Source organism: Arthrobacter sp. AG1021, assembly GCF_003633665.1.
Lineage (GTDB): Bacteria > Actinomycetota > Actinomycetes > Actinomycetales > Micrococcaceae > Glutamicibacter > Glutamicibacter soli.
Window position 1 is genome coordinate 1 of record NZ_RBLB01000010.1, and the last position, 111,522, is coordinate 111,522.

Annotated in this window: 106 protein-coding genes, 6 tRNA genes and 1 pseudogene (1 of these 113 only partly in view); 56 read left to right on the forward strand and 57 right to left on the reverse strand. The window is 65.9% G+C overall.

Features of this window, described 5'->3' with window-relative positions:
• The coding region (locus DFO58_RS18680) for a hypothetical protein (RefSeq protein ID WP_220668558.1) at positions 1 to 242 on the forward strand (242 nt) is incomplete at its 5' end.
• Positions 243 to 307: 65 nt separating this feature from the next.
• Here the strand turns inward: DFO58_RS18680 and rlmB are convergent.
• From rlmB to DFO58_RS13580, 4 genes are all read right to left on the reverse strand, one after another.
• Complete coding sequence (rlmB, locus tag DFO58_RS13565) at positions 308 to 1,255, reverse strand: 23S rRNA (guanosine(2251)-2'-O)-methyltransferase RlmB (RefSeq protein WP_047117919.1); 948 nt, start codon at positions 1,253 to 1,255, stop codon at positions 308 to 310.
• A 27-nt stretch (positions 1,256 to 1,282) separates the two neighbouring features.
• Positions 1,283 to 2,734 (reverse strand): cysteine--tRNA ligase, encoded by a 1,452-nt coding sequence (gene cysS / locus DFO58_RS13570; RefSeq protein ID WP_120991422.1) that lies wholly within the window; start codon positions 2,732 to 2,734, stop codon positions 1,283 to 1,285.
• A 91-nt stretch (positions 2,735 to 2,825) separates the two neighbouring features.
• Positions 2,826 to 4,061: a 2-C-methyl-D-erythritol 4-phosphate cytidylyltransferase gene (gene ispD, locus DFO58_RS13575; RefSeq protein WP_120991423.1), complete on the reverse strand. Its 1,236-nt coding sequence runs from the start codon at positions 4,059 to 4,061 to the stop codon at positions 2,826 to 2,828.
• A gap of 104 nt (positions 4,062 to 4,165) precedes the next feature.
• On the reverse strand, positions 4,166 to 4,651 hold the full coding sequence (locus DFO58_RS13580) for a CarD family transcriptional regulator (protein ID WP_047117922.1): 486 nt from the start codon (positions 4,649 to 4,651) through the stop codon (positions 4,166 to 4,168).
• 355 nt (positions 4,652 to 5,006) lie between these two features.
• On the opposite strand from DFO58_RS13580, the gene DFO58_RS13585 reads away from it, so the two are divergent.
• A complete protein-coding gene (locus DFO58_RS13585) occupies positions 5,007 to 5,543 on the forward strand; it encodes a hypothetical protein (RefSeq protein ID WP_120991424.1) in 537 nt (178 codons plus the stop codon).
• Between the two features lie 111 nt (positions 5,544 to 5,654).
• Here the strand turns inward: DFO58_RS13585 and DFO58_RS13590 are convergent, their stop codons facing one another.
• From DFO58_RS13590 to DFO58_RS18555, 3 genes are read right to left on the reverse strand one after another with little or no spacing between them, the layout of a single operon-like run.
• A complete protein-coding gene (locus DFO58_RS13590; RefSeq protein ID WP_047117924.1) occupies positions 5,655 to 6,335 on the reverse strand; it encodes a response regulator transcription factor in 681 nt (226 codons plus the stop codon).
• The gene (locus DFO58_RS13595) at positions 6,332 to 7,546 is read right to left on the reverse strand and encodes an ATP-binding protein (RefSeq protein ID WP_047117925.1); all 1,215 of its coding nucleotides are present in this window, start codon (positions 7,544 to 7,546) and stop codon (positions 6,332 to 6,334) included. The genes DFO58_RS13590 and DFO58_RS13595 overlap by 4 nt, the downstream gene beginning before the upstream one ends.
• Complete coding sequence (locus DFO58_RS18555; RefSeq protein ID WP_161450137.1) at positions 7,543 to 7,716, reverse strand: hypothetical protein; 174 nt, start codon at positions 7,714 to 7,716, stop codon at positions 7,543 to 7,545. Before DFO58_RS18555 ends, DFO58_RS13595 begins: the two co-directional genes overlap by 4 nt.
• Before the next feature lie 41 nt (positions 7,717 to 7,757).
• Here DFO58_RS18555 and phoU point away from each other — a divergent pair, with 41 nt between their 5' ends.
• On the forward strand, positions 7,758 to 8,411 hold the full coding sequence (gene phoU, locus DFO58_RS13600) for a phosphate signaling complex protein PhoU (protein WP_053797368.1): 654 nt from the start codon (positions 7,758 to 7,760) through the stop codon (positions 8,409 to 8,411).
• Positions 8,412 to 8,606: 195 nt separating this feature from the next.
• Here the strand turns inward: phoU and DFO58_RS13605 are convergent, their stop codons facing one another.
• The 4 genes from DFO58_RS13605 to DFO58_RS13620 all read right to left on the reverse strand — a co-directional run bounded on the left by DFO58_RS13605 (position 8,607) and on the right by DFO58_RS13620 (position 11,524).
• Positions 8,607 to 8,909: a DUF4193 domain-containing protein gene (locus tag DFO58_RS13605; RefSeq protein WP_038993831.1), complete on the reverse strand. Its 303-nt coding sequence runs from the start codon at positions 8,907 to 8,909 to the stop codon at positions 8,607 to 8,609.
• Positions 8,910 to 9,110: 201 nt separating this feature from the next.
• On the reverse strand, positions 9,111 to 9,854 hold the full coding sequence (locus tag DFO58_RS13610; RefSeq protein ID WP_047118194.1) for a phosphoglyceromutase: 744 nt from the start codon (positions 9,852 to 9,854) through the stop codon (positions 9,111 to 9,113).
• A gap of 127 nt (positions 9,855 to 9,981) precedes the next feature.
• The gene (locus tag DFO58_RS13615; RefSeq protein ID WP_047118195.1) at positions 9,982 to 10,290 is read right to left on the reverse strand and encodes a DUF2516 family protein; all 309 of its coding nucleotides are present in this window, start codon (positions 10,288 to 10,290) and stop codon (positions 9,982 to 9,984) included.
• Positions 10,291 to 10,366: 76 nt separating this feature from the next.
• Positions 10,367 to 11,524: an aminotransferase class I/II-fold pyridoxal phosphate-dependent enzyme gene (locus DFO58_RS13620; RefSeq protein ID WP_120991425.1), complete on the reverse strand. Its 1,158-nt coding sequence runs from the start codon at positions 11,522 to 11,524 to the stop codon at positions 10,367 to 10,369.
• Between the two features lie 96 nt (positions 11,525 to 11,620).
• Here DFO58_RS13620 and tmk point away from each other — a divergent pair, with 96 nt between their 5' ends.
• From tmk to DFO58_RS13650, 6 genes are all read left to right on the forward strand, one after another.
• A complete protein-coding gene (gene tmk, locus DFO58_RS13625) occupies positions 11,621 to 12,274 on the forward strand; it encodes a dTMP kinase (protein ID WP_120991426.1) in 654 nt (217 codons plus the stop codon).
• On the forward strand, positions 12,271 to 13,425 hold the full coding sequence (locus tag DFO58_RS13630) for a DNA polymerase III subunit delta' (protein ID WP_047117929.1): 1,155 nt from the start codon (positions 12,271 to 12,273) through the stop codon (positions 13,423 to 13,425). The genes tmk and DFO58_RS13630 overlap by 4 nt, the downstream gene beginning before the upstream one ends.
• 53 nt (positions 13,426 to 13,478) lie before the next feature.
• Positions 13,479 to 14,999 carry an alpha/beta hydrolase gene (locus DFO58_RS13635; RefSeq protein WP_286163607.1) on the forward strand — a complete coding sequence of 507 codons (1,521 nt, stop codon included), beginning with the start codon at positions 13,479 to 13,481 and terminating at the stop codon, positions 14,997 to 14,999.
• An 82-nt stretch (positions 15,000 to 15,081) separates the two neighbouring features.
• Positions 15,082 to 15,153: transfer RNA gene (locus DFO58_RS13640), tRNA-Thr, on the forward strand.
• A 392-nt stretch (positions 15,154 to 15,545) separates the two neighbouring features.
• Positions 15,546 to 15,836 carry a helix-turn-helix transcriptional regulator gene (locus tag DFO58_RS13645; RefSeq protein ID WP_120991427.1) on the forward strand — a complete coding sequence of 97 codons (291 nt, stop codon included), beginning with the start codon at positions 15,546 to 15,548 and terminating at the stop codon, positions 15,834 to 15,836.
• Between the two features lie 122 nt (positions 15,837 to 15,958).
• Positions 15,959 to 17,119, forward strand: a complete 1,161-nt coding sequence (locus DFO58_RS13650) for a HipA domain-containing protein (protein ID WP_353616386.1) — start codon at positions 15,959 to 15,961, stop codon at positions 17,117 to 17,119.
• A 260-nt stretch (positions 17,120 to 17,379) separates the two neighbouring features.
• On the opposite strand, the gene DFO58_RS13655 is transcribed toward DFO58_RS13650, so the two are convergent.
• The 5 genes from DFO58_RS13655 to DFO58_RS13675 all read right to left on the reverse strand — a co-directional run bounded on the left by DFO58_RS13655 (position 17,380) and on the right by DFO58_RS13675 (position 22,416).
• Positions 17,380 to 18,222 carry an aldo/keto reductase gene (locus DFO58_RS13655; RefSeq protein WP_047117948.1) on the reverse strand — a complete coding sequence of 281 codons (843 nt, stop codon included), beginning with the start codon at positions 18,220 to 18,222 and terminating at the stop codon, positions 17,380 to 17,382.
• A 64-nt stretch (positions 18,223 to 18,286) separates the two neighbouring features.
• Complete coding sequence (locus DFO58_RS13660) at positions 18,287 to 18,736, reverse strand: hypothetical protein (protein ID WP_120991429.1); 450 nt, start codon at positions 18,734 to 18,736, stop codon at positions 18,287 to 18,289.
• Between the two features lie 150 nt (positions 18,737 to 18,886).
• Positions 18,887 to 19,078 carry a YbdD/YjiX family protein gene (locus tag DFO58_RS13665; RefSeq protein WP_053797362.1) on the reverse strand — a complete coding sequence of 64 codons (192 nt, stop codon included), beginning with the start codon at positions 19,076 to 19,078 and terminating at the stop codon, positions 18,887 to 18,889.
• A 2-nt stretch (positions 19,079 to 19,080) separates the two neighbouring features.
• A complete protein-coding gene (locus DFO58_RS13670; protein WP_286163609.1) occupies positions 19,081 to 21,315 on the reverse strand; it encodes a carbon starvation CstA family protein in 2,235 nt (744 codons plus the stop codon).
• 111 nt (positions 21,316 to 21,426) lie between these two features.
• A complete protein-coding gene (locus tag DFO58_RS13675; protein WP_120991430.1) occupies positions 21,427 to 22,416 on the reverse strand; it encodes an NAD(P)H-quinone oxidoreductase in 990 nt (329 codons plus the stop codon).
• A 50-nt stretch (positions 22,417 to 22,466) separates the two neighbouring features.
• Here DFO58_RS13675 and DFO58_RS13680 point away from each other — a divergent pair.
• Positions 22,467 to 22,554: transfer RNA gene (locus DFO58_RS13680), tRNA-Ser, on the forward strand.
• A 73-nt stretch (positions 22,555 to 22,627) separates the two neighbouring features.
• Here the strand turns inward: DFO58_RS13680 and DFO58_RS13685 are convergent.
• Positions 22,628 to 24,667: an FAD/NAD(P)-binding protein gene (locus DFO58_RS13685; RefSeq protein WP_120991431.1), complete on the reverse strand. Its 2,040-nt coding sequence runs from the start codon at positions 24,665 to 24,667 to the stop codon at positions 22,628 to 22,630.
• 56 nt (positions 24,668 to 24,723) lie between these two features.
• Here DFO58_RS13685 and DFO58_RS13690 point away from each other — a divergent pair, with 56 nt between their 5' ends.
• Complete coding sequence (locus DFO58_RS13690) at positions 24,724 to 26,814, forward strand: prolyl oligopeptidase family serine peptidase (RefSeq protein WP_120991432.1); 2,091 nt, start codon at positions 24,724 to 24,726, stop codon at positions 26,812 to 26,814.
• A gap of 63 nt (positions 26,815 to 26,877) precedes the next feature.
• Positions 26,878 to 26,969 (forward strand) — tRNA-Ser (locus DFO58_RS13695).
• A 505-nt stretch (positions 26,970 to 27,474) separates the two neighbouring features.
• On the opposite strand, the gene DFO58_RS18560 is transcribed toward DFO58_RS13695, so the two are convergent.
• From DFO58_RS18560 to DFO58_RS13705, 3 genes are all read right to left on the reverse strand, one after another.
• The gene (locus tag DFO58_RS18560; RefSeq protein WP_157359297.1) at positions 27,475 to 27,633 is read right to left on the reverse strand and encodes a hypothetical protein; all 159 of its coding nucleotides are present in this window, start codon (positions 27,631 to 27,633) and stop codon (positions 27,475 to 27,477) included.
• A 122-nt stretch (positions 27,634 to 27,755) separates the two neighbouring features.
• Positions 27,756 to 28,685 (reverse strand): hypothetical protein, encoded by a 930-nt coding sequence (locus DFO58_RS13700; protein ID WP_120991433.1) that lies wholly within the window; start codon positions 28,683 to 28,685, stop codon positions 27,756 to 27,758.
• 30 nt (positions 28,686 to 28,715) lie between these two features.
• The gene (locus DFO58_RS13705) at positions 28,716 to 30,836 is read right to left on the reverse strand and encodes a RecQ family ATP-dependent DNA helicase (protein WP_120991434.1); all 2,121 of its coding nucleotides are present in this window, start codon (positions 30,834 to 30,836) and stop codon (positions 28,716 to 28,718) included.
• A 155-nt stretch (positions 30,837 to 30,991) separates the two neighbouring features.
• On the opposite strand from DFO58_RS13705, the gene DFO58_RS13710 reads away from it, so the two are divergent.
• The 4 genes from DFO58_RS13710 to DFO58_RS13725 all read left to right on the forward strand — a co-directional run bounded on the left by DFO58_RS13710 (position 30,992) and on the right by DFO58_RS13725 (position 34,768).
• Positions 30,992 to 32,416 carry a phosphomannomutase/phosphoglucomutase gene (locus tag DFO58_RS13710; protein WP_120991435.1) on the forward strand — a complete coding sequence of 475 codons (1,425 nt, stop codon included), beginning with the start codon at positions 30,992 to 30,994 and terminating at the stop codon, positions 32,414 to 32,416.
• Between the two features lie 9 nt (positions 32,417 to 32,425).
• Positions 32,426 to 32,896: a hypothetical protein gene (locus DFO58_RS13715; protein ID WP_047117962.1), complete on the forward strand. Its 471-nt coding sequence runs from the start codon at positions 32,426 to 32,428 to the stop codon at positions 32,894 to 32,896.
• A gap of 91 nt (positions 32,897 to 32,987) precedes the next feature.
• A complete protein-coding gene (locus tag DFO58_RS13720) occupies positions 32,988 to 33,440 on the forward strand; it encodes an Rrf2 family transcriptional regulator (RefSeq protein ID WP_047117963.1) in 453 nt (150 codons plus the stop codon).
• A gap of 152 nt (positions 33,441 to 33,592) precedes the next feature.
• Positions 33,593 to 34,768, forward strand: coding sequence for a globin domain-containing protein (locus tag DFO58_RS13725; RefSeq protein ID WP_120991436.1), 1,176 nt, complete (start codon positions 33,593 to 33,595; stop codon positions 34,766 to 34,768).
• A 79-nt stretch (positions 34,769 to 34,847) separates the two neighbouring features.
• Here the strand turns inward: DFO58_RS13725 and DFO58_RS13730 are convergent, their stop codons facing one another.
• Both DFO58_RS13730 and DFO58_RS13735 read right to left on the reverse strand, forming a co-directional pair.
• Complete coding sequence (locus DFO58_RS13730; protein WP_120991437.1) at positions 34,848 to 35,963, reverse strand: alpha/beta hydrolase; 1,116 nt, start codon at positions 35,961 to 35,963, stop codon at positions 34,848 to 34,850.
• The gene (locus DFO58_RS13735; protein WP_047117965.1) at positions 35,960 to 36,487 is read right to left on the reverse strand and encodes a PadR family transcriptional regulator; all 528 of its coding nucleotides are present in this window, start codon (positions 36,485 to 36,487) and stop codon (positions 35,960 to 35,962) included. The genes DFO58_RS13730 and DFO58_RS13735 overlap by 4 nt, the downstream gene beginning before the upstream one ends.
• Positions 36,488 to 36,633: 146 nt before the next feature.
• Between DFO58_RS13735 and DFO58_RS13740 the strand changes: the two genes are divergently transcribed.
• On the forward strand, positions 36,634 to 37,836 hold the full coding sequence (locus DFO58_RS13740) for a multidrug effflux MFS transporter (protein ID WP_120991438.1): 1,203 nt from the start codon (positions 36,634 to 36,636) through the stop codon (positions 37,834 to 37,836).
• A gap of 87 nt (positions 37,837 to 37,923) precedes the next feature.
• Here DFO58_RS13740 and DFO58_RS13745 read toward each other — a convergent pair whose 3' ends face one another.
• Positions 37,924 to 39,756 (reverse strand): phosphoenolpyruvate carboxykinase (GTP), encoded by a 1,833-nt coding sequence (locus DFO58_RS13745; protein ID WP_053797353.1) that lies wholly within the window; start codon positions 39,754 to 39,756, stop codon positions 37,924 to 37,926.
• A gap of 318 nt (positions 39,757 to 40,074) precedes the next feature.
• Between DFO58_RS13745 and DFO58_RS13750 the strand changes: the two genes are divergently transcribed.
• The 3 genes from DFO58_RS13750 to DFO58_RS13760 all read left to right on the forward strand — a co-directional run bounded on the left by DFO58_RS13750 (position 40,075) and on the right by DFO58_RS13760 (position 40,952).
• Positions 40,075 to 40,148, forward strand: a tRNA-Arg gene (locus tag DFO58_RS13750).
• A 4-nt stretch (positions 40,149 to 40,152) separates the two neighbouring features.
• Positions 40,153 to 40,788, forward strand: coding sequence for a GNAT family protein (locus tag DFO58_RS13755; protein WP_286163611.1), 636 nt, complete (start codon positions 40,153 to 40,155; stop codon positions 40,786 to 40,788).
• Positions 40,789 to 40,878: 90 nt separating this feature from the next.
• A tRNA-Arg gene (locus DFO58_RS13760) sits at positions 40,879 to 40,952 on the forward strand.
• 90 nt (positions 40,953 to 41,042) lie between these two features.
• Here DFO58_RS13760 and DFO58_RS13765 read toward each other — a convergent pair.
• From DFO58_RS13765 to DFO58_RS13790, 6 genes are all read right to left on the reverse strand, one after another.
• Positions 41,043 to 42,056 carry a LacI family DNA-binding transcriptional regulator gene (locus tag DFO58_RS13765; protein ID WP_120991439.1) on the reverse strand — a complete coding sequence of 338 codons (1,014 nt, stop codon included), beginning with the start codon at positions 42,054 to 42,056 and terminating at the stop codon, positions 41,043 to 41,045.
• An 89-nt stretch (positions 42,057 to 42,145) separates the two neighbouring features.
• A complete protein-coding gene (locus DFO58_RS13770; RefSeq protein WP_120991440.1) occupies positions 42,146 to 43,564 on the reverse strand; it encodes a GH1 family beta-glucosidase in 1,419 nt (472 codons plus the stop codon).
• Complete coding sequence (locus tag DFO58_RS13775) at positions 43,564 to 44,445, reverse strand: carbohydrate ABC transporter permease (RefSeq protein ID WP_082123757.1); 882 nt, start codon at positions 44,443 to 44,445, stop codon at positions 43,564 to 43,566. Before DFO58_RS13775 ends, DFO58_RS13770 begins: the two co-directional genes overlap by 1 nt.
• Positions 44,438 to 45,568: a sugar ABC transporter permease gene (locus tag DFO58_RS13780; RefSeq protein WP_120991441.1), complete on the reverse strand. Its 1,131-nt coding sequence runs from the start codon at positions 45,566 to 45,568 to the stop codon at positions 44,438 to 44,440. Before DFO58_RS13780 ends, DFO58_RS13775 begins: the two co-directional genes overlap by 8 nt.
• 64 nt (positions 45,569 to 45,632) lie before the next feature.
• Positions 45,633 to 46,964 carry an extracellular solute-binding protein gene (locus DFO58_RS13785; RefSeq protein WP_286163612.1) on the reverse strand — a complete coding sequence of 444 codons (1,332 nt, stop codon included), beginning with the start codon at positions 46,962 to 46,964 and terminating at the stop codon, positions 45,633 to 45,635.
• Between the two features lie 309 nt (positions 46,965 to 47,273).
• Positions 47,274 to 49,187, reverse strand: a complete 1,914-nt coding sequence (locus DFO58_RS13790) for an ExeM/NucH family extracellular endonuclease (RefSeq protein WP_120991443.1) — start codon at positions 49,185 to 49,187, stop codon at positions 47,274 to 47,276.
• Between the two features lie 221 nt (positions 49,188 to 49,408).
• Between DFO58_RS13790 and DFO58_RS18565 the strand changes: the two genes are divergently transcribed.
• The 3 genes from DFO58_RS18565 to DFO58_RS13805 are packed head-to-tail and all read left to right on the forward strand — an operon-like array spanning position 49,409 to position 53,319.
• Complete coding sequence (locus DFO58_RS18565) at positions 49,409 to 50,380, forward strand: ABC transporter ATP-binding protein (RefSeq protein WP_181728145.1); 972 nt, start codon at positions 49,409 to 49,411, stop codon at positions 50,378 to 50,380.
• 3 nt (positions 50,381 to 50,383) lie between these two features.
• The gene (locus DFO58_RS13800) at positions 50,384 to 52,714 is read left to right on the forward strand and encodes a YhgE/Pip domain-containing protein (RefSeq protein ID WP_120991444.1); all 2,331 of its coding nucleotides are present in this window, start codon (positions 50,384 to 50,386) and stop codon (positions 52,712 to 52,714) included.
• Positions 52,711 to 53,319, forward strand: coding sequence for a TetR/AcrR family transcriptional regulator (locus tag DFO58_RS13805; RefSeq protein ID WP_120991445.1), 609 nt, complete (start codon positions 52,711 to 52,713; stop codon positions 53,317 to 53,319). The genes DFO58_RS13800 and DFO58_RS13805 overlap by 4 nt, the downstream gene beginning before the upstream one ends.
• Here the strand turns inward: DFO58_RS13805 and DFO58_RS13810 are convergent.
• From DFO58_RS13810 to DFO58_RS13825, 4 genes are all read right to left on the reverse strand, one after another.
• Entirely contained in the window at positions 53,316 to 54,926 is a 1,611-nt protein-coding gene (locus DFO58_RS13810; protein WP_113607686.1) for an ABC transporter ATP-binding protein/permease, read from the reverse strand. The two genes, DFO58_RS13805 and DFO58_RS13810, sit on opposite strands and share 4 nt — an antisense overlap.
• Before the next feature lie 21 nt (positions 54,927 to 54,947).
• Entirely contained in the window at positions 54,948 to 56,081 is a 1,134-nt protein-coding gene (locus DFO58_RS13815) for a DUF1611 domain-containing protein (RefSeq protein ID WP_286163613.1), read from the reverse strand.
• A gap of 187 nt (positions 56,082 to 56,268) precedes the next feature.
• Positions 56,269 to 56,793, reverse strand: coding sequence for a histidine phosphatase family protein (locus tag DFO58_RS13820; RefSeq protein WP_120991446.1), 525 nt, complete (start codon positions 56,791 to 56,793; stop codon positions 56,269 to 56,271).
• Between the two features lie 93 nt (positions 56,794 to 56,886).
• Positions 56,887 to 57,672, reverse strand: coding sequence for a winged helix-turn-helix domain-containing protein (locus DFO58_RS13825; RefSeq protein ID WP_047117976.1), 786 nt, complete (start codon positions 57,670 to 57,672; stop codon positions 56,887 to 56,889).
• A gap of 617 nt (positions 57,673 to 58,289) precedes the next feature.
• Between DFO58_RS13825 and DFO58_RS13830 the strand changes: the two genes are divergently transcribed.
• Positions 58,290 to 59,030 carry a response regulator transcription factor gene (locus DFO58_RS13830; protein ID WP_047117977.1) on the forward strand — a complete coding sequence of 247 codons (741 nt, stop codon included), beginning with the start codon at positions 58,290 to 58,292 and terminating at the stop codon, positions 59,028 to 59,030.
• Positions 59,027 to 60,544: a HAMP domain-containing sensor histidine kinase gene (locus tag DFO58_RS13835; protein WP_120991447.1), complete on the forward strand. Its 1,518-nt coding sequence runs from the start codon at positions 59,027 to 59,029 to the stop codon at positions 60,542 to 60,544. Before DFO58_RS13830 ends, DFO58_RS13835 begins: the two co-directional genes overlap by 4 nt.
• A gap of 105 nt (positions 60,545 to 60,649) precedes the next feature.
• Here the strand turns inward: DFO58_RS13835 and upp are convergent, their stop codons facing one another.
• Positions 60,650 to 61,297 carry a uracil phosphoribosyltransferase gene (gene upp, locus DFO58_RS13840; RefSeq protein ID WP_053797341.1) on the reverse strand — a complete coding sequence of 216 codons (648 nt, stop codon included), beginning with the start codon at positions 61,295 to 61,297 and terminating at the stop codon, positions 60,650 to 60,652.
• Positions 61,298 to 61,442: 145 nt separating this feature from the next.
• On the opposite strand from upp, the gene tadA reads away from it, so the two are divergent.
• From tadA to DFO58_RS13860, 4 genes are all read left to right on the forward strand, one after another.
• Positions 61,443 to 61,916 carry a tRNA adenosine(34) deaminase TadA gene (gene tadA / locus DFO58_RS13845; RefSeq protein ID WP_120991448.1) on the forward strand — a complete coding sequence of 158 codons (474 nt, stop codon included), beginning with the start codon at positions 61,443 to 61,445 and terminating at the stop codon, positions 61,914 to 61,916.
• Between the two features lie 98 nt (positions 61,917 to 62,014).
• Positions 62,015 to 62,105: transfer RNA gene (locus DFO58_RS13850), tRNA-Ser, on the forward strand.
• 774 nt (positions 62,106 to 62,879) lie between these two features.
• Positions 62,880 to 63,140 (forward strand): GlsB/YeaQ/YmgE family stress response membrane protein, encoded by a 261-nt coding sequence (locus tag DFO58_RS13855; protein WP_047117981.1) that lies wholly within the window; start codon positions 62,880 to 62,882, stop codon positions 63,138 to 63,140.
• A gap of 832 nt (positions 63,141 to 63,972) precedes the next feature.
• The gene (locus DFO58_RS13860) at positions 63,973 to 64,182 is read left to right on the forward strand and encodes a DUF1653 domain-containing protein (protein WP_047117982.1); all 210 of its coding nucleotides are present in this window, start codon (positions 63,973 to 63,975) and stop codon (positions 64,180 to 64,182) included.
• On the opposite strand, the gene DFO58_RS13865 is transcribed toward DFO58_RS13860, so the two are convergent.
• Genes DFO58_RS13865 through DFO58_RS13875 form a run of 3 tightly spaced genes read right to left on the reverse strand, consistent with a single transcriptional unit; the run spans position 64,179 to position 66,496 of the window.
• On the reverse strand, positions 64,179 to 64,721 hold the full coding sequence (locus DFO58_RS13865; protein ID WP_120991449.1) for a YaeQ family protein: 543 nt from the start codon (positions 64,719 to 64,721) through the stop codon (positions 64,179 to 64,181). The two genes, DFO58_RS13860 and DFO58_RS13865, sit on opposite strands and share 4 nt — an antisense overlap.
• An 11-nt stretch (positions 64,722 to 64,732) precedes the next feature.
• Complete coding sequence (locus DFO58_RS13870; RefSeq protein ID WP_120991450.1) at positions 64,733 to 65,254, reverse strand: NUDIX domain-containing protein; 522 nt, start codon at positions 65,252 to 65,254, stop codon at positions 64,733 to 64,735.
• A gap of 12 nt (positions 65,255 to 65,266) precedes the next feature.
• On the reverse strand, positions 65,267 to 66,496 hold the full coding sequence (locus tag DFO58_RS13875) for an MFS transporter (protein ID WP_120991451.1): 1,230 nt from the start codon (positions 66,494 to 66,496) through the stop codon (positions 65,267 to 65,269).
• Positions 66,497 to 66,708: 212 nt separating this feature from the next.
• Here DFO58_RS13875 and DFO58_RS13880 point away from each other — a divergent pair, with 212 nt between their 5' ends.
• From DFO58_RS13880 to narI, 4 genes are read left to right on the forward strand one after another with little or no spacing between them, the layout of a single operon-like run.
• Positions 66,709 to 70,428: a nitrate reductase subunit alpha gene (locus tag DFO58_RS13880; RefSeq protein ID WP_120991452.1), complete on the forward strand. Its 3,720-nt coding sequence runs from the start codon at positions 66,709 to 66,711 to the stop codon at positions 70,426 to 70,428.
• A complete protein-coding gene (narH, locus tag DFO58_RS13885; protein ID WP_053797335.1) occupies positions 70,425 to 72,062 on the forward strand; it encodes a nitrate reductase subunit beta in 1,638 nt (545 codons plus the stop codon). Before DFO58_RS13880 ends, narH begins: the two co-directional genes overlap by 4 nt.
• Complete coding sequence (narJ, locus tag DFO58_RS13890) at positions 72,059 to 72,757, forward strand: nitrate reductase molybdenum cofactor assembly chaperone (RefSeq protein WP_120991453.1); 699 nt, start codon at positions 72,059 to 72,061, stop codon at positions 72,755 to 72,757. The genes narH and narJ overlap by 4 nt, the downstream gene beginning before the upstream one ends.
• On the forward strand, positions 72,754 to 73,521 hold the full coding sequence (gene narI / locus DFO58_RS13895) for a respiratory nitrate reductase subunit gamma (protein ID WP_120991454.1): 768 nt from the start codon (positions 72,754 to 72,756) through the stop codon (positions 73,519 to 73,521). The genes narJ and narI overlap by 4 nt, the downstream gene beginning before the upstream one ends.
• A 68-nt stretch (positions 73,522 to 73,589) precedes the next feature.
• On the opposite strand, the gene DFO58_RS18810 is transcribed toward narI, so the two are convergent.
• The 7 genes from DFO58_RS18810 to modA all read right to left on the reverse strand — a co-directional run bounded on the left by DFO58_RS18810 (position 73,590) and on the right by modA (position 80,450).
• A complete protein-coding gene (locus DFO58_RS18810) occupies positions 73,590 to 73,787 on the reverse strand; it encodes a DUF3021 family protein (protein WP_286163614.1) in 198 nt (65 codons plus the stop codon).
• A 455-nt stretch (positions 73,788 to 74,242) separates the two neighbouring features.
• Entirely contained in the window at positions 74,243 to 75,694 is a 1,452-nt protein-coding gene (locus DFO58_RS13905) for an HNH endonuclease signature motif containing protein (RefSeq protein ID WP_047117989.1), read from the reverse strand.
• Between the two features lie 272 nt (positions 75,695 to 75,966).
• Complete coding sequence (locus DFO58_RS13910; RefSeq protein ID WP_120991455.1) at positions 75,967 to 76,833, reverse strand: NTP transferase domain-containing protein; 867 nt, start codon at positions 76,831 to 76,833, stop codon at positions 75,967 to 75,969.
• The gene (glp, locus tag DFO58_RS13915; protein WP_120991456.1) at positions 76,830 to 78,089 is read right to left on the reverse strand and encodes a gephyrin-like molybdotransferase Glp; all 1,260 of its coding nucleotides are present in this window, start codon (positions 78,087 to 78,089) and stop codon (positions 76,830 to 76,832) included. The genes DFO58_RS13910 and glp (DFO58_RS13915) overlap by 4 nt, the downstream gene beginning before the upstream one ends.
• Positions 78,079 to 78,837, reverse strand: a complete 759-nt coding sequence (locus DFO58_RS13920) for an ATP-binding cassette domain-containing protein (RefSeq protein WP_113607679.1) — start codon at positions 78,835 to 78,837, stop codon at positions 78,079 to 78,081. The genes glp (DFO58_RS13915) and DFO58_RS13920 overlap by 11 nt, the downstream gene beginning before the upstream one ends.
• Before the next feature lie 13 nt (positions 78,838 to 78,850).
• Positions 78,851 to 79,657 (reverse strand): ABC transporter permease, encoded by an 807-nt coding sequence (locus DFO58_RS13925; protein WP_120991457.1) that lies wholly within the window; start codon positions 79,655 to 79,657, stop codon positions 78,851 to 78,853.
• Positions 79,650 to 80,450 (reverse strand): molybdate ABC transporter substrate-binding protein, encoded by an 801-nt coding sequence (gene modA / locus DFO58_RS13930; protein ID WP_120991458.1) that lies wholly within the window; start codon positions 80,448 to 80,450, stop codon positions 79,650 to 79,652. Before modA ends, DFO58_RS13925 begins: the two co-directional genes overlap by 8 nt.
• 144 nt (positions 80,451 to 80,594) lie before the next feature.
• Here modA and moaA point away from each other — a divergent pair, with 144 nt between their 5' ends.
• Complete coding sequence (gene moaA / locus DFO58_RS13935; RefSeq protein ID WP_120991459.1) at positions 80,595 to 81,635, forward strand: GTP 3',8-cyclase MoaA; 1,041 nt, start codon at positions 80,595 to 80,597, stop codon at positions 81,633 to 81,635.
• Positions 81,636 to 81,675: 40 nt separating this feature from the next.
• Here the strand turns inward: moaA and DFO58_RS13940 are convergent, their stop codons facing one another.
• Positions 81,676 to 82,530 (reverse strand): hypothetical protein, encoded by an 855-nt coding sequence (locus tag DFO58_RS13940; protein WP_147407290.1) that lies wholly within the window; start codon positions 82,528 to 82,530, stop codon positions 81,676 to 81,678.
• Between the two features lie 88 nt (positions 82,531 to 82,618).
• Positions 82,619 to 83,167 (reverse strand): DinB family protein, encoded by a 549-nt coding sequence (locus DFO58_RS13945; protein WP_231736006.1) that lies wholly within the window; start codon positions 83,165 to 83,167, stop codon positions 82,619 to 82,621.
• A gap of 90 nt (positions 83,168 to 83,257) precedes the next feature.
• On the opposite strand from DFO58_RS13945, the gene DFO58_RS13950 reads away from it, so the two are divergent.
• Positions 83,258 to 84,214: a YafY family protein gene (locus tag DFO58_RS13950; protein WP_120991461.1), complete on the forward strand. Its 957-nt coding sequence runs from the start codon at positions 83,258 to 83,260 to the stop codon at positions 84,212 to 84,214.
• A gap of 245 nt (positions 84,215 to 84,459) precedes the next feature.
• Here the strand turns inward: DFO58_RS13950 and DFO58_RS13955 are convergent, their stop codons facing one another.
• Together DFO58_RS13955 and DFO58_RS13960 are read right to left on the reverse strand one after the other, a co-directional pair.
• Positions 84,460 to 84,867: a molybdenum cofactor biosynthesis protein MoaE gene (locus DFO58_RS13955; RefSeq protein ID WP_047117996.1), complete on the reverse strand. Its 408-nt coding sequence runs from the start codon at positions 84,865 to 84,867 to the stop codon at positions 84,460 to 84,462.
• Positions 84,864 to 86,030, reverse strand: a complete 1,167-nt coding sequence (locus tag DFO58_RS13960) for a ThiF family adenylyltransferase (RefSeq protein ID WP_120991462.1) — start codon at positions 86,028 to 86,030, stop codon at positions 84,864 to 84,866. Before DFO58_RS13960 ends, DFO58_RS13955 begins: the two co-directional genes overlap by 4 nt.
• 53 nt (positions 86,031 to 86,083) lie before the next feature.
• Between DFO58_RS13960 and DFO58_RS13965 the strand changes: the two genes are divergently transcribed.
• Genes DFO58_RS13965 through DFO58_RS13980 form a run of 4 tightly spaced genes read left to right on the forward strand, consistent with a single transcriptional unit; the run spans position 86,084 to position 88,536 of the window.
• Positions 86,084 to 86,335: a MoaD/ThiS family protein gene (locus DFO58_RS13965; protein ID WP_120991463.1), complete on the forward strand. Its 252-nt coding sequence runs from the start codon at positions 86,084 to 86,086 to the stop codon at positions 86,333 to 86,335.
• A 3-nt stretch (positions 86,336 to 86,338) separates the two neighbouring features.
• The gene (gene glp / locus DFO58_RS13970; protein ID WP_120991464.1) at positions 86,339 to 87,571 is read left to right on the forward strand and encodes a gephyrin-like molybdotransferase Glp; all 1,233 of its coding nucleotides are present in this window, start codon (positions 86,339 to 86,341) and stop codon (positions 87,569 to 87,571) included.
• A complete protein-coding gene (moaC, locus tag DFO58_RS13975; RefSeq protein WP_053797319.1) occupies positions 87,564 to 88,046 on the forward strand; it encodes a cyclic pyranopterin monophosphate synthase MoaC in 483 nt (160 codons plus the stop codon). Before glp (DFO58_RS13970) ends, moaC begins: the two co-directional genes overlap by 8 nt.
• Positions 88,033 to 88,536, forward strand: coding sequence for a MogA/MoaB family molybdenum cofactor biosynthesis protein (locus DFO58_RS13980; protein WP_053797318.1), 504 nt, complete (start codon positions 88,033 to 88,035; stop codon positions 88,534 to 88,536). The genes moaC and DFO58_RS13980 overlap by 14 nt, the downstream gene beginning before the upstream one ends.
• Positions 88,537 to 88,588: 52 nt before the next feature.
• Here the strand turns inward: DFO58_RS13980 and DFO58_RS13985 are convergent, their stop codons facing one another.
• Entirely contained in the window at positions 88,589 to 89,794 is a 1,206-nt protein-coding gene (locus tag DFO58_RS13985; RefSeq protein WP_120991465.1) for a glycerophosphodiester phosphodiesterase family protein, read from the reverse strand.
• Positions 89,795 to 90,137: 343 nt separating this feature from the next.
• Between DFO58_RS13985 and DFO58_RS13990 the strand changes: the two genes are divergently transcribed.
• From DFO58_RS13990 to DFO58_RS14000, 3 genes are all read left to right on the forward strand, one after another.
• A complete protein-coding gene (locus tag DFO58_RS13990) occupies positions 90,138 to 91,649 on the forward strand; it encodes an APC family permease (protein WP_120991466.1) in 1,512 nt (503 codons plus the stop codon).
• Between the two features lie 82 nt (positions 91,650 to 91,731).
• Positions 91,732 to 92,955: a saccharopine dehydrogenase C-terminal domain-containing protein gene (locus DFO58_RS13995; RefSeq protein WP_120991467.1), complete on the forward strand. Its 1,224-nt coding sequence runs from the start codon at positions 91,732 to 91,734 to the stop codon at positions 92,953 to 92,955.
• A gap of 35 nt (positions 92,956 to 92,990) precedes the next feature.
• Positions 92,991 to 93,542 carry a TetR/AcrR family transcriptional regulator gene (locus tag DFO58_RS14000; RefSeq protein WP_120991468.1) on the forward strand — a complete coding sequence of 184 codons (552 nt, stop codon included), beginning with the start codon at positions 92,991 to 92,993 and terminating at the stop codon, positions 93,540 to 93,542.
• Here DFO58_RS14000 and DFO58_RS14005 read toward each other — a convergent pair.
• The 5 genes from DFO58_RS14005 to DFO58_RS14025 form a co-directional block, all read right to left on the reverse strand.
• Positions 93,507 to 94,169: a hypothetical protein gene (locus DFO58_RS14005; protein ID WP_052772202.1), complete on the reverse strand. Its 663-nt coding sequence runs from the start codon at positions 94,167 to 94,169 to the stop codon at positions 93,507 to 93,509. The genes DFO58_RS14000 and DFO58_RS14005 overlap by 36 nt on opposite strands.
• Before the next feature lie 119 nt (positions 94,170 to 94,288).
• Complete coding sequence (locus DFO58_RS14010; protein ID WP_120991469.1) at positions 94,289 to 95,071, reverse strand: IclR family transcriptional regulator C-terminal domain-containing protein; 783 nt, start codon at positions 95,069 to 95,071, stop codon at positions 94,289 to 94,291.
• Positions 95,072 to 95,164: 93 nt separating this feature from the next.
• Positions 95,165 to 95,815, reverse strand: a complete 651-nt coding sequence (locus tag DFO58_RS14015; RefSeq protein WP_120991470.1) for a 3-oxoacid CoA-transferase subunit B — start codon at positions 95,813 to 95,815, stop codon at positions 95,165 to 95,167.
• The gene (locus DFO58_RS14020; RefSeq protein ID WP_047118008.1) at positions 95,815 to 96,486 is read right to left on the reverse strand and encodes a 3-oxoacid CoA-transferase subunit A; all 672 of its coding nucleotides are present in this window, start codon (positions 96,484 to 96,486) and stop codon (positions 95,815 to 95,817) included. Before DFO58_RS14020 ends, DFO58_RS14015 begins: the two co-directional genes overlap by 1 nt.
• A 65-nt stretch (positions 96,487 to 96,551) precedes the next feature.
• On the reverse strand, positions 96,552 to 97,757 hold the full coding sequence (locus DFO58_RS14025; protein ID WP_120991471.1) for a thiolase family protein: 1,206 nt from the start codon (positions 97,755 to 97,757) through the stop codon (positions 96,552 to 96,554).
• A gap of 222 nt (positions 97,758 to 97,979) precedes the next feature.
• Between DFO58_RS14025 and DFO58_RS14030 the strand changes: the two genes are divergently transcribed.
• Complete coding sequence (locus DFO58_RS14030) at positions 97,980 to 99,173, forward strand: aromatic acid/H+ symport family MFS transporter (protein WP_286163615.1); 1,194 nt, start codon at positions 97,980 to 97,982, stop codon at positions 99,171 to 99,173.
• Between the two features lie 103 nt (positions 99,174 to 99,276).
• Positions 99,277 to 100,026, forward strand: a complete 750-nt coding sequence (locus tag DFO58_RS14035; protein WP_053797309.1) for an IclR family transcriptional regulator — start codon at positions 99,277 to 99,279, stop codon at positions 100,024 to 100,026.
• 9 nt (positions 100,027 to 100,035) lie between these two features.
• Here the strand turns inward: DFO58_RS14035 and DFO58_RS14040 are convergent, their stop codons facing one another.
• A complete protein-coding gene (locus DFO58_RS14040; RefSeq protein WP_120991472.1) occupies positions 100,036 to 100,833 on the reverse strand; it encodes an aspartate dehydrogenase domain-containing protein in 798 nt (265 codons plus the stop codon).
• A 282-nt stretch (positions 100,834 to 101,115) separates the two neighbouring features.
• Between DFO58_RS14040 and DFO58_RS14045 the strand changes: the two genes are divergently transcribed.
• From DFO58_RS14045 to pcaC, 6 genes are all read left to right on the forward strand, one after another.
• Positions 101,116 to 102,312 (forward strand): 4-hydroxybenzoate 3-monooxygenase, encoded by a 1,197-nt coding sequence (locus tag DFO58_RS14045; protein ID WP_120991473.1) that lies wholly within the window; start codon positions 101,116 to 101,118, stop codon positions 102,310 to 102,312.
• 43 nt (positions 102,313 to 102,355) lie between these two features.
• The gene (pcaH, locus tag DFO58_RS14050) at positions 102,356 to 103,189 is read left to right on the forward strand and encodes a protocatechuate 3,4-dioxygenase subunit beta (protein WP_113607659.1); all 834 of its coding nucleotides are present in this window, start codon (positions 102,356 to 102,358) and stop codon (positions 103,187 to 103,189) included.
• Entirely contained in the window at positions 103,190 to 103,768 is a 579-nt protein-coding gene (gene pcaG / locus DFO58_RS14055; RefSeq protein WP_120991474.1) for a protocatechuate 3,4-dioxygenase subunit alpha, read from the forward strand.
• Between the two features lie 109 nt (positions 103,769 to 103,877).
• Entirely contained in the window at positions 103,878 to 105,281 is a 1,404-nt protein-coding gene (locus DFO58_RS14060; RefSeq protein ID WP_120991475.1) for a lyase family protein, read from the forward strand.
• Entirely contained in the window at positions 105,263 to 106,060 is a 798-nt protein-coding gene (locus DFO58_RS14065; protein WP_047118016.1) for an alpha/beta fold hydrolase, read from the forward strand. Before DFO58_RS14060 ends, DFO58_RS14065 begins: the two co-directional genes overlap by 19 nt.
• 15 nt (positions 106,061 to 106,075) lie before the next feature.
• Positions 106,076 to 106,474, forward strand: a complete 399-nt coding sequence (gene pcaC, locus DFO58_RS14070) for a 4-carboxymuconolactone decarboxylase (RefSeq protein WP_047118017.1) — start codon at positions 106,076 to 106,078, stop codon at positions 106,472 to 106,474.
• Here the strand turns inward: pcaC and DFO58_RS18815 are convergent.
• Positions 106,431 to 106,716: pseudogene (locus tag DFO58_RS18815) on the reverse strand (hypothetical protein); the annotation flags it as partial. The gene pcaC and the pseudogene DFO58_RS18815 overlap by 44 nt on opposite strands.
• Before the next feature lie 724 nt (positions 106,717 to 107,440).
• Between DFO58_RS18815 and DFO58_RS18290 the strand changes: the two are divergent.
• From DFO58_RS18290 to DFO58_RS14095, 6 genes are all read left to right on the forward strand, one after another.
• Entirely contained in the window at positions 107,441 to 107,905 is a 465-nt protein-coding gene (locus tag DFO58_RS18290) for a hypothetical protein (protein ID WP_146956084.1), read from the forward strand.
• Between the two features lie 76 nt (positions 107,906 to 107,981).
• A complete protein-coding gene (locus DFO58_RS18570; protein WP_160309065.1) occupies positions 107,982 to 108,638 on the forward strand; it encodes a CPBP family glutamic-type intramembrane protease in 657 nt (218 codons plus the stop codon).
• A gap of 2 nt (positions 108,639 to 108,640) precedes the next feature.
• Positions 108,641 to 108,985: a PadR family transcriptional regulator gene (locus DFO58_RS18575; RefSeq protein WP_047118020.1), complete on the forward strand. Its 345-nt coding sequence runs from the start codon at positions 108,641 to 108,643 to the stop codon at positions 108,983 to 108,985.
• Between the two features lies 1 nt (position 108,986).
• The gene (locus DFO58_RS14085) at positions 108,987 to 109,376 is read left to right on the forward strand and encodes a hypothetical protein (protein ID WP_047118021.1); all 390 of its coding nucleotides are present in this window, start codon (positions 108,987 to 108,989) and stop codon (positions 109,374 to 109,376) included.
• A gap of 2 nt (positions 109,377 to 109,378) precedes the next feature.
• Positions 109,379 to 110,290, forward strand: coding sequence for an ATP-binding cassette domain-containing protein (locus DFO58_RS14090; RefSeq protein WP_047118022.1), 912 nt, complete (start codon positions 109,379 to 109,381; stop codon positions 110,288 to 110,290).
• 2 nt (positions 110,291 to 110,292) lie between these two features.
• Positions 110,293 to 111,063 (forward strand): hypothetical protein, encoded by a 771-nt coding sequence (locus DFO58_RS14095; RefSeq protein ID WP_147407291.1) that lies wholly within the window; start codon positions 110,293 to 110,295, stop codon positions 111,061 to 111,063.
• Between the two features lie 130 nt (positions 111,064 to 111,193).
• Here DFO58_RS14095 and DFO58_RS14100 read toward each other — a convergent pair whose 3' ends face one another.
• A protein-coding gene (locus DFO58_RS14100) for a hypothetical protein (RefSeq protein WP_120991477.1) crosses the window boundary here: on the reverse strand, positions 111,194 to 111,522 show its end. It continues 796 nt past the right edge of the window; 329 of the gene's 1,125 nt are visible here — the last part of the coding sequence; its start codon lies off the right edge, out of view; it ends in the stop codon at positions 111,194 to 111,196.

The following is a 111,522-nucleotide window of genomic DNA, read 5'->3' on the forward strand; positions in this document are numbered from 1 at the left end:
TGACCAGTGTCAACTCGGCGTTCCAAGCCTGTTCGCTTCGCGTTGACTTCCCGTCCGTTTCCGTTCGGTCCGTGTCAGCGGCACGAGATAAAACTCTACACGCCCTGCGCCCCCACGCAAAATCGGCCTATTCCCCGGATAAGAGACGGGAATTCCGCATGATTCCGGGGATTTCCCCGCTCAAACAGGCTTATATTCCCGGAATTATCCCAAAAAACATGTTTATGAAGCGGCTCACTTAGCGCAATAAGGCTGTAATCTGCGCATTTCAGTGCGCGGATTACAGCCTTATCGGTCAGGGATGCAGCTACTTGGCTTCTTCTGCACGCAGTCGCGAGACCTCGTACAGCGAGATGCCCACCGCCATCGACGCGTTCAGCGATTCCATGGCGGAGTTGATCGGGATCGAGACGATCGCATCGCAGTGCTCGCGGACCAGCCGGGACAGGCCCTTGCCTTCGGAGCCCACCACGATGCACAGCGGACCGGTTGCCAGTTCGAAGTTCGGCAGCTGCATGTCGCCGCCGGCGTCCAGGCCGATCACGAAGATGCCTGCGGCCTTGATTTCCTTCAGGGCATTGGTGAGGTTGGTGCACTTGGCCACCGGGACGCGGACTGCTGCGCCGGCACTGGTCTTCCAGGCCGAAGCTGTCATGCCGACGCTGCGGCGCTCGGGGATGATCACGCCGTCGGCGCCGAAGGCGGAAGCCGAACGCACGATGGCGCCCAGGTTGCGCGGATCGGTAATGCCGTCCAGGGCTAGAAGCAGCGGCTGCGCGGTGCGGTAGCCCTTTTCGTAGTCCTTGACGACCTTGGTCGCCAGCTGGACTGCATCCTTGTACTCGTACGAAGGGATCTGCAGGGCCAGGCCCTGGTGGATCGCTCCGTCGGTCATGCGGTCGAGCTCGGTCTTGGAGGCTTCCATCAGCGGGATGCCCTGCTCTGCGGCCAGCTTCAGGGAATCGCGGACGCGGTCGTCGACGTCGATGCGGATGGCAACGTGCAACGCCTTGGCCGGAATGCCGGCGCGCAGCGCTTCGACCACGGAGTTGCGCCCGGTGACGTATTCGGCGTTAACGCGGATGCGGTCGGTGCGCTTGTTCTCGGTCCGCTTGGCAGCCGAACGCTCGGCCAGCTGCTTGTTGCGGTAGGCCTTGTGGTATGGGCGGTCTTCCGCCTTGGGGGTCGGGCCCTTGCCCTTGAGGGAACTGCGTCCCTTACCGCCACTACCCTTGGTTGGGCCCTTCTTGCTCATCTGCTTGTCCTTTGGTTTGAAGTCGTTTTAGTTCTCGAGGGTCCAGCGGGCGCCGTCCGCTGAATCAACTACGGTGATTCCGGCGGAGGCCAGCGCGTCGCGGATGGCATCCGAGCGGGCCCAGTCCTTGGCGGCGCGGGCTTCGGCGCGTTCAGCCAGCTGCGCCTGGATCAGCGTGTCAAGCACCTGATGTTCGGCCGAGGCCGCGGCTCCGGTGTCCTGGCGGGCGTCGTCCAGCCCCAGAACCCGGGTCATCGCCAGTACCTGGCCCAGCGCCTCGGCCACCGCGCCGTCTTCATGCGCGTCCAGCGAGGCGTTGCCGTGGCGGACCGTCTCATGCAGCGAGGCCAGCGCCATCGGCACATTCAGGTCGTCGTCCATCGCGGCGCCGAACGCCTGCGGCACGTGCGTGGCGGTGATGGCCTGGGCGGCCTCGCCCAGCCGGTATCGGGCGTTGGAGATGAAGGTGTCGATGCGCTCCACCGCGGCGCCGGCCTCCGTCAAGGAGTCCGGGCGGTAGTCCAGCATGGAGCGGTACTGCGCCTGGCCCAGGAAGTAGCGCACCACGCGGGCGTCGGCCAGCTCCAGCATCTCTTGCGGGGAGATGGTGTTGCCCACCGACTTGGACATCTTTTCGCCCTCGTAGGTGACCATGCCGTTGTGCATCCAGTAGTTGGCGAAGCCGTGGCCGGCGGCCGCGGACTGCGCCAGCTCGTTCTCGTGGTGCGGGAAACGCAGGTCCAGCCCGCCGCCGTGGATGTCGAAGTGGGTGCCGAGGTACTTGGTGGCCATGGCGGAGCATTCAAGATGCCAGCCCGGGCGTCCGCGTCCCCAGGGGCTCGGCCAGGACGCGGTGAGTGGATCGGTGTCCTTGTGCCCCTTCCACAGCGCGAAGTCCCGCGGGTCGCGCTTGCCGCGCGGATCCGCGTCGGTGGCCGCTTGCATGTCGTCGATGTTCTGGCGGGTCAGCGCGCCGTACTGCGGATAGGAACGCACGTCGAAGTACACGTCCCCGGAGCCGTCGGTGGCCGGGTAGGCGTGGCCGCGGTCGATCAGCAGCTGGATCAGCTCGTGCATCTCGGTGATGTGGCCGGTGGCGCGGGGCTCGTAGGTCGGGCGGCGCACGCCCAGCGTCTCGTAGGCGCGGGCGAATTCCTGCTCGAACCGGTAGCCCAGCGCGAACCATTCTTCGCGCCGCCTGTAGTACTCGTCGGCGGTGAAATCCTCGGCGAAGGAGTTCGCCGACTTTTCCAGGATCTTGTCTTCAATATCCGTCACGTTGCGCACCGTGGTGACCGCGAAGCCGCGGTACTCGAGCCAGCGCACCAGCACGTCGAAGACGATGGCGCTGCGCACGTGCCCTACGTGCGGCATGCCCTGCACGGTGGCGCCGCAGTAGTACAGCTTCACTTCACCGTCGGTCAGTGGCTGGAAGTCGCGTACGGAAGCGGATTTGGTGTCATAGAATCGCAGGCTCACGGTTTAAGGTTATCCGAAGAACCTGCCGCTTGCGTGCGGGGCTTGGAGCTCGCCGCGCTGAGCGCCGCCCCGCCAGCTTCCGGGATGGAGCCTACGGGCGTTCGTAGACCAGTGCGGTCGCGTAGGCGGTGATGCCTTCCCCGGCGCCTTCATATCCCAGCCCGTCGCTGGTGGTGGCGGTAATGCTCACCGGTGCTCCGGCCGCCGCGGAGAGCACGCGGTTGGCTTCCTCGCGGCGTGCGCCGAAGCGCGGGCGCCGCCCGACGAACTGCACCGCGATGTTACCGATCTCAAATCCTGCCTCGCGGACCAGGCGCGCCGCTTCGGTGAGCAGGCTGACGCCGCTGGCCCCGGCGAACTCCGGGCGGTCGACGCCGAAGTGGGTCCCCAGGTCCCCGATGCCGCTGGCGGAGAACAGTGCATCGCAGGCGGCATGGGCCACGGCGTCGCCGTCGGAGTGCCCTGACAGCCCGATGTCTTCCGGGAAGTACAGCCCGGCCAGCCACATTTCACGCTCCGGGTCGGTGCTTACGGCGTGGATGTCGATCCCGGTGCCGACGCGGGGCAGCAGCATGTCCTGGGGCTCATTCCTGTGGGGTGCTTCGGTGGTTGCGGCGGCCAGCTGTTCGGCGGCGGCCAGGTCATCCGGGTGGGTGACCTTCAGCGCCCGGGCGTCCCCTGCCACCACATGGACCGCGCCGCCGGCGGCGCGGACGATCGAGGCGTCGTCGGTGACCGCAGCGAGCTGCTCTTCGCTCAGCGTCCCGAGCCCGGCGTGCGCTTCGCGCAGCGTGGCGGCACTGAATCCCTGCGGGGTCTGCACCGCGCGCAGGGTCGAGCGGTCGGGGGTCTGGACCACCAGCTCGCTGCCGGCAGGGTCCGTAGCGACGACTGAAATGGTGTCGGTGACGGGCAGCGCGGGGATGGCCGCGTCGCAGCCGGGAACTTCCAGCTGCTCCAGCACCCGCTGGAACAACGCGGCGGGGGCGAAGGCGCGGGCGGCATCGTGGACGAGGATGAGCTCGGCATCCGGACAGACCTGAGCCAGCCCGTTGCGCACGGATCCGGCGCGGCTCGAGCCGCCGGGGGCGGTGCGCACCGAATCGGGGTAGCCACGCAGCGCTTCGGCCAGGCGGTCGTCATCGGGCGGGGTCACCACGATGACCTCGCGAATCCCGGGCACTTCCAGGATGCGGTCCACCGCGTGCTCGGCCAGGGATTTGCCGGCGATTTCCACCAGGGCCTTGGGGATTCCGGCGCCCAGCCGGGTGCCCATTCCCGCGGCCACCAGGATCACCGATGCGTTGCGCTGTTTCACTTGGTTCACAGGGAAGAGCTTATCGCGCCCGAGCGACGGCCACCGGCCGTCGGGTTAAATGCAAAACCGCGGGTGCGCATGATGCGCCCCGCGGTGTTGTCAGGTGATTCTTCCTAGGCGGAAGCCAGAACCTCGTCCAGCAACCCCTCGGCCTTGGTCTCGTCGAGATCCTTGGCCAGCGCCATTTCGCTGATCAGGACCTGGCGCGCCTTGGCCAGCATGCGCTTCTCGCCAGCGGAGAGGCCTCGGTCGTTCTCGCGGCGCCACAGGTCGCGGACAACCTCAGCCACCTTGATGACGTCACCGGAAGCAAGCTTCTCAACGTTCGCCTTGTAACGGCGCGACCAGTTGGTCGGCTCTTCGGTGAATTCAGCACGCAGGACATCGAACACATGGTTCAAGCCCTCCGGATCTACCACGTCTCGCACGCCAACCAGATCAATCTTGTCGGCGGGAACTTCGATAGTCAGGTCTCCCTGAGCTACGCGAAGCTTGAGATACATTTTCTCTTCGCCCTTGATCTTGCGCAGCTTGATCTCCTCGATCGTTGCAGCGCCGTGGTGCGGGTAGACAACAGTCTCGCCAACCTCAAAAACCATGTGGATAAACCCCTTTCCCACCTTCCAGTCTACCATGTCTGGCGCGGACGCCGGTTCCACCGTGCCCCGAATAACCGCGAAATCATGCGGAATTCCCTCTTCCAATCGCCGGAGGAACGTGGTATGAAAAGAGTGTGCACGTTGCCCACCTGACCCTTTCCCCATCGGGCAACTTGTCTACAAGCTGTCGAAAAGTGTGTGTTGCACGTCGCTAAATCGCGTCTTTGACCAAAAAACGGCTAGGCTTAGAGGTAATCGTGGTCAATACGGCTGTCTGCACTGATCCTTTGGTGCCGACCGTTTCACGCGGCCGCGAACCGAAGCATCTCATTATTCTCACCGAGGAGTTAGTGTCGTGATCACCGCACGCATGACCGTTGGACGCCGCGTTGCCGCGTCCCTCGCTGTGGCTGCCCTGGCATTCGGTGTCACCAGCTGTGGCGCCATCAACCAGCAGGCCACCGATATCGACTACGCAGCCAGCGACGGAATCAACGTCGACGTTGCCGATGCCGAGGTCCGCAACCTGATGTTCGTGACCAACGCCGAGGCCACCGACGCTCGCCTGATCGGCACCGTCGTCAACGACGGCAAGTCCGACCTGAGCCTTCAGATCAAGGCCGGCAACGCCTCGCCTGTAACCGTCAAGGTCGCCTCCGAGGGCCAGACCAAGCTGGAAGACGAGAAGAACAAGACCGTCATCAGCGACCTGGGCATCATGGCCGGCCAGCACGCCGACACCAAGTTCACCGTGTCCGGCACGACCGTAGACTTCTCGGTTCCAGTGGTTGACGGAACCCTGGCCGAATACCGCGACTTCGTTCCGGGCGGCTACGAGGCAAGCACCAACGAGCACCTGGTTCCAAGCCCTAAGTCCGAGTCCGGACACTAGGCTTCAGAACAGACGAACCCCGGCGGCGCCCACTGCACAGTGAGGCACCGCCGGGGTTTTCTGCTTGCCGACGGCCGCCGCCCGCAGCGGCTCCCGGCAGGGCAGTTCCTGCTAGGCCACGAACTTGTATCCCAGGCCGCGCACGGTCACCAGCAGTTCCGGCGCCGCCGGGTCGCCTTCGATCTTCGAGCGCAGGCGCTTGACGTGCACGTCCAGGGTCTTCGTGTCGCCCACGTAGTCGCTGCCCCAGACGCGGTCGATCAGCTGGCCGCGGGTCAGCACGCGTCCGGCATTGCGCAGCAGCATTTCCAGCAGTTCGAACTCCTTCAGCGGCATGGCCACCTCGGCGTTGTTGACCGACACGATGTGGCGCTCCACGTCCATGCGCACCGGGCCGGCGGTCACCACGTTGCTGACCAGCTCTTCGCTTTCGCCCTGGCGGCGCAGTACTGCCCGGATGCGGGCCAGCAGCTCGCGCGAGGAGTACGGCTTGGTGACGTAGTCGTCGGCGCCCAGCTCCAGGCCGACCACCTTGTCGATCTCCGAGTCCTTGGCGGTGAGCATGATGACCGGAACCTGGCTGTTCAGGCGGATCTGGCGGATCACCTCGGTGCCGGGCTGGCCGGGGAGCATCAAATCCAGCAGGACCAGGTCCGCGCCATGGCGTTCGAACTCGCTCACCGCGACAATCCCGTCGTCGGCGACCCTGACCTCGAATCCCTCCCGCTCCAGCAAATAGGACAGCGGGTCCGAAAGCGATTCCTCGTCCTCGACAATCAAGATGCGGGTCATCGGCGTCCTCCTTCACGGTCTTCCGCAGACGCGGCAACCGCTTGTTTCTTCTTCATATCTGCGGCCGGCTCAAGCGCTGCAGCCGGTTCTTCATCCATCATGGGAAGTCTGAGTGTGAACGTGGAGCCCTGGCCCGGCTGCGACCACAGCGACACCTCGCCGCCGTGGTTGGCCAGCACGTGCTTGACAATGCTCAGGCCCAGCCCGGTGCCGCCGGTCTGGCGCGAGCGGGCGCCGTCCACGCGGTAGAAGCGCTCGAATACGCGTTCCTGGTCCTCCGCTGAAATGCCGGGGCCCTGGTCGGTCACGGAAATCTGGGCGTAGCCGTCGCGTTGCCGCACCCCCACGCCCACGGTGGTGTTCGGCGGGGAGTAGCGGATCGCATTGTCGATCAGGTTGCGCAACGCGGTCATCAGCAGATCCGGATCCCCGTGGAGCTCTTCCTCCAGGCTGCCGCCCACCGAGACGGTGATGCCCTTTTCCTCTGCGAGCAGCTTGTTGCGGTCCACCGCTTCGGCGATGACCGGGGCGAGCTGGAACTCGCGGCCGTGGGTGATCGCGTCGCTGGACTGCAGCCGCGAAAGCTCGATGATGTCCTGCACCAAGGCTGCCAGGCGCCGTGATTCCTTGCCCATGCGCGTGGAGAAGCGCAGCACCGCCTGCGGGTCGTCGGCAGCTTCGCTGATCGCCTCGGCCAGCAGCGAGATCGCGCCGACCGGGGTCTTCAATTCATGCGAGACGTTCGCGACGAAGTCGTTGCGCATCGCCTCGGTGCGGGTGATCTCGGTGCGGTCGTCGGCCAGCAGCAGGATGTACTCGTCCCCCAGCGGGGCCACGCGCACATGCACGATCAGCTGCCCGGCACCCAGGGTCGCGCGCTGCAGCTCGTACTGGCTTTCGGCGATCACGCCGTCGGCGCGTACCTGGCGCACCAGCGCCAGCAGCTCGTCGTGCACCAGGGTGTGCCCGCGGACCAGGCCGTAGGCGTAGGAAGCGGGGTTGGCGCGGACCACTCCGTCGACGTCGTCGAGGATGACGAAGGCGCGCCCGATCACGGAGAGCACCGCGGCGGCGCCTTCCGGCAAGACTGGCTCGTCGACCTCGGGCAGCCGGGCGGTGCGGCTTTGCGAGAACCGGAAGGCCAAGATGCCCACGACTCCCAGCGCCAAACCGAGCACCGCGGCAATCAAGATCGAGATTACTTCGTTCACATCTTTAGACTATCTTTCATCCAAGGGACTTTTGTCCGCAGATGACGCGAAAACAGCCATTTCGGCGCGCTGTTCACCAAACGTTCACCTTTCCGGGAATAATCGTTAATCACCCGCTGGCATTCTGGATTCAGACCCTCCGCCATGCCCGAAAACAGAACCATGTTCACGCGGGCGTGAGCACCTTCCGAACCTTGAAAGGGAATATTACGTGCGCAAGGTATTTCAGGCCGATCTGCAGCAGATCGGCGAAGAGCTGATCGAGATGGCGAACCAGGTTGCCGTCGCCATGGACCGGGCGTGGGAATCGCTGGCCAACGCCGATGTGGAGCTGGCCCAGGAAGTGATCGCCGCCGATGCAAAGATCGACTTCCTGCAGAACCAGCTTGATGAGCGCGCCATCGACACCCTCGCGCTGCAGGGTCCGGTGGCTTCGGACCTGCGCATGATCGTCGGCTCGCTGCGCATGAGCGCCTCGCTGGAACGCATGGGAGACCTGGCCCGCCACCTGGCCCAGTTGACCCGCCTTCGTTTCCCGAGCCGTGCGTTGCCATCGGAAATCACCGGCACCTTCTCGCAAATGGCCCAACTCGACATCCAGATCGCCCAGGCCGTCGCGAAGCTCCTGGACACCCGCGACCTGCAGATTGCCCGCGACATCATCGAACTGAACCACCGCTTGGACGCCCTCCACGCCAGCGTGTTCACCCAGGTGGCCGACGAGGCCTGGACCGCGAATGCGCCGACCACCGTCGACGTGTCGCTGACCAGCCGCTATCTGGAGCGCTTCGGCGACCACGGCGTCTCCGTCGCCCGCAAGGTCACCTACCTGGTGACCGGTGAATGGGATCCGTCAGAGGTCTAGGCGCACCAAACCAGCTTGAACGCCGCGGGCGCCGGGGAGAATTCCCCGGCGCCCGCGGCGTCCTGGCTTAATCGACGGCAAGCCCCTGACGCGGCCCGGAAATCCGGCTTAAACGACTGTAGAGGCCACCTCGGCGGTTGGCCTCTACGGTCAATGTGTTCTGCGCATTCGCAGAGCACGGCGTCTAGGGAAGGCTTAGCCTTCGCACTCGACGCAGAATCCTACATTGCCCTCTTCACGTACAAGCTGTGAACGGTGGCGGATCAGGAAGCACGAACCACAGATGAATTCGTCGTCTTTCTGCGGAATGACCGTAACGGTCAGTTCCTCGTTGGACAGGTCTGCACCTGGCAGGTCCATGCCGTCGGTGTGATCGGTTTCGTCGAGCTCGCGCACCACGGACTTGGCGTCTGGTGCGTTGGCGGACTTAACCGCGTCCAGAGAAGCCTTGCGCGCCTCGGCAACGTCCGGGCGGACTTCGTCGTAATCAGTTGCCACGAATTGCATTCCTAACGTGAGCCATTGAGCCTATTCGAAATAGGAGATTACAGCATAGTAATACCAAAAAGACAATCCTTAGTCATGGTTTCGCTCACAGCCGGAGATTTCATGGCAACCTCCCGTTAAACAGCAACGGCGGCACCGCTGGCCAAGCTTGTGGGAGCTGGCCGGGGCGGTGCCGCCGAAAAGCCGGGTTGGCTAGCGGCCCTGGTTGGCGACTGCCTTGATGGCGTCAGCAGCGGCTTCTGGATCCAGGTAGGTTCCGCCGGCGGTGATCGGCTGGAAGTTGTCGTCCAGTTCATACACCAGCGGGATGCCGGTCGGGATGTTCAGTCCGGCGATGTCCTCGTCGCTGATGCCGTCCAGGTGCTTGACCAGTGCGCGCAGCGAGTTGCCGTGCGCGGTCACCATGACGGTCTTGCCTGCGGACAGGTCGGCCTTGATGTTGTTCTCCCAGTACGGCAGCAGGCGCTCGAGGACGTCCTTGAGGCATTCGGTGCGCGGTGCGTCGTCGCCCAATGCGGCGTAACGCTCGTCGCCGATCTGGCTGAACTCGGAGTCGTCGGCCAGCGCCGGCGGCGGGGTGTCGTAGCTGCGGCGCCACTGCATGAACTGGTCCTCGCCGAATTCGGCCAGGGTCTGGGCCTTGTCCTTGCCCTGCAGCGCACCGTAGTGGCGCTCGTTCAGGCGCCAGTCGCGGTTGACCGGGATCCACGAACGCCCGGCGGCTTCCAGTGCCAGGTTCGCGGTGACGATGGCGCGGGTCAGCAGCGAGGTGTGCAGAACCTCAGGCTTGTAGCCTGCCTCGGCCAGCAGCTGGCCGCCGCGGGCGGCCTCTGCGCGACCCTTTTCGGTCAGCGACACGTCGTACCAACCGGTGAAAAGGTTCTTTTCGTTCCATTCGCTCTGTCCGTGGCGAAGCAAAATCAAAGTGTGGCTCATGATTTCCATCTTATCCAATGGCGGGGCATCTCCGGCTGAACGTTACCGCCGAACGCAAAACCCGGGCCGCGACATGTATTACATGCTGCGACCCGGGTTGAGCCGAAAACTTCGCCGGAGGACCGGGCTAGTAGTTGTACCAGCCGCCGCCTTTGCCGCTCACTGCGGGCTTCACGTCGGCCAGGTAGACGCAGGCGACGCAGGCGCCGATCAGCTGGAGGAATCCGCCGCTGCCGGCGCTGAGCACGGACAACGCCGCGACCACGGCACTGCCGACGGTCAGCGCGGTCCAGAAGCCCTTGGTGCGCTTGCCCTCCTGGGCGAAGCGGTCTGCCGGGTGGCGCAGGCAATCAACCACTGCCCAGACGGCCAGCACCAGGATGACAATCCCGAGGGCGCGCAGCATGTAGGCCTCGATCAGGAACGCAAGATTCATGAATTGCATGTTTTCACCTTACCGTCGACTCGTGCTCCGCGCTTCACATGCCACGCGACTGATATCCGAGCTGGCCTCAGATCCGTTCCAGCGCCTGGGACAGGTCGTTCCACAGGTCTTCCACGTCCTCGATGCCCACCGAAAGGCGGATCAGGTTCGCCGGGACAGTGGCCGGCTCCGAGGCGTGCCGGGCACGGCGTTCAGCCAGGGTTTCAACCCCGCCCAGCGAGGTGGCCGCGGTGATCAGGCCGAAGCCCGCGACCACCGCATCCGCCTCCTGCGCGGCGGACCCGACTTCGAAGGCGATGACCGAGCCGAAGCCGTCCATCAGCTCGCTGGCCCGCGCATGGCCGGGATCCTGCGGCAGGCCCGGGTAGCGCACCACATTGACCTTCGGGTGCGCGGCCAGGCGCTCGGCGAGCAGCTGGCTGTTGGCCTGCGAGCGCTCCAGCCTGACGGCCATGGTGCGCACCCCGCGCAGCGCCAGGAAGACGTCCATCGGGGAGGCGATCGCCCCGTGCAGGGTGCGGTAGCCGTGCAGCTTGGTGTGCAGCGTTTCGTCGCGGGTGGCCAGCGCGCCCATGATGACGTCCGAATGACCCGACAGATATTTGGTCACCGAGTGCACCACCAGGTCCGCGCCCAGTTCCAGCGGCCGCTGCAGCAGCGGGGTGGCGAAGGTGTTGTCCACGATGCCCAGCACGCCCTGCGCCTTGGCGGAGGCCAGCAGCGCCGGAAGCTCGGCGACTTCCAGCATCGGGTTGGTGGGAGATTCCAGCCACAGCACGTCCGCGCCCTGCAGCGCGCCGAGCACCTGCTCGGTGTCGGCGACGTCCACCGGGCGCAGGGTGAAGCGCCCGGCAGTTTCCAGTTCCTTGGCCAGGCCCAGCGTGCCGTTGTAGGAGTGGGCCGGCAGCACCATGGTCCCGCCCTCGGGCACCAGGCTCAGCGCCGCGGCGATCGCCGCCATGCCAGAGGAGAATACCAGCGCCGGGAGCTCGGAGCGCTCCAGCGCGCCGAGCACCTGCTCGAAGGGATCCCAGGTGGGGTTCGAGAACCGCGCGTAGACCTTTTCGCCTGCAGCGGCGATCCCCTGCGAGTGGTAGGTGGAGGTGAAGGTCACCGGGTGGTTGACCGGAGCGTCCAGCCCATGGGCCGGACGTCCCCCGGCCACGATCAAGGTCTTGGGATCCCAAGAGGCAACAGGGGCGGCGGATTCTGCGGGGTTGGTCATATCCACCAGATTACGCCTGGCGTTTGTCTGCGTCCCGAAGCGTTTCACTTCATTTCATCGCACGGGATCCACAGGCAGGTTCGTTAGGCTAGTGGGGTGAGTATCGATTCGTCCGCCCCTGCCCGCGGCCTGTTCATTGTCTTTGAAGGCGGCGACGGCGCCGGCAAGTCCACCCAGGTCCAGCGCACCAGCCAGTGGCTGCGGGAGCGCAACGCCACCGTGCTGACCACCCGCGAACCGGGCGGCACGCAGATCAGCGAGGAGCTGCGCGCCCTGGTGCTGGAGCACGGGCACGGAGAGATCGACGCCCGAACCGAGGCCCTGATGTACGCCGCGGCCCGCGCGGCCCACGTCCAGCAGGTCATCATCCCGGCGCTGGAAGCCGGCACCCACGTGGTCTGCGACCGTTTTGTCGATTCCTCCCTGGCCTACCAGGGCGTGGGGCGCGAGCTCGGCGTGGAGGCTGTCGCGTCCATCAACAATTTCGCCACCGGCGGCCTGGCCCCGGACGCCACCATCCTGCTGGACATCTCCGCGGCCGACGGCCGTTCCCGGCGCATCGCCGGCACCGGCGGCGTCGAGGAATCGGACCGGCTGGAATCCGAGCCGGATGCCTTCCACAACCGCATCCGCACCGCCTTCGCGGACCTGGCCGCCAAGTCGCCGGAACGCTACCTGGTGCTCGACGCCAACCAGGGCATCGAGCAGCTGCAGGCGCAGATCACCGCGCATCTGGAGGACCTGCTGTGATCCGCCCGGTCTTCGCGGACCTGGCAGGCCAGCAGCGTGTCATCACCACGCTGACCGAGCAGGTCGACCAGGGCGACCCCACCCACGCATGGCTGTTCACCGGTCCCCCGGGTTCCGGGCGCACCACCGCCGCACGCGCCTTCGCCGCGGCGCTGCAGTGCACCCAATCCCCCGCCGGCTGCGGCGCCTGCCCCACCTGCGTCAGCGTCGTTGCCGGCAAGCACCCGGATGTCACCTTCATCTCGACCGAGAAGTTTGAGTACCAGGTCAGGGACGTGCGGGAGATCATCACCCAGGCCCAGGACAAGGCTTCCCAGGCCCGCTGGCGCATCATCATCATCGAAGACGCCGACCGCATGTCTGAGCGCAGCGGCAACGTGATGCTCAAGGCCATCGAGGAACCACCGGCGAACATGATCTGGATCCTGTGCGCGCCGTCCCCGGCCGACGTGCTGGTCACCATCCGCTCGCGCTGCCGCGCAGTGAACCTGTCCATCCCCTCCACCGAAGAGGTCGCCCAGCTGCTGGTCCGCCGCGACGGACTGGACCTGGAACTGGCGCGCTTCGCCGCCCGCGCCTCGCAGTCGCACATCGGCGTGGCCCGCCTGCTGGCCCGCGACGAACAGGCCCGCATCCAGCGCGAGAAGGTCGTCACCCTGCCTTTGCGCGTGACCACCCTGCCGCAGGCCATGGAGGCCGCCGCGGAGATCTCGAAGCTGTCGGCCGAGCGCGCCGAGCACATCACCGGCGCCGACCTGCAGCACAAGGTCGCCGAGCTGCGCAAGGCCAACGGCCTGGGCGAGGAGGAGAACATCCCCGCCGGGCTGCGCGGGCAGTTCCGCGAGCTGGAAGAGAACGCCAAGCGCTTCGCCCGGCGCGCCAGCTTCGACGCCATCGACCGCACCCTGACGGACCTGACCACTTTCTTCCGCGACGTGCTCAGCTTGCAGCTGCACACCCAGGTCGAGCTGGTCAACGAGCACCTGCGCGAGAAGCTCAACGCCTTCGCCGCCCACCAGAGCCGCGAAAAGACCCTGTCGCAGATCGACGCGATCGATGAAACCCGCCGGCGCATCGCCGCCAACGTCAACCAGCTCATGGCGCTCGAGGCCCTCATGGCCCGGCTGCTGCAGAACCCCGGCCGCCGCTAGCTTCCCGGATTCCCCCACCCGGACTGCGCATCCACCTCAAGGAGACCACCATCTTGTCCGCACGACGCAACCTGTACCGCCTGTCCGCCACGGCCGCCGCGCTCGCCCTGGGATTGACCGCCTGTGCGCCGACCTCCGGCGAGGACGGCGCGGGCAACGCAGCCGACGCCACGAAGACCGAGGTCCCTGCACTTCAGCAGTACTACACCCAGCAGGTTGATTGGGAAAAGTGCGGCAGCACCATCGAATGCGCTGACATCGAGGTCCCGCTGGACTACGCGGCACCGGAAAAGGACAGCATCACGCTGGCGCTGAACCGCCGCGCCGTCGACGGCGCGCAGGGCAACCTGCTGGTCAACCCCGGAGGCCCGGGCGGCTCGGGGCTGGACATGGTCGCCGAATCGGTCCAGCTGATGCTCAGCAACGACCTGCAGCGTGCCTACAACATCATCGGCTTCGATCCCCGCGGCGTGGGGCAGAGCACCCCGGTGACCTGCCAAACCGACAAGGAAATCGACGCTAGCCGCCAGGAGAACCTCAAGGCCTGGGATCCGGCGGACCGCGACGAGGTCGAGGCCGATACCGAGGACTACGCCAAGGACTGCGCGGAAAACACCGGAGACCTGCTCGGACATGTGGACACCGTCTCCGCGGCCAAGGACATGGACATCATCCGCGCCGTGCTCGGCGACACCCAGCTTGACTACCTGGGCTACTCCTATGGCACCTTCCTCGGCTCCACCTACGCCGACCTCTTCCCGCAGAAGGTCGGCCGGTTCGTGCTGGACGGCGCCATGGACCCGCTGGCCACCGCGCAGCAACTGACCCTGGCCCAGGCCCAGGGCTTCGAAGGCGAGATCGACGCCTGGCTGCAGAACTGCCTTGAAGGCGAGAACTGCCCGTTCACCGGAAATCTCGACGAGGCCAAAACCCAGCTGCAGGACTTCTTCGCGCGCATCGAAGAGCAGCCGCTGGAGTCCTCTGACGGGCGCACCGTGCCGATCATCGACTTCATCAACGGCTTCATCATCCCGCTGTACGACGACATGAACTGGCCGTACCTGACCCAGGGCATGGCCGCGGCCATGCAGGGCGACGTGGACCAGATCCTGTACTTCTCCGACCTGTCCGCCGACCGCCAGGAAGACGGCAGCTACGGATCCAACTCGACCGATGCGTTCACCGCGGTCAACTGCCTGGACCGCCCGATGGACGCGAGCGAGCAGGCCATGGAGGCTGACGCCAAGGCGCTGGAAGAGGCCTCCCCGACGATCGGCAAGTACTTGGCCTACGGCGAGCTCACCTGCGACAAGTGGAGCTACAAGGCCACCGGCCAGCCCGAGTCGCTGGACGCTCCGGGGTCCAATCAGATCCTGGTGGTCGGCACCACCGGCGACCCGGCCACCCCCTACGCCTGGTCGCAGTCGCTGGCCGAACAGCTTCAGAACGCCACCTTGCTGACCTACGAGGGCCACGGCCACACCGCGTACGGACGCTCCAACCAGTGCATCACCGACGCCGTGGACGGCTACCTGATTGACGGCAAGGTCCCCGAAGCGGGCACCGTCTGCTAATTGGCAGCGCGAATTCGCCCGTCGTTTTGACGTTGCTAGTTCTACTTGGATAAAGTTACACAGTGCCTGCTTGCAGGCGCAGGCCTCCTTAGCTCAGGGGTAGAGCAGCTCCCTCGTAAAGAGCAGGTCGCCGGTTCAAATCCGGCAGGGGGCTCGATGGGAAGAAGACCTCGGGATTGTGCGAGCACAGTCCCGGGGTTTTTCGCATATCGCCTAATTGCCGATTTCGCCCTTTCGCCGCAAATCAATGAGCTGACTTCCACATCAAGTGGGACTTGAATCGCGATCTAGCATCTCTCCCCCATCAGTCTCCGGGATAGTGCACCGACATCGCCCTTGAGTAGCTGCGGCAACCGGAAGTTCGCGGAGCAAGTCCGCATAACAATCCCTACCAGCACACCCATGCTCACTCGACCAGAATCCGATTATTGTCCCCATGTCTGGCACATTAGATGCAAATACTGTTATTGGGTCAAATAAAGGGGCATTAGCATGGATTCGTGCTAACGCGGCAATACTGACCACATTACTGGAGGTTCGTAGGCGATGCCGCAAAACGACAAACTGCTGGCACAGTCCATTCGACACCGGAGAATAGAACTGGGCTATTCCCAGGAAGAGCTCTCCGAGCAGTTGGGCATTTCACGGAAGCAGATCAGCTCCATGGAAAATGGAAAGTTCGGAACGCTGGCGATCTTAGGAGAAGTACTCGACGCATTGGGCCTCGAACTACTGGCAGCGCCACGAGAACTTCGTGAAACACGCGTACTGAAAAATGAACTCCTGACTCGCACCGCGGGTCTTGCCGCATCGCGAGTGAAACGACAGCAGCCATGACGGAAATGCTGATGGTCCACCTCAACGGAGTACACGTGGCTAATCTCCTTCCGGACGAAATGGGCGGTGCGGCGCTGCAATATCTTTAGTCCGCAGTTGACCAGTACGGCCCGTTGCATCCATTGCTATCTGTCCGCCTTCCAGTGCGCCAAGAGCCATATCCGACGGTAGCCACCGACATCTTCTTGGCCGGATTGCTACCTGAAGATCCGATTAGGACCAGTCTGGCTAATAGCGCACGCGTAGCTCCCGGAGATATCTACGGAATGTTGCGGGCCTATGGCAGGGAATGCGCGGGTGCCACACAAGTACTCGATTCCAGCGATTCGCAGCTCAGCGGCCAAGACGTATTGTGGCGGACTCCTGACGAACTGCCCATCGATCTAGCCGAGCTCCCGACAGCACCGTTGGGGACTTCAATTGATCGACGAGTCCGCGTCAGTCTGGGTGGCGTGCAAGGCAAGTTGTTGGTGGTCAAGGACGGCGACAGAATCGGGGTACCGATTGACGGCCGCCCTTCAACACACATATTGAAGCCAGCCAGGCTAAAGGAAGACGGATCAGAACTCTGGCCCGGCATTGCCCAGCTGGAGACTTTCGCGCTCAAACTGCTGAACCATACGCAACTTATCGCCAACGGCGTCGAAGCGGCGGAAGCAGAAGTTCTGGACATCCAAGGCCGTAAGGCGATCTTGGTTCGAAGATACGATCGGGAAGTTGCTCCTGACACCGGGGTGGTCAGAAGAATCCACCAGGAAGACTTTTGCCAAGTGCTGGGCATTACCGCCAAATATCAGCAAGTTGCCCACGGGTCGCCAAACCTTGTTCAGGTCGCAGAAGCACTCAAAGCACACGCATCGAAACCACTTCCGGAAATCATCAAACTGCTGAAAATGCTCGCATGCAACATGGCCATCGGAAATTGCGACATGCACGCACGAAATATTTCGCTACTGCTCCAAAGAAACGGCGTCAGCCTCGCACCAGCATATGATGTTGTGCCAACTGCCGTCTGGCCTGACCTTGACCGCGAGCTTTCACTGCGCATTGGCGGCGAAGCATTCTTGGACGACTTAACGGCAGACCATCTATTGGCAGAAGCAATGAGTTGGGGACTCAGATCCGCAGCCGCGTCCCGGCAAGTGCGCATAGTTCTCGATGCTCTTGCCAGCGCGATTCCATTGGTAACCCATCAGGCGCAGGACGAGGGATGGTGGCATCCACTCTTCAATGAAGCCACCAAGGGTCTACACCGAAGAATTGAAATGCTCACTCCCGCATGATCGGTAGGAGCGCAAACAGCGTTCCTTCACCTCGTCCGCGAATTCACTAATTCGTGTCACAAAGGCACCCTTCGTAGCCGCGTTTTTACGAAAGTGCCATATATCTGCCCCTGCACGACAACTAGATGGGCAAATGCAGCGAGCAGTGCAAAACACGTAGCAAGCAGGTCGCCGGTTCAAATCCGGCAGGGGGCTCCATGTGAAGAAAAGGTCCTTGGTTTCAGCTGAAACCAAGGACCTTTTCGCATCCGCAGTGGGTGCTAGGCGAAATCTGCGGTGGCCGGGTCGGCGGCGATACGGCCTTCGGCTCCCCGGTCCAGGCCGTTGATCGCGGCCAGGTCCTCGTCATCCAGGGTGAGCTGCAGCGAGGCGAAGTTCTCGATGATGCGCGCATCGGTCACGGACTTCGGGATGACCACGTTGCCCAGGGCCAGGTGCCAGGCGATGACCACCTGCGCCACGGAGGCCTTGTGCTTTTCGGCGATCTTCACCAGAACCGGGTCGGTCAGGAGGTCGCCGCCCTGGCCCAACGGGGACCAGGACTCGTGCAGGATGCCGTGCTGCGCCTCGTAGGCGCGCAGTTCGGACTGCGGGAAGTACGGGTGGGTTTCCACCTGGTTGATTACCGGGCGCACGCCGGTCTCGGCGTAGAGCTCTTCCAGCGCCTCGATGGTGAAGTTGCAGACGCCGATGGACTTGGCCTTGCCGTCCTTCTGCAGCTGGATCAAGGCCTTCCAGGTGTCCACGTAGGTGCCGCGCTTGGGCTGCAGCCAGTGGATCAGGTACAAGTCGACGTAGTCCAAGCCCAGACGCTGCAGCGACGCGTCGGCGGCGGCCAGGGTGTTCTCGTAGCCCTGGTCGGCGTTCCACACCTTGGTGGTGATGAACAGTTCTTCGCGCGGGACGCTGGATGCGGCAATGGCGCGGCCGACGCCTTCTTCGTTGCCGTAGATCTTGGCGGTGTCGATGTGGCGGTAGCCCGCATCGATGGCCTTGCCGACCACGATTTCAGCCTCGGCGTCAGGCACCTGCCATACGCCGTAGCCGAGCTGGTCGATGGTGTTTCCGTCGTGGAATTTCAGTTCTGGAACAGTTTGGGTCATGCACTTAATCTAGTGCATCCCCAGCCCTGGCCGCAGGGATTTTCAGGAACATCGTAAGGTAGCTTTACTTGAGCGCTTCCAAAAGCTGTGCGGCCCGGTTGACGTCCTCTTTCACGATCTGGGCGCGGTGCACAACAGACAGGACATTGATCGGCGAACCGGCTTCAGCCTGCATGCGCATCATGGCGATCACCTGGGCGGTGGTCGCCAGGTCGTTGGCAGACTTGGTCAGCGAGCGGTGCACGCTGGCGGTGGCCTGCGGAATCACCTCATCCTCGCTGGGAGTGATCCGCTGGGCATCGGTGCACAGCTGGCGCACCACCGGTAGCAGATCGGCCATCTCGTTAGCCGGCTTCACCAGCTGGTTGTAGACCTCGACGTCGTTGATGCCTTCGAGCACCTGGAATATGCGATCCAGGGATCGGGTGAAGCGATCGTGGGCACGGCGCCACACGCCCTCGCCCAATTCGCGGTTTGCAGCACGCTGTGCACGCAAACGTGAGAAGAATGCCATCGCTCTACTTTGCAGTTTGTCGTTTCAAGTCAGTATCAAGCCTACCGGTCGGTATCGCCTTGCTGTATATCGAAATGTCACAGTCGGCCCCCAACGGAAGGACGGGCAACCACCTTGTGGTTGCCCGTCCTTGCCGGGGGTTGCGCGACGTCAGCAGCAGCGCCCCTGCGGGTTCTTGTCCTGCCAGTCGGAGTAGTCCTTCCAGAACGCCCGCTCGGTCATCGGGGTCTGCCCCGGATGGGTCCGCGCATGGTGTTCAAGGTAGTGCTGGTACTTGTCGGCTCCCAGCACCCCGTCGACAAACCGCTTCGCCTGGCCCAGGCGTTCACGCAGGCCGGCCATCGCTAGTGCCCGCCCCGGTGGATCCGGTGCTCCGGGGGAACCTGCTTCCAGGCCGCCGCCAGCTCCTTCTCGGCAGGGCTGGAAATCAGCCCCGACGGAGCGTACATCCTGGATTCGACCACCGGATCCTCGGTGTCCTCGCCTCCGCCATTGATCTTTGCCTTCACCGTGGCGACGATGGCCGAGGTGATGACCACGGCGGTCAGGATCAGGAAGACCACGGACAGCCAGCCCTGGACACCGGTATTGCGGACCACAGCTTCCATGGCTTCGACGGTCTTGGCTGAGCCCAGCGAGGTCTCGCCGGCGGCCAACGCGTCCTTGTATGCGAAGTGGTTGGCGAAGTAGCCGACCTTCACATCCGGGGAGAAGATCTTCTGCCAGCTGGCGACGAACGTGACCACCACGGCGAAGGCCAGCGGCAGCACCACCACCCACAGGTACTTGAACTGGTTGCGCTTGGCCATGATGGCCATGACAACCGCCAGCGCAATGGCCGCAAGCAACTGGTTGGAGATGCCGAACAGCGGGAAGAACGTGTTGATGCCGCCCAAGGGGTCTGTCACGCCGAGGATCAGGATGTATCCCCAGCCAGCCACCATGATGGCGGTACACACCCAGACGCCCGGACGCCACGAGTTGTCCTTGAACTTCGGGAGGAAGTTGCCGATGGTGTCCTGCAGCATGAAGCGTGCCACGCGGGTGCCGGCGTCGACGGCGGTCAGGATGAACAGCGCCTCGAACATGATCGCGAAGTGGTACCAGAAGCCCATCATTGCGGTGCCGCCGAACCATTGGTGCATGATGTGGGCGATGCCCACGGCGAGCGTCGGTGCGCCGCCGGTGCGCGAAACCACACTGTTCTCGCCGACGTTGTTCGCCAGCTCGTTCAGCGTGCCCGGTTCCAGGTTCACCCCGGCCAGCCCCAGCGAGTTCACGAAGGCCACCGCGGTTTCCACGGTGCCGCCGGTGGCGGCCGAGGACGCGTTCATCGCGAAGTACACGCCGCGGTCGATGGAGATCGCCGCGACCAGCGCCATGATGGCCACCATGGATTCCATCAGCATGCCGCCGTAGCCAAGGAAACGGGTCTGCTTCTCCTTCTCGACAAGCTTCGGGGTGGTGCCCGAGGAGATCAGCGCGTGGAAGCCGGACAGCGCGCCGCAGGCGATCGTCACGAACAGGAACGGGAACAGGTGCCCTGCCACCACCGGTCCGTCGTTGCGCGAGGCGAACTCGGACACGGCCGGGACGCTGATCTGCGGCTGGACCACCAGGATCGCCACGGCCAGCAGCAGTATCACGCCGATCTTCATGAACGTCGACAGGTAGTCGCGCGGAGCCAGCAGCAGCCAGACCGGCAGCACCGCGGCGATGAAGCCGTAGATGATGATGGCCCAGGCGATGGTGGTGCGGTCCAGGTGGAAGAGCTCGGCGCCCCACGGCGACTCGGCGATCCAGCGTCCGGAGATGATGGCGAACATCAGCAGCGCGAAGCCGATGATCGACACTTCCAGCACCTTGCCCGGGCGGATGAAGCGCAGGTAGATGCCCATGAACAGCGCGATCGGGATGGTCAGCCCGACCGAGTAGACGCCCCATGCGGATTCGCCCAGGGCATTGACCACCACGAGCGCCAGGATGGCGGTAATGATGATCATGATCGCCAAGGTGGCGATCAGCGCGGCGGTGCCGCCGATCAGGCCGAGCTCCTCACGGGCCATCTGGCCCAGCGAACGGCCGCCGCGGCGCATGGAGAAGAACATGACCAGGTAGTCCTGGACTGCTCCGGCCAGCACTACGCCGACGATGATCCAGATGGTGCCCGGCAGGTAGCCCATCTGGGCTGCCAGGATCGGCCCGACCAGCGGGCCTGCGCCGGCGATGGCGGCAAAGTGGTGGCCGAAGAGCACACGCCGGTCGGTGGGCACGTAGTCGCGGCCGTTGTTGATGCTTTCGGCCGGGGTCGCGCGGAAGTCGTTGGGCTTGGCGATCTTGCGCTCGATGAACTTCGAGTAGAAGCGGTAGGCGATCAGATAGGTCGCCACCGCGGCGAAGACGAACCAGATGGCGTTGATGGTCTCGCCGCGGGAGAAAGCCAGCATGGACCAGGCGATGCCGCCGACCAGCGCAATGGCGACCCACACCGCGATGCGCAGCGGGGTCCAGCGCTTCTCTTCCTGTTCGGCCACATCCGGATCCACGCCGGCTGGGGGCAAGGTGTTCTGGGTACTCACTCGGAGCAACCTCCTCGTAGGGGACAAGCGATGCACGTGACCCGCGGCTATGCCGCAGGTCACGATGTTGGGGATATGCCTGTCACTCTACGCCCACCCGATGGGGACAAATCAAACTTCGATGACAATTTTTCCGGTATGCACGCCGGAGTCGAAATATTCATGGGCCCTGGCCAGTTCGGAAAATTCAAAGGACTTGCCGACGTTCAGCTCCAGCTTGCCCTCCGACAGCAAGGGCATCACGCGCTGCACTGTCTCCTGGATGATCTCCGACTTCTCGGACAGCGGCCTGGTCCGCAGCGTGGTGCCGATGATCCTGGCGCGCTTGGCCAGCAGCAGTCCCAGGTTCAACTCCGCCTTGGCACCCTGCTGCAGTCCGATGACTACCAGCCGGCCTCCGACGGCGAGCGCCTTGAGGTTCAACTGCAGGTACTTGGCGCCGACCACGTCCAGGATCAGATCCACCCCGCGTCCGCCGGTCAGTTCCTTGACGCGTTCCAGGATGTCCTCCTCCTTGTAGTTGATCCCCGCATCCGCGCCCAGCCGCGCGCAGTACTCCAGCTTGTCGGCCGAGGACGCGGTCACGTAGACGGTAGCCCCGGCGGCCTTGGCCAGCTGGATCGCCATGGAACCGATGCCTCCGGCGCCGCCGTGGACCAGCAGGCTCTGCCCCTGGCCCAGCCCGCCTTCCAGGAACAGGTTGGACACCACGGTGGCGGCCACCTCGGGCAGCGCGGCCGCGTCGGTGAAGGACATGCCGTCGGGGATGCGGATCAGCAGTTCCTGGGCGACGTTGACGTACTGGGCGTAGCCGCCGCCGGCCAACAGTGCGGCCACCCGGTCCCCGAGGTTCCACCCGGTGACGCCCTCACCCAGTGCCGCAACGGTTCCTGACACTTCCAGTCCGGGGATGTCGCTCGCGCCGGGCGGCGGCGGATACACGCCGCGGCGCTGCTGGACATCGGCCCGGTTGAGCCCGAAGGCCGCGGTCTTGATCAGCACCTCCCCCGGGCGCGCCGCAGGCACTTCACGCTGCTGCGCTTCGATCACTTCCGGGCCGCCGGCTTCGCGGTAAATATAGGCGTTCATAACGTCGTTCATCGTTGCCAATTCCTGTCCCTAGCTATTCATGCCGTATAATTTTTCGGGTTGGATGGTTGTCCGAGCGGCCGAAGGAGCTGGTCTTGAAAACCAGTAGGCGGCAACCCCGTCTCATGGGTTCAAATCCCATACCATCCGCGTGAGTAGAAACCTCCGGTTCTCGGTTCCCCGAGTTCCGGAGGTTTTTCATTCCACGGGAACTCCTTGGAACCTACGGCTGCATCTCATAAGCGGGTGCGCCGTGCTCCAGCTGCAGCTCGTTGTAGGGAAGCCCCACGAGCCGGGCGACCTCGTTGACCACATACTGCGCGTCCTGCAAGGTTCTGGCCGCGGGGTTTTCGATGCTCCCGGCCTGGGCGGCGATGGCCGTGCCCCACTGCACCGAGGACAGCTGCAAGCCCAGCACGAAAATCCCCCGGTGCGCCATCCCCTCGCTGTTGACCAGCCGGTAGGGCTGTCCCACCACGTCGAAGCCGCTGCCCGGCAGCACCTCGCCTTCGGCGTTGTTCCAGGTGTGCACCCGGGCCACATGCTCGGACAGCAGCTGGGTGATCAGCGGGGTGTCGTTCTGCAGGACGCGGTTGGCGGGCATCATGGCCTCGCACAGCGTCCGGGCGGTGTGCACTTCCGAATCTACCCAGGGTGATGAGGCGGTGAACTGGCCATTGACCTCGTCGAAACCGAATTCCGGATCCGGCCCGACGAAGGTCACCAGTCCGGCGCGCGACAGCGCGAGCAGCTGCTCGATGCGCTGCAGCGGCGGTCCGGAGGACAGTCCTTCAACCAGCGGCTCGAAGTGCGCCTGCACTTCCTCGATGCGTGACTGCTCGTCCAGGATCCCATTGGCGACCAGATCCTTGATGACCATGCGCCCCAGGTTCATGGTCATGATGGCGCGGGAGAGCGGATCTTCCAGTCCGGCGGCGCTGCGCCGCGCGTTCTCCTGCATGTAGTCGCGTACCGCCTGCTGGTACTCCTCGCTGGAGCCGAAGCCCACCTCGTCGAAGGGGCGGGCCAGGGCCGGCACGTCCAGCCATTTGATCTCCGGGAAGCCGGCGATGAATTCGCGCAGCTTGCCCAGCCAGACCTGGCTGCCTTCGTGGTGCTCAGCGTCCAGGATCGCCTCGAGCGACCTGATGAATTCGGCGGCCGGAATCTCCCAGCGGCCGTCGCAGTTCACGGCGCACTGGCGGTAGTAGGCCAGCAGGATGTCGCGGTGCAGGCTCGGCCAGATATGCCGGGAGAAGACCAGCGCCGCCTCCGGGTTCCCGGCGCGCGCCTCGGCCAGCCTGCCGATGAGCTCTTCCGCGTCGAAATGGTGCAGGCTGATCTCGTCCGGGATGAACTGGTCCACCACAGGCTTGCCCCAGTACGGCGTTCCGCGGCGCGAGGCGACCACCAGCTGCGGTTCACGCCCGGAGGCCACGTACTCGAACCGGGAGCCGGGCTCGTCGCCGACTTCCCGGAAGATGCCTCCGCGGCCAGCGGTCAGCTCCGCCATGCCGTCGAAGAAGTTCAGCCCCAGTCCCCTGACCAGTGCGGGCTGGCCCGCGGCGAACTGCGAGTAGTCCAGGTCCGCTGGCACGTTCGGGGGCATGTAGGTGGCACCGGACTGGGCGGCCGAACGCTGCAGCTGCTTCTGCCACGGGTTCAGTTCCGCGCTCTGGTGCCCCAGGGCGAGCACCACTCCGTCGGCTTCCAGTGTTTCAGCTGTGCCTTGCCCTTCCGGGCCGCGGCGGAATTCCACGCGGTAGCCGTTCGCTTCGGGGCGCACGGCCACGACCTCGGCCTGCACATGGGAAATTTCGAAGCCGGGGTGCGCGGCCAGGATCGCGGCACTCGTGTCGTACACGTGCTCCAGGTATTCGCCGTAGAGCGCGCGGGCAGGATAGGTGCCGTCCTGGATGCCGTGCAGCTGCGCAGCGTGGGCTTCGCTCATCCGCTTGCCGTCCCCCTGCGCGGCGACGAACTGGCGGAAGCTCAGCCCGGGTTCGCTGCCCCGGCGTTCCGGGGCCACCGTGGGGAAGGAGGCCGGAGTGTTCATCAGGAAGTGGTCCGACTGCTTCGGGCTCCAGACATGGCCCGAGCCCGGACGGTACGGATCGAAAACTGTCACGCGCACACGCACCGCCGCATCGGGAAGCTTCTGGGCCAGTGCGGCGAGGCGCTCGACAACGCTCGTGCCGCGCGGCCCGGCTCCGACGATGGACAGGCTGAACTCGGGTCGGGGGTTCTGCGTCAAGGTGCTCACACTCCTAGGGTATTACCCTCCGGCGCACGTTCCGCACCGAGCCTTAGACTGTGAGCATGACTGACCGCGCTTCCACCGCCGCCCATCTGCCCGATACCTATACCTGGCTCGAGGGAATCCACGATGCAACCGCCTTGGACTGGGTCCGACGGCAAACCGAACGCACCGAGGCCGAGTTGTACGACACCGAGTTCGACGGCACCGTCCAGCGCATCAAGACCGTGCTGGATTCCCAGGACCGCATCCCGATGGTCACCAAGCGCGGGAACCACTACTACAACTTCTGGCGCGACGCCGAGCACCGCCTGGGCTTGTGGCGCCGCACCACCTGGGATTCCTACCTGACGGACTCGCCCCGATGGGAAACCCTGCTGGACCTCGACGCCTACGCCGAGCAGCAAGGCAGCGAGTGGCACTTCGCCGGCTCGCAGCTGCTGCGTCCCGCCGAAGGCGAACCGCACCGCCGTGCCCTGATCCGGCTCAGTCCCGACGGCGGCGACCAGGTGCGGGTGCGCGAATTCGACCTGGATGCCCTCGACTTCCCGGAGGACGGCTTCGACCTGCCCGTCGCCAAGACCAACGTCTCCTGGATCGATGCGGACACCCTGCTGGTCGGCTCCGCCACCACCGAGGCGAACACGACGCGCTCCACCTACGCCAGCACCCTGCGGCGGCTTTCCCGTGGGGCGGACCTCGAAGCCGCCGAGGTCGTCTACGAGGTGGATCTGGCGCACGTGGCAGCTTTCGGCTACTTCGACTCCACCCCGGGATTCGAGCGGATCGTCACCACGGATGCCATCGACTTCTACAACTCGCGCACCGGCGTGATGCTCGGCTCAGAGCACCGGATCATCGAGGTGCCCACCGATGTCGAGGTCAGCCTGCACCGCGAGTGGCTGCTGCTGGCCCCGCAGACCGACTGGACGCACCAAGGCCAGCTGATCCCCGCCGGCTCGCTGGCTCTGGCCAAGCTTGAGTCGTTCTTGGAGGACGGCACGCTGGAACGGCTACTGTTCACCCCGGATGCCAGCACCTCGCTGCAGTCGCTGAGCTTCACTGCGAATTATGTGCTGCTGACGGTCCTGAAGGACGTTGCCGCGGAAGTCCGCGTCATCGACTTGATCAAAAATTTTGATCAGTCCACGCTTCCGCTGGAAGACCCGATGCTCAGCGTCTCGGTGGCCGCGGTGGATGACGAGGATGGCGAACGGCCGGACGACTACTGGATGACCATCACCGGTTTCATTACGCCAACCACGCTGCTGCGCGGCACCGTGGGCGGCGGCCAGGCTGCCGTCAAGACCTCGCCCGAGCGCTTCGATGCCACCGGATTCGAAGTCACGCAGCATTTCGCGCGGTCGGCCGATGGAACCAGGATTCCGTATTTCCAGGTCTCGGCCCAGCAGATGCCGCTGGACGGGAAGAACCCGGTGCTCATGGACGGATACGGTGGGTTCCAGCACAGCATGATTCCCGGTTATGCACCGGCCATGGGCGCCGGATGGCTCAGCCGCAGCACCGCCAGCGGCCGCCGCCCGGTCTATGTCATGACCAACATCCGCGGCGGCGGGGAATACGGCCCGGCCTGGCACCGCGCGGCGCTGCGGGAGAAGCGCCACCGCGCGTACGAGGACTTCGCGGCCATCGCCGAGGATCTCGTGGCCCGAGGAGTCACCCAGCGGGCGCATTTGGCGGCCACCGGCCGGTCCAACGGCGGACTGCTCATGGGCAACATGATCTCCGGATACCCGCGGCTGTTCGGCGCGATCTCCTGCGGGGTCCCGCTGCTGGACATGCAGCGCTACACCCAGCTGGCCGCCGGGCATTCCTGGATTGCCGAGTACGGCGATCCCGAGGTCGAGGAGGACTGGAAATTCCTGCGCACCTTCTCCCCCGTCCACCGGCTCTCGGACCAGCCGCACGCGCACGACGACTATCCGGCGTCGCTGATCTGGACAACGACCTCGGATGACCGGGTGGGACCGTCGCAGGCACGCGTCATGGCGGCCAAGATGATGGATCTGGGCATCGAGAACGTGCGTTATCACGAGCCGGACGGCGGTGGCCACGCAGGGTCGACAGACAATGAATCCACGGCCAAGATGCTGGCGACCAGCTACGAGTTCTTATGGCGCCAGGTCAGGTAGAACCCTCGTTTTGGAACACGCGCCCATCTTCGGGTAGGCTTAATTCTGCTGGAAACAGCGGATGGACACGTGCCAGAGCGGCCGAATGGACTTCACTGCTAATGAAGGGTCGGGGTTAAACTCGACCGGGGGTTCAAATCCCCCCGTGTCCGCCAAAAACCCCCTAGATGACTAGGGGGTTTTGCTTTTAACAAGCTTCCTCCCCGAGACTATCCGGCGCCGCGGTAGGGCGATCCGCACGTCCGGTTCCGGCATTCTCCAACTTAAATGGTCAGGCCCCGCAGAATCCTAACGAATCCTGCGGGGCCTACACGGTGAACACCCGGTCCCCCAACCAAATGTTCCAGCGACCAGAAGCATCCCCATAATGTCCAGTCAACCGCTTAACGCACTTCTGAGATTACTGCTCATTTCATCCCGAAGCAAGAAATATCGACCAGATCGCTAAAACTAGGTAGTTTGCAGAGACAAACTAGGTAGCGACGAGCACGCTCTGGGTAGGAGCGTTTAAACCTTATTTGCTTGAAGAAAACAGTGAACAAGGACACTCTCGAGGAATTTTCCGCGCGTCGGTTTCATAATTCCGGGCGCTTGTGGCGTCGCCGCTTCCGGATACGCGAAAACCCCGGGTCTAAACCCGGGGTTTTCGCAAAGCACTATCTATTTGAGGTTGCGTTCAACGTCGTGAGCCGTCTCCTTGACCTGGTCTTCAGCCTGCTTGAGGTTTTTGGCTGCTTCGGCATTGAGCAACTCGTTGCGCAGTGCGTCGTCGCCGATTGTCTCGCCCGGCTGGGACCTGTCGGCCTTCTTGTCTGACATGGTCGATCCCCTTCCACAATTCGTTGCGGCGAAATGTGGAATCCAGACTAACAAGTCATTTCCACTGGTACAACGGCGTGTCCCCAACGTTCATGGATCTCCCAGTCGCGCGACGCCGGCACCTAGTCCTGGCGCTTGACGAACGTGCGCAGCATGTTCTGCACGATGTCGTCCGGCAGCGAGGTGTGGCGGGCGATGATGTCGGTCATGCTCTGCAGGTCGTTATCGGCGATGGCGTTGAAGAGCGCCTCGCGTTCGGCTTCCGGCAGGTCCGCTGCGTCGAAGTGCACCGGACCGTCGGGTCCCTGGCCCTCGAAACGGAAGTCCGCCACATTGCCCTGGATGTTGTCTCCGGACATCGGTGAGGAGGCGATCATGCGTTCCAGGTCTTCCAGCGGCAGCCCCGTGTAGCCGTGCAGGACACTTGCGGCGCCGGCGAAGTTCGAATCGCGCAGCATGGAAAACAGCTGGTCGTATTCATTGGGCGGAAGCTGCTCGCTGGAGAATTCACGCTGCTCGCCGTCGAGTTCGAACGCCATCTTGAAGTGGGTGGCGCTTGGCTCGGATTCGGAGCCGAACTGGTCATGCCATTCCTGCGGGATGACCCAGGAATCCTCGGAAGACGCCGGGCCTGCCGCAGGGAGCTGCTCGGCCTGGGCGGGCTCGGAAGCCGGGGTTCCCTCATCGATGGCGGTCTGCGCTTCCAGCTTTTCGCGCAGCGCCTGGATGTCCTCTTCGCTGACCGGAAGCTCCTTGGCCGGTGCGGTCTGCGGGTACTTGTCGAGGCTGCGCACGGCAATAACGCAGTTCTTCACCGTATCGCCGGTCACCGCGCGGTAATTCTGCACCGCACCCATGACATCGCCCTTGGCGAGGTTGCGGTAGATGGCGTTGCGCGAGGCATCGTCCAGTTTCGCGTTGGCCGCCTGCGCGGCCTCACGCGTCACCGCTTGGGCGACTTCCGCGGAGTTCTTCTTGCGAAGCGACTGCAACCCGAGGTAGCCCAGGCCAATCACGGCAATGATGACGATGAGCCAGATGAGAAATTCCATACATCCAGCGTACTTCGTTTAACTGAACATTTACCCAGCGATTCCCAAAGTGAAAGGCAAAACACCGGGAGCCCCGGCGATGCGCAGGGCCCTTCCGGCCATGGCCAAGGACCACCGCGAATCGGTCAGGTCGTCGACCAGCATGACCGGCCCCGGAGCATTGGCCAGCAGCGCCTCGAGCGGTTCCGGGATCTCGAAGGCATCGGCCACCGCCGCAACACGGAAGGCCGAGTTGCCGCCCGGCCCGTTCTGCGGCGGTTTCCCCCGGTATTCAAGCTGTCCCAGGTACCTCAGCCGACCCACGGCGGCCAGCTGCTGCGCGAGCGAGGTGACCAGCTGCGGGCGGGTGGAGGACGGCATCGCCACGACGCCCACCGGGCGCTGTTCCCAGTTCCATTCCGAGAGCACCTTGATGCAGGCCTCGAACATTGCCTTGTCGATCGGGTGGTCGGCGGGATCAGCGAAGAGCTGGCGCAGCCGGTTGCCCCAGCCAAGGTCGGTCAGGCGCGCCAGCGCCCGACCGATCGAGACCTGCTCGTCCTCGGGAATCTTGCCCTTGAGCGTGTGCCCCAGCCGATTCAGTCCAGAGGGATAGAGCTTGCGCGGTTCGATGCTCACCCCGGCGCGTCCCAGGGCATTTTGCGCGTTGTCCTTGGACTCTTCGGGAATGTGGTCGTTGTACCAGGCGCCGGCGCAGTTGTCGCAGCGCCCGCAGGCAGCGGAGCGCGGGTCGTCCAACGACGCGGTCAAAAACTCCATGCGGCAGCCGCGGGTGTTCTCGTAGTCGATCATCAGCCGCTGTTCGTGCACGCGGCTGGCGGCCACGCGCTTGTAGCGGTCAGCGTCGTAGGACCAAGGCAGGTCGGTACGCATCCAGCCGCCGGCCACGCGTTCCACGGCGCCGTCCACGGCCAGCACCTTCAGCAGCAGTTCCAGCGGGGAACGGCGCAAGTTCACCGCGCTCTCCAGCGCCGGGACGCTCATCGCTCCGTCGGCCTGGCCCAGCGCCTCCAGCACCGCGGTGGCGCGCACCTGGTCAGGCATGGAGCTGGTGGCGAAGTACTCCCAGATCTCAGCGTCGTCGGTCCCCGGGAGCAGCAGCACGTCGGCGTTGATGCTGCCGCGGCCGGCGCGGCCGACCTGCTGGTAGTAGGCCACCGGAGAGCTGGGGGCTCCGATGTGGATCACGAAACCCAGATCCGGCTTGTCGAAGCCCATGCCCAGCGCGCTGGTGGCGATCAGGGCCTTGACCTCATTGTTTTTCAATGCCGCTTCCAGGCGTTCGCGCTCTTCCAGATCGGTGCGCCCGGTGTAGGCGGCCACCTGGTGGCCGGCTTCGCGCAGCATCCGGGCGATGTCCTCCGCGGCGGAGACCGTCAGCGTGTAGATGATGCCCGAACCGGTGAAATCCTCGATATGGCTCAGCAGCCAGGCCAGCTGCATGCGCGGGGACGGCAGCCGCAGCACCCCCAGGCGCAGCGAATCGCGGGCCAGCGTGCCGCGCAGGGTGAACACTTCCCCCGCTCCCCCGGCCAGCTGCTCGGCCACGTCCTCCACCACCCGGGAGTTGGCCGTCGCGGTGGTCGCCAGCACCGGCAGCCCGGCAGGCAGCTTGTTGATCAAATCGCGGATGCGGCGGTAGTCGGGGCGGAAGTCGTGGCCCCAGTCGGAGATGCAGTGCGCCTCGTCGATCACCAGCAGACCCAGTCGGTCCAGCAGCATCGGCAGCTGCTGTTCGCGGAAGGACGGGTTGTTCAGCCGTTCCGGGGAGACCAGCAGCACGTCGATCTCGTCGCGTTGCAGCTTCTCCAGGATCTCGCGCCATTCAAGCACGTTCGCGGAGTTGATCGCCGCGGCGCGCACCCCTGCACGTTCGGCGGCGGTCACCTGGTCGCGCATCAGCGCCAGCAGCGGGGAGACGATCAGCGTCGGCCCGAAGCCCTGCTCGCGCAGCAGCAGAGAGGCGATGAAGTACACCGCGGACTTGCCCCAGCCGGTGCGCTGCACCACCAGGGCGCGGCGGCGCTGGGCCACCAGCGCGCTGATCGCTTCGAACTGGCCGTCGTGGAACTGCGCGTCCGGGTTGCGCACCAGGGCGCGCAGCTTGGCCGTGGCGGAGGACAGCAGGTCCGAGTGCAGTGAGGCATCCATGCCCCCAGTATTTCAGTTCCCACCCACGAAATGCCCGCACCGCACGCGCGCTGGGGATCCGCGGTGCGGCACGGGCCTGAAATGTAAGGCAATTCCCATGGTCCACGGCGTGATCCACCGGCCAACGTGCCGTTCCAGCCGGTAGGCTGAAAGATGTGAGTGAAGAAATTGATCTGAGCCAGAGCTTCAAGGCTTACGACGTGCGCGGCATCGTCGGACAGTCGCTGAACGCCGAAGCAGTGGAGGCCATCGGCGCGGCCTTCGTCGACATCCTGGGCCTGACCGGGGACACCGTGCTGGTGGGCGGCGACATGCGCCCCTCCTCGGCCGAATTCTCCGCGGCCTTCGCCCGGGGCGCCACCTACCGCGGCGCCAACGTGGTGATGCTGGGGCAGATCTCCACCGACGAGCTGTACTTCGCCTCCGGCCAGCTGGACGCCGCCGGCGTCGTCTTCACCGCGAGCCACAACCCGGCCCAGTACAACGGCATCAAGATGTCCAAGGCCGGCGCGCTGCCGATCTCTTCGGACACCGGCCTGTACGACATCCGCGACCTGGCCCAGCAGTACCTCGACGAGGGCCTGCCGGTCTCCTCCGACGCCCCGCAGGGCTCGGTCAGCCGCCGCGACGTGCTGGCCGACTACTCCGGCTACCTGCGCAGCCTGGTCGACCTGTCCGCCATCCGCCCGCTGAAGATCGTGGTGGACGCCGGCAACGGCATGGGCGGGCTGACCACCCCTGCGGTGCTGGGCGACGCGGTGCTTGACGGCCTGCCGCTGGAAATCGTGCCGCTGTACTTCGAGCTGGACGGCACCTTCCCGAACCACCCGGCCAACCCGCTGGAGCCGGAGAACCTCAAGGACCTGCAGGCGGCGGTGCTCAAGCACGGCGCGGACCTGGGCCTGGCGTTCGACGGCGACGCCGACCGCTGCTTCGTCATCGACGAGCGCGGCCTACCGCTGTCCCCGTCGGCCATCACCGCGCTGGTGGCAGTGCGCGAAATCGCCCGCGTGCAGGCTGCCGGCGAGGCACGCCCGGTGGTCATCCACAACCTGATCACCTCCAAGGCAGTGCCTGAATTCGTCACCCGCGCCGGCGGCACCCCGGTGATGACCCGTGTGGGCCACTCGTTCATCAAGGCGGAGATGGCCGAGCAGGGAGCGGTCTTCGGCGGCGAGCACTCGGCCCATTACTACTTCCGCGACTTCTACAATGCCGACACCGGCATGCTGGCCGCCATGCACGTGCTGGCGGCGCTGGGCGGGCAGGACTTGCCGCTGTCCCAGCTGGGCGCCGAATACGAGCCATACGTCGCCACCGGGGAGATCAACTCCGAGGTGGAGGACAAGGCCGGGGCCACCGCCCGGGTCGTGGCCCACTTCGAGGGCCAGCCGGTGGAGATCTCCACCATGGACGGCACCACCATCGCCGCGGCCGACGGCAGCTGGTGGATCAACCTGCGCCCGTCGAACACCGAACCGTACCTGCGATTCAACGGCGAGGGCGCGACCGCAGAAATCATCGAACCGATCCGCGACGCCGTGCTGGCGATCGTGCGCCAAGAACAGCCAACCGACTAGGGGACAGCCATGAACTTCGAATCACTGGACGAAGGCGTCAAGGACGCGCTGAACAAGGTGCTGAGCACCGCGCTGGGCGTGGCCCGCGAGCAGCTGGAGGAGCAGGGCGTCTTCCTGCCCTTCGCCATCGGCCTGGAGCCGCAGGAAGGCTCCGACGAGGGCGAACTGCGCCTGATCGCGGTGCCGCCGACGGACGACCCGGAGGATCCGGAAGCCGACATCGACACCGAGGCCATGGCCGCGGACCTGGTGGAGGTGCTCAACCAGCAGGGCACCCATTTCGAGGCCATCGCCATCGCCTCGGACGTGCTGCTCCAGGAGAACGACCAGGACGCCATCCACGTGGTGGCCGAGCACAAGGTCGGCGCCGCGCTGGCCATCGTGCAGCCCTACCTGATGCCGGCCGAGCCGGGCGGCGAGTGGACCTTCGAGGACCCTGCCGCCGAAGCCGCAGAAGCCGTCTGGGCCAACGCCCGCTAAGACGAGCCCGCAACAACTTCACGCCCTCCGGCCGACCAGCAGTGACCTGCACCGCTGACCGGCCGGAGGGCGTCGTCGTAGACTGGAGAACATGAAACTCAGCGCCTTTGCCGATGTCTGCCTGCGGACCGTCATGGTGCTGGGCGCGCCCGGAGCCGGCCAGCTGACCAGCCGCGAGATCGCGGACCTGGTCTCGGTGCCCTACAACCACGTCACCAAGGCGGTCCTGGAGCTGCGCACGCTGGGCGTGCTGGACGTGGTGCGCGGCCGCAACGGCGGCGCTTCAATCACGCAGACCGGCCTGCAGACCTCGGTCGGCGCCCTGCTGCGCACCCTGGACAAGCGCGAGGACGTCGTTGACTGCACCGACCACGACGCGAACGGCAACTGCCCGCTGGCCGGCGGCTGCCGCCTGCGCGGCGCCCTGCGCGCGGCCCGCGAGGCCTTCTACGCGGCCCTGGATCCGCTGACGATCCAGGAGATCTGCGAGACTTCCCCGGCCATCACGCTGCTGCCTTTCCCCACCGTACGACGCAGCGCGTAATCTTTCCCACCAGAAAACCACTAGTCAAACCGGAATTTTCCGGATGTGCCGCAGCTCAACTTGCAATTCGTTTCTACGTGGCGTAGAACTTAAAGCATAAATCTTGCATTTCAAATGCAAGATAAACCAGACACTCTCCGAGGAGATACACCATGCTGTCCACCCAGTCCCGCCCGGTCATCGAAGCAACCCTGCCGATCATCGCCGAACGAATTTCGAGCATCACCCCGAAGTTCTACCAGCGCATGTTCGCCGCCCGACCGGAATTGCTGGATGGCATGTTCTCCCGCTCGAACCAGAAGAACGGCACCCAGCAGCAGGCGCTGGCCGGATCCATCGCGGTCTTCGCCAGCTACCTGGTCAACAACCCGGAAACCACCCCGGAGACCATGCTGTCCCGCATCGCCCACAAGCACACCTCGCTGGGTGTCGTCGAGGAGCAGTACGGCATCGTGTACGAGCACCTGTTCGCAGCCATCGCCGAGGACCTGGGCGACGCGCTGACCCCGGAAATCGCCGAAGCCTGGACCGAGGTGTACTGGCTGATGGCCCAGGCGCTGATCAAGATCGAGAAGGGCCTCTACGCCCGGCAGGCCAACGCCACCATCTACAGCAACTGGAAGCTCGTCGAGCGCACCGCGACCGGCGCGGATTCGGTCAGCTTCAGCTTCGAACCGGCCGATGACACCGCCGCCACCATCGCCAAGCCGGGCCAGTTCGTCTCCATGCGCATGCCGATGGCCGACGGCATCCGCCAGGTCCGCCAGTTCACCCTGAGCAACGACGTCGAGTCCACGACCCGCCGCACCGTCACCGTGAAGCTGGACGTGGACGGCGAATTCACCCCGGTCCTGCACAACTCGCTAAAGGTCGGGGACGTCGTGGAGCTGTCCAACCCGTACGGCGACCTGGTCATCGACACCGAGGGCGCCCCGCTGGTCATCGCCACGGCCGGCATCGGCTGCACCCCGAGCGCCGCGGCCCTGCAGACCCTGGCCGCGGCGGGCTCCACCCGCGAGATCACCGTGCTGCATGCCGACCAGGAGTTCGCTTCCTGGCCGCTGCGCGAGCAGATGCTCGAATCGCTGGGCCAGCTGCCCAACGCCAAGATCAGCACCTGGTTCGAGCGCGGCGAGCTGCCCGAGGGCCTGGACGCCAAGGCCGGCTACATGGACCTGACCGATTCGCTGACCGCCGACAGCCAGGTCTATCTCTGCGGCCCGCTGCCGTTCATGCACGCGGTGCGCTCGCAGGCGCTGGCCGCCGGCATACCGGCCGAGCACATCCACTACGAGGTCTTCGGACCGGACGTTTGGCTCGCCGCCTAAGGCGCGCAGCCCACTAGACCGGAACAGCCCGGACTGGCCATATGGGGGTCCAGTCCGGGCTGTTCTGTCTGCCGGGAAACTATTCGGCGGAGCCGTCGGATTCGGAAGGCCGCTTGGCCACCGGGGGCTTCTTGGACAGCGCGCTCTTCAGGTCGAGCTTGCGCGGGTCCAGCTTGCGCGGATCCAGCCGGTCGGCGAAGCCCCTGGCCTTGGATTCCGGGGCGGGCTGGCCGCTATCGGCCACGCCGGCGTCAGGGGCCTGCGCCGCGCCGGCAGCGGCTTCTGCTTCCTGCGGGTCGATTTCCTCCAGGGTGGAGGTGCGCTTGAACGATGCACCGCGCAGCTTGGGCTCCACCGGCTCACGCAGCACCTGGTGCAGCTGCTGCCCGGTGATCCAGCGGCGCAGCACCGTGTTGAACAGCAGCGGGTTCTCGATATTCCACTGGTGGTGCATGCCGGGAACCACGCGGATGGCCGCCTGCGGCAGGGCCACGGCGATGGCCGGGAAGGAGCGCTGGACGAACTTCGGCTCGCTGGCGCCGGCCAGCACCAGGGCGGGACCGGTGTAGGCCGACAGGTCCGCCGGCAGTCCGCCGGAATCGAGGTCGCCCATGATAGCGCGCATGTTCTCCGGCTTGAGCTTGACCCCGTGCTCGGCGAACAGCTCGCGCTCGTTGTCCACCATGCCGTAGGCGCCAGCCTGGAACTTCCAATACCACTCGCTGCCGATCAGCTTCAGCTGCATACGCTGCACCGCCTTGGCCGCGGTGCCCAGCGGTGCGATCGACACCCCGGTGGCGAATACCGACTCGACCAGCTCCGGGTGGCGCGCCGCCACGTGCAGGGCGATGACGCCGCCCAGGGACATGCCCACCAGGTGGACGCCGCCCTCGGAAACCTCGTCAGCGATCAGCGCTGCGACATCGTCCGCCGCGGAGTCCAGGCCCTCCCAGTTCTCCTCGAACCGGGCGCCGAACGCCGGCAGATGCAGGGTGAGGATGTTGAAGTCCCCGAAGGCCAGCACCTGCGGATCCCAGCTCCAGTTGCCCACGTTGCCGCCGTGCAGGAAGACCAGGGTCTGCACCGGAGCGCTGTCCTCGGGCTTTCGGCGCGCCGGATGCACCTCGGGATAGTCGGTCGCGTCCCGCGCCGGATCGGCCATAGGGTTCTTTCCCTGGTCGTTGGCAGAGGTCATGGCAAATGCTCCAATACTGCGTCAAGCCACTCCAGCTCGGCGGCCTGTTGTCTGATTGCATGGTCCAAGGTGGCGGCCATGAGGAAGCTGCGGCGGTCAGCTGCCGCACGCATGTCGATCCCCTCGCGCTGGGAAAGGTAGTCGTCCAGCACGTATTGGGTGGCTTGGCGGCGTTCGAGCAGCAGCTGCTCGATGCCCTCGCGCTCCAGCTCCGCGGCGAAGAAGACCTGCCCCATGAACGGATCGCGTTCCGGGGAGCGGGCGGCCCCGCTGGAAAGCCACTGGTTCAGCACTTCCCGGCCGGCCTCGGTGATGTGGTGTTCCTGCCGGTCCGGATAGTTCGACTGGGGGACGGTGCGCACGGTGGCGTACCCCTGGTCCACCAGCTGGGCCAGGGTGCGGTAGATCTGCGCCTTGTCTGCATTCCAGAAGTGGTTAATAGAGGAGTCAAAATGCTTCTTGAGCTCGTAACCGGTCATCGGCGACAAGCACAACAGCCCGAGGATCAATCGTGCCAAAACCATAACTTCATCTTTTCACAGTTAGTTGATTTTGCACCCACCCGCCCGGGCGTGGGAAAAGTGTTCCCCGATTGTGACCTTGGTTCATACGCCGCGCATTGCGCGGTCATCTTTCCCAGTTCACCTGCAGCGATCCATAGAATTGGCTCATGCCCAATGCCCCTGAACATTCCCGCCTGACGCCGCCGCTGTTCGCCCTGCTGATCCTGCTGGGCACCACCGGCCCGTTGGCCACCGACATGTATCTGCCGTCTTTCCCGGCAATGACCCGCGAATTCGCCACGTCCGCTTCGGGAATCCAGCTCACGCTGACCGCGTTCCTGATGGGCATCGCCTTCGGTCAAATCTTCTGGGGGCCGCTCTCCGACCGGCTGGGCCGGGCCAAGCCGCTGCGCTGGGGCACCGCGCTGTTTGTCGTCGCATCCATCGTGGCAGCCGTGGCGCCTACGCTGACGACGCTGACGATAGCCCGCGCCCTGCAGGGCCTGGGCGGCGCGGCAGGCCTGGTGATTTCCAAGGCCATCGTCGCTGACACCACCCGGGGCGTGCAGACCGCCCGCATCTTCTCGCTGCTGATGACCTTCGGCGGCGTGGCACCGGCTGTGGCACCGTTGATCGGCTCGGTGCTCGGCGAGTTTGGCGGTTTCCACACCGTGCTGTGGTTCATCGCCCTGATTGCGCTGCTGATGGCGGCGGGCTCCTTCGGCATCTACCGGGAAACCCACCCGCAGCACCAGCGCTCGACGGGAAGCTTCGTGGCGCCGCTGCGCATCGCGCTGTCCAAGCCCCGGTTCGTGGGCTACATGGTCCAGTTCGCGTTCGCCTTCGGCGCGATGATGGCCTACATCTCCGCCTCGCCATTCTTGTACCAGAACGTGATGGGCCTTAGCCCGCAGGGCTATGCGGTCTTCTTCGGCATCAATTCGCTGGGGCTGGTGACCGCCGGCCTGGTCTCGGCCCGGCTGGCCACACGCGTACCGCTGCGCCGCACGATCAGCATCGCGTTGAGCGTCCTGCTGGCCTCCAGCATCGCCATGGCCGTCATGGCCCAGCTGGGGGTGCGCAGCCTGGCCCTGGCCGCGGTCATCTTCGTCATGGTGACCTCGGTGGGCTTCACCATGGGCAATACCACAGGGCTGGCCGTGGCCGAGGTCCGCGAGGTTTCCGGATCCGGCTCCGCGCTGCTGGGCTGCGCGCAGTTCTTCATCGGCGCGGTGGCCACCCCGCTGGTCGGCCTGAGCGGCGATAACTCCCCCATTGCCTTCTCGATCACCGCGCTCGCCTGCGCCATCGTCGCGGCCAGCGCCCTGGTCTACACCGCGGACCGCTTCCACCAGCCGAAGCTGGGTTAGGAATCCCGGCGGGCGCAAAAAATCCCCGGCACCCGTGCTCCGCCCCGAAGGGCGGATGGCGGGGGGCCGGGGATCCTCTTGTAATGCCTAAGCGCTCAGGCGGGCCTTCAGGCCGTCCAGCTCGGCGCGCAGCGAAGCCGGCAGCGCCTCGCCGAACTTGGCGTACCACTCTTCGATGCTCTCGACCTCGGTCAGCCACTCGTCGGTGTTCACCGCAACGGCGGTTTCCACGTCGGCAGGGGTAAAGCCTTCAAGACCGGTCAGGTCCAGGGCTTCGCCGGTCGGCACGTAGCCGATGGCGGTTTCCTTGGCATCTGCGGTGCCTTCGATGCGCTCGACTGCCCACTTCAGGACACGCGAGTTGTCACCGAAGCCAGGCCAGGCGAAGCCGCCCTCAGGGGTGCGGCGGAACCAGTTGACCAGGAAGATCTTCGGCATCTGCTCTTCGTTGAGCTTGCCCGAGATCTGGTCCCAGTGGTTCAGGTAGTCGCCGGCGTTGTAGCCGATGAATGGCAGCATGGCCATCGGGTCGCGGCGGACCTGGCCCACGGCGCCGGCAGCTGCCGCGGTGGTCTCCGAGGACAGGGTCGAGCCCATGAAGATGCCGTTGGTCCAGCTGCGGGCCTCGGTCACCAGCGGGATGGTGGTCTTGCGGCGGCCGCCGAACAGGATCGCGTCGATCTTCACGCCGTTTGGCGAGTAGTAGTCCTGCGACAGCATGTCGACCTGGTCGATCGGGGTGCAGAAGCGGGAGTTCGGGTGCGCGGCCTTGGTGCCGGACTCAGGGGTCCAGTCGTTGCCCAGCCAGTCGATCAGGTGCGCAGGAGCCTCGTCGGTCATGCCTTCCCACCACACGCCGCCTTCGTCGGTCAGGGCGACGTTGGTGAAGATGGAGTTGCCCTTGGTGATGGCGCGCATGGCGTTCGGGTTGGTGGACCAGCCGGTGCCCGGCGCCACGCCGAACAGGCCGTATTCAGGGTTCACGCCGCGCAGTTCGCCGTCCTTGCCGATGCGCATCCAGTTGATGTCATCGCCCAGGGTCTCGGTCTTCCATCCGTCGATGGTCGGATCCAGCAGCGCCAGGTTGGTCTTGCCGCAGGCCGACGGGAAGGCGGCTGCGATGTGGTACGACTTGTTTTGCGGGCTGGTCAGCTTCAGGATGAGCATGTGCTCGGCAAGCCAGCCCTCGTCGCGGGCCATGGCCGAGGCAATGCGCAGCGAGTAGCACTTCTTGCCCAGCAGGGCGTTTCCGCCGTAGCCGGAGCCGTAGGACATGATGGCGCGCTCTTCAGGGAAGTGCACGATCCACTTGTCTTCGTTGCACGGCCAGGCGACATCTTCCTGTCCCGGCTCAAGCGGGGCACCAATCGAGTGCAGTGCAGGAACGAAGAAAGCGTTCTCCGCTTCCATCTTGCGCAGGACTTCATTGCCGATCTTGGCCATGATGCGCATGGAGGTGACCACGTAGGCGGAGTCGGTCAGCTCGACACCGTAGGCTGGCTGCTCTGCATCCAGCGGGCCCATGACGAAAGGAATCACGTACATGGTGCGGCCGCGCATGGAGCCGTCGAACAGGCCGTTCAGACGCTCCTTCATGATCTTCGGGTCTTCCCAGTTGTTGGTGAAGCCCGCATCTTCTTCCTTTTCGGAGCAGATGAAGGTGCGCTCTTCTACGCGGGCAACGTCCTTGGGATCGGAGAATGCGGCGTAGGAGTTGGGGAAGTTCGGGTCGGTCAGCTTGACCAGGGTGCCGGCTTCAACGAGCTCGGCGCACAGACGGTCATTCTCTTCAGCTGATCCGTCAACCCAATAAACACGATCCGGCTTCGTCAGTGCGGCAACTTCCTCGACCCAGGCTGCCAGCTTCACATGCGAAGTGGGCGCTGCGTCGATTACGTTCTGATCCGAGCTCGTGCTCATTGTCGATTCCCTCCATTGGGCTGAACTAGCGATAAAACAAGGCTAGGGGGTGGCACTTCCCCAAACCCTGTGACTCAAACCTCACGATTCAAAGTGGGCTAAACTGAATTAGTACAGATCCCCGGAATTCCGGGGGTTTGCCAATTCAACACGCCGCTTTAATGTGATGAAGGTCACGTAGACCGGTACCCTTTTCAGTTCTTCATAAAACCGGTTTTCCGCCACTTTCCGACGATACGCACCCTCGATTTGTACGTACGTGCAACCACCTGTATAGTTATTCGAGGTTCGCCACAGCGGATCAAAACAAATAAATATGCGCCCATAGCTCAGCTGGATAGAGCGTCTGTCTACGGAACAGAAGGTCAGGGGTTCGAATCCCTTTGGGCGCACAAAGTGAAATTCCCACTCGAAAGAGTGGGAATTTTTTTGCTTCCCGAGGAGCGCTATGCAATTTCCACTGAGTTCAAGCCACGGCGCGACACTGCGCCTCCTTCACCTGGGCGACGTCGAGGAATTGGCCGCCGCCTATCGTCGCAACAGGGAGCACCTGGCCCCTGGGACCCCGAGCGCACCGAGGAATTCTTCACGCTGGACTGGCAGCGGAGGAATCTCGAAATCCAGCTCGGTAGCCACGCCGCCGGGCTCGCCTATCCGGCGGCGCTCTTCGAGGAGGGCCGGATCATCGGACGCTTCACCCTCGCCGGGGTTGTCCGGGGGCCCTTTCAAAGCGCCAGCCTCGGATACTGGATGGATGCCAAGCTGGCCGGCCGGGGATTAGCGACCTTCGCGGTGCGCGCCATCTGCCGGATCGCCGGCTCGGCTCTTGGCCTGCACCACATCGAAGCCAGCACGCTGCTGCACAATCACGCATCGCAAAGGGTGCTGCAAAAATGCGGCTTCGAGCAGATCGGCATGGCGCCGCGCTATTTGAAGATCGCCGGCCAATGGCAAGACCACAACCTCTACCAGCGCCTGCAGGAAACCGGGCCCGACGAGGCACTTGCCGGGCAGGACTTCCCTTCAATGTGAGACCGGGCACTTTTGGCCTTTTCGATTTTTGCCGCCGCGGAATCTCGTGTATTGTTATTCAAGTCGTCAAGGTGGCAAACAAATGAATATGCGCCCATAGCTCAGCTGGATAGAGCGTCTGTCTACGGAACAGAAGGTCAGGGGTTCGAATCCCTTTGGGCGCACAAAGTGAAATTCCCACTCGAAAGAGTGGGAATTTTTGTTTTAACCTGCGCTCCGACTTCCCGCCGGAACGCAGGACACCCCCGAGAGTGCTAGTGCGAGGCGCGCAGGATTAATTCGGTGTCCATGATGCTCCATTCGGGCACACTTTCGCCACTGATCCGTTTGATCAGTATCTCGGCCATGACCGCCCCTTGGCGCTCCGGATGCTGGGCAATCGTGGTCAGCGGCGGGACGGCGTTGCGTGCGAAAGCGTCGTCGTCGACCGTGGTCACGGAGACATCCTGCGGAATATTAAGCCCGGCGTCCGCCATCGCCTGCAGCGCGCCGAAAGCCATTTGGGCGCTGGCCACGAACAACCCGTCGATGTCTGCACCCGATTCGATCAGCTGGCTCATCAGGTGGTGTCCGCTATCGGGGGTGAAATCGCCTTCCAGCACCGCCGCTGGTTCGAGTCCCGACTCGGCCAGCGCTTGGGTGAACCCGGTCAGGCGGTCGAGGCTCGCTCCCATATCCTGCGGTCCGGCTATGGTGGCGATGCGCCGGCGTCCGCGATCTATGATCACGTTGGTGGCCTGCTTCGCCGCGGCGATATTGTCGATGTCGACCACGTAGATTTCGTTCTGGTCGGTGCTCATGGTTCGGCCGCCGAACACCAGCGGGAGCTGCCCGCCGAGATCCGCGTAGGAACGGTCGGCGGAGTGGTGGGACAGCACCAGGGCGCCGTCCACATTGCCGCCGCGCAGATAGCGTGTGGTTTTCCCGGGATCGGATTCGGTGGACAGCAGCAGCGAGAGCATGAACTCGGTATCAGCCAGATACTGGGCGGCGCCCTGGACCACCTTTGCGAAATACGGATCGGCGAAGAATTTTGCGGTGTTTTCCGGAACCACCAGCGCGATCGCGTTGGTTCTTCCTTGGGCCAGCGAGCGGGCCGCCCGGTTGGGCACGTAGTTCAGCTCTCGGATCGCCTGTTCCACCGCGCGCATCGCTTCCGGTTTGACCTTCTCCGAACCATTGACGACGCGGGACACCGTGGCGCGGGAGACCCCGGCGCGCTCTGCAACGAGTTCCAGCGTCGGTTGCTGCTTGCGTGCTTCGGACATGCTTGTTCTCTTTACTTCAAGGGCTTTCGCCGATCCTGGACGCTGGGGATCCGGGGCGCGGTTTGATCGCCGCACCCCGGGTCCGGGCGTCATGCCATTGTACGGTTGGCGGCGATGAGCCTGGCGTAGGCCCGGCCGCTGTTCTTGATGGTGCGTTGCTGCGTCCGGTAGTCCACGTGGATGATTCCAAACCTCTTGTTGTAGCCCCAGGCCCACTCGAAGTTGTCCAGCAGCGACCAGAGAAAGTAGCCCCGCACGTCCACCCCGTCGGAGAGGGCCCCGGCCACCGCGTCCAGATGGCTGAAAATGTATTCCTCCCGCTCCGGGTCCTCCACCGTGCCCTGTGCGGTGACCGCGTCCTCATACGCCGCCCCGTTTTCGGTGATGTACAGCGGCGGCAAGTTCGGATAGTCGTCCCGCAGCCGGTTGAGCAGCACGCGCAGCCCCTGCGGGTTCACCTCCCAGCCCATGGCCGTGCGCGGAAGGTGGCGGGTGGGGAAGGTGACGTGCTCGCTGCCGACGAACGGCGAGGATTTCGGCGAATCCGTGGGTACCAGGGCCGCCGGTTCGCCAGCGGCCAGCGGATGCCCGGACACATTGTCGTCATGGTAGTGGTTGACGCCGAGGAAATCGATGGGCTGCGCGATGAGCATCGCATCCGCGTCCTTGATCACCGCATTCAGTCCGAGGTCGCCGACGTCCTCCAACAGGTCTGCCGGGTATCCGCCGCGCAAGATCGGGTCCAGGTACATGCGGTTCCACAGGGCGTCGATTCGGCGCGCGGCTTCAAGGTCCACCGGGTCGGCGGGGTCATCGGGCACCGCGTTGGTCAGGTTCAAGGTGATGCCCAGGTGTTCTGCTCCCAGCTCGCGCAGCCGGGCAGTGGCCAGCCCGTGCGCCAGATGCTGGTGGTGCACGGCGGCCAGCGCGGCGGCAGGTTCCCGCCGTCCCGGCGCGTGCTCGCCAGCGGCGTAGCCGATCAGCGATGAGCACAAGGGCTCGTTGAATGTCGTCCAGTGGGTGACCCGGTCCCCCAGCTTCGCATGGACCACCTCGGCATACTCCAGGAATCGGAACGCGGTATCCCGGTTGACCCAGCCGCCGAGTTCCTCCAGTGCCTGCGGCAGGTCCCAGTGGTACAGCGTCAGCCAGGGCAGGATGTCGTGCTCCAGCAGTTCGTCGACCAGACGCGAGTAGAAGTCCAGGCCCTGCTGGTTGACAAAACGTCCCCCGGGTACGATTCGGGCCCAGCTGGTGGAGAAACGATAGGAGTCCAGATGCAGTTCGCGCATCAGGGCCACGTCTTCGCGGTAGCGATGGTAGTGGTCCACGGCGACCTGCAGGTCCTCCCCGCCGGCGATTGCCCCGGGCCTGCGGGCGAACGCGTCCCAGATGGAATCCTCTTTTCCGTGGGAATGGCCTGCGCCTTCGATCTGCGCTGCTGCAGTGGCCGAACCCCAGATGAAGTGCTCGGGCCATGCGAATGATTGGGATAGGTGTCGAGTCATTAGCCTTTGACAGCTCCTGTCATGATTCCGGAGACGAGTTGCTTGCCTGCGACAACGAACAGTACCAGCAGCGGGATGGTGGCCATCAGCGCACCGGCCATCACGATGGTGTAGTCGACGTAGCGGGCGGATTGCAGTTGGCTCAATGCCACCTGCAGCGTGGGGTTCTGCGGGGCCACCAGCATTGGCCACAGGTAGTCGGTCCATGCGGTCATGAAGGTGAACAGCGACAAGATCGCCATGGCCGGGCGGGCGGCGGGCACCCCCACATGCCAGAACGTGCCGATCATGCTTGCGCCGTCCACGCGGGCCGCCTCGATCAGTTCATCGGGAATGTTGTCCACCAGATACTGGCGCATGAAGAATACCCCGAACGCGGTGACGAGGGTCGGGATCATGATGGCTCCCAGGGATCCGGTCCAGCCGAATTCCTTCATCATCATGAACAGCGGGATGATGCCCAGCTGGGTGGGCACCGCTAGGGTCGCGATCACGAAAACCAGCAGGCCCTCGCGGCCGCGGAAACGAAGCTTGGCGAAGGCGTACCCGGCCAGCGTGGAGAAGGACACGACCGACAGCGTGATCACGGAGGACACCACCAGGCTGTTGCCCAGGGCCGCCCAGAAGTCGACGGTGTTGAACACCTCGGCCACGTTGCTCCAGAAGTGTCCGCCCGGCAGCAGCGGAGGCCAGGCCGAAGCGAAGACCCCAGAATCCGAGGATCCGATGACCATCGAATACCACAGCGGGTAGGTGCTGCCCAAGAAGAACGCGAGCAGGATGCCGTAGACCAGGAATCCCGGCCGGCTTTCGGTTGTGAAGCTATGGGACCGCTTGCGTCGCGGCAGCGGGGCCGCCCTATTAAGGGTCTGGTTAACCATGGTTTCTCCTCCTGGCCTCTGCCATGTCCTGTCCGCTGGCCGGTATGGCGGTTTTGCCGGCTCTCCGGCCGAGACGCGCTGGCCGGCGGCCGGCGCGCTTCTCGCCGGAGGAAGCGATCTTCCTGGACAACAGGAAGTTGATGACTCCGATGAGGATGATGATCAGGAACAGCATCCAGGCCACGGCCGAAGCCCGGCCGAAGTCCCCGCGATTGAACGCCAGGTCCCACAGGTACAGCACGGTCGTCTGGTACTGGCGGTCGGGTCCGCCGGGTACCGAGCTGCTGGCGTTGAACAGCTTCGGCTCGGTGAAGATCTGCAGACCGCCGATGGTGGCCGTGATGATCACGAAGATCATGGTTGGCCGGATGCTGGGCAGGGTGATGGAGAAGAACCTGCGCAGCATGCCCGCTCCGTCGAGGGCGGCCGACTCGTGCAGTTCCCGCGGAACCGCCTGCATGGCGGCCAGCAGGATCAGCGCGTTGTATCCGGTCCAGCGCCAGTTCACCATCGTGGCAATGGCCAGATGGGATGGGAATACCGAGGTCTTCCAAGCCACTGGATCCACGTTGAAAACCTGGAGCAGGTTGTTGATCAAGCCGTATTTTTCATCGAAGGCGTTGGAAAAGATCAGCGTGACGGCGACCGGGGTCACCACATATGGCACCAGCACGCTCATGCGCCAGAAGGTCTTGGCCCGGAGGTTCTGGTCCAGCATCGCGGCGATGAACGTCGCGATCGCCAGCTGCGGGATGGCCGAGAGCAGGAAGATGCTGAACGTATTAAACAGGGAGTTCCAGAACAGCGGCGAGGACAACTCCGCGGTATAGTTTTCCAGCCCCACCCACTCCCCCGCTCCGCCCAGCAGATCCCAGTCGTTGATGGAGACCACGAAGGTGTAGACCAGCGGGAAGAGCCCGACGAGTGCGAAGAGGATGAAGAACGGTGCAACGTAGAGGTACGGCGAGTACTTGTAGTCCAGCCGGCTGAAGAAGTGGCGGTGCCGCTGTTTCCCGGTCAGCTGGTCCTCCCGGAGCTTCTCGGGTGTGGGTGCTGACGGCCGAGCTTTGCGCCCGGCAGGCCCGGTGCTGGCTCCGGGAGGCTTGTTGGTCATGGTGCTCATGAAAATTGTTCGCTTCTTCCTCGGTACCCGGGTCGGCAGACCCGGGTACCGATTGCGTCGGCCGCTACTTGATGTCCAGGTCCTTCAGGGTTGCCAGCGCGTCGTTCCACGCTTTCTGTCCATCCGTTCCGGAATCCAGCGCGATGGTGGCCGGGCCGAAGACCTGCTCCTGGATGACCGAGTCGTTCGGCCCCTTGAACTGGGCCTTGACTCCCTCGGCGCGGTTGGCCAGGATCTTCCCGATCGGCGCGTCGTTGAAGAACTCGGTCAGCTCGTTGGATCCGGTCACCGCTTCGGACTGCTGGGCGTCGAGGCTGCTCGGGAAGGTTCCGGCCACCTCGAAGGCGGCGGCTTGGGAATCCGCGCTGGTCAGCCACTGGGCCAGCTTCGCCGCCTCGGCAGGATGCTCCGAGGTCGCAGGCACGGTCAGGAAGGTCCCGCCCCAGTTCGCGGGACCGCCGGGGAAGACATCTGCGAAGTCCCAGCCGTCGGTCGAATCGCCGCCGGCGCCCTCGATCTGCCCCTTGACGACTCCGAGCATCCATCCCGGACACGGCATGGTGGCGAAGGAACCGTCGACGAATGCCTGTCCCTTGCCCCAGTCCCACTGGGTCTGCCCGGAAGACAGTCCGTTGGAGGCCGCATCGGCCAGCAGGTCCCAGCGCTCGCGCAGCTGCGTGTTGCCCTCGATGTTCAAGGTTCCGTCGGCCTTGTAGTAGCCCTCGTCGAGCTGGTTGACCATGGAATTCCATACGAAGCCGGATTGGTCGTAGAAGGCCTTGTCCGAGGCCTTCACGTAGTCCTTGCCAACGTCGACGAACTGCTCCCAGGTGGCGTTGTCGCCACCGAAGAGTTCGGCCACCGCATCGCGCTCGCTGGGCAGGCCCGCTTCCTTGAAGAGGTCCGCGTTGTAGCACAGCCCCATCGGCCCGATGTCGGTGCCGTAGCCGATGATTCGGCCTTCGTCGTCGGTGGCCTGCTGGACCTTCCAGTCGACCCATTGGCCGGCAATGTCACCCGCGCCGTAGTCGCGCAGGTCGGTGAACGAGTCGGAGACGGTCATGACCTGGCCAAGCCACCCCTCCTCGACGGCCTGCACGTCGGGAAGGCCCGCACCTGCCGCCTGCTTGGTCTTCCAGTCCGTCAGCGCGTTGCCGCCGGTATCAATGTTCGTCGCCTGGATCTTGACTCCCGGATTCTCTGATTCGTACTTCGTATACAGGTCATCCAGCCCCATGGTGCCGAAGGTGGTCACTGTCAGGGTGATCGGGTTGTCTGGGGATGCCGGCTGTTCACTGGTCGCGTTGTTGTTGCCGCCGCAACCTGTGGCCAGCAGGGCCAGGGTTCCGGCGACGGCGGCCGCTTTGGCGATGCGGGATGTGCGTGTGATGTCCACGGTGACTCCGTTCAGAGTGCTGAGCTTGCGAGTGAAATTTCGAGCGTCCCGAGATGTCGTGAGAGCGCTCTCAAAATTGAGGAAAAAATAAAACTCCGCAGAGTTTCCGATGCAGCATGAGTCGCAACAGCACTCGCGCATCAACCGTGTGAGCGCTCTCACAAATCATCTCCACTAAGATTGCCCGGGGAATCGGAAAGTGTCAACCCCCAATTTCCCTACCGTCGGGGCGTCGACGCAAGCGGCCCGGTCGCGTGCACGCAATCTGCGCGCAGGCGACCGGGCCCGGCAGCTATTAGCCTGGCTCCGCTATTTCTTGTCCAGCTGCAGGCCCACCAGCACCGGATCGTGGTCAGAGGAGCGGTACTGGTCTCCGGTGACCAGCTGGGTCACGTTGTAGTTGTAGCGGCTGTACTCGTAGCCGATGGATTCGGTCGCGTTGATGTTCCAGATGTCCTGTCCTGCCACCTTCCGCGCCAACGGCTTCGAGGCGAAGACGTGGTCTAGCGAACCGGTCAGCCCGGCAAACAGGTAGCTGCGCGAATCGGCCTTGGCGCCCAGGTCGACGTACCCGGCATCGGCCAGCACCTTGATCGGATCCTCGGCCGAGTAGGAGTTGAAGTCGCCGGCCAGCAGGATCTGGTCGGTGTTCGAGGTCTTCTTCAGCGAATCGGCGAACTCGACCAGCGCGGTGGCCTGCTCGACGCGCGCGGCGTTCCACGCGCCCTGGCCGTCGCCCTTGTCGGCATTGGCCGACCCGTCCTTGGGATCGGATCCCTTGGACTTGAAGTGGTTGGCAACCACCAGGAAGCGGGTTTTCTGATTGCCGCCCACACGCTGGAAGGCCTGGGCCATCGGGTCACGGGCGTTGTCGAAGGCCGGGTCCTGGAGGATCGTGGACTTGCCGATCAGCTTCACCGCATCGCGCTGGTAGATCATCGCCGTGCGAATCACGTCCTCGTTGGCCCGAACCACGCCGGGGCTCGGCACGTAGCTCCAGCGGTCCTCTCCGGCCGCGGCATTCAACTCGCCAACCAGGTGCGCCAGCGCGGCGTCGCGGTCCTGGCCGAAGCGCGCCGAGTTCTCGATCTCCTCAAGCACCACGACGTCGGCGTCGAACTTGTTCAGCGCCGCCACGATCTTGGACTGCTGCCGCTCCAGACTTGCCTCCGTGGCCGCGCCGCGGGCGTCGCAGCCCCCGCGCACCGTCACCGGAACACCCTGGCGGTCGTTGTAGTAGGTGCAGCCCTCGAGGCTGTCGCCGGTAGTCGTGAAGTAGTTGAGCACGTTGAAGCTGCCGACGCTCACATTGCCCCCGACGTCCTCCGGCTCGCCGCTGTCGATCTGCTCGAAGCTGACCGGGATGTCAGCATCCTGCGCACCGGTCACCTGTCCGGTCGGCTGCAGCCTCCACAGGTCGTAGCGGTAGTCCATGATCACCGGATCGGTGAAAGTCGCGGCCGCTCCCACGGTGACCCGGCGCTGCGCATCGAGGTACGGCAGCGGCACCGAGGTGTTGGAGGCGCTTGAGAAGTTCAGCGTCGCGCCGTCGTCCAGCACGATGGCCCGCTGCTCGTTCTCGGCGGCCAGCTGCAGGGCCTGGGCGCTGCCCGGGGCGAAGACGTCGGTGGGCTGGCGCAGCGTGCGCTCTCCGGGCACGATGCTGCTGGTTCCCTGCGCGAGGGTGACCTCGCCGAACTGGTTCAGCGAGTAGTTATCCGAGACAGTGAACCGACCCTGCGGGTCGACCACCATGGATTCGAAGCGCTCGCGGGCGGCATCCGAGGCCGGCAGCGCGATCGCCAGCGGCTTGACCGCTTCGGCCGGTTCGTCCAGCTGCTGCACGCCGGAGGCGCTGATCTGGGTCAGACCGAAGTATTCGGACACGGTGCCCGCGACTTCCACGTGGTCGCCCACGGCGAGCGAGGAAACCTGCCGCGGCGCGTAGATGAAGATGCCGGAGCTGCCAAGCGGCGAGATCTCCGCGCCGCTGCCCGCGGTCTGCAGGTAGAAGCCGCGGATGCCGCCTTCGGCATAGGCCCCGGTGACTACACCCTGGACCGTCACCTTTTGCCCCGCGAGAGGAGAAGCGTCGGTGGTTCCCTGGATTTCCTCGATCGAGGTGATTCCGGAGTCGTCGGCCGTGGCCGGCACGATTCCGCCAGCCGCGAGGCTGGCGCCCAGAACAGCGGCCGCAAGAGCCATGCTGGTGCGTTTGCGCATGTGATTCCCAACGTCGGTGTCGTGAGCGCGGACAGGTGACCGCGCGGTGAGCTCAGCACCGAATAAACCAGATGAACTTGAATTCGTCGTGTATTCCCCCGGGCGCACTCGGTGACAGCTCATGAATCATCCAAATGCATTACGCGCTTTACGTCCAGAGGTGATGCAAAAGATATTCACACTAATTGAACTGACCGGTCAGTTCAATTAGTCTCGTTAACGTGCTTGTTGCAGACTCGATTTCATTCCAGGGGCGCCATAGCGAACTGGTTCCGCCCACTTCCCTGAGCGTCGCGCCCGGGGAAATGCTGCTTGTCGCCGGGGAACCGCAGGGCGCGCGCACCGCGTTGGCCCTGCTGCTTTCAGGCCGGATGAAGCCCGGCGGCGGCACGGTGACCTGGGGCAGCAGCTCGCGCCTGGCCCACCTGCGCAAGCACAGCGCGGTGGTCGACTCCCCGAACATCAACGATCCCGAGGCGCACCTGAAGGTCCGGGACGTGGTCAGCGAGGACCTCTCGCTGATCCCCTCGCCGCCGTGGCGCAAGCCGAATCCCAAGAAGTGGATGGCGGAGCACGGCTACGGCGACATCGCCGGCGACTGGGTCGACGCGGTCGATCCAGTGCGCATGACCGAGATGCTCACGCAGCTGGCCGCCGAGAATCCGCAGACCAGGCTGCTGGTCGTGGATTCGCCCGACCGGCACCTGGGCGAGGACGAGGCATGGCTCGAAGCCCTGGAGCGCTTTGCCCTGTCGGACCGCCAGTTCGCCGTGGTCGCCACGGTGGCCCGGATCCCCGACAGCTGGACCGGTCCGGTGGCCTACCTCGGGGTGGCCGAATGGGCCGATGGCCTCGCATCGGATGAAGCACCTGCACCGCTCCCCGACGCCGCGCCGGAAGAAACATCCGAGGACTCCGATGACCGGATCCGGACCGGGCTGGACGAGCACGTCGAACCGTCCGAACCAGGTGAGCCTGCCGAGCCGGTTATGCCGATCGAGCCGGCCACCGCCATGGTGCCGGCCGTCGCAGAACCGCCGCACGAGCCCGCCGAATCGGAGCCCGCCGAACCCGAGCCTTCCGAACCGGTTCAAGACCCATCGGCCAGCGCGGAACCCGGAACGCCGGAAGAACAGGACACCCCCACGCCGACCCCGCGGCCGGCCAGCGACCCCAGCCAAGCAAAGGACTAACCCATGACGACACTGCGTCTGGCGCTTTCCGAACTCAAGCGCATGACCCGCGGCACGCTGCCCAAGCTCGCGCTCATCGCCATCACCTGCGTGCCGCTGCTGTACGGCGCGCTCTACCTCTACGCCAACTGGGATCCGCAGTCCAACCTGGACAATGTCACCGCCGCGGTGGTCAACCTCGATGAGGGCGCCACCGTCGACGGCAAGGAGAAGCAGGTCGGCGACACCGTGGTCGAGTCGCTGGACGAGGACGGCACCTTCAGCTGGGCCCAGCTGGACACCCGCGAAGCGGCCGAGCAGGCGGTCTCCGACGGCACCTACGCCTTCGCGATGATTCTGCCCGAGGACTTCTCCGCGGCGCTGACCTCCCCGGGGGACTTCAAGGACGCCACCCAGGCGGACATCGAGCTGCTGACCAACGACGCGAACAACTTCATGGTCAGCAACTTCGCCAAGACCCTGGCCGGCGAGGTGCGCACCTCGGTGGCCAATGAGGTCGGCACCGAAACCGCCTCCGCCATGATCGCCGGCTTCGTGGACATCCACCAGTCGATGGGCGAGGCCGCCGACGGCGCCAAGCAGGTCTACGAGGGCACCCTGTCCCTGGGCGACGGCGTGCTCACCCTGGCCGACGGCACCACCAAGCTGGTGGACGGCAGCTCCCAGCTGGCCGACGGCACGCTCGCGCTCAAGGCCGGCACCAGCTCGCTGAGCACCGGGCTGGATTCGCTGGTCGCCGGGCAGGGCAAGCTGGCCGACGGGGCCGACTCGCTCGCCTCCGGCGCCGCCGAACTCTCCGCCGGCGCAGGCAAGCTCTCCGCCGGGCTGGACACCTTGGAGTCCAAGACCGCCGCGCTGCCTGACTCGGTAAAGCGGCTGGATGACGGAGCGCACAGCGCCAAGAAGGCCGCCGACCAGCTGGCCGCCGGCTCCAAGCAGGTCGCCGACGGCAATGCCAAGCTCGCCGCCACCGCGGACGGGGCCATCGAGGTGATCGACCAGCTGCAGGTCGACGCGAAGGACCGGCTGGGCCAGGTGGAAGATGCGATGTCCCAGCGCCTGGATGCACTCGTGGCCTCCGGCGCGCTGAGCGAAGAACAGGCGGAGAAGATCGCCAAGGACCTCGCCGGCGCCGTGGACGACTCGACCGCGAGCCAGGCGGTGAAGGACGAGGCGGCGAAGGTCCGCGCCGAGCTGGGCGCCGTGCAGTCAAGCCTTGACGCGCTGGCCGGCGGCTCCCAGCAGGTGGCCGACGGCAATGCCGAGCTCGCCAAGGGCCTGGGCACCCTGTCCGCGGGCACCGGCAAGCTCAACGCCGCGGTCCCCTCCCTGGTGGAGGGCATCTCCACGGCCGCCGACGGCGGCTCCGACCTGGCGTCCGGCGCCAAGACCCTGGCTTCCGGGGCTTCGACCCTGGCCGGCGGCCAGCACGACGCGCTGGACGGCGCCACCCAGGCGGCCTCGGGAGCCGGCGAGCTGGATTCCGGCGCCGGGGCGCTGGTGGACGGCTCCGGGGCGCTGCACTCCGGGCTGGTGCAGCTCTCCGACGGCGTCGGCGAACTCTCCGACGGCACCACCCAGCTGGAGGACGGCTCGGGCGAGCTGTCCAGCGGCCTGGCGGACGGCGTGGGAAAGGTCCCCGACCCGGATGCGAAGACCAGCGACAAGCTGGCGAACGTGATCGGCGACCCGGTCTCGGTGACCCAGCAGAAGCAGGCCGAGGCGCACGCCTACGGCGAGGGGCTGGCCCCGTTCTTCATGACCCTGGCGACGTTCATCGGCGTGCTGATCCTGACCCAGGTGGTCCGCCCGATCACCACTCGCGCGCTGGCCTCCAACGGCGTGAACTGGAAGATCGCCATCGGCGGCTGGCTGCCCTTCGCCGGGCTGGCGCTGCTGCAGACCAGCCTGCTGTTCGCGGTGGTGCACTTCGGGCTCGGCCTGAACACCGCCCACCCGTGGCTGACCTGGGGCCTGTTCCTGCTCGCGGCGCTGTGCTTCAGCGCCCTGATCCAGGGCATCTACGCCCTGCTGGGCACCGCTGGCAAGTTCGTAGTGCTGGTGCTGATGGTATTGCAGCTGGTCACCGCCGGCGGCACCTTCCCCTGGGAGACGCTGCCCGAGCCGCTGCACGTGCTGCACCAGATCCTGCCGATGAGCTCGGTGGTGCTGGGCATGCGCCACCTGATGTACGGGGCGGACCTGGGCATGCTGTCGGCCATCGGCGGCGTGCTGGTTGGCTACACCCTGCTGGGCCTGGGCTGCAGCCTGCTGGCGGTGCGCCTGCACAAGACCTGGACGCTGAAGACCCTGCAGCCGGAGCTGGGCGAATGACCGGGCAGTTCGGCGCCCGTCCGCGGGTGCGCGCCACCGATTCGAAGGAGCGGCTGTTCGCCGCCTCGATGGCGCTGCTGGGCCGGCGCGGGGTCAACGCAGTGTCGGTCGACGAGATCGCCCGCGCCGCGGGAGTCTCCAAGGGCACCGTCTACTACAACTTCGGCTCCAAGGAGAAGATGATCGGCGCGCTGCTGGAGTTCGGCGCGCGCAACCTGCTGGACCAGCTGGGCCGGGACGCGGCGGTCGAGGATCCGATGGCGGCGCTGGAGGCGATGGTGCGCTCCGCGTTCGGCTTCGTGCAGGAGTACCCCTCCTACGCCCAGCTGTGGGTCAGCGAGCAGCAGCGCGGCGAAAGCCCGTGGGGCGAGCAGGTGCAGGAGTTCCGCCACCGGATCACCGACCAGATCACCGAGGCGCTGCGCCGCGCGGTGCAGGTGCCCGAGCCGCTGCTGGCCGCTTCCGCCCGCGCGATGTTCGGCGCCGCATTGCTCACCGCGCGCGAACGGTCCGACGGCGAGGCGCCGCCGGATCTGGACACCAATACACTGGCGGTGATGGCCACGGTGCACGGGCTGCGCGCGATGTCCCGGGACGCTCGCTAGGTGCGCGCCTGCGGTTCCCAGCCGCGGGTGGGCTGCAGTCCGGGCAGCGTCCCGCGGTAGAGCAGCACCCCCGGGTAGTCCTGCAGCAGCCTGCCCGCCTCGCGGGCCGCGCCCGGCAACAGCGCCCCCGGCAGCCCGTCGAGCACCAGCAGCGCCGGCTTCTCCAGCAGCGCCCGGGCCAGCAGCAGCCCGGCGCGCTGCGCGTCGTCCAGCGGTTCGCCGCCGCGGCGCAGCATGGTCGCCTCCGCGTCGGGCAGCTCGTCGACATCCAGCCCGAACAGCTGCGCCAGCCGCAGCGCCTCCTCCAGGCTTCCCTGCGGGCGCCGGTAGCGCAGCGCGCGGGCGATGGACCCGCGTTCGAGCACCATCCCTGACAGCGCGGCGCCCAGCAGCCGGCGCCGGCTGCGTTCGGGGACCAGCCCGAGGTTCCGTCCGCCCACCCAGGCCCCGTGGGGCTGGGGATCCGAGGCCAGCCCGGTGGTGGCCAGCCGGTGCAGCAGCTGCTGCGCGGCCCGGCCGCCGCCCACCTCGATGCGCTCGCCCGGACCTGCCAGCAGCGTGGGCCAGGCCCGCCCGTCCGGGCCGGCGGCCGGCTGCAGGCGCACCACGTCCGGGGTGTTGCCAGGCGCGCCCACCGGCAGCCGGGTCCCGGCGCCGGTGCCGCGCGCGGCCAACTGGGCCAGCAGCGGGGCCAGGATCCGCCGGGCGGCCTTGTAGTTCTGCCGGTATTCGACCATGCGCCCGAATTCCCCGAGCACCGCGCTGCTGATGCCCAGCAGCAGCAGTCCGCTGGTGATCGCGGAGGCCGGCAGCCCGGCGCTGGAGGCAAGGCCCACCAGCAGCACGCTGCCCATCAGCGGCACGGCCAGCGCGCTGGCGCGCAGCGCCCCGGCGAATCGCGCGCGGTGCACTGCGGCGGCTGCCATGCGACCGGCGGTGTCCTGCAGCCGGCCCACCTCGCGCCCCACGCCCCCGGCGGCCCGCACGGAGGTGGCGGCGCCCAGGGTTTCGGCGATCCGCGAGGCCAGCGCCCCGCGGCGCCGGCGCAGCACCCGGGCCGCGCCGTAGGCTCCCGGGGCCAGCACCCCGAGCAGCAGCAGTTCCAGTCCCAGCGGGATGAGCAGCGCCAGCGCCAGCGGCGGCGCGCTGAGGTACAGCCCGGCCAGCGCGAAGAGCAGCAGCGGGATGCCCGCCATGAGCGGCACGATGCCCTGAATCACCCAGTTGCGCACCGAGGAGAGGTCGTTGGTGGAGCGGGCGACGGTGATGCCCAGCCCCGGGGCCCGGTCGGCGGTCAGCGACTGCTTCAGCAGCCCGCCGCGCAGCTGCGCCACGTAGTGCTGCCCCAGCTTCTCGGCCAGCACCCGCTCGGCGAACTTGCCCAGCCCGAACGCGAGCGCCAGGCCCAGCACCAGCCAGAGCCCGGAAACGGTGAAGGCGCGGGTCAGCTGCCCGGTGAGCCAGGCCAGCAGCACCGTGAGCGCGCCCATGCCAAGCCCCAGGCCCAGCAGCCACGACAGCGCCGCCCGGCGTCCGGGGGCCCACAGGGCCGGCAGCTTGCCGCGCCGCGCCCGCTCGCCCATCCCGGTGTCCGTCTTCTCCTGCATGGCTTGCCTTCGCCGCCGCGGCTAGGAGCGCGGCAGCAGCGCCGTGGCGACCTGCGGGTCGCACAGCTCGAAGGTGTCGATGACCTGGGTGCGCAGGTTGGCGCGGGCCTCGTCGGCGGCCAGCGGGGAGGCGGTCAGGCGCCCGGAGACCGCGGCCAGGTCCAGTCCGGCGGAGAGCAGGATCTGCTCGCCGGCCAGCGCGCCCAGCGCGTCCTGGGCGCTGAACAGCACCCGGTCCACGTGCCGGGAGAAGACCGGGTCGTTCAGCAGGCGGGAGGTCTCGCCCTGGAACAATCCGTCGGCGATCTCGATGACGACCACGTCGGCGCCGGTGGCGGCCTGCTCGCGGATCATCGCCACCAGCAGGTCGCGGACCTGCTCGTAGCGCACCATGTAGGTGGTCGGGTAGCCGAAGTCGGTGAAGTCGGCCACTGACACCGCGCCGGCGTCCTTGAAGAGGTTCGGGTCGTTGCCGGCTCCGGTGCCGGTGGCCTTGCCGGCTGCAACATCCAGCCCGGCATTGGTCAGCCCGTTGACCAGGCAGCCCAGGGTGGTGGACTTGCCCGAGTTCATCGAGGTGCCCAGCACCGCGATGACCGGCACGCCGGTCCGGGCCGGCTGCGCGCTCGCGCCGGCCGAGGGGGTGTGCACCTGCAGCGGGGCGAAGTCGGCCAGGTTCACGACCTGCCCGTCGCGGGCCAGCAGGCCCACCGGCTCCAGCTCGGTGGCGGCGTCGATCGAGGCGTGCATGGATTCCACGCGGCTTGCCACGCCGCCGCCGGCCACCAGCTGGCACGGGCCGAGGTCCAGCGGCACGTGGGCCAGGAACTGGTCAGGGGCGTAGCGGTCGCCGTAGGCCACCAGCACCAGCTGGCCGATGAACAGCTTCTGGCGGCGGCCCTCGGCCGACTGCAGCGCGGTGTGCTGGCCGATCTCGGTCACGCGGGCCACCACCACGTCTCCGGCGGCAGGGGCCAGCGCGGCGCCGCCCAGAAGATGGAAGTCGCCCGGGTTGCGCTGCAGCTGCGCGCCGACGAAGCGGGTGGTGTAGGCGGTGCGGATGGCGGCCACGGTGCGGGCGCCCAGCTCCTGGCGGTCGCTCGACGGCGCGGCCGACGGGGTTGGGTGCTCTTCGATGATTGGTGCAATACCCATGGCGGGTTCTCCTTGCTCGCTTTCCACGGGGATCCTGCGCCCCGCGGCCGGCCGTTCGGCTCGACTATTTACAGTGAAGTCGCACAGGGTTAACCGAACGTGGACATCCGATGAGATCGTCAGGAGAATCCCGTGAGGGTTTTCTCATCTTGGGCCGCAGGCGTCCGACCCGCGGATTGCCCGGGCTTCATGGGCGCGGAACGGCGAAGTGGGTGACCTTCGCGTCGCGCGCGTCCAAATGCGAATAGGGGTGGCCGGTCTCCAGCACCGTGGTGCCCAGGGTCGGGTAGTTCATCGCCAGCTCGTAGACCGCTTCCTCGTCGGAGTCGGCCGAGGCCAGGCGCAGCGCCAGCTCCTGCAGCACCGGCTGGTGCCCGATGACCAGCAGCGTGCCCACGGTGTCCGGCACCTCGTTGATGATCGAGCACAGCGCGGAGACCGAGGCGGTATATATGCGCGAGTCGATGTACGGGGTCGGGCCCTTCTCCCCCAGCTCGGAGAGCACCCAGGCGCAGGTCGCCCGGGTGCGCAGCGCGTCGGAGCAGATGATGTAGTCCGGGATGAGGTCGTTCTCCACGAGCCAGGCCCCGGCGGCGGGGGCTTCGCGGTTCCCGCGCGAGGCCAGCGGGCGCTCGTGGTCGGGCACGCCCAGCGGGTAGTCCGCCTTGGCATGGCGCATCAGGATCAGGCGGCGGGTCTGGGCAGCATTCATAGTCCCCAGCTTAAGACAAGCGCGGCGGGCACACCCAATGGTTTGCCCGCCGCGCCGCCGGTTCGTCCCGCCCAGGGACGCCGACTCCGAAGACTAGATGGAGTATTCCGGCGCCGCCCAGACAACGACCTCCGGGTGCTCGTAGAAACGGTAGCCCTGGCCGCGCACGGTGCGCACAGTGTTCGCCAGACGGCCCAGCTTCGAGCGCAGGCGGCGGATGTGCACGTCGATGGTGCGCTCGTTGGGCACCTCGTCGGCATTGCGCCACAGGTTTTCCAGCAGCTCCTCGCGGCCCACGGTGCGGGTGCCGTTCTCCACCAGGAAGTTCAGCAGCTCGAATTCCTTGAAGGTCAGGTTCAGGGTCTCGCCGTCCAGGTAGACCTCGCGGCGCGAAAGGTCGATCAGCACGCCCGACGGACGCGGGGTGCTCGGGCGCGCCTCGGCGCGCGGGCGGCGGGAGAGGGTCGGATCGCCCAGCGCCTGGCGCACGACGTCGATCGGCTCGCCCTGGGCGCTGGTCGGTGCCAGTGCCACGGCCGCGTGGGTCTGGGCCTGCGGCGACAGGGTCGCCAGGAAGGCGCGCACCTGGGTGGCCAGCTTGCCCAGCGAGGTGCCCTGGGCCTGGGCTGCCGCTTCGTCCAGGCCTACATACAGCACGAAGCCGCGGGCCGAGGTGTCAGCGCTCTGGGCTCCTGCTGACTGGACAGGTGCGGCGGCAGGCTGATGCATTGGTTCGCGGGTCTCATGCACGTTGGAAACGGCGCGCAGCGGGCGATAGCCTGCCGGGGCATAGCTTCCTGCGGCCGCGCGCTGCGCCGCCGCTGCCCGGTTCTGGGCATTGCGAATTGAAACGTGAACGTATCCGGATCCTGCCGACATATTGCTTTTCCTCTATGTGTGCGAAGGCCAAGTGATTTGGCGCTGATGCTTCGGGTTTTGCTTGCGCTGCCAGCGGCCTTCGTCCACCAGCAGCAGTTGGGTTTCCCGTCAACGGCTGCCCGTGAACCGAATTCCAGTAACTCAGAAATTCGATGCGGTGCCGCTGACGCCGAGCATTCGACAACAGCAAAGGGAGGCCAGCGGCGATGTCCCGCCGGGGTTCCATTTACTGCTCTGCGCCTTACTCACACCTCTAGTTTCCTCGTAACATTGGGAACTTGCAAGTAACAATAAGCACCCATGTCCACGATGTGAGACGGATGCGTCCGAAAGTGACGTGCGCCACTTTAGGCAAAACATGGCGATCTAAGCGCTTAACTACTCAATATGTTCAGGATTTTTTGGATCAATGCGCAGTATGCCTACCCTATGCAGAGGTCTGAATATTCATTCATTGACATTCGATGTTCACACTTCAAACATTCGCCGTTCTGCACCCTTGACCAAATTAAGCACTATCTGATTGCAAATATCTCGCATAAAATCGTCATGTGGACATAGCTTCTGCACAGGTAAATCATAAAGTCAGCCCAAGGCAATAGGGGATGCTCTTAAATATGAACGATTCCCGATTCTCTCCCGCCCAGCTTCCACGTCTCACCCATCCGGACGGCACGCCGATCAAGGTACTGGTGGTTGACGACGAGCCATCGCTCGCCGAACTGGTAGCCATGGGAACCCGCATGCTCGGGTGGGAAGCGACCATGGCCCATGACGGCCCCGAAGCCGTCGCCACCGCACGTTCCTTCACCCCTGACGTCCTGGTCTTGGACTGGATGCTGCCGGGCTTCGACGGTCCCGAGGTGCTGCGCAAGGTCCGTACCCACCTGCCCGACGTCCCGGTGCTGTTCCTGACCGCCAAGGATGCAGTCGAGGACCGCATTGAAGGCCTGGGCGCCGGCGCCGACGACTACGTCGCCAAGCCCTTCAGCCTGGAGGAGGTGCTGATCCGCCTGCACCGCCTGGTCGAGCGCTCCGGAGCCACCACCGCAGATACCGCGGAGCTGGTGGTCGGCGACCTGGTGCTGAATCTCGACTCCCACGACGTCTCCCGCGCCGGACGCGAGATCCAGCTGACCGCCACCGAGTTCGACCTGCTTTCCTACCTGATGAACAACGCGCGCCGCGTGGTGTCCAAGTCGCAGATCCTTGACAATGTCTGGCACTACGACTTCGACGGCCAGGCGAACATCGTTGAACTGTACATTTCCTACCTGCGCAAGAAGATCGACGTCGACGCCGAACCGATGATTCACACCGTGCGCGGCGTGGGATACGTTTTGAAGCCCGCTGCATGAGCATGTTCACCACCACCCCGAAGGTGAGTTCTCCGCATGCGCTGCAGCGCAAGCTGATGATCATCCTTCTCACGTCGGTCACGGCAGTCTCCGCGCTGCTCGGGCTGCTCTACAACGCCGGCATGCGCCAGACGCTCATGGACCAGCTCGGCGACCAGCTCAAGCTGACCACCGAGCGCGCCCTGAACTACTCGCAGGAAGCCGGCAACGGCCGGATCGAGGCCCCCGGCCAGTCCGCCGGCACGCTCACCGCGCGCTTCGACCGGCTGGTCTTCGTCGGCGGCGTGCTGGACAAGAAGACCGGTGAATTCAAGCAGCTGGGCCAGCAGGACGCCATCCCGATGGTGCAGCTGCCGGTCAGCGACCTGCACACCCCCGGAGCATTCCACCCGCGCCGCGCAAACCTGACGGTTGGCGACTACTACCTGGTCGCGGTGCAGGACGCCGGCACCAACACCGTGCTGGTGGTCGGCCTGCCGCTGTCCGACACCGACGTGGCGTTGCGCGAAATGGCCTGGCTGACGCTGTTCATCGCGATGATCCTGATCGTCGGCGCGGGCCTGGCCGGTTCCTGGCTGATCAGCCGCTCGCTGGCTCCGCTCAAGCGCGTGGCGGGGGTGGCGGCCTCGGTGGCCGACACCGACCTGGATTCGGGCAAGGTCGAGCTGACCCAGCGCGTGGCCGAGGAGGACGCGACCCCGGGCACCGAGGTCGGCAACGTGGGCTACGCCCTGAACGCGATGATCGACAACGTCTCCACGGCGCTGACCGCCCGCGAGAAGTCGCAGGCGCAGATGCGCCAGTTCGTCGCCGACGCCTCGCACGAGCTGCGCACCCCGCTGTCCTCCATCCGCGGCTACACCGAGCTGCTCGCCGCGACCGAGCACTTCTCCCCCGACGGGCAGCGTTCGGTGGAGCGGGTGCTGCAGCAGAGCCACCGCATGGGCTCGCTGGTGGAGAACCTGCTGCTGCTGGCCCGGCTGGACGAGGCGAACGCCTTCCGCCGCACCAAGCTGGATCTGGGGTTGCTCACCGCCGACATCACCGAGGACTTCAAGGTCACCGCGGACGACCACATCTGGGAGTTCGACTGCCAGGACCCGCAGACCTTCGTCTACGCCGACTCCTCCTCGCTGCGCCGGGTGATCACGAACCTGCTGGCCAACGCCCGCAAGCACACCAGCCCGGGCAACACCGTGACCGCCACGGTCCGCCAGGACCCGGACACCAACGAGGCGGTGCTGCTGGTGCACGACACCGGCGAAGGCATCGACGCGGATTTCCTGCCCACGGTCTTCGAGCGCTTCACCCGCGCGGACAAGGCCCGCTCCGGCTCGGACGGCACCACCGGCCTGGGCCTGCCGATCGCCAAGAGCATCGTGGAAGCCCATGGCGGCAGCATCTCGGTGCGCTCGGTCCCCGGGGACACCGTCTTCGAGGTCAGGCTCCCGCTCATCGACCAGGACGCCGAACCCGCCGGCTCATCCGGACGTTCCCCCAAGGCCTCGGTCTAGCCCAGTGGCAGGAGCGAATCGGGGATTGAGAAAGGGGCTGCCCGCACCAGTGGTGCGGGCAGCCCCTTTCGCGTTGTCCGGCGGAGAACCGCCGGCGCCGGAAAACTAGGCGATCGGCGGGGTGACGCCGTACAAGCGGTCGCCGGCATCTCCCAGGCCCGGGATGATGTAGGACTTATCGTCCAGCTTCTCGTCCAGCGAGGCCAGCACCACGTGCACGCGGTCGTCGTCGCCGTGGATCGACTTCAGGCGTTCGACGCCCTCCGGCGCGGCGATCAGGCAGATGCAGGTCACCGAGCTGGCGCCGCGCTCGAAGATGAACTTGATGGCCTCGGCCAGGGTGCCGCCGGTGGCCAGCATCGGATCCAGCACGAACACCTGGCGTCCGGACAGGTCGTTCGGAACGCGGTCGGCGTAGGTGATGATGTCCAGGGTTTCCTCGTTGCGGGCCATGCCCAGGAAGCCGACCTCAGCGGTCGGCACCAGGCGTGTCATGCCTTCGAGCATGCCCAGGCCTGCGCGCAGGATCGGGACGACGAGCGGGGTCGGCTTGGCGATGGTGGTACCGGTGGTGACCGCGACCGGGGTGACGACCTCGACCTGCTCGGTCTTCACCTCGCGGGTGGCCTCGTAGGCCAGCAGGGTGACCAGTTCATCGGTCAGCTGGCGGAAAATCGAGGACGGGGTGTTCTTGTCACGAAGAACTGAGACCTTGTGTGCCACCAACGGGTGGTCGACTACCTGTACGCGCATGCATCAAAATCTATCAGCCCGGCCTTTGCCCGATCGAGGAATTCCGGCAATTCCCCGACGGAAATCCGGATTATGTGCCCAAGCGAACAGTAAAACCGCCCGCCGTCCCCGGCGGCGGCACCCGAACACGTATGGTTGGAGCACTATGAACCGTGAACACGAAGCCTGGATGGACCTCGCGCTGGACGAGGCCCGGGCCGCCTTGGCCACCGACGACGTCCCCATCGGCGCGGTGGTCATCTCCCCCGACGGAAAGCTGCTGTCCACCGGCCGCAATGAACGCGAAGCCCTGAAGGACCCCACCGCCCACGCCGAGGTCGTCGCCATCCGCAACGCGGTCTCCGCCCTGGCCGCGCGCGGCGAGGACGACGGCTGGCGCTTGGAGGACTGCACCCTGGTGGTCACGCTGGAACCCTGCGCGATGTGCGCCGGAGCGATCGTGCTCGCGCGCATCCCGCGGGTGGTGTTCGGCGCCTGGGACGAGAAGGCCGGGGCCTGCGGCTCGGTGTTCGACATCGTGCGCGAACCGCGGCTGAACCACTGGGTCGAGGTCTATCCCCGCGTCAGGGAGCAGGAATGCGCCGGCCTGCTGCGCGACTTCTTCAGATCCAAGCGCTGAGCCGCAGCCGGGAAAACTGTGTTTCGGGCCACTTGCGCCCGATTGGAGCCCCTTCGTTTTGGCATTCGCCAGATGTTCGTTATAGAGTTATCAGGTCTGGTGACGTGTCCGAGCGGCCGAAGGTGCAACACTCGAAATGTTGTGTACGGTAACCCCGTACCGTGGGTTCAAATCCCACCGTCACCGCCAATGAAAACCCCTAGTTAGCTAGGGGTTTTCTTCTTTTAACGATCCGACGCTGCGCACCGGGTGCGGGCGCGTCGTCCAGTGGAAGGTCGCCGTGGCATGTCCCTCATGCATGGCGAGAACGGCTTCCACCACCACGCCGGCCCGCACGCTTGCGCCCAGGAAACCTCAGTCTGAGGTGTCCTTTGTGAGCATCGCGTAAGCAGGACGAAATACACCACTAGCCTGCCGGGGCTGCCGGACGGGCTACGCACGCGTGCCCTCAGGAGCCCGGGTGCAGAACCCAGTCCTCCTCCGGCTGGATGAGGCAAGGGGCTCATCGGGTCGGAGAAGGAACAGGCATTGCCTACTGGGCCCGAAACACCTCCACACGCCGACCAGCTCCCGCCTCAATACGCAGGATCCTGTTTTTCTTTGGCAACGGCAGGACTTGAACACTAAGTTTCCCCGACACCCCCTAACCCTGTTCACCCTTCCCAGAATGCCAGGGCGATAATCTGTGGCGTCGAACTGAACCGTGCACCGAACAATCGAGGCACGCAGATGGATTGCTTTACTCTGCAACCAGTTGTCGCAAGCCGATATCGTAGACACAACGGATGCTGTCGCGGATGGCACAAGCGTCAATATTGCGCAGCAGACAACCGAATTTCGGCGAATGCCTAATAAATGCCCTCGTGTCCATGCTTACCACATACTGGTCGGTACGCTATCGTTCATAAAGTGCATCTCAGTCCAGATGCTGAACGAAGTCACTCGATCCACTAGGAGGAAGTTATGGGTTTCATTGGTTGGATTGTTTTGGGCCTCATCGCCGGTGCGATTGCTAAGGCGATCAAGCCAGGCGAGCAGGGTGGCGGCTGGATCGCCACGTTGCTCCTCGGCGTTGTCGGCGCCGTCATTGGTGGCTGGATTGGTTCCGCGGCATTCGGTGTCGGAGTGAACGAATTCTGGTCGCTTTCGACGTGGTTGCTGGCCATCGGTGGTTCGCTGCTCGTCCTCATTATTTGGGGACTGCTTACGCGTAAACGGGCCTAGCCTGCACGACAAGGACAGGGGTCCTACTTTGCGAAGTAGGACCCCTGCTCCATTGATCGCTCTCCACCAACTCAGGATTGGCTCTTCAATGCCACTTTCGCCGGCCGGCACGGTCACGGGGAGGGTCTTGGCTTTCAAGCATGCTCGCGGCCCATATGCACGAGAAGAGGCATCTTTGGCATTCGGTTGGGGGGCAAATTAGAAAGCTGGTCTCTGCCGCCATCACAGCACCAGAGACCAGCCGAAGAAGTGGTAGATCACCGTATCCCCCCAGATATCAGTCGCCTGCACAGAGGCCTCTGCGCGCCTACGTGGCACGGCACTTCTTGCAATGAGATTACCTGCGTCTGGATGGTTGGCCATGGGCAATCCCATTCTCCGCAGATGCGTGATGCTGGTTGTTTTGGCGAAAATCGAAATCCTTTCCGGTCGAAGATCGCTAGCCTGCTGACTTTTCCACTTCCTGAAAATCCAAAATGAAACGGATGGGGAAGCAAGTATCGACGGTGGGGATTTCCCGCCAGTGCGCCTCAGTTTAGATCGCGTCAAGTATCGACTTCTTCCGCTCGGGAAGGTCGGAGGCCGCTGTTGTTCCGCCGTAGATATGATGATGGTGCCTTTCGCATCGTCGTGCTTGAGCCATATGTCGCAGCCAGCGATACCCGCAAGACGAATCGCGGACCAAACGCCACGGCGAACCAAAAACCCCGGCGGACCGGTCGCATCCAAACGGCCCGTGGCCACCGCGCCCGGGAGATGCCATTCGGTTGCCGCGCGGTTCCATCCGCGCGCACTATCTGCAGATCAACAACATTTCAGAAGGATCGTATCCATGGGCATCGAACCCGGAATCTATGAGCATTTCAAGGGACAGCGCTACGAGGTGCTCGCCGTGGGCAGGCACAGCGAGACCGAGGAGCAGTTGGTCTTCTACCGCACGCTCTACGGCGACTACAGCTTCTGGGCCCGCCCGCTGGAGATGTTCGACGACCTCGTCGAGCGCGGGGACTACGAGGGCCCCCGCTTCCGACGCATCGCCTAGCCGATCTGGTGTTCCTGAATCTGGGTTTCCAGCGAGGCGCCGTTGAGCTCCAGGTAAAGCTGGCCCTCGGTGACCGACAGGGACATGATGTTGCGGCGGGTCAGCTCTGCCGCGGCAGCGTCGACGAACTTCGAGTCGAAGGAACGCACCACGATGTCCTCGGCACGGTGGATGGTTTTCCCGCTCCAGGAGGCCAGCAGCCGCTGCGGGTCGCGGTGGGAGTAGACGGCCGCACGGTCCGCCAGCTTGCTGCCGGCGTGCAGGCGCTGCGCGTCAGGCGCGCCGACCTCGATCCAGGCGGTGGTCAGGCCCGTGAGGTCCTTGACCAGCACGGCCGGCTCCTCGCCGTTGGACACCCCGGCCGCGGCGAAGGCGATGCCGTCCTCGAATTCCAGGCAGTACGCCAGCACCCGGGTGACCAAGTAGGCGTCGGTTTCCGAAGGGTGCTGCGCCACGCGCAGGGACAGTTCCTCGTACACCCCTCGATCCATGTCGGAGAGCTGGATGTCAAAGGTCCGTATAGTTGCGCCAATAGCCATGGTTCACGATTTTACCGGCCGGCGGCCGGCGGCAGCGCCTCCAGGGATGCAATCCACGGCAGGAACAACGCGACCGCGTCGGGCATAAAGCGCCAGCGCTCGGCGTCGACCTGGGCGAGCAGCTCGGAAACCTCCATCCATTCCCCGCCCAGCACCTCCGCGGCCTGCAGTTCCAGCGGGCCGGGAGCGATCGTCCAATAGCGGAACGCGCGGTACCTGGCGTGCGCGTCGGCGTAGTCCGCCTGGCCCAGGCTCACCAGCTGGCCGCGCACCCCGAGCTCCTCGGCCGCCTCCCGGCGCGCTGAGTCGAACGGGTCCTCCCCGGCCGGGATGACCCCGCCCGCGGTGAAGTCGAACAATCCGGGGTACAGGTCCTTGCTCCAGGTCCGCTGGTGGACGTAGACCTGTCTCTGCGGGTTGAACACCACGATTCCGGTGGCGCCGTGGCGCAGGTTCTCCGTCCGCACCCGGGACCGCGGGGCCCGGCCGATGACGGCTCCCTGCCCGCTGTACAGCGCCGCCTGCTCTTCCATGAGTCCAGCCTGCTACGCGGCCTTGTCCCGGGAGCCGCGCAGCATTCCGGCGACCACCAGCGCGAAGGTGCCGACCAGCACCAGCAGCCAGAGGCCCAGCGCGTAGGAGTTGGTTTCTGCATGGTAGGTCGCGCCCATGGCCAGCGGCGGGAAGTAGCCGCCCAGGCCGCCGGCGGCCGCGACCACGCCGGAGACCGCTCCGACCTTCTCCGGCGGGGTGGACGGGCCGATCCAGGCGAACACCGCGCCCATGCCCAGACCCATGGCGGAAGCCATCAGGATGAACACGGTTCCGGTGAGGATGCCTTCCTCCGGCTGCTGGCCCACGATGTAGGCCAGCGACACGATGCCGGCCAGCGAGATCAGCGCAATGACCTTCGGCCCGAACTTGTCCGCTAGCACGCCGCCGATCGGACGGGCGATGACCGCGGCCACCGCGAACAGCGCGGTGCGCGTGCCGGCGCCCACCGGGTCCACCTGGTCGGGATAGATGGTGGTCAGGTACTTGGGCAGGAAGGTGGAGAAGGCCACGAACCCGCCGAAGACTATGCCGTAGAGGAAGGACATCTGCCAGGTGATCGGCAGTTTCAGCGCTCCCATCACCTTGGGGACCAGCGGCTGGGCGTTCGGCGTCCAGGCCGGGGACTCGCGCAGGAAGAACCACACCAGCGCGGCCATGGCCACCAGTAGCCCGGCGATGAACAGGTGGGTGCCGAAGTAGCTCAAGCCGCTGAGCAGCCGTGGGGTGAAGAACGCGGAGACCGCGGTGCCGATCATGCCCATGCCGAACACGCCGTTGGCGAAGCCGCGCCGCTTCGGCTCGTACCAGGCGCTGGAGAACGGGACGCCCACCGCGAAGATGGTGCCGGCGATGCCCAGCAGGGTGCCTGCGACGATCAGCAGCACGAAGCTTCCGATCGTTCCGGCGAGCGCCACGAGCAGCACGGCCGGCACCGACGCCAGCAGCACCACGGTGAACATCTTGCGCGCCCCGAAGCGGTCGGTCAGCGCTCCGGTGACGATGCGCCCGAGCGCTCCGACCAGCACGGGAGTGGCCAGCATGAGGGAGATCTGGCCCTCGGAAAGGTTCATGCCTTCGGAGTAGTACTTCTGGATCGGGGCGATCAGCATCCATGCCCAGAAGCCGACGGCGCTGGCCAGGGTGGCCAGCAGAACCTGCGGAAATTGGCCGCGCAGCTCGGGCTGGGCGGTCGCCGATGACGGTGCGGAATTCGTGCTCATTTCAACCCTCCACGGGGCAAAGTTACAGAGTTTTCACACAGCTTCTATTGAGCACCCTAAACGCAGATCCAGCCCCGCGCCAGAGTCCGGGACTAAATTCGCGCCAGTGAACACCGGGTACTCGATCTACACCTTTTAGAACCCCACCCCTTGAAACTCTCGAACTTTAGGACGAAGCTGGTGGCACGAGCCACAGTTAGGGAGACCCAGCCATGACAGATCGGCCACACCGCACACCGCCGGCCACTGATGGCCCTCTCGCTGATTCGCTGCTTTCCATGGGCAGATTCCTGCGCCGCGGCGATACCAGTGAAGACCTGCGAGCAATGTTCCTTTCCGGAGGGCGCCAAGGCGACGTCTTCTACCGCGACCGATGGTCTCACGACAAGGTGGTCCGCTCCACCCACGGGGTGAACTGCACCGGGTCCTGCTCCTGGAAGGTGTACGTCAAGGACGGCATCATCACCTGGGAAACCCAGCAGACCGACTACCCTTCCGTCGGCCCGGACTCCCCCGAATACGAACCCCGCGGCTGCCCGCGCGGCGCGGCGTTCAGCTGGTACACCTACTCCCCCACCCGGGTCCGCTATCCGTACATCCGCGACGTGCTCGCCAAGCTGTACCGCGAGGCCAAGGCCGCGCACCCCGACCCGGTGGAGGCCTGGGCCTCGATCGTCGAGGACCCGGCCAAGGCCAGGAGCTACAAGAAGGCCCGCGGCAAGGGCGGGCTGATCCGCACCACCTGGGACGAGGCGCTGGAAATCGCCGCGGCCGCCCAGGTCTACTCGGTCAAGACATACGGCCCGGACCGGATCGCCGGGTTCTCCCCGATCCCGGCGATGTCCATGGTCTCGCACGGCGCCGGCTCCAGGTACCTGAACCTCATCGGCGGCACCATGCTCTCCTTCTACGACTGGTACGCCGACCTCCCGGTGGCCAGCCCGCAGGTGTTCGGCGACCAGACCGACGTGCCTGAATCGGCCGACTGGTGGAATGCGCAGTACCTGATCATGTGGGGCTCGAACGTCCCGGTCACGCGCACCCCCGACGCCCACTTCATGGCCGAGGCGCGCTACCGCGGGCAGAAGGTCGTCACCGTCTCCCCCGACTACACCGACAACACCAAGTTCGCCGACGAGTGGGTCGCACTGCAGCCGGGCACCGACGCGGCGTTGGGCATGGCCATGGGTCACGTGATCCTCAAGGAGCACTACGTCGAGAAGCGCACCGCGCCCTTCGAGGACTACATGCGCCGCTACACCGACTCTCCGTTCCTGGTGGAAATCGACAGCGCCACCGGCACCCCGGTGCCCGGCAAGTTCCTCACCGCCGCGGACCTGGGCCTGGAGCAGGAGGAGAACGCGGCGTTCAAGCCCGCCCTGCTGGATGCGAGCGGCACCGCCCGCGTCCCGCGCGGCACCTTGGGCCACCGCTTCTCCGGCGCGGACAAGGGCCAGTGGAACCTGGATCTGGGAGACATCACTCCCATGCTCTCGGTCATGGACCTGGACAGCTGGGACGGGCAGGCGGCGGCGATCAGCCTGCCGCGCTTCGACCTTGCCCCCGAGGCCGGGCAGGAGCATGCCGGCGGATCCGGGGTGCTCTCCCGTGGCGTGCCGGTGGTGAGGATCGCCGGCAAGCAGCTGACCACGGTATTCGATCTGATGCTCGCCCAGTACGGCGTGGGGCGCGATTCGCTGCCCGGCGACTGGCCGAGGGGCTTCATGGACGCCTCCACCGTCGGCACGCCGGCCTGGCAGGAGGAACACACCGGGGTCCCGCCGCAGCAGGCGATCCGCATCGCCCGCGAGTTCGCCGACACCGCCCAGAAGTCCGGGGGCCGCTCAATGATCCTGATGGGCGCGGGCACCAACCACTGGTTCCACTCGGACACCATCTACCGCACCTTCCTGGCGCTGACCATGATGACCGGCACCCAGGGCGTGAACGGCGGCGGCTGGGCGCACTACGTCGGGCAGGAGAAGGTCCGCCCTATCACCGGCTACCAGCAGTACGCGGCCGCCGGCGACTGGGGCCGCCCGCCGCGGCACACCATCGGCACCGCCTTCTGGTATTTGGCCACCGACCAGTGGCGCTACGACGGGCTGCCGGCCACTTCGCTGGCTTCCCCGCTGGCCACCGGCAAGTTCGACGGCCGCACCACCGCCGACTGCCTGGTCGAATCGATCAAGCGCGGCTGGATGCCCGACTACCCGACGTTCAACCGCAATCCGCTGGACCTGGTGGACGAGGCGGAGGCGGCGGGCAAGGAGCCCGCGGCCCACGTGGTGGACTCGCTGAATGACGGCTCGCTGGCCTTTGCCTGCGAGGACCCGGACTCCCCGCAGAATTTCCCGCGGGTGGTGCTCATCTGGCGCGCGAACATCCTGGGCTCCTCCGGCAAGGGCAACGAGTACTTCCTCAAGCACCTGCTGGGCACCGACGCCTCGGTGCGCGCCCCGGAAACCCCGGAAGGCTCGCGCCCGGTGGACATGGCCTGGCACGAGGCGGCGCCGGAGGGCAAGCTCGACCTGCTGGCCACCGCGGATTTCCGCATGACCAGCACCACGCTGTTCTCCGACCTGGTCTTCCCGGCCGCCACCTGGTACGAGAAGTACGACCTGTCCTCCACCGACATGCACCCGTTCATCCACTCCTTCAACCCGGCGATCGCCCCGCCGTGGCAGACGAAAACCGACTTCGAGCTGTTCGGCCAGATGGCCAAGCGCTTCGGGCAGTTCGCCGCGACCCACCTGGGCAAGCGCAAGGACCTGGTCGCGACCCCGCTGCAGCACGACACCCCGGATGCCATGGCCACCGTTAAGGGCCAGGTGCCGCAGGATGCGCCGCGGGTGCCGGGGCTGACCATGCCCAAGCTGGCGGTCGTGGAGCGCGACTACCCGAACCTCTACGAGCGCTGGAGCACCCTGGGACCGCTGACCGGGAAACTCGGCATGGTCACCAAGGGAGTGAAGTACCAGGTCGCCCCGGAGATCGAGACGCTGCGAAGCCTGAACGGGGCCACAGCCGAGGGCGCGGTCAAGCTGGACACCGACCAGAAGGCCTGCGAGATGATCCTTGCCTTCTCCGGAACCTCCAACGGACGGCTGGCCACTGCAGGCTTCAAGCAGCTGGAAGAGCACACCGGGCAGCAGATGGCGTTCCTCTCCGAGGAGCACGAGGGCTCGCGCATCTCCTTCAAGGACGTGCAGGTGCAGCCGCGCAGCGTCATCACCTCCCCGGAGTGGTCAGGCTCGGAGCACGGCGGTCGGCGCTACACGGCGTTCGCGATCAACGTCGAGCACCTCAAGCCCTTCCACACGCTCACCGGGCGCATGCACTTCTATCTGGACCACGACTGGATGCAGGAGCTGGGCGAGACGCTGCCGATCTACCGGCCGCCGCTGGACATGCACCGGCTGTTCGGCGACGCGCGGCTGGGCGAGGTCGGCTCGCACCAGTCCGGCAACGCCGAGGTCGCGGTGCGCTACCTGACCCCGCACTCCAAGTGGTCCATCCACTCCGAGTACCAGGACAACCTGTTCATGCTCTCGCTCTCCCGCGGCGGCCCCACCATCTGGATGTCCCCGCAGGACGCGGCGAAGATCGGAGTGAGGGACAACGAGTGGATCGAGTCCTACAACCGCAACGGCGTGGTGGTCGCCCGCGCGATCGTCTCGCACCGCATGCCCGAGGGCACGGTGTACATGTACCACGCGAAGGACCGCACTGTGGATGTGCCGATCGCGGAAACCAGCGGCAAACGCGGCGGCATCCACAACTCGCTGACCCGCATCCTCATGAAGCCCAGCCACCTGATCGGCGGCTATGGGCAGCTGGCCTGGGCGTTCAACTACCTCGGCCCCACCGGAAACCAGCGCGACGAGGTCACCACGATCCGCCGCCGCAACCAGGAGGTGCAGTACCGATGAAGGTCATGGCCCAGATGTCCATGGTGATGAATCTGGACAAGTGCATCGGCTGCCACACCTGCTCGGTGACCTGCAAGCAGGCCTGGACCAACCGGTCCGGGGTGGAGTACGTGTGGTTCAACAACGTGGAGACCCGGCCCGGCGTCGGCTACCCGCGCACCTATGAGGACCAGGGCAAGTGGCGCGGCGGCTGGACGCTGAACAAGCGCGGTCGGCTGAGGCTGCGCGACGGCGGGCGCCTCCACAAGCTCTCGCGCATCTTCTCCAACCCGAAGCTGCCCGAGATCCACGACTACTACGAGCCGTGGACCTACGACTACGACATGCTGCTGAACTCGCCTTCCGGCGAGCACACCCCGGTGGCCACCCCGAAGTCGCTACTGACTGGAAAGGACATGAAGATCTCCTGGTCCGCGAACTGGGACGACAACCTGGGCGGCTCGCTGGAGACCATGGACCAGGACCCGCTGCTGGCCAAGATGAGCGAGGAGGTGAAGGCCGAGTACGAGAAGGCCTTCATGTTCTACCTGCCGCGCATCTGCGAGCATTGCCTGAACCCCTCCTGCGTGGCTTCCTGCCCCTCGGGCGCGATGTACAAACGCGCGGAGGACGGGATCGTGCTTGTGGACCAGGACGCCTGCCGCGGCTGGCGCATGTGCGTCTCGGGCTGCCCGTACAAGAAGGTCTACTTCAACCACCGCACCGGCAAGGCCGAGAAGTGCACGCTGTGCTACCCGCGCATCGAGGTCGGCCTGCCCACGGTCTGCGCCGAAACCTGCGTGGGACGGCTGCGCTACCTGGGCCTGGTGCTCTACGACGCGGACGCGGTGGCCGCGGCAGCCAGCGTGGAGGACGAGCACCAGCTGCTCGACGCCCAGCGCAACGTGCTGCTGGACCCGAACGACCCGGCGGTCATCGAGGCCGCCCGCGCCGAGGGCATTCCGGAGGACTGGATCGCCGCCGCGCAGGCCAGCCCCATCTGGCGGCTGATCCGCGACTACGAGGTCGCGCTGCCGCTGCACCCGGAATACCGCACCATGCCGATGGTCTGGTACATCCCGCCGCTCTCCCCGGTGGTGGACGTGGTCACCAACACCGGCAACGACGGCGAGGACGTGAACAACCTGTTCGCCGCGATCGACAAGCTGCGCATCCCGGTGGGCTACCTGGCGGAGCTGTTCGCTGCCGGGGATCCGGCGCCGGTGGAACTGTCGCTGCGCAAGCTGGCGGCCATGCGCTCCTACATGCGCGGCATCTCGTTGCACGATACGCGCGAGGAGTCCATCGCGAACGCGGTGGGCATGAGCGGCGCGCAGATGGAAGAGATGTACCGGCTGCTGGCCATCGCGAAGTACGAGGAACGCTACGTCATCCCGGCCGCACACGCCGAGCAGGCCCACGACTTGGAGGAAATGGGCTGCTCGCTGGACTTCGAGGACGGCCCTGGCATGGGCGGCGCCGGACCATTCGGCTCCTCTTCCGGCGCCTCGGTCCCGGTGGCGGTGGAGAACTTCCACTCGCTGAAGAACCGGCAGACAGCGGACCGGCCATCCAGTCCGGGGCGCGTGAACCTGCTGAACTGGGACGGCAACGGCAAACCCGAGGGATTGTTCCCGCCTGAGGAGAAAAAATGATTCCGCGGCTATTCAACCGGGCGACCCCCACCCGCCCGCTGCCCGGGCGGCTGGAGCCGGTGAGGATGAACCGCTCCGAGCGCTCCAGGGTGCACATGCTGGCCTCGTTGCTGCTGGACTACCCGGACGAGGCCTGGTTCGCCCGGCTCGACGAGCTCGAGTCCCATCTGGTCCGGGTTCCCCCGCAGATCGCCGGCCTCTTCGCCGGGTTCATCGACGCCGCCCGGCAGACCGGGGCCGGGCAGCTGCAGCGCGACTACGTGGACACCTTCGACTTGAAGCGCAAGTGCAGCTTGTACCTGAGCTACTTCGCTACCGGGGACACCCGCAAGCGCGGCACCGCGTTGGTCACCTTCATCGAGGCGTACCGGGCCGCCGGCTGGGACTTCGAGGCCGAGGAGTTGCCGGACTACCTGCCCGCGGTGCTGGAATTCTCCGCGCGCAGCGAAGACGAGATCGCCGAGGCCCTGCTGGCCGCCCATGTGGAGGGCATCGAGGTGCTGCGCGCCGCGCTGGAAGCGACTGGCAGCATCTGGGCACCGCTGGTCCGCACCATCACTTTGTCCCTGCCTCCGGTCGACGCAGCCACCCAGGAGCGGGTGCTGGCGCTGGTCAGCGAAGGGCCTCCCACCGAAACCGTGGGCCTTTCATTCCTTGGAAACCTTCCACCGTTCAGTCCTAGGGGGAACCCGTGAGTACCGGATCGCTTCTGCTGTGGGTAGTGCTTCCCTACGCCTGCGCCGTGGTCTTCATCGTCGGGCACATCTGGCGCTACCGCTTCGACAAGTTCGGCTGGACCACCCGTTCCAGCCAGACCTACGAAAGCCGGCTGCTGCGCTGGGGTTCGCCGATGTTCCATCTGGGCATCCTGATGGTGATCGCCGGCCACGTGGTCGGCCTGCTGATCCCGCGCGAATGGCTGTACGCCATCGGCATCGACGAGCACATGTACCATCTGGGCGCGACATGGCTCGGCACCGCGGCTGCCATCCTGACGCTGGCCGGCCTGGCGATCCTGATCTACCGCCGCCGCACGGTCGGCCCGGTCTTCCTGGCAACGACCCCGATGGACAAGATCATGTACGTGTTCCTAGGGGCCACGCTGTTCTTCGGCACCTTAGCCACGCTGGTGTACCAGGTCTTCGGGGCGGGCTACTCCTACCGCGAGTCGATCTCCCCGTGGATTCGGCAGATGATCATCTTCCAGCCCCACCCGGAAATGATGGAGCAGGTTCCGTTCTTCTTCCAGCTCCACGTGATCACCGCATGCCTGTTGTTCGCGTTGTGGCCATTCACCCGTCTGGTCCACGTGTTCTCGGCGCCGATCCCGTACCTGTTCCGCCCGTACATCGTCTACCGTTCGCGGGATGAGTCCCGGGGTGCCGGCGCCCGCCCGGTACGCCGCGGCTGGGATCCGATCACGACTCCTCCGAACAATCGCGGACGGCGCAGTCGATAATCGTATAAGCATTTGTGCCGGTTCCACTACTCTGGTGGAACCGGCGCAAATGCCTAAAACGCTGTGGATCAGCTGCTCACCTGCTTGAAGGAGAACCTGGGCTGAAGCTCCCCGAAAATCAGATAGAACAGAAGCCACAAGGCCACGCCGACCATGAGGAATATGCCGAGCACCTGTAGATACTCCATGGCGTTGCCCAAGGCGAACCAGCCGCTGAGATACATCGCGAGTAGCACCGTGACCAATATGATCCCGAAATGGATCACTGACTGCGTCTGGAGCTTCCACGCCTTGACTTGGTAGACCGTCGACGCGCCGCTGACGGCCCCACGATCATGCCGAGGGCGAAGGTGCTCCGGGCATTTGCGGCATCTCCTTGGAGAAGTAGAGCCACCCCTATTGTTGCCATGACGATGAGCGTGATACCTGCAAGGCTGAGGCGTAATGGCTCCATGGCTCCATGGCTCCAGCCTAGGACACCAGGGAAATTTATTCTACGAATTTGAGGATCTCGCTTCGGTGCGATCCATCTGTGTGTGATGGATCCACCGGACCACTGCGTCATCCTCAGATGGCGGCATTTGCTGTACTGTGAATTCGAGTGGCCGTTTTTCGCACGCGCGCGTGGTGGGCAGGCTCCAGCCCCGGAATAGGGGGTAGGGGCCTGCCCACAGGGCATAGCGTCCATGCCGTCATGCCAGCGTGGCGGGTTGGTGGTGGGTTAGTAGATGGTGATGCCGTCGGGATCGGGTGGCGGGTATTTCACCGGGACCGGCGGGATGAGGTGTTCCCCGTCGTAGAACATGCGGTTCAGCCGTCCCATGCCGGTGGTCGGCGGGCTGGAGGAAACGTATTCGACGCCGGAGGTGGGGCGGATGCGGATGCGGTGCGGGGCACTGGATTCGACTTCTTCTTCCCAGCCGGGCGCTTCCTTGGCGAGGTTGCAGCTGGCGCATTTGAAGGCGCCGTTGCCGAAGCTGGTGCGCCCACCCCTGGCGGCTTGGCGGACGTGGTCCAGGTGTTCGGGCTTGTTGGTGCAGTAGGGGGTGCGGCAGAACTGGTCGCGCAGCTGGATCAGGTGGCGCAGCTGGCCGCGGTAGCTGCGTTCGTGGGAGTCCATGGTGACCAGGTCCTGGGAGTTGGGGGCCATGAACAGGCGGCGGAACATCGGGTAGGCGTGCACGCGGGCGGAGAAGTTCTCCTGGATGTGTTGGGGCGGGGTGGCACCGAAGGAGGCTTTAATGTCGGCGATGAGCTGGCGGGCGTATTCGGCCGGAATGCTGCCGTAGCCGGGCAGGCTGGCGGTGTCTGGGGTGCGCATGAACAGGGCCCGGTCGGTCATGACCAGGTTCACGTGCAAGGTGACCGGCAGGGGTTCATCGAGTTTGTGGCCGGTGATGGCGCGGGTGAACAAATCGGCGCGTAGTTGACTGCGCGAGCGGGGGTCGCCGGCAGCCAGGGCCTTGTCGACTTCGCGGGTGAGGAAGTCCTCCAGGGCCAACCCGATTTCAGGAGAGACTTTCCCGTTAATGTGCATGCAGTCCTTACCCTTGCGGATGCGCACGTAGCGTTCGGCGGTGGCGTGTTCGATCTCTTCGGTGCGTGGGGTTTCGCGCATGAGATCGACCGCTTTTTGGGCGGTGTCCTTGGCTTGGGTGGTGCTGGCGCCGTCGAACAGGTCGGGGTGCTGCTCGTAGAAGCGGTCGAATTCGCGGCGCTCGGCGGTGGTGGAATCGTCCAAGGGGGTCATGATGGCCAGAATCATCTCTTCGCCGAGGTGGCCGTGTTCGAAGCGCGAGAAAAGGTAGGGCATGTCGGGGATGAGGTTGCGCATACGACGCAGGTAGACCAAGGAGCCTTGGGGTGTTTGGTGGCGGGCCAGGGCAATGGCGTGGGCGGTGCCGCGTTCGACGCTCAACGGGTGGTGCTCGGGGGTGGTGCCGGTCAGGGAGTCCAGGCGGGCGGCGGCGCGGGCCTGGATGGAGGCGTAGAAGGATTTGAACCGTTCGCATTGTTCCAGCACCCGCAGCTGCAGAGCGGGGTCGGTAGAGCCCAGGGCGGTGTTGATGAAGGTGGCATCCCAGGGGTCCAGACAGGGGTTTTGTTCGAAGGTCCCGGCTTTCCAGGGAGTGACTTCGAAGTAGTCTTCCTCTGCTTCGTATGAGTCGAACATACCTCCATTATATGACGGAATAACGGGAATGTGAAGACTTATTTTGACCTGAACGCGCTCCGCATGTTATGGGTGTGGTTCGAAAGTTGGGACATAGTGTAGGTTGATGAGGCTGGGTGTGGGGGCGGTTGGTGGCGGGATGTGGACAACCACCCGGGCAACAGCAAACGCCTTCCGACCCCGCGGTGCAAAAGCAGCCCGGTGCCGGAGTGCGTTCAATGCCAATCGTCCAATGCCGGCCATCCACAGAAAAGCAGGTTGACTGGGTGGGCTTATTCGTCGGGGTGCTCGTCGGCCCAACGGTGCGCGCGCTCGATGAGCTGGGCGGAGAGCCCGGCGAGATCACCCTTGCCGCTGCCCACGGCCAGACCGAGCAGGAAGGTGCTCAGCGGGGCGGCCGGACGGGCGACCTCGTGGGCGACGTGCTTGGCGGCGTCGAGCACGGTGGCGATGTCCACGGCGGAGGCGTCGAGCTCCAGCTCCGCGGCGGCCGCGGTCAGCCAGGCCTCCAGGGCCTCGGGCGGCAGGTACTGTCCCATAGTGTTCCTCTCCTTCTGGCGGGCGCGCTCCAGCGCCTGCGGGGTATCGATGTCGCTGCTGGTGTCGTTGTCCACCGGCAGCTGCTGCAGGTCCAGTTCGCCCAGCACCCGGCGCACCGGCGCGTTGGCGACCCCGTCCCCCAGGGCGGTGCAGGCCGTGCGCAGGGCCTGGGTGCGGTAGATCCCGGCGAGCCACTGAATGCGGCCGTCCGCATCGCGCAGCAGCGCGCCGTCGCCGGCCGAGCCTTCCGCCAGGGCGGCGGCGTGCGCGGCGGCCAACGCGGAGGCCACTGCGGCCGGGCGCTGCAGGTCGCAGGCCAGCACCATGGTCCACGGCGCGGTGAGCTCGGGCAGGCCGGCGGCGATGGCCGCCAGCGGTCCGGAAAAGGGCGGGTCCTCGCGCAGCACCGTGTCGGCCAGGGTGCCGGCGGTGGCCGGGCCGATGACCACCACGCGCGAGGCGCCGGCGCGGCGGGCGGCGTCCACCGCGCGGTCCACCAGCCGGCGCCCGTGCAGCAGTAGCCCTGCCTTGTCGGCCCCGCCCAGCCGGGAGCCGCGCCCGCCGGCCAGCACCAGCGCCTGGAACTGCCCGGCGCTCACGGCTGCAGCCTGAGCACGTCGACGGTGTCGCCCGGGCGGACTTGGGAGGTGTCCGGGCCGATCAGCGCGTAGCCCTGCGCGGCGCCGAAGCCGCCGACCGAGTGGGAGATGCTGGCGGCGTCCACGGCCGGGGCGCAGCCGCCGTGCTCGTCGAACACCACCGGCAGCGCCTGCAGCCGGCCCGGCGGGGATTTCCACCCGCGCAGCACGGTGCTGCGCAGCACCGGGCGGCGCGGGGAGGCATGGCCCTGCAGGGCGCGCAGGGCGGGGCGGACGAACAGCTCGAAGCCGACCGCGGCGCTGACCGGGTTGCCGGGCAGCGCGAACACCAGCGCGCCGGCGCGCAGCCGGCCCACGCGCTGCGGGGCGCCGGGGCGCAGGGCCAGGCGCACCGCGTGCACCTCAGGCTCGTGCTCGAGGACCTGGCGCATGACGTCGTATTCGCCCGGGCCCACCCCGCCGGTGGAGATCACCGCGTCATGCTGCGCGCCCAGCGCGTCCAGCCGCTGGCGGACCAGCCCGGGATCGTCGGGACAGTGCTCGACGGTGGCCGCCGGCAGCCCGGATTCGGCCAGCAGGCCTGCCAGCAGCAGCGAGTTGGACTCCGGGATCTGCCCGCGGGACAGCGCGCTGCCCGGGGTGCGCAGTTCCGCGCCGGTGACCAGCACCGCGATCTTCGGGGCGGGGCGCACCAGCAGGGCTGCGGCCCCGGCGGCGGCCAGCGCGGAGAGGCGGGCGGCGGTCAACGGTTCCCCGGCCAGCGCGACCGGGGCGCCGGCGGCGCGGTCCTCCCCCGCCCGGCGCACGTCGCGCCCGGGCTGCACGGCGGTGTTGATGCGCACCGTGCCGGGGTGGAAGCCGCTGGTGTCCTCCACGCGCACCACCGCATCCGCGTTGCTGGGCAGCGGGGCGCCGGTCATGATGCGCACGGTCTGCCCGGGACCCAGCACCGGGTCGGCCCCGCTGCCGGCCGGCACCACGCCGAGCACCTGGAGGTCCACCGGGGCCTGCGCGGTGTCCGCGGCGCGCACCGCGTAGCCGTCCATCGCGGAGTTCTCCCACAGCGGCAGCGGGTGCGCGGCGGCGACATCCTGCGCCAGCACGGCTCCGTGCAGGGCGGCGAAGTCCCCCGGCTCGGCCAACGAGAGCTGCACCGGCGACAGCGGGCGGACCAGCTGGAGCACCGCGCGCAGGTGCTCTTCGGGCGGGACCGGGGCGGCGCCTGGGCCTGCGCCGGAACGGGAATCAGGCGCCATCGATGGCCTCCTTGAGCTGTGCGGGGGCGCCGGCCGGCAGCGTGGCGACGACGGCGCGCATGAAGCGGGTGGCCGGCGCGGCGAAGACCTGCGCCACCGGCCCGTGGTGGGTGGCGGCCCCGCGTTCGAGCACCAGCAGCTGGTCGGCGAGCGCCTGAGCGTCGGCCGCGGCGTGGGAGACGATGACCGCGCTGATGCCGGTGCGCTGCAGCTGTTCGCGCACCAGCAGGCGCATGTCCACGGCGGCTTCCACGTCCAGCGAGGCGAAAGGCTCGTCGATCAGCAGCACCCGCGGCTCGGCGGCCAGCGCGCGGGCCAGGGCGATGCGCTGGCGCTGGCCCCCGGACAGGGCGGCGGGGCGCTGCCCGGCGATCTCCCCCAGGCCCAGGCGCGTGAGCCAGCGGGCCGCCTCGCGGGCGGCGGCGGCCTTGTCCATGCCGCCGGCCCGCGCCCCGAAGGCGATGTTCTTCGCCGCGTCAAGGTGCGGGAACAGGTGCGGATCCTGCCCCAACAGGCCGATCTGCCGGCGGTGCGGGGGCACGTGGGTGCGGGCGTCGGCCAGCACCGCGCCGTCCAGCTCGATCCGCCCGGCGCCCAGCTTCTGGATGCCTGCCAGCGCGTGCACGATCGTCGACTTGCCGGCGCCGCTGGGGCCCATGAGCGCCAGCACCTGGCCGGACTCCACGGTGAATTCGGCGCGCACGGTGAAGCCGGTGCGCGGGATCTCCAGCCGGGCGGTGAGCGTCATTTCAGCGCCCCGTTCATTTAAGGGCTCCTGGCCGCCAGGCGCGCACGCAGACCAGCACCAGCACCGCGGCGCCAAGCAGCAGCAGGGACAGCGCCACGGCGGCGTCGCGCCCGTCGCCGGCCCCGTTGAACGCGGTGTAGATGGCCAGCGGCATGGTCTGGGTGATGCCCGGCGCGTTGCCCGCGAACAGCGCGGTCGCGCCGAATTCGCCGATGGCCCGCGCGAAGCACAGGATCACCCCGGCGACCAGGCCCGGGGCGGCCAGCGGCAGGGTGATGCGGGTGAGCACCATCCAGCGCCCGGCACCCAGGGTCGCGGCGGCCTGCTCATACCCGGTGCCCAGCGAGCGCAGCGAGCCCTCCACCGAGAGCACCAGGAAGGGCAGCGCGACGAAGCTCTGCGCGATCACCACCGCGGCGGTGGAAAACGGCAGCGTGAACCCCCAGACGGAGTCGATGAACTGCCCGATGGGGCTGGTGCGCCCGAACAGGAACAGCAGCGCCACGCCCCCGACCATCGGCGGCAGCACCAGCGGCACCGCCACCAGGGCGCGCAGCAGCTGGGCGAGCTTCGGGCCGCTGCGGGCCATGAGCACCGCCAGCGGCACCCCCAGCAGCACGCACACCACGGTGGCCGCGGCACCGGTGCGCAGGGAAAGCCACAGCGCGTCCAGCGCGGCGGGGCTGGTCACGTCGGTGAGGAAGGTGTCCCAGCCGGCGCGGCCCACCAGCGCCACCAGCGGCATGACCAGCAGGGCGATGCCCAGCAGCGCCGGGGCGATGGCCAGCCCCGGGGCGCGCACCCCGGTGTCGCTAGCCATCGGCGCCCGCCGAGGCGCTGCCGAAACCGTGGTCCTTGAGGATCTGCTGGCCCTCGGGGCCCAGCACGAAGTCCACGAAGTCTTGGGCGCCGGGCTGTTCGCCCAGCGCGGTGATCGGGTAGGAGTTCACGACCTGCTCGGCTCCCGCGGGCACGATGGATTCCACTGCATCTTCGACGGCCACGTCGGTGGCGTAGACCAGGCCCGCGTCCGCCTCCCCGGCGATGACCTTCTGCAGCACCGCGGTGACGTTCTGCTCCTGGCTCGCGGCCTTCACCTCAACCCCCTGGTTCTGCAGCAGCGTGGCGGAGGCCGAGCCGCACGGCACCTGCGGGGCGCACAGCACGGTGGTCGCCCCGGCCAGGTCCGCCAGGGACTTGACCTTGCCCGGGTTGCCCTTCGGCACCGCGATGACCAGGGTGTTGGTCGCGAAGATGACCAGGTCGCCGCCCAGCCCGGCGTCGGTCACCACTGCCATGTTCTTCTCGTCGGCCGAGGCGAACACGTCCACCGGGGCGCCCTCGACGATCTGGGTGGCCAGCGGGGAGGAGCCGTCGTAGGCGATGGTGGAGATCGCGGTCTCGGGGTGCGCGGTGGTGAACTCCTTGGCGATCTCGTCGAAGGAGCGCTGCAGCGAGGCGGCGGCGGAGATGGTCAGCGTGCTGGTGGGCGCCGCGGTGGCCACTGCGTTGCCATCCTGGGAGCCCGGCTGGCCCGCGCATCCGGCCAGCGCCAGGGTCCCGGCGGCCAGCAGGGCGAGGGCGCGAAGTGCGGCGGGCGGCGAAAGGCGCATGGGGTTCCTTAGAAGTGGCGGACGGTTCTCTCCTGCCTGCCATGCTACAACCGCCAAGGCCGCTGACGGGAGCAAGGTGACCGCCGGTGAGCTGGAACTTTCGCGCCTCTTCGCAGCGGCCGGGCAAGGGGCTACGCTGGGAGGATGAAGGCACAACCTGCGGCAGCGCTGCTCGACGCACGCTCCCGGCCGCTGCACGACCTGCGGATCTCGGTCACCGACCGCTGCAACTTCCGCTGCGTGTACTGCATGCCCAAGGAGATCTTCGGGCGCGACTTCGCCTTCCGCGAGCGCTCCGAGCTGCTCAGCTTCGAGGAGATCGAACGCCTCGCCCGCGTGGCGGTGTCCCTGGGGGTGCACAAGCTGCGACTGACCGGCGGCGAGCCGCTGCTGCGCCGCGGCATCGTCGACCTGGTGGGCATGCTTTCGAAGCTGGCGACCCCGGACGGCAAGCCGGTGGACCTGGCGATGACCACCAACGGCTCCGCGCTGCCGATGATGGCGCAGCAGCTGAAGGCCGCCGGGCTGCGGCGCGTGACCATCTCGCTGGACTCGCTGGACGATGCGCGCTTCAAGGCGATCAACGACGTGAACTTCCCGGTCTCCCGGGTGCTGCAGGCCATCGACGCGGCCGAGCAGGCAGGGCTGGGCCCGGTTAAGGTCAACACCGTGCTCAAGCGCGGGGTCAACGACGACGAGATCCTGTCCCTGGCCGAGCACTTCCGCAGCTCCGGGCAGATCCTGCGCTTCATCGAGTTCATGGACGTGGGCACCACCAACGGCTGGAAGCTGGATGCGGTGGTCCCCTCCAGCGAGGTCGTCTCGCGCATCAACGAGCGCTGGGCGCTGGAACCTGTGGTCAAGACCGAGCCCGGGGAAACAGCGAACCGCTGGCGCTACGCGGACGGGGCCGGGGAGATCGGCGTGATCTCGAGTGTCACCAACGCGTTCTGCGGGAACTGCTCGCGCGCCCGGGTCTCCGCCGAGGGACAACTGTACACCTGCCTGTTCGCCGGCTCCGGGTACGACCTGCGCGCGCTGCTGCGCGGCGGGGCCGATGACGCGGAACTGGCCCGGGCCCTGACCGGGCGCTGGCGCCAGCGCGACGACAACTACTCGGAGCTGCGCGCCGCGCTCACCCCTGGCAACCGCAAGCGCATCGAGATGTCCTACATCGGTGGGTAGCTAGCTTGGAAGTTGCCCGCTGTGGGCGCCAAGCAATTCGTCAATTGAACGAATCCTCCGAGTCGGGAAGGCTCGGGTGATAGGCGACCTTGAACCGCTCCGACCAATCAGCGGGACGGTGGGGCCAAGCCTCGACCAGCCATTTCGGCGGCTTGTCTTCGAAATCGATGAAGATGCTCTCCGCCCTCAAATCCCATAGTGAGGAGCCGGCGTCCAACAGCCTGACGCCGTTCAGGTACAAGTGCTGGAAAGGCCGAGTCTGCGACGCTTCGACGAGGCCCCTCACCGAATTGGCCCAGCGGATGCTGACGCTGGGAGGCCATCCATTTTCCGGCGGGTAGGCCTTGAACGCTCCTGCCTGATCGATGTTGAGCTCCTGAAGTCCAGAGACTTCGTTCCACGCCGCAGGGCAGTCGGACTTTCGGGTCCGGAACAATGTCAGTTCCCGAAGGTCCGCACGCACGTCGAGCAAAATGTCGATGGTGGAGCCGTCGACTTCCAGGGCATTGAGTCGCGGTGCGCCCACCAGATTCTCGGTCATTCCCGGAAAATATCCGGTGGACAGCCTACGCAGTCGAAGATCCGAAACCTCAATTCGCTCCGAGACGACGACTTCGCCATGCGGCGCCGCACTCAGGAATTCCAGATTCTCCAGTGCTTCAAGTCCCGACAGGTCGGCAACGGCTGTTCCGCGGGCGTCGGATTCGTCCAACTCCACGGTGAGGGCCCCGACCTCGGGGCAAGCCGCAGCGAGTTCCTCGATGAAATAACCATTTTGAGGAAGCGAGCGGACACGAACATGAACCAGCTTTTTCTTGATGCCCGAGCCCAAAAGAATTTGTTCCTTCTGAGTGTTCCAAATCAGACCGCTGGCGGATTCGGTTCGGACGGACATTTGGACCCCTTGTGACTTTGGCTCAGCCATAAATGGCCAGAATAAGGCTCAATTATCCTTGTCCGCTCGCCGAACCGTAAGTACCGTCTTAGCCCATGGACTTCTGGCCGTCCAGGGACTCGCGGATGATGTCCGCATGCCCGGCGTGCTGGGTGGTCTCCGCGATGATGTGCAGCAGCGTGCGGCGTACGGACCAGTGGGTGTCCACGAACCACGGGGCCTTGGGCAGCTCGTGCGTGGCGTCCAGATCGATGTCAGCCAGCAGCGCATCGGTTTCTGCGGCGATCTGAGCGTAGCTTTCCAGCAGCCCTTCAAGTGTCTCGCCGGGCTGCATGGTGAATTCGACGGCGAAGGCTTCCCACTGTTCCGGCGTCGGATTGCTGAAGTCCATCCCGTCCCAATTCATGGCCGCCTTGCCCTTGACCATGAACTGTTGCCACTGGCGCTCCACCGCGCTCACGTGCTTGACCAATCCGCCGAGGGTCAGTTCGCTGACGGTGGTGCGGGTTGTGGCCTGCTCGTCGGTCAGGTTCTGGGCGGTGAAACGCAGGAAGTGGCGGGCGTTGGCCAGGGCTTGGTGCAGGTCGGCGCGCTCTCCGGTGAGCGTGGTTTCGGTGGCCTTCATGGTGGTGCTCATGGTCTTGCTCCTCGTTCTTGATGTGCTGATAAATCCACGATAGGAGCCATAAGTGCCAGTTTCTGTCCTAAATAGAGGCAGAATATTTTTATGAGTACCAGCCAACGATCCCTGCGCCTGCTCTCGCTTTTGCAGACCCGGCGCTACTGGTCCGGCGAGGAGCTGGCGCAGCGCCTGGAGGTCTCGCTGCGTACCCTGCGCCGCGACGTGGACCAGCTGCGCGAACTGGGCTACCCGGTGCAGGCCGAACGCGGTGTGGGCGGCGGCTACCAGCTGGCCGCCGGTGCGGCGCTGCCTCCGCTGGTGCTCGACGACGAGGAAGCGGTGGCACTGGTCGTCGGCCTGCAGTCGATAATCCACGGAGGCGAGGATGCGCTGGCCGATGCGGGGCTGCGCGCTCTGTCCAAGGTGGTTCCGGTGCTCCCGGCCAAACTTCGGCAGCGGGCCCAGGCGCTGGCCGCGAGCACCGTCCCGCTTGACTCGCAGCATTCCACCCCGGAACCGGTGGATCCGCCGGTGCTGGTGGTATTCGCCCAGGGATGCCGCGACCGCGAACGTATTGCCTTCGACTACCGCGATGCACGGGGCAATGCCAGTTCACGACGAGTGGAGCCGGCCAAACTGGTCAACGTAGGCAACCGCTATTACTTGGTGGCCTACGACCTGGACCGTGCTGATTGGCGCAGCTTCCGGGTGGATCGGGCGGAAAATGCCGAGCCTCGGGCGCTACGCTTCGCACCCCGGGAAATCCCGGGCGGCGATGCGGCGCAGTTCGTCCGCGCCGGACTGCGCGGAGCCGGAAACCTGCGGGTCAGCGCCCGGGTGCATGCCAGAGCGGACGAGCTGGAGTCGCGGATCGGCAGGTGGTTCGAGATTCAGCAGCTTGATGAGCACAGCTGTTTGGTACGGGCCGAGGACTCGGACCTGCGCTGGGTGGCGTTCGGTCTGGCGCTATGCGAGGCGAAGATCAGCGAGGTGCAACCTGCAGAACTGCGCGAGCTGCTGAATGGTTGGTCCTCAAGACTGCTGCAGGGTTCTGAAACGTAGACAGATGTCTTGGTTGACGCTAACCCGGCTCGTCGCACCTCCGGAGGACTGCCGGGCCTACTTTCGAGCGCTACTGCCCTCAACTCTTCAATTATGCCAAGTTGATTCGACCGGTGTGCACATGTCGTGCCCCATGCGTACGTCCTGCATACGTTGACCGAGCGCGGTCCATTACCTTCCCGAATCGAACACCCGAACTAGGCGAAGTTAATAATCTTCGAAGGGTTGCGCATCTAGCGGCGAGCCTACAGGCCCACCCATTCAGAAGACCCGGAAGCAAAATGCTGGCGCTTCCAAATCGGTACCTCCGCCTTGATGCGTTCCACCAGGTTCTCGATCGCGTCAAAGGCTTCCTTGCGGTGCGAGGCGGCGCTGGCCGCGATGAGCGCGGCATCCCCGATGGTCAAAGGGCCGACACGGTGCACCGCGGCAAGCCTCAGGCCGGTGCGCGCTTCTTCTTCGGCAATGATGTTCTCCAGGAACTTCTGGGCTTCGGGATGGTGAGAGTAGTCCAGGGAATTCACCGACTTCCCGCCGTCGTGGTTGCGGATGATGCCATGGAACATGACCACGGCGCCCGCGGTGTCGCTGAGCACGGCAGCCTGCACGGCGGCTTCATCGATAACGTCCTCGGTGATCAGCGCGTAGCTCAATCCATTCCTCTTTTCGAGACGGTCAGTTCGGGCGCGAGCGCGGCCACCGCCGGTACTCCCCCGGGCACGTAGCGGGTCGTGATGCCCCGACTCGCCAACAGCTGGGCGGCGCGGATGGCACGCGGTCCCTTGGCACAGTATATGGTCAGTTCTTCGGGCAGTTGTGGCAAGTCCTGCCCCGCGTCCACCGCAGCTTCCAGCTGTGGCAGCGGCAGGAAGATCGATCCGGGGATGCTCAGCTCCTCGCGCTCGTCCTGGTTCCGCACGTCCAGGAGCACCGGAGGGTTCTGGGAATGCAGGGCGGCAACCAGGTCTTCGGGAGCCATCTGCGCCGGTTCCTGCAGCCCGCCCGCGCAGAACAGTTCGTAGTCGATCAGCCTGGTCACCGGTGTGGCGGCAGGATCCCGCGAGTACTCCAAGGTGCGGGTGTTGGCACCCAGCGCGTCGTAGACCAGCACCCGGCCCACCAGCGGCGCGCCGATACCGGTGATCAGCTTCAGGGCTTCGGTCGCCAGCAGCGAGCCGATGGTGCCGCACAGTCCCGGCAGCACGCCCCCGGTGGCGCAGTCGGCCACGGTGCCCGGGGCCGGAGGAACGGGGAACAAATCGCGGTAGCCCGGGCCGTGCTCATGCCAGGCGACGGAGACCTGCCCGTGGTGCTGCAGGATGGAGCCCCAGACCAGCGGGATGCCGGTCAGCTGGGCTGCGTCATTGCTCAGGTAGCGGGTCGGGAAGTTGTCGCTGCCGTCGATCACCAGGTCGTAGCCGGAGAAGATTTCCAGCGCGTTCCGGGAAGTCAGCCGCAGGTTGTGCTCGATGATCCGCACGCCAGGATCCAGCGCCCGCGCGGCGGCGGCCAGCGAGGCGGTCTTGGGCAGCCCGATATTCGCGGTGGTGTGGGTGATCTGGCGGTGCAGATTGGACAGCTCCACCACGTCGTCATCCACGATGCCCACGGTGCCAACCCCGGCTCCGACGACGTACGGGATGCTGGCGCTGCCCAGTCCCCCGGCGCCGATCACCAGCACGCGGGCGGCGGCCAGGCGGCGCTGGGCAACGGGCCCGAATCCGGGCAGGGCAAGCTGGCGTTGGGCCCGGGCCTGCTGCTCGTCGCTCAGCGCCGGGGCCGGGTCGACCAGGGGCTTAAACGCGCGATCACTCATAGTCGGATCCTACGCGCCCGGCCGCGCCGGATGATAGGCGATAGCATGAAGTCATGTCGCAGATTACGATACGCTACTTCGCCGCCGCGGCGGCCGCGGCGGGCACCGAGCAGGAGAGCTGGCCGCGCGCCGAGTCCCTGGCCCAGCTGCGGGCCGAACTGGTCGGCGCCTACGGCGATCCCATGGCCCAGGTCCTGCGCGCCGGAAGCTTCCTGATCAACGGGGTGGTGAGGCGCGATGACGGCGTGCTCGGCCCGGAAGGCGAGCTGACCGTGGACGTGCTGCCGCCCTTCGCCGGCGGATAAGCCATGGCCTGCACCCTGGATGGACACCGCGCGGAAATCGCCGCACTGCTGGTCCCGGCGATCGCGGCGCTGGGCTGCGAAACGCTGCCGGTCGAGGCCGCGGACCTGCCCGGACGGGTTGCCGCGGCCCAGCTGCCTGCACTGCTTCCCATCCCCGCCTTCACCAATTCCCAGATGGACGGGTATGCCGCCCGCAGCGCGGAGCTGTCAGGCGCCAGCAAGGAGCACCCGGTCGTCCTGCCGCTGGGCTTCACCGCCGCGGCCGGGGATCGGCAGATCGAGCTGCTGCCCGGCACCGTCTCCCCGGTGATGACCGGGGCAGTGATCCCGGCCGGGGCTGACACCGTCGTTCCCGTGGAAGCCACCTCGGACGGCGTTTTCGGGCAGCTGGTGCGCGCCGGCGAAGGCGGGCCAACTGGCTCTGCGACCTTCACCGCACCGTCCGAGCCCGGGCGTTTCATCCGCCCCGTCGGCCAGGACCTGCAGGCAGGCGCACTGGTCGCCGAGGCCGGGGCGCGGCTGACCCCCACGCTGATCGGCGCGCTGGCGGCCAGCGGCGTGCGCGAGGTAGCGGTGCGCAGGAAGCTGCGGGTGCTGGTGTGCACCACCGGCAACGAACTGATGGGCGGAACCTCTCAGGCCGGACGGATCCCGGATTCGAACTCGCCCATGCTCGCCGCCGCGCTGCGCGGCTACGGCGCGCAGGTGGACACCCTGCGGCTGCCCGACGACGCGCAGGCACTGGGCCTCGCGCTGGAGGCGCAGGCCCGGCAGGTCGATCTCATCCTCACCGTGGGCGGCATCAGCGCCGGCGCCTACGAGGTGGTGCGCGAGGCGCTGGCCCCGCGCGGCGGCAGCTTCCACCACGTGGCCCTGCAGCCCGGAGGACCGCAGGGTTTCGCGCAGCTGGACGGCACCCCGGTGCTCTGCTTCCCGGGCAACCCGGTCAGCGCGCTGCTCTCGCTGGAACTGTTCCTCGCCCCGGCCCTGCGCCAGCTGGCCGCACTGCCCGAGCCGGTCCCCGAACCGTACGAACTGGCTACGGAGGTGCACTCGCCTGCGGGCAAGCACCAGGTGCGCCGCGCGCTGCTGGAGCAGGGAAAGGTCCGGGTGCTGGATCCGGGATCTCACCTGGTCTACGACCTGGCCCGTGCGGACGCGCTGGTGCACATCCCGGTGGGAGTCGAGCAGCTGGCCGCCGGAACCACGATCGATGTTTGGAGAATGAATGTCTGAGAAACTCACCCACCTGCGCGAGGACGGCAGCGCCCACATGGTCGACGTCAGCGACAAGGCCGTGACCAAGCGCGTGGCCACCGCGCAGGCGCTGTTCACCACCCGCCCGGAGGTGGTGCAGATGCTGATGACCGGCAACCTGCCTAAGGGCGAGGCGCTGGGCACCGCGCGCATCGCCGGCATCATGGCCGCCAAGCGCACCTGGGAGCTGATCCCGCTATGCCATCCGCTGCCGATTTCCAAGGTGTCGGTGGACTTCGAGGCGCAGGACTCCGCGGTGCTGGTGACCGCGCAGGTCACCACCAAGGGCGTGACCGGGGTGGAGATGGAGGCGCTGACCGCCGCCAGCGTCGCGGCGCTGACCTTGTACGACATGGTCAAGGCCGTGGACAAGCAGGCAGAGGTCACCGAGGTGAAGGTGCTGGCGAAGTCCGGCGGCAAGAGCGGGGACTGGGCCCGTGATGCAGTTGAGTAGGCGCGCCTCGGTCATCGTGGCCTCCACCAGCGCCGCGGCCGGGCGCGCCGCGGACACCACCGGACCGGTGCTCGCCGGCTGGCTGGCCGAGCGCGGATTCACAGTGGCCGGCCCGCTGGTGGTCGCCGACGGGCAGCCGGTGCGCTTCGCGGTGGACGCGGAGATCGCCACCGGCGCCTCGGTGGTGCTGACCACCGGCGGCACCGGGGTCTCCCCCGATGACCAGACCCCTGAAATGGTCGCCCCGCTGCTGGACGTGCAGCTGCCTGGCATCATCGAGGCCGTCCGCCGCCGCGGCGAAAGCTCCACGCCCATGGCGGTGATCACCCGCGGGGTGGCCGGATTCGCCGGCCGCACGCTGGTGGTGACGCTGCCCGGCTCCTCGGGCGGGGTGGAGGACGGGCTGGCAGTGCTGGATCCGATCCTCGAGCACCTGCTGACGCAGCGTTCCGGTCCCCGGGCCGACGACGGGCACGGCCCGCGCCGCTAACGAGATGCAGGTCCCGGGTATTCGCCCGGGACCTGCTACTTTCCGACCGCTCCTAGTTGGCGTAGGTGTCCATCAGCTTCGCCTTGGCGTTCCACAGCGCCAGCGAATCGCCGCCGTTGTTGAGCACCGCGACGCCGCCGTCCAGGTAGACCGCCTGCGCGCTGTTGGTGCCCGGCCCCGGGTAGAGGCGCAGCTGCTCGCCCGGCTCCAGCTGGTAGCCGGCCGGAATGCGCATCACGTTGTTCGCCGCGTCGCGCACCAGGTAGCCCTCCAGGGACAGCGTGCGCCGCCCGGTGTTCTCCAGCACCACATGCTCCCCGGTTTCAGGCTGCAGGTCGTTGCCCGGCACGTCGTTCACCGATTCCGCGATCACCAGCCCGTCGTTGGACGGGAAGGGCTTGCGCCCGGACAGGTGGCGCGCCACCTGCTGCGGGAAGTCGCCGGTGATGCGCTCCACACCCAGATCCAGGGACTGCTCGGCGGCCTCGGTCGAGTTCACCGTGTAGACCCCGAGCTGAAGTCCGGCGTCCTTCACGCGCTGCGCGCCGGAGGCATCCAGCGTGCGGTAGCTGGTGCCGAAGGAGTCGGCGAACTGCGCGTAGCTTTCCAGGGTCGCGGCGTCCGGCACGCTTCCGGCCAGCTGCTGCAGCGGCACCTCGGGCGCCAGCTGGGCGAAGGTCCGGTTCGAGGCGGCGTCGAAGCCGAGCACCTCGATCCGGTCCTGCTCCAGCAGCCGCGACCAACCCTTGTCCTCGGCGAGCGCGTCGGCCACCAACTGCTCCACCCCCGGGGACTTCGCCGGGGACTTGATTTCGATGTAGACGCCGGTGGTGCCGGCCAGGGCTCCGGGCACGCTGTCGAAGTGCGGGATCTTCTCGCCGGCAAAGGCCGCGGAGAAATAGGATCCGGCATCCAGCTGCTGCAGCTCCTCCCAGGTGAAGGAGGTGATCGGGTCGTTTTCCCGGCCCGGGAACACGTCCTTGGCGTTGGTGGTCCGGTTCGGGGTTTCGTCGTGGAAGATGAAGGGCACGCCGTCCTTGCTCAATTGGACGTCGATCTCGATGTAGTCGGCGCCCGACTGGCTGCCGGTCTTGATGGCGGACAGGGTGTTCTCGGGGGCCACGCCGGCCGCCCCGCGGTGGCCGATGAGGGTGGCGTCCTGCGCCGAGTGGTCCACCGGAGCCGCCGCCGCTGGAACCGCGATGCCTGCTGCCATGCCCAGAGCCAGGGTGCCGAGTGCGAGAGGTCGCAACGTCATGGGTTTGTTCCTCCTGTAGGTCTCCTTGATGCCGTCAACTGTGCCGAAGTCCGGCAAAGGACCAGCCACGGAGGAATTAACGCCGGATGAGAATCGAGGAAACACTTGATTCATCCTGCGGTCGAAGGGACCGCCGCGCCGCCGGATCCGCAGCCCGCGGAAACACCGCACCGGGAAGGTTTCCTTGAACGATTCAAAGTAACCCCGCCCACACCCGGTGGTGCAGCGCGTCACCCGGGGGTGTAACTTGACTCACTTCCCCGAAGTTGGCAGGATATAGCAGACCAACCAGTTGGTTGGTTAAATTTCAGGCTTGACGTATTTCCCGGGAGGACTTCCACGTATGACGACGACGCAGCAGCACACGAGCAGACTCCCGAAGCTGACCAGCAAGGGGCTCGCGGCGGGAAAGCTCGGGCTGATGCAGTCCACCGTCATCGGCCTGGCCTCCACCGCGCCGCTGTACTCGCTGGCCGCGACCCTGGGCTTCATCGTCATGGCCGCCGGGGCGCAGACCCCTGCGGCTCTGATCGTTGCGTTCATCCCGATGTGCCTGACCGCCTTCGCCTACCGCGAGCTGAACACCGCGATCCCCGACAGCGGCACCGCCTTCACCTGGGCCGCCAAGGCCTTCGGCCCGAAAACCGGCTGGATGGCAGGCTGGGCGGTGATGGTCGCCGGCGTGATCGTGATGTCCAGCCAGACCGAGGTCGCTTCCAAGTACCTGCTGCTGCTCATCGGCGACGGCTCGATCGCCGACTCCAAGGTGCTGGTCACCGCGTTCGGCGCGCTGATCATCATCGCCATGACGTGGATTTCCTACCGCGACGTGGAAACCGGCGCGGTCACCCAGTACCTGCTGATGGCCCTGCAGTACGCGGCGATCATCGCCTTCTGCATCGGGCTGTACTTCGCGATCCAGACCATGCCGGAACTGGGCCTGCAGTTCTCCTGGGACTGGTTCAACCCCTTCGCCACCGACAACCCTGCAGGCTTCGTGCAGGGCGTGCTGATCGCGATCTTCATCTACTGGGGCTGGGACACCTGCCTGGCGCTGGCCGAGGAAACCAAGAACCCGCGCACCACCCCGGGCCTGGCGGCGCTGCTGTCCACCGCCATGCTGCTGGTGACCTACATCGGCATCACGGTGCTGACCATGATGTTCGCCGGCATCGGCGACACCGGCAAGGGACTGGGCAACCCTGAAGGCGCGGACGACGTGTTCTTCGCGCTGCGCTTGGACGCCATGGGATCCTGGGGCTGGCTGCTGGTGCTTGCCGTGGCGATCTCCGCGCTGGCCACCTGCCAGACCACCATCCTTCCCACCGCCCGCGGCACCCTGTCCATGGGCGTCTACGGCGCGCTGCCCAAGCGCTTCGGCGTGGTCAACGAGGCCTTCAAGACCCCTGCATTCTCGACGCTGTTCACCGGCTCGGCCTCGCTGGTCTTCTACGTGGGCATGACCATCATCTCCGGCGACATCCTGGCCGACACCATCGAGAGCACCTCGCTGGCAGTGGCCCTGTACTACGCGATCACCTCCTTCGCCTGCATCTGGTACTTCCGCTCCTCGCTGACCGACTCGCTGCGCAACCTGTGCTTCCGCCTGGTCATGCCGCTGGTCGGCGGGCTGATGATGTCAGCGGTGTTCATCTACTCGGCCATCAGCATGCTCGACCCGGAATACGGCACCACCACCATCCTGGGCATCAGCGGCACCTTCGTGATGGGTGTCGGCTCGCTGGCGCTGGGCCTGGTGGTCATGGGACTGTGGGCGCTGCGCCCGGCGTCGCGCGACTACTTCGCCGGCCGCTCGCTGAACCGCGACACCCCGGTACTGGTTCCGGAGCAGTAGGCGTCCCGAGAACTAGGCGCCCCAGGCCCCGTTACCCGAGCAACTTCCTCCACCCGGCTACTCCACCAAAGGAACACCTTCCATGCAGATCCTGATCATCGGCGCCGGCGGCGTCGGCTCCGCCGCGGCCCGCATCGCCTCCCGCCGCAGCTTCTTCGAAACGCTCACCATCGCCGACTACGACCCCGCCCGCCCGCAGCAGCTGATCGAGGCGATCGGCGACACCCGCTACGCCGCCGCCCAGGTCGACGCGTCCTCCGAGGACTCGCTGGTGGAACTGATCCGTTCCACCGGGGCCACCCACGTGCTCAACGCCGTGGATCCGCGCTTCGTGATGCCGATCTTCAACGCCTGCAAAACCGCCGGGGTCACCTACCTGGACATGGCCATGAGCCTGTCCCAGCGCCACCCCGAACAGCCGTTCACCCAGACCCACATCAAGCTGGGCGACGAGCAATTCGCCGTGGCCGATGAATGGGAGCGCGACGGGCAACTGGCCTTGGTGGGCATCGGCGTGGAGCCGGGCCTGTCCAACGTGCTGGCCCGCTACGCCGCCGACGAGCTGTTCGAAACGATCGAGGAGCTCAGCGTGCGCGACGGCGCCAACCTGAGCGTTGAGGGCTACGAGTTCGCCCCGTCCTTCTCCATCTGGACCACCATCGAGGAATGCCTGAACCCGCCGGTGATGTTCGACAAGGCCAAGGGCGGCTGGTACACCACCGCGCCGTTCTCCGAGCCAACGGTCTTCGAGTTCCCGGAGGGCATCGGCGAGGTCGAATGCGTGAACGTGGAGCACGAGGAAGTCACCATGATGCCGCGCTGGCTTGACGCGCAGCGCGTGGACTTCAAGTACGGCCTGGGCAACGAGTTCATCGAGGTGCTCAAGACCCTGAACAAGCTGGGCCTGGATTCCACCGACCCGGTCCCGGTGCGCGGAGTGCAGGTCTCCCCGCGCGACGTCGTCGCCGCCTGCCTGCCGGATCCCGCCACCCTGGGCCCGCTGATGAAGGGCAAGACCTGCGCCGGCGTGCTGGTCACCGGCACGCTGAAGGACGGGTCCACCGGCTCGCGCTACCTGTACCACGTAGCTGACAACGAGGACACCATGGCCCGCGATGATTCCCAGGCGGTGGTCTGGCAGACCGCGGTGAACCCTGTGATCGCCCTGGAGCTGCTGGCCAACGGCACCTGGTCAGGCGCCGGCGTGCTCGGCCCGGAGGCCTTCGAGGCCACCCCGTTCCTCGACCTGCTGGCTGCGGCCGAACCGGCGGGCTACGGCTCGCCGTGGGGTATCGTCGAAAAGTAAACTTGCAGCCCTGAGCCCCTGGAGAAACCGCGCCCATGAGCACCGCAACCAAGCAGGAGATCATCCTCGACGCCTACGTGGCGCTGCTCTACGAGCACGGCGCCCGCGAGGCGACGATCGATGCCACCGCCAAGCGCAGCGGCTTGTCCAAGGCGGGGCTGCTGCACCACTTCCGCTCGCGCCAGGCGCTGGACACCGAACTGGTGAGGCGCCTGAACGAGCTGATCGACGTGGACGTGGCGACGATGAGCGCGGATCCCGCGCAGGCGGTGCACTACTATTTCGCCTCTTCCATGGAGGAGGACTCGCCGCTCGAACGCATGGTCGTGGCTGCCACCCGGCTGGCCCAGCGCGGCAACGAGGATGCCTCTGCGGCGCTGCGCCGCGGGCGCGACCTCTGGTACCAGGTGCTCAACGACGCGCTGGGCGACCCGGTGCTGGCCAAGCTGGCGCTGCTGGCCGGCGACGGGGTCAGCTACCACCTGGACATCTCGCGGGGTCACCAGGACGGCTTCCTGACCGCCGACACCCTGCAGCAGCTGGTGAGGCAGCTACTGGCCTGCAGGCCGGCGGCCGAGACAGCTTGAGCGCGATCCTGCTCCTCGGCGGACTTGCTTGTCTGCGGGCCCGCCGCTGGTCCAGTCGTAGCCGGAATCGGTGACGATGGTTTTCCACGGTCCATCGGGCACGTCCACCTCGTCCACGAAGCGCCAGGACACCCCTGCCTGCGTGCCGTTCAGCTCGGCGTCGTTGTGCTTGGTGCCCTTCGGACCGGTGCCGCCGTCGCCGAACACGTAGTCGAATTCGTCGTATTCGGCCGGGCCGGCGTCCTGGATCTGCGCGGAGCAGGTGTTCCCCTTGTACTGCAGTTGCACCCAGCGGTTCTTCTTGCAGGAGAACTCCCGATTCTCCAGGTCCCCGGCGTAACCCGGATCCTGCGCCAACGGGGTCTGCCCGCGCAGGGCGAAGGCGGCGACGTTGTTCACGTCGGCGAAGGGCAGGTCCAGGTAGAAGGGGGTCTGCTTCGGGGTCATGGAGCTGGGGAAGAAGCCGTTCTCCGCGCTGCGCGGCTCGGTCTGGCAGACGCCGTCCTCGATGACCCCGTTGCAGCCGCCGGAGCGCTCATACCGCCAGCCTTCGTAAGCGCTGATGACCTGGGAGCCGTCCGCGGCCTCGGGGTCGAAGACCTCCCCCACCCAGAAGGTCGTCGCCACCAGGCGCAGGTGCCAGGGATACTTCCGGCCGCGCAGGCCGTCGCCGGTCGCCCGAGGCCCCGAGCTGGCGGCCGACAGCCTCCACCCCGGACAATGTGTCTTCGAACTCGGCGCGACTCCTATTTCCTGGCGGCCAGCGCCTGTTCCACCTGGGCGGCGGCGGCCGTCAGCTGCGGCAGGGTCGCCTGCGCGGCCTCGGAGGCGTCAGCCGGTCCGGTCGGACCCACGCTCATGGACACGTTCATGGCCGCGGCCACGGTGCCGTCCGGGCGGTGCACCGGGACCGCGACCGAGCGCAGCCCCACCGACAGCTCCTGGTCCACCACGGCGAAGCCCTGGGCGCGGACCAGCGCCAGTTCGGCGCGTAGCGCGGCCGGATCGGTGATGGTATTCGGGGCCAGCGGACCCTGGATGCCGGCCAGCGCCGCCTCGATGGCCTGCTCGCCGGCGTGGGCCAGCAGCACACGCCCCATGGAGGTGTGGATGGCTGGGAACCGGGTGCCCACCGAGATGCCAACACGCATGATGGAGCGGGTGTGCACGCGGGCCACATACATGATCTCGCTGCCTTCCAGCACGGCGGCGGAGGCCGATTCGCCCACGGCGGCAGACAGGCTTTCGAGCACCGGCTCGATCAGCTGCGGCAGCGTGGCGCTGGACAGGTAGGCGTAGCCCAGCTGCAGGACCTTGGAAGTCAGCTCGAAGTACTTGCCGTCCGAGCGGACATAGCCCAAATCCTGCAAAGTGAGCAGGAAGCGCCGGGCGGTGGCGCGGGACAGGCCGGTGCGGGCGGCCACCTCGGAGAGCGTCATGGAGGCGTGCTCCGCGTCGAAGCTGCTGATCACCTGCAGGCCGCGGGCCAGGGACTGCACACCGGCGGTGCCCGTGCTCTGCTCGCTCATCGGCCATCCTTTGAAATTCGTTGAAAAATACCAGCGGGGGCGCCCGCAACGGGCACCCCCACTAATCTACTTGGTCTGCCAAAGCTGATCCGCTTAGGCGCGCTCCAGCGCCACCGGGATGCGGGCTACCAATTCCTCGAAGCTGATGCCGTGGGTGGAGCGGACGAACACCTTGGAATCGCGCAGCTCGAACACCGCCACCTCGGTGTAGATGCGCGAAACGCAGCCCAGCCCGGTGACCGGGTAGCTCAGCTCCTTGACCAGCTTGGATTCGCCGGCCTTGGTGAACAGGCTCATCATGACCCAGGTCTGCTTGGCACCGATAGCCAAATCCATGGCGCCGCCCACTGCGGGGATGGCGCCCTCGGCGCCGGTGTGCCAGTTGGCCAGGTCCCCTGCCTCGGAGATCTGGAAGGCGCCGAGCACGCAGACGTCCAGATGCCCGCCGCGCATCATCGCGAACGAGTCCGCGTGGTGGAAGAAGCTGGCGCCGGGCAGCTCGGTGACAGGGATCTTGCCTGCGTTGATCAGATCCGGGTCGATGTCCTCTCCGGTGGCGACCGGGCCCATGCCCAGCATGCCGTTCTCGGTGTGCAGGGTGACGCCCTGGTCGGCGGTGAGGAAGTTCGAGACGTTGGTCGGCTGGCCGATGCCCAGGTTCACGAAGGCGCCGGCGGGGATGTCGGCCGCCACCTGTTGCGCCATTTCATCGCGGGTGAGTTTTTCTGGCGTGTACGTAGTCATTAGTTGCTGCCTCCCAGCGCCACCACGGTGTCGACGTAGATTCCCGGGGTGATCACGTTTTCCGGATCGATGCCGCCGGCCGGCACGATTTCGTCCACCTGGACGATGGCCTGCGCGGCGGCGGTGGCCATGATGGGGCCGAAGTTGCGTGCGGTCTTGCGGTAGACCAAGTTGCCGAAGCTGTCCGCGCGAAGCGCCTTGATCAGCGCGAAGTCAGCGTGGATCGGCGATTCCAGCACGTAGCCGCGCCCGTCGATGATGCGGGTTTCCTTGCCCTCGGCCAGCAGCGTGCCGTAGCCGGTCGGGGTGAAGAAGCCGCCGATGCCGGCGCCGGCGGCGCGGATGCGCTCGGCTAAGTTGCCCTGCGGGACCAGCTCCAGCTCGATCTCCCCGGCACGGTAGGCCTCATCGAAATGCCAGGAGTCGGACTGGCGCGGGAAGGAGCAGATGATCTTTGTGACCCGGCGCTCCTTGATCAGCAGCGCCAGGCCTGCGTCGGCCTGTCCGGCGTTGTTGTTGACCACCGTGAGGTCGGTGGCGCCGCACTCCATGAGCGCGTCGATCAATTCCATGGGCTGCCCGGCGTTGCCGAAGCCGCCGATCAGGACGGTGGAACCGTCGGTGATCTGCGCGACCGCGTCGGCCGCCGAGGTGGCGATGCGTGGTGCCATCTTGTTGCCTCTCTAGGTTCAGGATGTCGTGGGACCGGGGGTTCGCATCCCCCGTTGGTCGGCTGTTAGTTGGTGGTGTTTTCCAGGACCACGGCAAGGCCTTGGCCTACGCCGATGCAGATGGCGGCCACGCCGTAGCGTTGGCCGGATTCGGCCAGGCGGCGGGCCAAGGTGCCAAGGATGCGCAGGCCCGAGGCGCCCAGCGGGTGGCCGATGGCGATCGCTCCGCCCCAGGCGTTGACGATGGATTCGTCGATGTCCCAGGCGCGCACGCAGGCCAGCGACTGGGCGGCGAAGGCCTCGTTCAGCTCGACCGCGGAGATGTCCTTCCAGGTCAGCCCGGCCTTGGAGACTGCCTTGTTGGCCGCTTCCACCGGCGCGAAGCCGAAGAACTGCGGATCCAGCGCGAAGGCACCGTTGGAGACGATGCGGGCGATGGGCTCGGCGCCCAGCAGCTGCCCGCCGCGCTCGGAGCCGATGAAGGCCGCCGAGGCGCCGTCGGACATCGGCGAGGCGTTGCCGGCGGTGACTGTGGCGTTCTCTCCGGTGCGGAAGACTGTGCGCAGCCCCGCCAGGGTCTGCGCGGTGGAATCGGCGCGAATGGTTTCATCGCGGGTGACTTCGGCTCCGCGCTTGTTCGCCGGCGGCACCGGGACCACCAGGTCCTGGTACTTGCCGGCGTCCCAGGCCGCGGCGGCCTGCTGGTGCGAGCGAGCGGAGAATTCGTCCTGGTCCTCGCGGGTGATCTGGTGGCGTTCGCGCAGCTGCTCGGTGGCCTCGCCCAGCGAGACGGTCCATTCGCCCGGCATGGCAGGGTTGACCAGGCGCCAGCCCAGCGTGGTGTTTGACAGCTCGAGGTTGCTCATCGGGAAGGGGCGCTCGGTCTTGGGAAGCACCCACGGGGCGCGGCTCATCGACTCGACGCCACCGACCAGCACCAGATCGGCGTCCCCGGTGGCGACCTGGCGGGAAGCGGCGATGGCAGCGTCCAGCGAGGAGCCGCACAGGCGGTTCATCGTGGTGCCGGGGATGGAGGTGGGCAGCCCCGCCAGCAGGGTGGCCATGCGCGAGACGTTGCGGTTTTCCTCGCCGGCGCCGTTGGCATTGCCGAAGATCGACTCGTCGATGGTTGCCGGGTCCAGCGAGGCCGAGCGGGCCACCAGCTCGCGCACCACATGCGCGGCCAGGTCGTCAGGGCGGTGCCCGGACAGCGTGCCGCCGATCTTGCCGAACGGGGTGCGGATTGCGTCGTACAGGTAGGCCTGCTGCATAGTCACTGCTCCATCACGATTGAAAAGTTCACTTTGTGAACTTAAGTTCATAATAAGAACTTTACCAGTCCCACACCTGCGACCTCAAGGGTTTTGACGGAAACGATCGATTCAAGGAGTTCGCACACTGAACGTTTGTCCACACTGCGAATGAGGTGCTAGTCTCACTAGGTCATGATGAGCATCACTATTCATGGCGAGTAGTTTTCGAAAGGACCTGAATTGGCCACGACATCCGCCGGCACCACCCCAGTCAAACTCGGTGGCTGGATCGCCGCCCTCTGCTTCTTCATCGTGGTCTTCGAGGGCTACGACATCGTCGCCCTGGGCGCGACGATCCCAGTGCTCACCGACCCGAACGTCGGCGGCTTCAGCGTCGATGAAATGAACTGGGTCAACACCTTCTCCCTGATCGGCGTGGGCGTCGGCGCGGCCTTCATGGGCCGGCTGGCGGACCGCTTCGGGCGTCGCCGCCCGCTGCTGCTCGCGGTGCTCGTCTTCTCGATCTTCACCCTCATCTTCCCGATCATGCCCTCGGCCACCCTGATGGGCTTGGTGCGCTTCATCGCAGGCCTCGGCCTGGGCGGCTGCATGCCGGTGGCGTTGGCGCTGATGCAGGAGAACGCCCCGGTGGGACGCCGCGCGCTGGCCAACAACCTGCCGATGGTCGGCTACCACCTGGGTGCGGTACTGGCCTCGCTGGCCGGCAAGGCCGCCGGGGTCCACTGGTCGATCCTCTACTACCTGGGCGGCGGCCTGGGCCTGGTACTGCTGGCGCTGCTGTGGTTCAAGCTGCCCGAAAGCGACATCACCCCGTCCGGCGAGCGGACCTCCATCATGGACGTGCTCAAGCCCAAGTACCTGCGCAGCTCCATCGGGTTGTGGATCGCCGCGTTCATGGGCCTGGTGCTGGTCTACGGCCTGAACGCCTGGCTGCCGAAGATCATGGGCGCCGCCGGATACCCGGTGGCCGATTCGCTGACCATGCTCTTCGTGCTGAACCTCGGCGCGATCGCCGGCCTGATCATCAGCGCCTACGCGGCCGACGCCAAGGGCATCAAGCTCGTCTCGCTGCTCTGGTTCGCCGCCTCCGCGGTCTTCCTGGTCCTGCTGGCAGTGCCGTTCGGCAGCCAGGTGCTGCTGAACACCGTGCTGTTCGTGACCGGCGTGTTCGTCTTCAGCTCGCAGTGCCTGATGTACGTGTATGCAGGCCACGTGTACCCGCGTGACATGGTGGCCACCGGTATCGGCCTGGCCTCGGGCATCGGACGCTTCGGGGCGATCATCGGCCCCTACGTCACCGGCCTGATGGTGGCCGCCGGCACCGCCTACCCGGGCGCGTTCTTCCTCTACGGAGGCGCGGCGCTGATCGCGGTCCTGGTCATCGCGCAGATCCCGAAGCCCAAGAGCGCCTAGCGGCGCACTCAATCAATTCCATTCGAGCAACGCCGGGCCCCTCCCAAGGGCCCGGCGTTCGTCGTCCGACCGCCTGCCGGATCGGGCAGTTAGAGTAGGTTCCATGGCCAATTCGCCCAGTGGGGATTCGATGCTGGACCGGCTGGTCCGCATCCTCGACGCGTTCGACCAGCACACGCCGTCGATGAGCGTACTGGCGCTGGCCCGGCGCGCGCAGATTCCCAAGGCGACCATGTACCGGCTGCTCGACGAGATGGTGTCCCACGGACTGCTCTCCCGCGGCAAGGACGGCCAGGTAACCCTGGGCCTGAGATTGTGGGAGCTGGCCAACCGCAGCGCCGCGACGCAGGGCCTGCGCAAGGCGGCGCTGCCCTTCATGGAGGACATCAACGCGCTGCTGGGGCAGAACACCCAGCTGTCCCTGCTGCACGAGGACGAGGTGCTGATCATCGAGCGGCTGTCCCGCCCGGGATCCGTGGTCAACCAAGCGAGCGTCGCCGGGCGCATGCCGGTGCACCGCACCTCGATGGGCATGGCGCTGCTTGCCTTCTCCAAGCCCGAAGTCATCCACGGGTTCCTTGAACGCCACCGCGAGCTGATGCTGGCCACCCACCCGAACTTCCGCGCGGAAATGGCCGAGATCCGCCGCAACGGCTTCGCCTCCATGGACGGCTACATTGACGAGGAAACCACCGGCGTGGCCGCGCCCATCCTGGACCTGCAAGGCTACGCGCAGGCGGTGCTGTCCGTGGTGGTGCCGCGCGGTTCCGCGACACTGCCGGCCGCCGCGCTGGCGTTGCGCACCGCGGCGCGCGGCATCTCCCGCGCGCTGGGCTACGCGGCGGACGCCTAGAACCGGCTCCTAGAGAAGGCCTCCGCGCGCGCCGAGCGCGGTTTCCAGCGAGCGCAGCACCGCCCAGGGCACCACGCCGCTGGTGCGCGGGTTATGCGCCGAGGGCTGGTTCCTGATCGAAAAACTGTACTCCCCGCTGGCGCCACGGGCCTCGATCACGTGTTCGGTCAAGGCGGCGTCGGGGTCGGCCAGCAGGCGCACCGAGACCACATCCCAGTTCCCGACCGCCAGGGCCACCGCCGCGGCGACGTTCAGGGACTGGGGAAACTGCTGCGCGGCCTGCCGCGCCGATCCGGAATAAACCTCTACCGGCGCCGCGGAAGATTCCAGTTCGGTGCGCTGCGCTTGGCTCATCCATGGCTGGGCCAGGGTTGCAGGAAGCTTGCGGGTGGTGATGACAACCTCGGAGAATGCACCCATGCGGGCTCCGGAGGCCAGCAGGTCCAAGCCGCCCACCGCGCCGGAACTGAAGTACAGCCGGCCAGGCCCTGCCAGCTCCAGGCGCGCGGCGAATTCCCGGTCTGCCATCACTCCCACCGAGATCACCAACAGGTCCGCGCCGGCTTCAAGGATGCGCACCGCATGCTCACGCACGGCCTGCTGCCCGGCGCATTCGACAATCATGTCGCAGCGCTCCAGCGCCTCGTCCAGGGAAAACTGCTCATAGGGAAGATCCTGCCGGCGGCGCAGGATCACGCCTTCCAGCACTCCCCCGGCCACATGGCCGGCCGCTATCTGGGCGGCGACCAGGGATCCGATGGCCCCGTGCCCCAGGACTCCAATTCGTCGTTCGGCGCCCCTGGCCATGACCATCCATTCAGTAGTGCAGCATGATTGCCAGCCCCTCGGAAGGCCGAAGGGGGCTACCGCCAGCTTAGGCCACCTCACACGCCGAGGCCTAAGTCGTCACGGCCCTCAAGCCACCATCCCGCATACCGACACTTTTCCCATTCAATAAGAACAAAGGCGAAGTGTGAGGCACCGCACCGTCATGCTGTAGAGGATTCAACGTCGGCGTCCATGTAGACGGCGCGGCCGCGCAGGCCGGTCTTCTCCCACAACACATGGCAGTACACACGAAGGAACCCCATGGCGCAGGCAGCCCGTATTCTGAAAACCAAGGTCGGCATCATCGGCGGCGGCCCCTCCGGCCTAATGCTCTCCCACCTGCTCTCCAAGTCAGGCATCGACAACATCGTTGTCGAGATGCGCGACCACGAGACCATCCGCAACACCCACCGCGCCGGCATCCTGGAGGCCCAGGCGGTAGCCATGCTGACCGATTCCGGCGTCGACGGCCGCGTGCTGACCCACGGCGACGAGCACGCCGGCATCGACCTGCGCTTCAACGGCGAATCCCACCCGCTGGACTTCCGCGATCTGGTGGACGCCACCGTCACCCTCTACGCGCAGAACGAGGTGTTCGTGGACCTCGCCGCGGCCCGAGCCCGCGACAACGGCGACGTGCGCTTCAACTGCGAGGTCACCGAGATCCTGGACATGGAGACCAGCACCCCGAAGTTCCGCTTCACCGACGCCGAGGGCGTCGAATTCGAGGTGCACGCCGACGTGATCGTCGGCGCCGACGGCTCGCGCTCCTTCGCCCGCCGCCAGATGCCTGATTCCGTGAAGCAGGACTTCAAGGTCACCTACCCGTTCGCCTGGTTCGGCATCCTCACCGAGGCTCCGAAGTCCTCCCCGGAGCTGATCTACGCGAACTCCCCGCACGGCTTCGCGCTGATCTCCCAGCGCAGCGAAACCGTGCAGCGCATGTACTTCCAGTGCGACCCGAACGAAAACGTGGATAACTGGAGCGAGGACCGCATCTGGACCGAGCTGAACAAGCGCGTGGCGGGGCCTGACGGCTTCGAGCTGAAGACCGGGCCGATCTTCGACAAGACCGTGCTGGGCTTCCGCTCCTTTGTGCGCCAGCCGCTCTCGCACGGGCGCATGTTCCTGATCGGCGACGCCGGGCACACCGTGCCGCCCACCGGCGCGAAGGGCCTGAACCTGGCATTCGCCGATGTCAAGGTGCTTTTCGAAGCGCTCGACTCGTTCTTCTCCACCGGCAGCGACAAGCTGCTGGGCGGCTACTCGGACCTCGCGCTGAAGCGGGTCTGGAAGGCCCAGAACTTCTCCTACTGGATGACCTCCATGCTGCACACGCCGGTGGACGCCGATCCGTTCATGGCCCAGCGCGCCCTCGGGGAGCTCGACACCGTGACCTCCTCGCGCTATGGGATGCAGTACCTGGCCGAGTCCTACACCGGCTGGCCGCACTCCTAATTCCCGCACCCCACGCCCACCAAACCACGAAAGGAGCCCACCGATGAGCACCCAGACCGCACCGGACGAGTCCTTCGAGAACGCCCACGTCCTGGATCCCGCCGCGTCCACCGCGTCCCAGGAGGAAATCAGCACCGAAATCAGCGACGCCCACGCGGCCTACCGCCAGCAGGTGCTGGCCGGGGCCAAGGAAGAAACGCAGCCGCGCGTGGACTTCGCGCCCTACCGCTCCTCGCTGCTGCGCCACCCGACCAAGGACCTGCACCACACCGACCCGGAGACCATCGAGCTGCACTCCCCGGCCTTCGGCCAGCGCGACGTGCACATCCTCGAATCCGACTTGACCATCCAGCACAACGGCGAACCGATCGGCGAGCGCATCGTCGTGGCTGGCCGCGTGCTGGACGGCGACGGCCGCCCGGTGGCGGGACAGCTGATCGAGATCTGGCAGGCCAATGCCGCGGGCCGCTACGTGCACAAGCGCGACCAGCACCCGGCCCCGATCGACCCGAACTTCACCGGCGTGGGCCGCGCGATCACCGGACCGAACGGCGAATACTCCTTCACCACCATCAAGCCGGCCCCGTACCCGTGGAAGAACCACCACAACGCCTGGCGTCCGGCACACATCCACTTCTCGCTGTTCGGCACCGACTTCACCCAGCGCATGATCACCCAGATGTACTTCCCGGGCGACCCGCTGTTCGCGCTGGACCCGATCTACCAGGCGATCACCGACCAAAAGGCCCGCGACCGCCTGGTCGCGACCTACGACCACTCGATCACGAGCCACGAATGGGCCACCGGCTACAACTGGGACATCGTGCTCACCGGCAGCAACCGCACCTGGATGGAAGACGAAGAGGGGGAGAACTAAATGGCACAGGCACCTGAACTGAAGCTCGTCCCGACCCCGGGACAGACCATCGGCCCGTTCTACGGCTACGCGCTGCCCTTCGAGAAGGGCGGCGAGCTAGTCAACCAGGCCCACCCGGCCGCGGTGCGCCTGCACGGCGTGGTCTACGACGGCAACGGCGAGGTCATCCCGGACTCGATGCTTGAAATCTGGCAGGCGGACGAGCAAGGCAACGTGGCCTCGGCCGACGGTTCGCTGGTCCGCGACGGCTACACCTTCACCGGTTGGGGCCGCGTGCCGGTGGACAACGTGGGCCACTACACCTTCACGACGGTGAACCCGGGCCCGACCGAGGCGGGCAAGGCCCCGTTCATCATGCTCACCGTCTTCGCCCGCGGACTGCTCAACCGCCTGTTCACCCGCATCTACCTGCCGGAGGACACCGAAGCGCTGGCCAATGACCCGCTGCTGACCTCGCTGCCCGAGGACCGCCGCAAGACGCTGATCGCCACCCGCGAGGCGGACGGTTCGCTGCGTTTCGACATCCGCCTGCAGGGCGAGGACGAGACCGTGTTCCTGTCCTACCCGCGCGAAAGCTGAATACAAGAAGACCATGTGCCCCGCTAGGGTGGAAGCTGCAGGTGCCCGCGCACCGCGGCCTTCCACCCCGGCGGGGTATTGGACGTACTGCCACAAGTGAGGTTTTGCCATGATGAATGCCGACTACGGGGTGCTGAACCCGGTTTGGGCCGGCGGGGCCGGCGCCCGGCTGGCCGATGACGCGGCCTTCGTGCAGGCGATGCTGGATGTCGAGGCCGCCTGGGTGCGCGTGCAGGCGGCCGCCGGGTTGTGCACCGCCGCGCAGTCTGCCGCCGTGGAGGCGGTAGCCGACGTTGAGCGCTACGACCTGGCCGAGCTGGCCGCGCTGACCCCCGACGGGGCCAACGCGCTGATCCCGCTGCTGGGCATGATGCGCGCCCGGCTGGTCGACGACGGCGCTCCGGCCGGTTCAGGCACTGCCCTGCACCGCGGGGCCACCAGCCAGGACATCATCGACACCGCGCTGATGCTGCTGCTGTCCCGCGGCATCCGCGAGCTGCTCCCCCGGCTGCGCTCGGCGGCCTCCGGGCTGGCTGAACTGGCCCGCAGCTACGACGACACCCCGTGCATCGCCCGGTCGCTGACCCAGCATGCGCTGCCCACCACCTTCGGCTGGAAGGCCGCCTCCTGGCTGTCGGCGGTGCTCGCCGCCGGCCGCCAGCTGGAATCGGTGGCCGCCGGACTGCAGCTGCAGTGGGGCGGCGCGGTGGGCACCCTCGCCTCGCTGGACCAGTTCCTCTCGACCTCGGACAGCGCCGCGGACAGCGCGCAGCTGGCCGCGCAACTGGCCAATCAGCTGCAGCTGGCCGACCCGCAGGTCCCCTGGCACACCAACCGCGTGCCGCTGCTGCAGGCAGGCTCCGCCTTGGGCGCGGTGATCGCTGCGCTGGGCACCTTCGGCACCGACGTGCTCACCGCCTCCCGCCCGGAAATCGGCGAGCTGTCCGAACCGCGCGAGGCAGGCAAGGGCGGCTCCTCGGCCATGCCGCAGAAGCAGAACCCCGTGCATTCGCTGCTGCTGCGCACCGCGGCGCTGGGCGCCCCGGGCCTGGTCTCCACGCTCTTCACCGCCGCCGGCACCGCGGCGGACGAGCGCCCGGACGGCGGCTGGCATGCCGAATGGCCGGCGCTGCGCGAGCTGCTGCGCCTGGCAATTGGCGCCGCCGAGCACGCGGATGTGCTGGCCAACGGGCTGACCGTCAACGAGCCGGCGCTGGCCCGCAACCTCGCCCTGGGCGGGGATGCGGTGCTCTCCGAGCGCATCGCCACCGTGCTGGCCCCGGTCATCACCGGCGGCAAGCCCTCCATCCAGAAACTTGTGCTGCGTTCGCTCACCGAGCCGATCGGGCTGCGCCAGCTGCTGCGCCTGGAGGTTTCCCACGCGGACCTCTCCGACGCCCAGCTCGACGCGCTGCTGGATCCCGCCGGATACCTGGGCAGCGCCGCACGCTTCACCCATACAGTTCTTGCCGATTATGCCCTGTGGAAGGAATCATGGCTGTCCCACAACTAACCCCCTCGCTGCTGAACCTCGATACCTCGCTGCCGACGCTGATCCTGGGCCCCTCGCTGGGCACCTCCTCGCTGCACCTATGGGGGCCGGCCGCGCCTTTCCTCAAGGACCACTTCCAGCTCATCGCCTGGGACCTGCCCGGCCACGGCGAAAGCAAGCCGTCCGCCGAACCGTTCACCATGGCGCAGCTCGCCCAGGGCGTCATGGACGCCATCGACGCGCTGCGCGGCGACGGGGTCATCGGCCAGGACGCGGCGCTGTACTACGCCGGAGTCTCGGTGGGCGGGGCCATCGCCCTGCAGCTGGCCAACGACCATGCAGGCGTTTTCAAGGCTCTGTCCGTGGTTTGCTCCGCGGCGAAGATCGGCACCCCGGAAGCCTGGACCGAACGCGCCGAGCTGGTCGCCCAGGCCGGCACCCCGACCATGGTGGTCGGCTCCGCGCAGCGCTGGTTCGCCCCCGGCTTCATCGAGAAGGACGCGGTCACCTCCACCAACCTGCTGCACAACCTGCAGGATGCCGACCGCTTCTCCTACGCCCACGTCTGCGGTGCGCTGGCCGGGTTCGACCTGCGCGAGCAGCTGGCGGCCATGACCGATCCGATCCTGGGCCTGAACGGCGCCCACGACCAGGTCTGCCCGCCAAGCGACGCGCAGTTCATCGCCGAGCACGCCCCGAAGGGAGCCTTCGCCGTCATCGACACCGTGGCCCATCTGGCCCCGGCCGAGGACCCGGCCGCGACCGCACGAGAACTGATCAACTTCTTCACCGCCAACTAGCAAAGGCCTAGCTACATGACTGACTCCCAGCGCCTGCCCGGCGACACCTACGACGCCGGCATGGTGGTGCGCCGCGAAGTGCTCGGCGGCGAGCACGTCGACCGCGCCACCAGCACCTCGAACGACTTCACCGACGAGTTCCAGGAGATGATCACCCGCTACGCCTGGGGCACCATCTGGACCCGCGACGGCCTGCCGCGCACCACCCGCAGCGCCATCACCCTGACCGCCATGATCGCCGGCGGCTACTGGGAGGAGCTGGAAATGCACGTGCATGCGGCCCTGCGCAACGGCATGACCCCTGATGAAATCAAGGAAGTTTTCCTCCAGAGCGCCATCTACTGCTCGGTGCCCGCGGCCAACGTCGCGTTCAAGATCGGCAAGAAAGTTTTGGCCGAGTACGAGGCCTCCTAGCTGTGTTGCCAAGGTTGAGAACACTGTCGGTCGGTACTCGGGCCTTCAGCGAAGCTTGCCCTCGACGGTAGTTCTCATAACCTAGCCACCCCTGCAAAGCAGCAACCGGCTCAGCCACCGCGCGGTACCGGATCGCGTACGCCCACTGCTCCAGCATCGTCCGGTTGAACCGCTGCACCTTGCTCTTGGTCTGCGGCCGGCACAGACGCGAATGCCGATGCTTCGTCGCTGGCCCCCGCGTCCGTGAATGCGTGGGGCCGGCGGAACAGCCCGTTGTCGTTTGGCACCCAGCGCACCTTTACCTTTGGCGCTATTACACCTGGCATTCGAACCAACGCTGAAAATCTTTGAGGCCACGGCACCGCGCGAGTTGCTTCTGCAACCGCCATCGCGTGCCGCGCACGGGCCACGTTTCGAATCGACCGGGTCATCTGCTACTCATTCATTGCCTGTCGGCGAACGATCTGACGGAAGCCACAAGGCTGTCGCGTACGCATCTGTTGCCGCACAGGCAAAAGCAAGTTCCGACCTTAAATACCTTTTTCGGAAGTGCGGCTAGGCCGCGCCCGAACGGACGGACTGCGCAACCCATCAGAAAGCAGTTCAAAACACTAACAGATAGTGTTTTGTGTCGCCAACCGCGAACTGCGTCAATCCCCCAGATGCAACAGGCGGCCGAACAGGGGCCAAACACGCACCGCATCTACAAGCATTCAGAATGATCTCAAGACAAAAATAGGTCATCTTGCTTGCTAATACTTGATAACTTAGCGTGAATGAATTGGGGTTTAGTCAACTTACGGCAATATAACATGACTCTGCCGCCAAACCGCTACAGGATATCCGAACGCACCACGCTTGCCTTAACATTTTGTCGTATTGGACATAAATGCGATGGATTTATATACATTAGTCTCGGATCCTGCAGGACCATCATCATTCACAAGAGAGACAAAGGAACTCGAAATGAGTCAAGCTCGAAAGACGACGCCATCGGCCAATCCGATCAAGCGTCGCACCCTGGCTGCGGCACTCTGTGGCGCCCTGCTGTTTGCGCCAGTTACCGGAGCCGCTAGCGCCATTGCCCAGCCCTCAATCTCGTCCGTCCAAACTGTCGCATCGTCGGCGAGCACCGTATCGTCCGGATCCATTGCTGCGGATAGCGGCACGCGCAGCGTCGCCTCCCCGGATCTCGGAACAGCTTCGGCCTCCGACGCGCAGAAGAGAATCAGCATCAAGCCAGTCATTGACTGGATCAAGAAAAATGCTCCTCAAATCTGGAACAGCATGAAGTCCGCCGTCAAAAAAGGATGGAACGCGTTTAAGAAATGGTGGAATAGCCTCGCTTCGTGGATCCGCTGGGGAATCGACTTCGTTGCCTCGGGTGGCCTCTGGGAGCTCTTCGACGCTCTCTGGCACTACTTCTTCTAGCATCTAGCGGGTCGCCCGCGAGCAACGCGGGCGACCCTGTAGAACCCAATTCGAAATGACAAGACTTCTTGCATATGTGGCCATCAGCGCCATGCTAACTCTCGCTAGCCTGGCGCTAGCATGGGATCACCTCGTGGCGAGCGAATGGTTTGGCGCGCTCGTTATGGCAACCGCGGCCACGGCCGCCTACCTGATCTGCAACAACCCTGAAAAATATCCAGAAGCCGGAAGCCCGTCTACCGGAAAATTCATAGGCGTGGTCGCCGTCCTATTCGCCTTGATCGCGGGAGTCGCCCAGTGGACGTCTCCCGCAGTGCTCATCGGGCTGGCCCTCGCCTCATGTGCCGAAGAGCTTGCCTTCAGGTACTTTCCCTGGAGGATGCGCAAGCATCTTCGTCCACGCCATCGATGGATGATCCCAGCTGCAGCGACTGTTGGATTCTGCCTAGCCCACCCGATCAGCAACCCCTGGCTAGTTGCTGATCGAGCATTGTTTTCCTTGGCGGCATTCGCCATATGTGCGCTGACTGGCTCATGGATTGCCTCTGCAGCCACTCACTTGATCGCCAATCTCATGGTTATATCCCTTTCGGAAACAGCCAGCGAGTTGTTGGTAGGTCCCGTGATTCTCGGCATGGATATTGCGCTGGTCCTTGCGGTCAGCTGGCTACTGCTCCTTGGCAACGCAAAGCGACCTTCATTGACTTCCTTCGTAGATCGGATTACGATCTAGTTATGAATCAAGCGGAGAAATGGCCCAGCGGGTGGCTCAAGGCTTCCTTGACGCTATGTGTGCTGAGGACCATCCATCGCCACAGCGGAACGTACGGGCATGAAGTTATCGGATTGTTGGCGGGCTACGGCCTCGGGAATGTTGGCGGAGGAACCCTGTATCCGCTCCTCCGACGCCTCGTCGACGACGAATTGGTCGAGACTGAATGGGTAGAAGGGGAGCACGGCCCAAGCCGCAAGACATATCGAATCACCGCCGCCGGCCTTGTTGCTCTGAAAACGGAGACCAAAATGTGGCGTGAGTTCACTGCGGTCACCAATCAATTACTAGACGAAGAGAAGCACTGACATGATGAACGACGAATACTTCAAGAACCTGGCCTATCAGCTTCGCTGGCGCCGCATGCCGGAGTCCGTCGTCGCACAAACCCTCCGGGAAGTCCGCGCGGAATCCGAGGCGGCTCAAAGCACCCCATTGGAACTTTTCGGTCCGGAGAAAAGTTTCGCCGAAACGTTCACCAAGGGGAAAGCCACATCGAAGGGTTTTTGGATCATCACCGTTGCTGTTGCCGTCGCCGTACTAGTGGTCCTCGGCCGGGTGGTTACCTCGTTTGCTACAGCCGGGGAGTCCAACCCGCTGATCAGCGTTCTGACCCTCGTCGGCGCGCTGGCCATAGCTTTCATCGGCTCGATCATTGGCGCAATGGTAGATCATCGAATCCCAAAGGGCGTTGAATAAGCATGCATATCCAAGTTTCTTCGGTATCCAAGCATTACGGGAAGGCGCATATCCTCAAGGAGATATCGTGCTCGATACCTGCAGGACAAATCACCGGCCTTTTGGGCCCTAACGGTTCCGGAAAATCTACGCTGATGCGAATGGTGCTGGGTCTGGGCACCCCCGATTCAGGCTCCATTCTTTACGACGGGGTCAGGTATTCCGACCTGCCGAACCCGGGAGCGGCAGTCGGTTCGCTGCTGGACGCAGCCGCTCGGCATCCAGGACGAAATGTTCGCGACAGCTTCAGTCTTGCAGCAGGCATGCTCGGGATCAGCAACAGCCGCCGCGACGAAGTTATTGAGCAAATGGGATTGGAATCTGTTGCCAAACGACGATTCAAGTCCCTCTCTCTCGGGATGCGCCAGCGCGTCGGGCTTGGAATTGCAATCCTGGGGCGTCCTCGGTGCCTGATCCTGGATGAGCCCGTCAACGGGCTGGACATCGAAGCCATCAGCTGGCTGCGCGGCTTGTTGACAGGGTTCGCCCAGGACGGGGGAAGCGTTTTGGTTTCCAGCCATCTCCTGCAGGAGCTGCAATCCTACGCTCATCGCGTGGTCATCATCGACCGCGGCAGCGTCGCGACGGAATCCACGCTGTCGGATCTCAGCAACCCGGATTCACAAGTCAGCGTCGAAGCCGACGAGCCGGAGAAACTCGCCAAGTTGCTGCTGGCTCATGGATTTGCCGTCTCGGACCATGCCGTCCCTGGTTGGCTCAAGGTCCAGGCCAGCAATCGACAGGTGGCGCAGATTGCCATGGAGCACAGAATACTGATCACCTCGCTGGGATCGCAACAGGAACACCAGCTGGAGGAAGCCTACCTGCGCCTTACACAGGGTGAATACAGTGTTCACCGGACGGAAGTACTTTGACTATGAAAACCACTGATACACCAGAACGGCAACCGCTTGTTGGATCCCGGCCCACACTGGGCCGCTTGGTGGGGCTGGAATTTCGGAAACTGACAACGGTTCGTTCAGGGCAGTCAGTGCTGTGGAGCATGCTTGGGCTTGGGCTCTTGCTGTCCTTCGGAGTGTGCTGGGTGCTAATTGCCCAGGAGGAAGCCGAGTTGTCCTTCTCAGTCATCATGATGGCGTTTACCGTATGTGCTGCCTTGGGAACCCCAATTCTTGGAATTCTGGTCTATACGATGGATTGGCAGCATCGGGACATACTGATGATTCTGGCGTTGGAACCACGTCGCCACCGTGTTTTCCTGGCGAAACTGGTGACCTCCGTGCTCATCGGCGTCGCTCTTTGCGCGGCGTTCATCGCGACCGGCCTGGCAGTTAGTTTCGGGCTGGCCAGCGCCTTTGGGATGGCCTGGACTGCCCAAGGTTCGCTGGAGGTCCTCGGCATGCTAATTGTGTTGTCGTTTGCCGGTTCGCTGAGCGGTGCGGCATTGGGCTCCGCGTTGCTGTCGACGCCGCTTTCGGTGGTGATAGTGATCATCCAAGTGCTGCTCATCGACAATCTGCTGTTGTTGCTGCCCGGTGGCATCGGACCTTTCCTGCAAACCGCCTCGATGTCCAATTCCTTGATCGGCGACGGAAGTATAGGCACTGCGTTGTCCTCATTTGCCCTATGGGTTCTCCTGCCGTTTGCGGTGGGATTCATCCGCATGCGGCGCGCCGAACCGCATTAGCCGCCGCGATGTAGCGCATTGGCGCTAAAAAATCTGCGGGGCGGCTTGCACCCGAACAGCTTGGAGCTGCGCGAGTGCGGACCGTCCCGCTGGAGTGTCCTGAATGCCGGGTCCATGCGCACCGCAAAGGCTATCTTCGCAACCAAACATCGCGCCCACCCGCATCACTAATTCCCCACGTACGCACCTCGTCCACCGGTTGCACGGCATCGGTGAACCAGTAGGTCTCATCGGGGTTCCATCCGGCGATGACGCTGGCGCGCCGGGCATCCACCGCGATGATCTCCCCCGCTCCGGCCAGATAGGCGCCAAGGCCCAGATGCACCCCGTCGTAGTCCTCGGCCACGGCCTGCCAGTCCGGCTGGACCCAGAGCCCGTCGCGCCCGGTCGTTTCAAACCAGTTGCGCCGCATCGTTGCGCTGACTTCCAGCGGGTAGCGGCGGCACAAATCGGCCCAGT

Excerpts from the sequence above, each read along its gene's own strand:
- modA (WP_120991458.1), bottom strand. The coding sequence starts at position 80,450 with ATGCGCCTTTCGCCGCCCGCCGCACTTCGCGCCCTCGCCCTGCTGGCC.
- DFO58_RS13855 (WP_047117981.1), top strand. The coding sequence starts at position 62,880 with ATGGGTTTCATTGGTTGGATTGTTTTGGGCCTCATCGCCGGTGCGATT.
- DFO58_RS13810 (WP_113607686.1), bottom strand. The coding sequence starts at position 54,926 with ATGCAGGAGAAGACGGACACCGGGATGGGCGAGCGGGCGCGGCGCGGC.
- DFO58_RS13865 (WP_120991449.1), bottom strand. The coding sequence starts at position 64,721 with ATGGCTATTGGCGCAACTATACGGACCTTTGACATCCAGCTCTCCGAC.
- DFO58_RS14090 (WP_047118022.1), top strand. The coding sequence starts at position 109,379 with ATGCATATCCAAGTTTCTTCGGTATCCAAGCATTACGGGAAGGCGCAT.
- DFO58_RS14020 (WP_047118008.1), bottom strand. The coding sequence starts at position 96,486 with ATGGCACCACGCATCGCCACCTCGGCGGCCGACGCGGTCGCGCAGATC.
- DFO58_RS13735 (WP_047117965.1), bottom strand. The coding sequence starts at position 36,487 with ATGGTTTTGGCACGATTGATCCTCGGGCTGTTGTGCTTGTCGCCGATG.
- DFO58_RS13960 (WP_120991462.1), bottom strand. The coding sequence starts at position 86,030 with ATGAGTGATCGCGCGTTTAAGCCCCTGGTCGACCCGGCCCCGGCGCTG.
- pcaH (WP_113607659.1), top strand. The coding sequence starts at position 102,356 with ATGAGCACCCAGACCGCACCGGACGAGTCCTTCGAGAACGCCCACGTC.
- pcaG (WP_120991474.1), top strand. The coding sequence starts at position 103,190 with ATGGCACAGGCACCTGAACTGAAGCTCGTCCCGACCCCGGGACAGACC.
- DFO58_RS13655 (WP_047117948.1), bottom strand. The coding sequence starts at position 18,222 with ATGACCCAAACTGTTCCAGAACTGAAATTCCACGACGGAAACACCATC.
- DFO58_RS13775 (WP_082123757.1), bottom strand. The coding sequence starts at position 44,445 with ATGGTTAACCAGACCCTTAATAGGGCGGCCCCGCTGCCGCGACGCAAG.
- DFO58_RS14065 (WP_047118016.1), top strand. The coding sequence starts at position 105,263 with ATGGCTGTCCCACAACTAACCCCCTCGCTGCTGAACCTCGATACCTCG.
- DFO58_RS13950 (WP_120991461.1), top strand. The coding sequence starts at position 83,258 with ATGAGTACCAGCCAACGATCCCTGCGCCTGCTCTCGCTTTTGCAGACC.
- DFO58_RS13805 (WP_120991445.1), top strand. The coding sequence starts at position 52,711 with ATGACCGGGCAGTTCGGCGCCCGTCCGCGGGTGCGCGCCACCGATTCG.
- upp (WP_053797341.1), bottom strand. The coding sequence starts at position 61,297 with ATGCGCGTACAGGTAGTCGACCACCCGTTGGTGGCACACAAGGTCTCA.
- DFO58_RS13965 (WP_120991463.1), top strand. The coding sequence starts at position 86,084 with ATGTCGCAGATTACGATACGCTACTTCGCCGCCGCGGCGGCCGCGGCG.
- moaC (WP_053797319.1), top strand. The coding sequence starts at position 87,564 with ATGTCTGAGAAACTCACCCACCTGCGCGAGGACGGCAGCGCCCACATG.
- DFO58_RS13705 (WP_120991434.1), bottom strand. The coding sequence starts at position 30,836 with ATGGATGCCTCACTGCACTCGGACCTGCTGTCCTCCGCCACGGCCAAG.
- DFO58_RS18575 (WP_047118020.1), top strand. The coding sequence starts at position 108,641 with ATGAATCAAGCGGAGAAATGGCCCAGCGGGTGGCTCAAGGCTTCCTTG.
- DFO58_RS13780 (WP_120991441.1), bottom strand. The coding sequence starts at position 45,568 with ATGAGCACCATGACCAACAAGCCTCCCGGAGCCAGCACCGGGCCTGCC.
- DFO58_RS14095 (WP_147407291.1), top strand. The coding sequence starts at position 110,293 with ATGAAAACCACTGATACACCAGAACGGCAACCGCTTGTTGGATCCCGG.
- DFO58_RS13690 (WP_120991432.1), top strand. The coding sequence starts at position 24,724 with ATGACTGACCGCGCTTCCACCGCCGCCCATCTGCCCGATACCTATACC.
- glp (WP_120991464.1), top strand. The coding sequence starts at position 86,339 with ATGGCCTGCACCCTGGATGGACACCGCGCGGAAATCGCCGCACTGCTG.
- DFO58_RS14040 (WP_120991472.1), bottom strand. The coding sequence starts at position 100,833 with ATGGCCAGGGGCGCCGAACGACGAATTGGAGTCCTGGGGCACGGGGCC.
- DFO58_RS14060 (WP_120991475.1), top strand. The coding sequence starts at position 103,878 with ATGATGAATGCCGACTACGGGGTGCTGAACCCGGTTTGGGCCGGCGGG.
- DFO58_RS14045 (WP_120991473.1), top strand. The coding sequence starts at position 101,116 with ATGGCGCAGGCAGCCCGTATTCTGAAAACCAAGGTCGGCATCATCGGC.
- DFO58_RS13990 (WP_120991466.1), top strand. The coding sequence starts at position 90,138 with ATGACGACGACGCAGCAGCACACGAGCAGACTCCCGAAGCTGACCAGC.
- DFO58_RS13985 (WP_120991465.1), bottom strand. The coding sequence starts at position 89,794 with ATGACGTTGCGACCTCTCGCACTCGGCACCCTGGCTCTGGGCATGGCA.
- DFO58_RS14085 (WP_047118021.1), top strand. The coding sequence starts at position 108,987 with ATGATGAACGACGAATACTTCAAGAACCTGGCCTATCAGCTTCGCTGG.
- DFO58_RS13860 (WP_047117982.1), top strand. The coding sequence starts at position 63,973 with ATGGGCATCGAACCCGGAATCTATGAGCATTTCAAGGGACAGCGCTAC.
- DFO58_RS13835 (WP_120991447.1), top strand. The coding sequence starts at position 59,027 with ATGAGCATGTTCACCACCACCCCGAAGGTGAGTTCTCCGCATGCGCTG.
- DFO58_RS13980 (WP_053797318.1), top strand. The coding sequence starts at position 88,033 with ATGCAGTTGAGTAGGCGCGCCTCGGTCATCGTGGCCTCCACCAGCGCC.
- DFO58_RS13800 (WP_120991444.1), top strand. The coding sequence starts at position 50,384 with ATGACGACACTGCGTCTGGCGCTTTCCGAACTCAAGCGCATGACCCGC.
- narH (WP_053797335.1), top strand. The coding sequence starts at position 70,425 with ATGAAGGTCATGGCCCAGATGTCCATGGTGATGAATCTGGACAAGTGC.
- DFO58_RS13995 (WP_120991467.1), top strand. The coding sequence starts at position 91,732 with ATGCAGATCCTGATCATCGGCGCCGGCGGCGTCGGCTCCGCCGCGGCC.
- DFO58_RS13620 (WP_120991425.1), bottom strand. The coding sequence starts at position 11,524 with ATGACCAACCCCGCAGAATCCGCCGCCCCTGTTGCCTCTTGGGATCCC.
- DFO58_RS13830 (WP_047117977.1), top strand. The coding sequence starts at position 58,290 with ATGAACGATTCCCGATTCTCTCCCGCCCAGCTTCCACGTCTCACCCAT.
- DFO58_RS13815 (WP_286163613.1), bottom strand. The coding sequence starts at position 56,081 with ATGGGTATTGCACCAATCATCGAAGAGCACCCAACCCCGTCGGCCGCG.
- DFO58_RS14000 (WP_120991468.1), top strand. The coding sequence starts at position 92,991 with ATGAGCACCGCAACCAAGCAGGAGATCATCCTCGACGCCTACGTGGCG.
- DFO58_RS13590 (WP_047117924.1), bottom strand. The coding sequence starts at position 6,335 with ATGACCCGCATCTTGATTGTCGAGGACGAGGAATCGCTTTCGGACCCG.
- DFO58_RS13715 (WP_047117962.1), top strand. The coding sequence starts at position 32,426 with ATGAACTTCGAATCACTGGACGAAGGCGTCAAGGACGCGCTGAACAAG.
- glp (WP_120991456.1), bottom strand. The coding sequence starts at position 78,089 with ATGGCGCCTGATTCCCGTTCCGGCGCAGGCCCAGGCGCCGCCCCGGTC.
- DFO58_RS13675 (WP_120991430.1), bottom strand. The coding sequence starts at position 22,416 with ATGAACGACGTTATGAACGCCTATATTTACCGCGAAGCCGGCGGCCCG.
- DFO58_RS13665 (WP_053797362.1), bottom strand. The coding sequence starts at position 19,078 with ATGGCCGGCCTGCGTGAACGCCTGGGCCAGGCGAAGCGGTTTGTCGAC.
- DFO58_RS13940 (WP_147407290.1), bottom strand. The coding sequence starts at position 82,530 with ATGTCCGTCCGAACCGAATCCGCCAGCGGTCTGATTTGGAACACTCAG.
- DFO58_RS13765 (WP_120991439.1), bottom strand. The coding sequence starts at position 42,056 with ATGTCCGAAGCACGCAAGCAGCAACCGACGCTGGAACTCGTTGCAGAG.
- pcaC (WP_047118017.1), top strand. The coding sequence starts at position 106,076 with ATGACTGACTCCCAGCGCCTGCCCGGCGACACCTACGACGCCGGCATG.
- DFO58_RS13720 (WP_047117963.1), top strand. The coding sequence starts at position 32,988 with ATGAAACTCAGCGCCTTTGCCGATGTCTGCCTGCGGACCGTCATGGTG.
- rlmB (WP_047117919.1), bottom strand. The coding sequence starts at position 1,255 with ATGAGCAAGAAGGGCCCAACCAAGGGTAGTGGCGGTAAGGGACGCAGT.
- DFO58_RS14015 (WP_120991470.1), bottom strand. The coding sequence starts at position 95,815 with ATGACTACGTACACGCCAGAAAAACTCACCCGCGATGAAATGGCGCAA.
- DFO58_RS14025 (WP_120991471.1), bottom strand. The coding sequence starts at position 97,757 with ATGCAGCAGGCCTACCTGTACGACGCAATCCGCACCCCGTTCGGCAAG.
- DFO58_RS13905 (WP_047117989.1), bottom strand. The coding sequence starts at position 75,694 with ATGTTCGACTCATACGAAGCAGAGGAAGACTACTTCGAAGTCACTCCC.
- DFO58_RS18290 (WP_146956084.1), top strand. The coding sequence starts at position 107,441 with ATGAGTCAAGCTCGAAAGACGACGCCATCGGCCAATCCGATCAAGCGT.
- DFO58_RS13825 (WP_047117976.1), bottom strand. The coding sequence starts at position 57,672 with ATGTCGGCAGGATCCGGATACGTTCACGTTTCAATTCGCAATGCCCAG.
- moaA (WP_120991459.1), top strand. The coding sequence starts at position 80,595 with ATGAAGGCACAACCTGCGGCAGCGCTGCTCGACGCACGCTCCCGGCCG.
- DFO58_RS13925 (WP_120991457.1), bottom strand. The coding sequence starts at position 79,657 with ATGGCTAGCGACACCGGGGTGCGCGCCCCGGGGCTGGCCATCGCCCCG.
- DFO58_RS13580 (WP_047117922.1), bottom strand. The coding sequence starts at position 4,651 with ATGGTTTTTGAGGTTGGCGAGACTGTTGTCTACCCGCACCACGGCGCT.
- DFO58_RS13790 (WP_120991443.1), bottom strand. The coding sequence starts at position 49,187 with ATGCGCAAACGCACCAGCATGGCTCTTGCGGCCGCTGTTCTGGGCGCC.
- DFO58_RS13745 (WP_053797353.1), bottom strand. The coding sequence starts at position 39,756 with ATGAGCACGAGCTCGGATCAGAACGTAATCGACGCAGCGCCCACTTCG.
- DFO58_RS13660 (WP_120991429.1), bottom strand. The coding sequence starts at position 18,736 with ATGGCATTCTTCTCACGTTTGCGTGCACAGCGTGCTGCAAACCGCGAA.
- DFO58_RS13610 (WP_047118194.1), bottom strand. The coding sequence starts at position 9,854 with ATGAGCCACACTTTGATTTTGCTTCGCCACGGACAGAGCGAATGGAAC.
- DFO58_RS13645 (WP_120991427.1), top strand. The coding sequence starts at position 15,546 with ATGCCGCAAAACGACAAACTGCTGGCACAGTCCATTCGACACCGGAGA.
- DFO58_RS13920 (WP_113607679.1), bottom strand. The coding sequence starts at position 78,837 with ATGACGCTCACCGCCCGGCTGGAGATCCCGCGCACCGGCTTCACCGTG.
- DFO58_RS13875 (WP_120991451.1), bottom strand. The coding sequence starts at position 66,496 with ATGAGCACGAATTCCGCACCGTCATCGGCGACCGCCCAGCCCGAGCTG.
- DFO58_RS13615 (WP_047118195.1), bottom strand. The coding sequence starts at position 10,290 with ATGAATCTTGCGTTCCTGATCGAGGCCTACATGCTGCGCGCCCTCGGG.
- DFO58_RS13725 (WP_120991436.1), top strand. The coding sequence starts at position 33,593 with ATGCTGTCCACCCAGTCCCGCCCGGTCATCGAAGCAACCCTGCCGATC.
- DFO58_RS13945 (WP_231736006.1), bottom strand. The coding sequence starts at position 83,167 with ATGAGCACCACCATGAAGGCCACCGAAACCACGCTCACCGGAGAGCGC.
- tadA (WP_120991448.1), top strand. The coding sequence starts at position 61,443 with ATGAACCGTGAACACGAAGCCTGGATGGACCTCGCGCTGGACGAGGCC.
- DFO58_RS13820 (WP_120991446.1), bottom strand. The coding sequence starts at position 56,793 with ATGAATGCTGCCCAGACCCGCCGCCTGATCCTGATGCGCCATGCCAAG.
- DFO58_RS13730 (WP_120991437.1), bottom strand. The coding sequence starts at position 35,963 with ATGACCTCTGCCAACGACCAGGGAAAGAACCCTATGGCCGATCCGGCG.
- DFO58_RS14010 (WP_120991469.1), bottom strand. The coding sequence starts at position 95,071 with ATGAGCGAGCAGAGCACGGGCACCGCCGGTGTGCAGTCCCTGGCCCGC.
- DFO58_RS13740 (WP_120991438.1), top strand. The coding sequence starts at position 36,634 with ATGCCCAATGCCCCTGAACATTCCCGCCTGACGCCGCCGCTGTTCGCC.
- narJ (WP_120991453.1), top strand. The coding sequence starts at position 72,059 with ATGATTCCGCGGCTATTCAACCGGGCGACCCCCACCCGCCCGCTGCCC.
- DFO58_RS14035 (WP_053797309.1), top strand. The coding sequence starts at position 99,277 with ATGGCCAATTCGCCCAGTGGGGATTCGATGCTGGACCGGCTGGTCCGC.
- DFO58_RS13870 (WP_120991450.1), bottom strand. The coding sequence starts at position 65,254 with ATGGAAGAGCAGGCGGCGCTGTACAGCGGGCAGGGAGCCGTCATCGGC.
- DFO58_RS13880 (WP_120991452.1), top strand. The coding sequence starts at position 66,709 with ATGACAGATCGGCCACACCGCACACCGCCGGCCACTGATGGCCCTCTC.
- DFO58_RS18560 (WP_157359297.1), bottom strand. The coding sequence starts at position 27,633 with ATGTCAGACAAGAAGGCCGACAGGTCCCAGCCGGGCGAGACAATCGGC.
- DFO58_RS13770 (WP_120991440.1), bottom strand. The coding sequence starts at position 43,564 with ATGACTCGACACCTATCCCAATCATTCGCATGGCCCGAGCACTTCATC.
- DFO58_RS13700 (WP_120991433.1), bottom strand. The coding sequence starts at position 28,685 with ATGGAATTTCTCATCTGGCTCATCGTCATCATTGCCGTGATTGGCCTG.